General features: G+C 42.2%; 71 protein-coding genes and 2 pseudogenes. 34 read left to right on the forward strand and 39 right to left on the reverse strand.

Annotated features, from left to right (window positions below):
- Positions 1-94, forward strand: a pseudogene (locus tag JMX97_RS13760) (IS1 family transposase); the annotation flags it as partial.
- A 233-nt stretch (positions 95-327) separates the two neighbouring features.
- Positions 328-1260, forward strand: a complete 933-nt coding sequence (locus JMX97_RS05415; RefSeq protein ID WP_201556053.1) for a DMT family transporter — start codon at positions 328-330, stop codon at positions 1258-1260.
- Positions 1261-1365: 105 nt separating this feature from the next.
- Here JMX97_RS05415 and JMX97_RS05420 read toward each other — a convergent pair whose 3' ends face one another.
- Positions 1366-2787, reverse strand: a complete 1422-nt coding sequence (locus JMX97_RS05420; RefSeq protein ID WP_201556055.1) for a solute carrier family 23 protein — start codon at positions 2785-2787, stop codon at positions 1366-1368.
- A 565-nt stretch (positions 2788-3352) separates the two neighbouring features.
- On the opposite strand from JMX97_RS05420, the gene JMX97_RS05425 reads away from it, so the two are divergent.
- Positions 3353-4786: an L-serine ammonia-lyase gene (locus tag JMX97_RS05425; RefSeq protein ID WP_201556064.1), complete on the forward strand. Its 1434-nt coding sequence runs from the start codon at positions 3353-3355 to the stop codon at positions 4784-4786.
- Between the two features lie 134 nt (positions 4787-4920).
- Here the strand turns inward: JMX97_RS05425 and JMX97_RS05430 are convergent, their stop codons facing one another.
- The 3 genes from JMX97_RS05430 to xthA all read right to left on the reverse strand — a co-directional run bounded on the left by JMX97_RS05430 (position 4921) and on the right by xthA (position 7734).
- Positions 4921-5319, reverse strand: a complete 399-nt coding sequence (locus JMX97_RS05430; RefSeq protein WP_201556066.1) for a DUF4377 domain-containing protein — start codon at positions 5317-5319, stop codon at positions 4921-4923.
- Positions 5320-5627: 308 nt separating this feature from the next.
- Complete coding sequence (gene argJ / locus JMX97_RS05435) at positions 5628-6851, reverse strand: bifunctional glutamate N-acetyltransferase/amino-acid acetyltransferase ArgJ (protein ID WP_201556068.1); 1224 nt, start codon at positions 6849-6851, stop codon at positions 5628-5630.
- Between the two features lie 64 nt (positions 6852-6915).
- Complete coding sequence (gene xthA / locus JMX97_RS05440; protein WP_201556070.1) at positions 6916-7734, reverse strand: exodeoxyribonuclease III; 819 nt, start codon at positions 7732-7734, stop codon at positions 6916-6918.
- A gap of 230 nt (positions 7735-7964) precedes the next feature.
- Between xthA and JMX97_RS05445 the strand changes: the two genes are divergently transcribed.
- From JMX97_RS05445 to JMX97_RS05460, 4 genes are all read left to right on the forward strand, one after another.
- Positions 7965-8588, forward strand: coding sequence for a thioesterase family protein (locus JMX97_RS05445; protein ID WP_201556072.1), 624 nt, complete (start codon positions 7965-7967; stop codon positions 8586-8588).
- A 573-nt stretch (positions 8589-9161) separates the two neighbouring features.
- On the forward strand, positions 9162-10853 hold the full coding sequence (locus JMX97_RS05450; RefSeq protein ID WP_201556074.1) for an AMP-binding protein: 1692 nt from the start codon (positions 9162-9164) through the stop codon (positions 10851-10853).
- A gap of 719 nt (positions 10854-11572) precedes the next feature.
- A complete protein-coding gene (locus JMX97_RS05455; RefSeq protein WP_201556076.1) occupies positions 11573-13264 on the forward strand; it encodes an AMP-binding protein in 1692 nt (563 codons plus the stop codon).
- Between the two features lie 702 nt (positions 13265-13966).
- The gene (locus JMX97_RS05460) at positions 13967-15658 is read left to right on the forward strand and encodes an AMP-binding protein (RefSeq protein WP_201556078.1); all 1692 of its coding nucleotides are present in this window, start codon (positions 13967-13969) and stop codon (positions 15656-15658) included.
- A gap of 152 nt (positions 15659-15810) precedes the next feature.
- Here the strand turns inward: JMX97_RS05460 and JMX97_RS05465 are convergent, their stop codons facing one another.
- The 5 genes from JMX97_RS05465 to sohB form a co-directional block, all read right to left on the reverse strand.
- Complete coding sequence (locus JMX97_RS05465; protein ID WP_201556080.1) at positions 15811-16680, reverse strand: SDR family oxidoreductase; 870 nt, start codon at positions 16678-16680, stop codon at positions 15811-15813.
- A gap of 195 nt (positions 16681-16875) precedes the next feature.
- Positions 16876-17628: a histidine phosphatase family protein gene (locus JMX97_RS05470; RefSeq protein ID WP_201556082.1), complete on the reverse strand. Its 753-nt coding sequence runs from the start codon at positions 17626-17628 to the stop codon at positions 16876-16878.
- Between the two features lie 135 nt (positions 17629-17763).
- Positions 17764-19074, reverse strand: coding sequence for a phosphotransferase family protein (locus tag JMX97_RS05475; protein WP_201556084.1), 1311 nt, complete (start codon positions 19072-19074; stop codon positions 17764-17766).
- A gap of 184 nt (positions 19075-19258) precedes the next feature.
- Complete coding sequence (locus tag JMX97_RS05480; protein WP_201556231.1) at positions 19259-20500, reverse strand: acyl-CoA dehydrogenase family protein; 1242 nt, start codon at positions 20498-20500, stop codon at positions 19259-19261.
- Between the two features lie 388 nt (positions 20501-20888).
- Positions 20889-21875, reverse strand: a complete 987-nt coding sequence (gene sohB / locus JMX97_RS05485; RefSeq protein ID WP_227671476.1) for a protease SohB — start codon at positions 21873-21875, stop codon at positions 20889-20891.
- 390 nt (positions 21876-22265) lie between these two features.
- Between sohB and aspS the strand changes: the two genes are divergently transcribed.
- The 4 genes from aspS to JMX97_RS05505 all read left to right on the forward strand — a co-directional run bounded on the left by aspS (position 22266) and on the right by JMX97_RS05505 (position 27120).
- A complete protein-coding gene (gene aspS, locus JMX97_RS05490; protein ID WP_201556232.1) occupies positions 22266-24113 on the forward strand; it encodes an aspartate--tRNA ligase in 1848 nt (615 codons plus the stop codon).
- 121 nt (positions 24114-24234) lie between these two features.
- Entirely contained in the window at positions 24235-25140 is a 906-nt protein-coding gene (locus JMX97_RS05495; protein WP_413786396.1) for a lysophospholipid acyltransferase family protein, read from the forward strand.
- Between the two features lie 154 nt (positions 25141-25294).
- On the forward strand, positions 25295-26089 hold the full coding sequence (locus JMX97_RS05500) for a glycosyltransferase (RefSeq protein ID WP_201556094.1): 795 nt from the start codon (positions 25295-25297) through the stop codon (positions 26087-26089).
- Between the two features lie 95 nt (positions 26090-26184).
- The gene (locus JMX97_RS05505; protein WP_227675424.1) at positions 26185-27120 is read left to right on the forward strand and encodes a hypothetical protein; all 936 of its coding nucleotides are present in this window, start codon (positions 26185-26187) and stop codon (positions 27118-27120) included.
- Here JMX97_RS05505 and JMX97_RS05510 read toward each other — a convergent pair.
- On the reverse strand, positions 27107-28303 hold the full coding sequence (locus tag JMX97_RS05510; protein ID WP_227671474.1) for a glycosyltransferase: 1197 nt from the start codon (positions 28301-28303) through the stop codon (positions 27107-27109). The genes JMX97_RS05505 and JMX97_RS05510 overlap by 14 nt on opposite strands.
- A 283-nt stretch (positions 28304-28586) precedes the next feature.
- Between JMX97_RS05510 and JMX97_RS05515 the strand changes: the two genes are divergently transcribed.
- The 4 genes from JMX97_RS05515 (at position 28587) to JMX97_RS05530 (ending at position 32666) form a co-directional block, all read left to right on the forward strand.
- Positions 28587-29588, forward strand: coding sequence for a capsular polysaccharide biosynthesis protein (locus tag JMX97_RS05515; protein WP_201556096.1), 1002 nt, complete (start codon positions 28587-28589; stop codon positions 29586-29588).
- Between the two features lie 44 nt (positions 29589-29632).
- Positions 29633-30799 carry a nucleotide sugar dehydrogenase gene (locus JMX97_RS05520; protein WP_201556103.1) on the forward strand — a complete coding sequence of 389 codons (1167 nt, stop codon included), beginning with the start codon at positions 29633-29635 and terminating at the stop codon, positions 30797-30799.
- Positions 30799-31797, forward strand: a complete 999-nt coding sequence (locus JMX97_RS05525) for an NAD-dependent epimerase (RefSeq protein ID WP_201556105.1) — start codon at positions 30799-30801, stop codon at positions 31795-31797. Before JMX97_RS05520 ends, JMX97_RS05525 begins: the two co-directional genes overlap by 1 nt.
- Before the next feature lie 95 nt (positions 31798-31892).
- A complete protein-coding gene (locus tag JMX97_RS05530) occupies positions 31893-32666 on the forward strand; it encodes a hypothetical protein (RefSeq protein WP_201556107.1) in 774 nt (257 codons plus the stop codon).
- Positions 32667-32672: 6 nt separating this feature from the next.
- Here JMX97_RS05530 and JMX97_RS05535 read toward each other — a convergent pair whose 3' ends face one another.
- The 4 genes from JMX97_RS05535 to JMX97_RS05550 all read right to left on the reverse strand — a co-directional run bounded on the left by JMX97_RS05535 (position 32673) and on the right by JMX97_RS05550 (position 37010).
- Entirely contained in the window at positions 32673-33785 is a 1113-nt protein-coding gene (locus JMX97_RS05535; protein WP_201556109.1) for a glycosyltransferase, read from the reverse strand.
- A gap of 258 nt (positions 33786-34043) precedes the next feature.
- Complete coding sequence (locus tag JMX97_RS05540; protein WP_201556111.1) at positions 34044-35126, reverse strand: glycosyltransferase; 1083 nt, start codon at positions 35124-35126, stop codon at positions 34044-34046.
- Between the two features lie 84 nt (positions 35127-35210).
- Positions 35211-36077 carry a glycosyltransferase gene (locus tag JMX97_RS05545; RefSeq protein WP_201556112.1) on the reverse strand — a complete coding sequence of 289 codons (867 nt, stop codon included), beginning with the start codon at positions 36075-36077 and terminating at the stop codon, positions 35211-35213.
- A gap of 96 nt (positions 36078-36173) precedes the next feature.
- Positions 36174-37010, reverse strand: a complete 837-nt coding sequence (locus tag JMX97_RS05550) for a glycosyl transferase (RefSeq protein WP_201556114.1) — start codon at positions 37008-37010, stop codon at positions 36174-36176.
- A 35-nt stretch (positions 37011-37045) separates the two neighbouring features.
- On the opposite strand from JMX97_RS05550, the gene JMX97_RS05555 reads away from it, so the two are divergent.
- A complete protein-coding gene (locus tag JMX97_RS05555) occupies positions 37046-37558 on the forward strand; it encodes a hypothetical protein (protein WP_201556121.1) in 513 nt (170 codons plus the stop codon).
- A gap of 520 nt (positions 37559-38078) precedes the next feature.
- Here JMX97_RS05555 and JMX97_RS05560 read toward each other — a convergent pair.
- The 3 genes from JMX97_RS05560 to glnE form a co-directional block, all read right to left on the reverse strand.
- A complete protein-coding gene (locus tag JMX97_RS05560; protein WP_201556123.1) occupies positions 38079-39062 on the reverse strand; it encodes a polysaccharide pyruvyl transferase family protein in 984 nt (327 codons plus the stop codon).
- 391 nt (positions 39063-39453) lie between these two features.
- Positions 39454-40383: a branched-chain amino acid transaminase gene (locus tag JMX97_RS05565; RefSeq protein WP_201556125.1), complete on the reverse strand. Its 930-nt coding sequence runs from the start codon at positions 40381-40383 to the stop codon at positions 39454-39456.
- A 360-nt stretch (positions 40384-40743) separates the two neighbouring features.
- A complete protein-coding gene (gene glnE / locus JMX97_RS05570; RefSeq protein ID WP_201556133.1) occupies positions 40744-43599 on the reverse strand; it encodes a bifunctional [glutamate--ammonia ligase]-adenylyl-L-tyrosine phosphorylase/[glutamate--ammonia-ligase] adenylyltransferase in 2856 nt (951 codons plus the stop codon).
- A gap of 466 nt (positions 43600-44065) precedes the next feature.
- Here glnE and tusD point away from each other — a divergent pair, with 466 nt between their 5' ends.
- The 4 genes from tusD to JMX97_RS05590 all read left to right on the forward strand — a co-directional run bounded on the left by tusD (position 44066) and on the right by JMX97_RS05590 (position 45652).
- Complete coding sequence (gene tusD, locus JMX97_RS05575; RefSeq protein ID WP_201556142.1) at positions 44066-44533, forward strand: sulfurtransferase complex subunit TusD; 468 nt, start codon at positions 44066-44068, stop codon at positions 44531-44533.
- A 23-nt stretch (positions 44534-44556) separates the two neighbouring features.
- The gene (locus tag JMX97_RS05580) at positions 44557-44880 is read left to right on the forward strand and encodes a hypothetical protein (protein ID WP_201556144.1); all 324 of its coding nucleotides are present in this window, start codon (positions 44557-44559) and stop codon (positions 44878-44880) included.
- A gap of 38 nt (positions 44881-44918) precedes the next feature.
- The gene (locus JMX97_RS05585) at positions 44919-45278 is read left to right on the forward strand and encodes a hypothetical protein (protein WP_201556146.1); all 360 of its coding nucleotides are present in this window, start codon (positions 44919-44921) and stop codon (positions 45276-45278) included.
- Between the two features lie 65 nt (positions 45279-45343).
- Positions 45344-45652, forward strand: a complete 309-nt coding sequence (locus JMX97_RS05590; RefSeq protein ID WP_227671475.1) for a TusE/DsrC/DsvC family sulfur relay protein — start codon at positions 45344-45346, stop codon at positions 45650-45652.
- 60 nt (positions 45653-45712) lie between these two features.
- Here JMX97_RS05590 and JMX97_RS05595 read toward each other — a convergent pair whose 3' ends face one another.
- Complete coding sequence (locus JMX97_RS05595; RefSeq protein ID WP_201556150.1) at positions 45713-46288, reverse strand: tRNA (cytidine(34)-2'-O)-methyltransferase; 576 nt, start codon at positions 46286-46288, stop codon at positions 45713-45715.
- 384 nt (positions 46289-46672) lie between these two features.
- On the opposite strand from JMX97_RS05595, the gene JMX97_RS05600 reads away from it, so the two are divergent.
- The gene (locus JMX97_RS05600; protein ID WP_201556152.1) at positions 46673-46813 is read left to right on the forward strand and encodes an entericidin A/B family lipoprotein; all 141 of its coding nucleotides are present in this window, start codon (positions 46673-46675) and stop codon (positions 46811-46813) included.
- Positions 46814-46940: 127 nt separating this feature from the next.
- Here the strand turns inward: JMX97_RS05600 and hemW are convergent, their stop codons facing one another.
- Positions 46941-48146: a radical SAM family heme chaperone HemW gene (gene hemW, locus JMX97_RS05605; protein WP_201556161.1), complete on the reverse strand. Its 1206-nt coding sequence runs from the start codon at positions 48144-48146 to the stop codon at positions 46941-46943.
- A 287-nt stretch (positions 48147-48433) separates the two neighbouring features.
- Between hemW and JMX97_RS05610 the strand changes: the two genes are divergently transcribed.
- From JMX97_RS05610 to accC, 4 genes are all read left to right on the forward strand, one after another.
- Positions 48434-48940: an EVE domain-containing protein gene (locus JMX97_RS05610; RefSeq protein ID WP_201556169.1), complete on the forward strand. Its 507-nt coding sequence runs from the start codon at positions 48434-48436 to the stop codon at positions 48938-48940.
- A gap of 505 nt (positions 48941-49445) precedes the next feature.
- A complete protein-coding gene (locus JMX97_RS05615) occupies positions 49446-50813 on the forward strand; it encodes an MATE family efflux transporter (RefSeq protein ID WP_201556171.1) in 1368 nt (455 codons plus the stop codon).
- Positions 50814-51173: 360 nt separating this feature from the next.
- Positions 51174-51602: an acetyl-CoA carboxylase biotin carboxyl carrier protein gene (gene accB / locus JMX97_RS05620; protein ID WP_201556173.1), complete on the forward strand. Its 429-nt coding sequence runs from the start codon at positions 51174-51176 to the stop codon at positions 51600-51602.
- Positions 51603-51682: 80 nt separating this feature from the next.
- Entirely contained in the window at positions 51683-53029 is a 1347-nt protein-coding gene (gene accC, locus JMX97_RS05625) for an acetyl-CoA carboxylase biotin carboxylase subunit (protein WP_201556175.1), read from the forward strand.
- A gap of 124 nt (positions 53030-53153) precedes the next feature.
- On the opposite strand, the gene JMX97_RS05630 is transcribed toward accC, so the two are convergent.
- The gene (locus JMX97_RS05630) at positions 53154-53804 is read right to left on the reverse strand and encodes a hypothetical protein (protein ID WP_201556177.1); all 651 of its coding nucleotides are present in this window, start codon (positions 53802-53804) and stop codon (positions 53154-53156) included.
- 387 nt (positions 53805-54191) lie between these two features.
- Positions 54192-55976, reverse strand: coding sequence for a 2-isopropylmalate synthase (leuA, locus tag JMX97_RS05635; RefSeq protein ID WP_201556179.1), 1785 nt, complete (start codon positions 55974-55976; stop codon positions 54192-54194).
- Between the two features lie 234 nt (positions 55977-56210).
- Here leuA and JMX97_RS05640 point away from each other — a divergent pair, with 234 nt between their 5' ends.
- Complete coding sequence (locus JMX97_RS05640; protein WP_201556186.1) at positions 56211-56699, forward strand: Lrp/AsnC family transcriptional regulator; 489 nt, start codon at positions 56211-56213, stop codon at positions 56697-56699.
- A 135-nt stretch (positions 56700-56834) separates the two neighbouring features.
- On the opposite strand, the gene JMX97_RS05645 is transcribed toward JMX97_RS05640, so the two are convergent.
- The 5 genes from JMX97_RS05645 to JMX97_RS05665 form a co-directional block, all read right to left on the reverse strand.
- Positions 56835-58109, reverse strand: coding sequence for a YbfB/YjiJ family MFS transporter (locus JMX97_RS05645; RefSeq protein WP_227671473.1), 1275 nt, complete (start codon positions 58107-58109; stop codon positions 56835-56837).
- A gap of 111 nt (positions 58110-58220) precedes the next feature.
- Positions 58221-59552 carry an ABC1 kinase family protein gene (locus JMX97_RS05650; RefSeq protein ID WP_201556189.1) on the reverse strand — a complete coding sequence of 444 codons (1332 nt, stop codon included), beginning with the start codon at positions 59550-59552 and terminating at the stop codon, positions 58221-58223.
- 51 nt (positions 59553-59603) lie between these two features.
- Positions 59604-60395, reverse strand: a complete 792-nt coding sequence (locus JMX97_RS05655) for a HesA/MoeB/ThiF family protein (protein ID WP_201556191.1) — start codon at positions 60393-60395, stop codon at positions 59604-59606.
- A 63-nt stretch (positions 60396-60458) separates the two neighbouring features.
- The gene (gene prmC / locus JMX97_RS05660; protein WP_201556193.1) at positions 60459-61391 is read right to left on the reverse strand and encodes a peptide chain release factor N(5)-glutamine methyltransferase; all 933 of its coding nucleotides are present in this window, start codon (positions 61389-61391) and stop codon (positions 60459-60461) included.
- A gap of 48 nt (positions 61392-61439) precedes the next feature.
- Positions 61440-63101 (reverse strand): AmpG family muropeptide MFS transporter, encoded by a 1662-nt coding sequence (locus JMX97_RS05665; RefSeq protein WP_201556195.1) that lies wholly within the window; start codon positions 63099-63101, stop codon positions 61440-61442.
- A gap of 909 nt (positions 63102-64010) precedes the next feature.
- Here JMX97_RS05665 and katG point away from each other — a divergent pair.
- The 4 genes from katG to JMX97_RS05685 all read left to right on the forward strand — a co-directional run bounded on the left by katG (position 64011) and on the right by JMX97_RS05685 (position 69324).
- A complete protein-coding gene (gene katG / locus JMX97_RS05670) occupies positions 64011-66194 on the forward strand; it encodes a catalase/peroxidase HPI (RefSeq protein ID WP_265089437.1) in 2184 nt (727 codons plus the stop codon).
- 282 nt (positions 66195-66476) lie between these two features.
- Entirely contained in the window at positions 66477-67406 is a 930-nt protein-coding gene (locus tag JMX97_RS05675) for a LysR substrate-binding domain-containing protein (protein WP_201556197.1), read from the forward strand.
- A 724-nt stretch (positions 67407-68130) separates the two neighbouring features.
- Complete coding sequence (locus JMX97_RS05680) at positions 68131-69150, forward strand: LLM class flavin-dependent oxidoreductase (protein ID WP_201556199.1); 1020 nt, start codon at positions 68131-68133, stop codon at positions 69148-69150.
- Positions 69151-69180: 30 nt separating this feature from the next.
- A complete protein-coding gene (locus JMX97_RS05685) occupies positions 69181-69324 on the forward strand; it encodes a hypothetical protein (RefSeq protein ID WP_201556201.1) in 144 nt (47 codons plus the stop codon).
- A gap of 135 nt (positions 69325-69459) precedes the next feature.
- On the opposite strand, the gene JMX97_RS05690 is transcribed toward JMX97_RS05685, so the two are convergent.
- Both JMX97_RS05690 and arfB read right to left on the reverse strand, forming a co-directional pair.
- Positions 69460-70503 carry an ornithine cyclodeaminase family protein gene (locus JMX97_RS05690; RefSeq protein ID WP_201556203.1) on the reverse strand — a complete coding sequence of 348 codons (1044 nt, stop codon included), beginning with the start codon at positions 70501-70503 and terminating at the stop codon, positions 69460-69462.
- Between the two features lie 410 nt (positions 70504-70913).
- Complete coding sequence (arfB, locus tag JMX97_RS05695; protein ID WP_201556205.1) at positions 70914-71327, reverse strand: alternative ribosome rescue aminoacyl-tRNA hydrolase ArfB; 414 nt, start codon at positions 71325-71327, stop codon at positions 70914-70916.
- 279 nt (positions 71328-71606) lie between these two features.
- Here arfB and JMX97_RS05700 point away from each other — a divergent pair, with 279 nt between their 5' ends.
- The 3 genes from JMX97_RS05700 (at position 71607) to JMX97_RS05710 (ending at position 74187) form a co-directional block, all read left to right on the forward strand.
- The gene (locus JMX97_RS05700; protein WP_201556208.1) at positions 71607-72290 is read left to right on the forward strand and encodes a cupin domain-containing protein; all 684 of its coding nucleotides are present in this window, start codon (positions 71607-71609) and stop codon (positions 72288-72290) included.
- 70 nt (positions 72291-72360) lie between these two features.
- Positions 72361-73563, forward strand: coding sequence for a flavin monoamine oxidase family protein (locus tag JMX97_RS05705; RefSeq protein ID WP_201556216.1), 1203 nt, complete (start codon positions 72361-72363; stop codon positions 73561-73563).
- 135 nt (positions 73564-73698) lie between these two features.
- A complete protein-coding gene (locus JMX97_RS05710; protein WP_201556218.1) occupies positions 73699-74187 on the forward strand; it encodes a M48 family metallopeptidase in 489 nt (162 codons plus the stop codon).
- Positions 74188-74727: 540 nt separating this feature from the next.
- On the opposite strand, the gene guaD is transcribed toward JMX97_RS05710, so the two are convergent.
- From guaD to JMX97_RS05755, 9 genes are all read right to left on the reverse strand, one after another.
- Positions 74728-76134: a guanine deaminase gene (gene guaD, locus JMX97_RS05715; RefSeq protein WP_201556220.1), complete on the reverse strand. Its 1407-nt coding sequence runs from the start codon at positions 76132-76134 to the stop codon at positions 74728-74730.
- Positions 76135-76239: 105 nt separating this feature from the next.
- Positions 76240-77304, reverse strand: coding sequence for an XdhC family protein (locus JMX97_RS05720; protein WP_227671472.1), 1065 nt, complete (start codon positions 77302-77304; stop codon positions 76240-76242).
- A complete protein-coding gene (xdhB, locus tag JMX97_RS05725; protein WP_201556222.1) occupies positions 77297-79864 on the reverse strand; it encodes a xanthine dehydrogenase molybdopterin binding subunit in 2568 nt (855 codons plus the stop codon). Before xdhB ends, JMX97_RS05720 begins: the two co-directional genes overlap by 8 nt.
- A gap of 68 nt (positions 79865-79932) precedes the next feature.
- The gene (locus JMX97_RS05730) at positions 79933-81645 is read right to left on the reverse strand and encodes a xanthine dehydrogenase small subunit (protein WP_201556223.1); all 1713 of its coding nucleotides are present in this window, start codon (positions 81643-81645) and stop codon (positions 79933-79935) included.
- A gap of 605 nt (positions 81646-82250) precedes the next feature.
- Entirely contained in the window at positions 82251-83156 is a 906-nt protein-coding gene (locus JMX97_RS05735) for an HpcH/HpaI aldolase/citrate lyase family protein (protein ID WP_201556224.1), read from the reverse strand.
- Between the two features lie 114 nt (positions 83157-83270).
- Positions 83271-84032, reverse strand: a complete 762-nt coding sequence (locus JMX97_RS05740) for an SDR family oxidoreductase (RefSeq protein ID WP_201556225.1) — start codon at positions 84030-84032, stop codon at positions 83271-83273.
- Positions 84033-84194: 162 nt separating this feature from the next.
- On the reverse strand, positions 84195-84989 hold the full coding sequence (locus JMX97_RS05745) for an SDR family NAD(P)-dependent oxidoreductase (RefSeq protein WP_201556226.1): 795 nt from the start codon (positions 84987-84989) through the stop codon (positions 84195-84197).
- Positions 84990-84992: 3 nt separating this feature from the next.
- Entirely contained in the window at positions 84993-86000 is a 1008-nt protein-coding gene (locus JMX97_RS05750; RefSeq protein WP_201556227.1) for an NADP-dependent oxidoreductase, read from the reverse strand.
- 10 nt (positions 86001-86010) lie between these two features.
- Positions 86011-87816, reverse strand: coding sequence for an acyl-CoA dehydrogenase (locus JMX97_RS05755; protein ID WP_201556228.1), 1806 nt, complete (start codon positions 87814-87816; stop codon positions 86011-86013).
- A 390-nt stretch (positions 87817-88206) separates the two neighbouring features.
- Between JMX97_RS05755 and JMX97_RS05760 the strand changes: the two genes are divergently transcribed.
- Complete coding sequence (locus tag JMX97_RS05760) at positions 88207-89211, forward strand: GlxA family transcriptional regulator (protein ID WP_201556229.1); 1005 nt, start codon at positions 88207-88209, stop codon at positions 89209-89211.
- A 20-nt stretch (positions 89212-89231) separates the two neighbouring features.
- On the opposite strand, the pseudogene JMX97_RS05765 reads toward JMX97_RS05760, so the two are convergent.
- Both JMX97_RS05765 and JMX97_RS13765 read right to left on the reverse strand, forming a co-directional pair.
- Positions 89232-90433 (reverse strand): annotated as a pseudogene (locus JMX97_RS05765) (RNA-guided endonuclease InsQ/TnpB family protein).
- A 124-nt stretch (positions 90434-90557) separates the two neighbouring features.
- Positions 90558-91039, reverse strand: a 482-nt coding sequence (locus JMX97_RS13765; protein WP_227671620.1) for a hypothetical protein, incomplete at its 5' end; no start/stop codon positions are given.

Genomic DNA, 91039 nt, shown 5'->3' on the forward strand with positions numbered 1-91039 from the left:
AGTTAGAAAGACTTGTGCTTTTTCTAAGAAACTCGACAATCACTTTAAAACGTTCAATATGCTGTTCTTTTATATCAATTATGGTTATGTCTAATGCCAGCATACTTTTTGAAACACCACCTATTATTTAACCAGCGCCAGCAATTCGTCAAGGTCAGAGATTTATTAGAGTTATGACGGGCTGCTCAATATACTTTGATTCTGATATCGTCCATTTCATCTAAAAACACTTTATCATTAAGTATGTTTGCCCCTATTAGCTTTGGGGTCAAAACTTTTACCATGTCCCTTTTTTAAATTGCTCATTAATCAACCTAAGGATACCTTATGGCTGTTGCCTCTTCACGCTCTGCATCCATAGGGTTACTCATTGGTTGTATTATTTTCGGTTTAGGCAGTCTGATTGTCGCTCATGTCGATATTGGCGGCTGGGCGATGGCGTTTTGGCGACTCGCTATTTCAGGAGTAATATTCACCGTACTGGCCAAGCTAACGGGCCAGCGACTACCTCGCTCAAGACGTGCTATATTTTATGGCTTATTGTCAGGGGTATTTTTAGGTTTAGATTTAGCATTATGGCACGAAAGTATCTATGCCGTTGGCCCTGGCATCTCGACCTTACTCAACAGCTTGCAGATTTTCTTTTTAGCAGCTATTGGCTTCTTATACTTCAATGAACGTCAATCTATTTTACAGCTGCTTAGCTTGTGTCTGGCCATGCTGGGAGTCGCGATGATTGGCAGCCCTGAGTTTGCACAGAATGCTAACGCCACTTGGGGTTTTGTTACTGGTATTGTTTCAGGTGCAATGCTAGCGGCGTCAATGACTTTTATTCGTAAGACTCACGATACCGAACCGACACCGATATTTGTATTGATGCAGCTGATCAGTATTGGCGGTGTGTTGGCGATGATTTTACCAATGTTGGTCTTTGATATGGGTCATATCCTGCCCAATACCTGGTCTGATATTGGCTGGATCTTGATATATGGTGCGGTCATGCAATGCTTGGCGTGGGGGTTGATTGCTTATTCTATCCCGAAGATCTCATTAGCGCTGACGGGTTTGCTATTATTGACCGAGCCAGTTGCCGCTTTAGTCGTTGACTATAGCTGGCTGGATAAACCTATTAACACCTTACAATGGAGCGGCGCGCTGCTGACTATGTTTGCCATTTATTTAGGCTCTCTCAAGCCCAAGCCGCGCGCGCTGCGTCGCTATCGGTTTTTTGCGCGATTCTACAAGCGTAAGTACAAGTAAAATACGAATTATTCGTTTTTCACTATTGGCTGAACATGACCACCAATAGTGCATAAAAGAATCGTTACAACGTTATATACCTGTTTATTTACCGAGACTAACAACTCAGTCTTTTTGCAGATTGAACAATGCATTAAGCACAATCGCGGTTAAGGTAGCGGTACCAATGCCGCCTAAGTCAAAACCTCCTAAATGCAAACTAAAATTACCGGTACCCATGATTACAGTGACAGCGGCAATAATTAAATTGCTGTTTTTACTAAAGTCGATGTGACTGTCTATCCATATTTTTAAACCTGCGATAGTAATCAGACCAAATACCACTATTGACGCGCCACCTAACAATGCCGGTGGAATAGTCTGAATAATCGCGCCAAACTTCGGTGACAATCCTAGCAATATAGCGACCACGCCTGCAATCACAAAGATAGTGGTGCTATACACCTTAGTCACCGCCATCACCCCGATGTTTTCGGCATAAGTGGTCACGCCTGTCCCACCAAAACCGGCTGAAAAAGTCGTTGCCAAGCCATCAGCAAAGAACGCTCGACCCATATACGGGGTGACGCGGGATTTGGTCATGCCTTCCACCGCTTTAAAGTGACCCAGATTTTCGGCAACCAAGATAAAGGCGACTGGTGCAATTAAGATAATTGCACTCATCTCAAAGCGCGGCGTATGGATACTGGGCAACCCAAACCACGATGCGGCAGACACACTACTAAAATCAATCGCAATGCCAAAGCCCATGACATTGGTCATTACAAAGTAAGCAACATACGAGAGTATCAAACCAACCAGTAACAATAAGCGCCGCAGCATGCCACGTGTAAATACCGCTACGCTACTGATAAGCAATACCGTCAACGCCGCCATCCACGCATCAAACTGATTGGCAGAAACACCTTGAATGGTCACTGGGGCTAAGTTCAGACCAATGATCATCACAATCGCACCGGTGACAATAGGCGGCATCAAGCGCTCAATCCAACCCGTACCGGTTTTTATCACCAGCAAGCCGATCAAGGCATAAAGGATACCGCAGACCATGATACCGCCCAAAGCGACACTCAAATTATCATTGAATCCTACGCCAGCATAAGCAGTAACCGCGATAACCGGACCGATAAAAGCAAAGCTTGAACCCAAATAACTGGGCATGCGCCCACCGGTAATCATAAAGAACATCACCGTACAGATACCAGACATTAAAATGGCCAGATTGGGATCAAATCCCATCAATAATGGTGCTAATACGGTCGCACCAAACATCGCAAAAGTATGTTGAACCCCCAGCAGGATACTTTTTGTAGGTGGTAAATACTCGTTGATACCGACCGGATTTTGGTCTAAATCACCTTCAAAAGGTCGCCACGTCGGGAACCAACGACCATTTTCGAAGTCTGGATTGTGCGGTAGAGTCATCGCAGCTGAATCAATACCCGCCGCTTCTAATGCTGTGGGAGAATGAGGTTCTGCTTGCGAAGTTTTCTCTGATGAAGAGGAGTGCTCTGAGGGAGATGCCATGCGCGCTTGTCCTATGTGGCCTAAGCTAATAATAACAGGCTAATAATAGCTAAGGAAAATTAAAAAGATAAATAGGGACTATTTTAATTAATGGTGATCATAAACGGGAACGATCATATATAGAAACAATAAAAACTAATGCGAATCCATAACACCTTATTAGGCATATCGTGCCAAATAAACCTACTCATCTAACAAAAAAGTAGCAAAGGTATAGTTTTTTTATAAAATATCTATATTTCGCTAGATGTATCGGGTTAGATATGTTCTACTAAATTCACCGCTTCGGCTGCTCGCACCCAATACATTCTACAGCGACAACCACTTACAGGATGTTACATAAGCGTCGATGCTGAGCATCATAACGGAATTTAATAATAAACAACAGCTATTATTCTCCTGTCATCCGTACTATCACGTTTACACACTTCCATAGACTATGCTCCAAACTCACCCATTAGCGGTGCCTATTTTCTATCGCTGCCTGTCACATTTTTGATACAGGTACTTAGTCTGGGCTGTGTGATAACGCTGACTCTATTTTCACTTTTTTTGGTAATTTATTATGATTAGTGTATTTGACTTATTTAAAATTGGGATTGGCCCATCAAGCTCACATACTGTAGGCCCGATGGTAGCGGCTAACTTATTTCTAGCCTCACTACTCGAGCAAGCTGAGCTGACCGATGTAAAAGGTATCGAGATTGAATTATATGGCTCCTTAGCTGCAACTGGTAAAGGTCATGCCACCGATACCGCCATATTACTGGGCTTGATTGGGCACGCGCCAAGCACCATTGACACGCGTTTGACCAGTCAATATTTGGCGCCTATTTTTTCAGACAAACAATTGATCGTCTCAGGTAGTCATACCATTGACTTTGATACCGAGCGCGATATCCATTGGTATGGGGATACCGTCCTACCCTACCACCCCAACGCCTTGACCATCCGCGCGCGGTTGGCAGACGATACCCACTATCAGAAAACCTATTACTCAGTCGGTGGCGGCTTTGTCATTAGTGAAGAAAATGCCAACAATCCGGATGAGGATCACGCTGCGCCAACTATTGACGTTATTCCTTACCCTTTTAATAGTGCCGCAGAATTGCTTGAACAGTGTCGTGAGCATGATTTAAGTATCAGCGAATTGGTATTGGCGAACGAACTTCATTACCGTGATCAAGAAGAAGTCTTTGCCTACTTAGATGCTATTTGGGAATCGATGCAAGATTGCGTGACACGTGGCTGTCAAAATAGTGGCATATTACCCGGCGGTTTGGATGTCAAACGTCGGGCGCAAGCACTACACTTACAACTGTGCGCTGAAAGGAATCAGCCCATTGCAAAATCCGATAAGCTCGCGGCAATGGACTGGATAGATTTATACGCGCTAGCGGTCAATGAAGAAAATGCTAATGGCGGTAATGTCGTAACCGCTCCAACCAATGGCGCTGCGGGTATTATTCCTGCGGTCATGCATTATTACCGCGACTTTTTATCAAGCTACAGCCAGGATGGCGCGCGTAAGTTTTTGTTGAATGCCACTGCTATCGGTAGCTTAATCAAACAAAATGCTTCAATTTCTGGTGCGGAAGTGGGCTGTCAAGGAGAAGTCGGTTCTGCCTGCGCAATGGCAGCCTCTGCATTGGCAGAAATCCTAGGCGGCGATCCTGCCAAATGTCTCAATGCTGCTGAGATAGGCATTGAGCACAACTTAGGTCTAACTTGTGATCCGGTTGGCGGCTTGGTACAAGTGCCTTGTATCGAACGCAATGCTATGGGCGCGGTAAAAGCCGTCAATGCGGCACGTCTTGCCTGCCGTGGTAACGGACAACACTTTGTGTCTTTTGATAAAGTCGTTGAGACTATGAAACAAACAGGCGCTGACATGTTAGACAGCTATAAAGAAACATCGCGTGGCGGCCTTGCCATTTATGCTGATAACCGCATACCCACTGCAACTCAAGGCGTTAGCGTAAAATACAGCCAGTGTTAATTATTAACATACAACAGTAACCCAAACAAATCGACCTGCATAGAAAAGCTTCTAACAAACTAGAGGCTTTTTTTATATTTTTGGTGCTTACCAATTAAACAAGGTGGCAATCACTACCATTAATAAACTTATAACTACTCAGCAGTTTTTGAAACCACTTCGTTTAATAACCATACTGGTTTTACCATACCTGAGGCCGTGTCAGCAATGGCTTCTTGACGCACATCTAAAACATAACGATAGTTTGGCTCATAAGTAAAGCCTTGGATACTACCATTTAGAGTATTATAGTTTTTCTGATAAGTTTGGCGATACTGTAAGCATTGAGCTTCAACTTTATTTCCGCTAGTATCCATCATTTCACACAATGCTTTACGCGGAGCAATTTCTACTTCAAAACTTGGAATGTTAACCACTTTAACACTGACTGCTTGACCTTCGACGACCATGGCACGTTCGTCGTCTAGACCCATAGTTGAACAACCTGCTAATGCAAAAGTTGATGCCAATGCTGCAATTGCTAATTTTTTCATTATGCTACCCTCAGTTAATTACCGTTAAATTACTAGCGCCTGTACTCATTTATCAAAGTCGTTTATAAGCTATTTCTTAAAATAACTACAAACACTCAAATTCAATCAGGCATTTATGATAGTGCCGTTGAGCTTTAGCTAAAAAAAAGCCAAGTATCATCGGCACCGTTTATTGTTGTACTACAGCCAGTATAAGACTTATAAAACCTTAGCCTCTATGACTGCTTTGTAACTTAACGTCAGGTTTTGCAACTGAAGTTAGTCAGCTGTAAAGCTAACTATAATTATCAGGCACGAACATTTAGCCATTAGCTACGATAGTCAGCATTAATTTTGACATAATCGTAGGACAAATCACAGGTATAGACAGTATCGCTTGCCGTGCCACGTGCTAAGTCAATATGAATGGTAATCTCAGGGCGACTCATAACTGCGTTACCGGCGGCTTCAGTATATTCAGTGGCAACACCGCCATTTTGACAAATCATTACCTCATCTAATGAGACATCGATTTGCTCAGTGTCGAGGTCTTCAACACCCGCATAACCAACGGCCGCTAATATACGACCCCAATTGGCATCACTAGCAAAAAATGCCGTTTTAACCAAAGGTGAGTGTGCCACTGCATAGGCCACATCGCAGCATTCTTGAGTGGTCTTACCGCCAGTAACTTTCACGGTGATAAATTTCGTTGCACCTTCCCCATCACGAACGATCAACTGTGCCAAACGCACGAATACTTCTCTCAAAGCATCAAATAAGGGCTGATAATGCGGGTGCGCGGCACTATCAATCACGTTAGAACTGGCTTTGCCCGTTGCGATCAGCACGCAGCAATCATTGGTCGAAGTATCACCATCAACAGTAATACGATTAAAGGATTGCTCATTAATAGCACTGAGCATCTCTTGCAATAAGTCAGCAGCGATGTTGGCATCAGTAGCCACATAACCAAGCATGGTTGCCATATTGGGTCGTATCATTCCTGAGCCTTTAGAGATCCCTGTAATATGGTAGTCAGTACTTCCAATATGCAACTGCTGGCTAGCAACTTTGGGCACAGTATCAGTAGTACGAATACCATTCGCGGCCGCCAACCAATTATCTGGAGCGAGATGACTCAACGCTGAGTCTAACCCCGCTATCACCGCCTCACTATTTAGTGGCTCACCAATAACGCCAGTAGAAAACGGCAATACTGTATTAGTCTCTACGTCAGCCTTATCTGCCAAAGCATCACAAATATCTATTGCACGGCGTTTACCATCAGCACCTGTCCCCGCATTGGCATTACCAGTATTAGTCACCAAATAGCGCGGTGTGGTTAGCGCAAAGTGCTCGCGCAATACCCGCACAGGGGCAGCACAAAAGGCATTTTTAGTAGTGACAACAGCGGTAGTGGCGCCATCGTTGATTTCGATGACAACCAAATCATCACGGTCTTTATAGCGCACACCAGCCGCAGTGGCACTGAGCTTGATACCGTCAATGGCATAAATAGTATTAGGTACTGCGACATCTCCGACAGCCATATTAAAATCCTTATTGATCCGTGTTTAGTTTTATTTATTAAAAATAAAGTCGTTAATACTATACTTAACTTAAGTCAAACGCTGACCAAATCGGCGCATGATCAGAAGGCTTCTCCATCGCGCGCAGCTCATAGCTGATACCGGCATCAATACACTGCTCTTTTAAATCTGGTGTACACAAGATATGATCAATACGCATACCACGCTTGGGGTCGTCATTGAAGCCGCGACTGCGATAATCAAACCAGCTATATAGCTCGATACTCTCTGGATAATGCAGACGGTAGGTATCCGTCAACTCACGTGACATAAGTGCGTCATACCACTCACGTTCCTCAGGTAAAAAAGAGGTTTTTCTGTTCTTAAGCCAGCGCTTGGCATTGATCTCGCCGATGCCGATATCGATATCTTCTGGTGCAATATTCATATCACCCATGATAATTAACGAGCGGCCTTCAGCTTTTAGCGTATCAATGTAAGCTATTAAATCAGCATAGTAAGCACGCTTCATGGGAAATTTAGTTGGATGGTCTTGGCTCTCTCCTTGCGGAAAATAACCATTGAGCACATCAATTTCACGCCCTTGCAGCTCATAGCGTGCATGAATAAAGCGCTTTTGGGCCTCTTCATCTTCACCAGGAAAGCCTTTTTGTACGAAGATAGGCGCGACTTTCGATACCAGCGCTACTCCATAATGCGCCTTTTGACCAAAGTACTCGATGTGATAACCTAAGCTTTCAACATTTTCAAGAGGAAACTGGTCATCGTGAACCTTGGTTTCCTGTAAGCCCATCACATCAGGATCGATGATGTCACGTACCGCCTCAAGCTGATGTTGACGAGCGCGGATACCATTGATATTAAAACTGACAAAACGGGTCATACATTATCCTATAATAGTTGGTTTAATTTTAATTGTTTTTGACTGAATATTTTAGATTTGATGTTGTTTAAATCACTATGATAACAGACCTGCATTGGTCTATCTGTTGCGTGTTTTTAACGCTTAGGCTACAGTAGAATACCCCTTTACTATTCATAATTATTATTATAATCACAATTTATAATTTATTATTATCACGACAACATGCACTATTTCTATCGAGTAATTTTATGACAACCACTATGAGCAAAACCACCACTGCTGCATCGACCGTTAATACGGCGTCCACGCCGCTATTTGCTACCGATTATCATGTCTATATTAACCACACGGACGCCGGTGGTATAGTCTATCATGCCAATCATTTGGTATTTTTTGAAAACTGTCGCCGAGACTGGTTTAGCAAGATTGGACTAAATAGTTATTTTTTACAAACTGATGATGGTCAGATTCAACACTTTGTAGTCAGTCAAGCGCAGCTACACTACCGTCAGGCTATATTTTTAGATGAAGTAATCTCGGTGCGTATTGATAAGGTTGAGCTAAAACCTGCTAGTATTATATTCTATCAAAGCATTCATCGCAGCTTACCAGAAAATGAGCCAGCAGATAAATCTAAGTCTACTAACACTTTATTAAGCAGCACTAAAATCGTTATTGCCTGCGTCCAAAACCAAATAAAGCCTGACCCCTCACCCCAATCATCGCCACAACCATCAGACCAGCCAGTCAGTCAAGAATCAGTGGCCCCTATGGCTGTTGATAGTAACCCACTAATACGGCCGATCCGCGTGCCGCAAAAGTTATACGATATGATTCAAAAGGCTATCAAGCATCACTCTGATGAGCAATAACCGCTGCTGATGAACAGTTATAATTATAATAAGAGTACCAATTCTATGCTCACGTTTGAGAATGTCTGGGTACATATCGTGCGCGCCAAGTAGTAAGTAGCAGTTTGTCTCTTCTTAGTTGCTATGAACTGTCTTTGTTGCCCATTATATATAAAAATATCTGTCAGCTTTATATATATGTACTGCTCAGTTCTTGCATGCTTATATGCAGTTCAGTTATAGTTATGCTAATGTATTGCTGAAATATGTCGTTATGTTTTCTTAACTTTCAATTGATAAGTTAATAGGAATCGATAAAAAGTATCAGAACTTAAACATTCTTTTAATGGTTAAGTTTGTTTTGATGGTTAAATTCGGTTAGTCGCTGAACCTGCTAAATGGTTCTTTCTCTGTAACTAAGCGAAAATAATATAATGACAACAATATCTGAATAGTCTGTCAATAAACAAGGACGTTATCGCACTTAGCGGCATTTGCTCGCATCAGCGCTGATTCGTATTATTGATACGGACAGAACTGTTTTCTTATAACGCCTTTCCCGGTATTAATTATTAAACTTTGAGGACGCTGACAATGACAGTGAACAAACCTTGGCTTGCCCAATATCCTGCAAGTGTGCCTAAAACGATTGATCCTGATAAGTATGGTAGCTTGATGGAGCTGTATGAGGAATGCTTTAATCGCTTCCGTCTGCATCCTATGAGTATCTGTATGGGGGTTACCCATACTTATGGCGACGTTGACACAGCATCACTTGCAATTGCAGCATGGCTACAAGCACAAGGACTGCCCAAAGGTAGTATCGTGGCGCTCATGATGCCAAACGTGCCTCAGTATTTACCGACGATGATTGGTATCCTACGTGCGGGCTATGTCTGCACCCCTATCAACCCACTATATACAGGACGTGAACTGCGTCATCAACTGAATGACTCAGGCGCCAAAGTTATATTTATCGTTGATAACTTTGCCCAAGCGCTTGAGCAAGTGGTCGACGAGACTTCTATTCAACGTATTGTCCTGTCAAAAATGGGCGATATGATGGGACTAAAAGGCATCTTGGTCAATACCATTATTCGTCAAGTCAAACGCTTAGTACCCAAATACAGTCTCAATGACCCTAAGCACGAAGTAACCAAATTCCCTGACGTACTGAAAAAAGGTAGAAACCTACCGTTTCAAACACCAGCAATGGCCTTAGAACAAACAGCCATTCTACAATATACCGGCGGTACAACAGGGCTTTCGAAAGGAACAATTTTAACCCAGCGTAATATCGTATCCGCCGGCTTACAGTCCGAAGCTTGGTACCGCCCTGTCACCTCGGAGATCAATGAGGTGTACATCAATATGGTCATGGCTCTGCCGCTCTATCATATTTTTGCCTTTATGCTGAGCTTATTAGGCATGCGCTCTGGCTATACTTTTATATTGGTACCCAACCCACGCGATATGCCAGGTTTTGTCAAAACCTTATCCAAACAACCCTTCCATATTTTCCCTGCCGTCAATACCTTGTTTAAAGGACTACTTGATAATCCGAACTTTAAATCTCTGGACTTTAAATCGTTACGCATCTCGCAGGCGGGTGGTATGGCAGCAACTGAGCAGACGGCAGCACGCTGGTTAGAAGTGACTGGTTGCCCCATGGTTGAAGGTTGGGGTATGACCGAATGTGTGGCCGTAGGTACCTCCAATATCGCTACCGATCGTAAGTTTAATGGCACAATTGGTCTTCCAGGTCCTGGTGTTGATATCATTGTGGTCAATAATGATAACGAGCGCGTTGGTGTTCATCAAGCTGGCGAGATGTGTATTAAAGGGCCCAACGTAACTTCCGGTTATTTTAATAGTGATAACAGTGACAGCTTTACTAAAGACGGTTATTTTCGTACCGGTGATATCGTCAGCATGGATGAAAAGGGCTACTTTACCTTGCTAGATCGCAAAAAAGATATGGTTTTGGTCTCGGGCTTTAACGTCTTCCCGAACGAGGTTGAATCAGTGATGCTCGATTGTGAAGGTATTCTTGATTGTGCGGTGATTGGCGTTCCTGATGAGCGTCAAGGTGAAGCGGTCAAAATTTACATTGTGCCCGCAGATAACAATGTCACTAAAGAGATAATTAAAGAATTTGCGCTGGACAATTTGACCGGTTATAAATGTCCTCGTCATATCGAATTTGTGAGTGAGCTACCAAAGAGCAATGTCGGTAAAGTGCTCCGTCAAAAACTACGCGAAAAGCACATAGCTGACCATGGTTAATTTTTTCGGTATCAACAAGGTAGAACCCGTTGATTGACTTAAATATTTCATTGATAAGAATAATTTGAAATTGAAAATTGGTAACCGAAAAGCCCTTTATGTTTTATAAAGGGCTTTTTTTTGGCTATTATAATGGAGTAAACCCTATTGCTGCACTACGCTATTAAATAGTAACCATCTATTCAATCAACTATGTCCTCAATGTGTATGAGTAGCACATTCGGCTGTTTGATAAGCGCTCTATTTACTTATCAATAATTATTCAGTAAAATAGCCGCTCATCCTAATATACTGACCGTTGGTCTTATTGTCCTTGCAAAAAATACCAATATATTTATCAATTTTATGTGTGTACCATTAAGTTCTTCCAATACAAGACCGAGTTTATTGGTGTTTTACCAAAACATGTCCTTATGTTGGATTATTTCTTAACGAGTTGGGTTTTTAGTTGAGGATAATCTATAAATTTTGTTTTAGAGTGGCTATATTTTTTGAGTATAAAAAATACTTGTTATCCGTTTAACGTGCTTAGTTGTCATTCCCAATAGTTAAGCAAAGTTGAATAAATCCCACCATATGTTAGCTGTCAGTTAATAATCAGGATAGCACTCAACAGTATATTGCTTACGCAGCAATGATTTACGTTGTGGACAGGAATGTGACTACTTTCTTATAACGCCTTCCCCTATATTACTTATTAAACTTTAAGGACACTGACAATGACAGTGAATAAGCCTTGGCTTGACCAATATCCTGCAAGTGTACCAAAGACGATCAATCCCGACCAATATGGTAGCTTAGTAGCACTTTTCGATGAATGCTTCAACCGGTTTCGTCAGCATCCTATGAGTATTTGTATGGGTGTGACTCATACTTACGACGACATCGATAAGGCCTCGCTCGCCATTGCGGCATGGCTACAAGCGCAGGGACTGCCCAAAGGTAGTATCGTGGCGCTCATGATGCCAAACGTACCGCAGTATTTGCCGACTATGATTGGTATTTTGCGCGCAGGATACGTATGCACTCCGATAAATCCATTATATACAGGTCGTGAGCTGCGTCATCAGTTAAATGATTCAGGTGCTCAAGTTATTTTTGTGGTTGATAATTTTGCACAGGCTCTTGAGCAAGTGGTTGATGAGACCTCTATTGAGCGCATTGTCCTATCAAAAATGGGCGATATGATGGGGTTAAAAGGTATATTAGTTAATACTATTATCCGTCAAGTCAAACGTTTGGTACCCAAGTACAATCTCAATGACCCTAAGCACGAAGTAACCAAATTCCCCGAAGTCCTTAAACAAGGTAGAAACTTACCTTTTCAAGCGCCAAAGATGGGCTTAGAACAAATAGCCGTTTTACAATATACCGGTGGTACGACAGGGCTTTCGAAAGGAACCATTTTAACGCAGCGCAATATTACAGCCGCTGCCATGCAGTCTGAAGCGTGGTTCCGCCCTGTCACCTCAGAGATTAGTGAGGTCTATATCAATATGGTTATGGCCTTGCCGCTGTATCATATTTTTGCCTTTATGCTTAGCTTGTTAGGCATGCGCTCAGGCCATACTTTTATATTGGTACCAAACCCGCGAGATATACCAGGGTTTATCAAAACCTTATCTAGACAACCCTTCCACATTTTCCCTGCTGTCAATACGCTATTTAAAGGGCTACTTGATAATCCAAACTTTAAACAGCTTGATTTTAGCTCACTACGTCTCTCTCAGGCGGGCGGTATGGCAGCGACTGAGCAAACAGCCGCGCTCTGGTTAGAAGTGACTGGTTGTCCCATGATTGAAGGCTGGGGTATGACCGAATGTGTGGCAGTCGGTACCAACAACATTATTACTGACCGCAAGTTTAACGGCACTATTGGCATGCCAGTACCTAGCCTCGATACTATCGTCATCGATGATGAGGGTAATCCTGTTGGCCTAAATCAGGCTGGAGAGATGTGTATTAAAGGGCCTAATGTGACCTCAGGTTACTATAATAAAGACAATATTAATGAGTTTACTAAGGATGGTTACTTTCGTACTGGCGATATTGTCAGTATGGATGAAAAAGGCTACGTTACCTTATTAGATCGCAAAAAAGACATGGTTCTGGTCTCAGGCTTTAACGTCTATCCGAATGAGATTGAATCGGTAATGATGGGGTGTGATGGTATTATTGACTGTGCGGTGATTGGTATTCCTGATGAACGTCAAGGTGAAGCGGTCAAAATATATGTGGTGCCCGCAGACAACAATGTTACTAAAGGTACTATCAGGGAATTCGCACTGGTTAACTTAACGGGATATAAGTGCCCGCGTCATATTGAATTTGTACGTGAGCTACCAAAATCTAACGTCGGTAAAATCTTACACCGAAAGCTGCGTGAAAAGCACGTGTCAGATAATTCTTAAGGAAATGGTACTTAAATAGACGACAGTAGTTGATTAGTAAGATGACTTACCAGTAATACAGTCTAACAATACAGTATTAATATCACCGTTATAAGAAAGCCCTTTATATTTTATAAAGGGCTTTTTTGTCGATCTCAGGTAATACACTATCAAATTGTAACTATATCTTTAATCGTTTTGATTGGCCCATTTAGCTGTGTAATAAGCGTTCTACCTACTCATCAGCACTCATTTATTAAGATAGCGGTTCATCCTACAACACATATAAATTTATATATCAAATTTATATGCGAACCATCAAGTTCTTTCATCACAAGACCAAGTTTAGTTGTAGTTGTGTTAGTGTATTGCCAAAATATGTCACTAACTTGTCTAATGTCTTAATGGATAAGATTTTTAATTGAAGACAATTTATAAGTCTTCTTTTAGAGTGACTATTTTCTAATTATTTTTTGAATATTAAGGTTACTTAATCGAAGATACTTATTAGCCGTTTAATATACTTAGTTGAGCCTGCCTGATAATTAAACAAAGCAGTTCAACAAAGTTAAATAAAGCCCGCCATATGTTAGCAGTCAGTTAATAATTAGGATAGCACTCAACAGTATATTGCTCACGCAGCAATGATTTGCGTTGTTGACACGGATGTGACTACTTTCTTATAAAACTTTAACCTATATTAAATCTCAAAGGACGCTGACTATGCCGTTGAACAAACCTTGGCTTGCCCAATATCCTACTACTGTACCCAAGACGATCGATCCCGACCAGTATGAAAACCTAATAGAGTTATATGAGGATTGCTTCAATCGCTTTCGTCACCATCCTATAAGTATCTGTATGGGAGTTACTCATACTTATGACGACGTTGATAAAGCATCACTTGCGATTGCAGCCTGGCTACAAGCACAAGGACTGCCCAAAGGTAGTATTGTGGCACTCATGATGCCAAACGTACCGCAGTATTTGCCGACTATGATTGGTATTTTGCGCGCAGGCTATGTTTGTACCCCGATCAACCCACTCTATACAGGACGTGAGTTGCGTCATCAGTTAAATGATTCAGGTGCTCAAGTCATTTTCGTGGTTGATAACTTTGCCCAAGCTCTTGAACAAGTCGTTGATGAGACTGCTATCAAACGCATTGTCTTGTCAAAAATGGGCGATATGATGGGTTTAAAAGGTATTTTAGTTAATACTATTATCCGTCAAGTCAAACGCTTGGTGCCTAAATACAATCTCAATGACCCTAAGCACGAAGTAACCAAATTCCCTGATGTCCTTAAACAAGGTAAAAACTTACCACTTCAAAAAATAAAAACCACCTTAGAACAAAAAGCCATCTTGCAATATACTGGCGGTACCACAGGGCTATCAAAAGGGGCCGTTTTATCTCAACGTAATGTTGTAGCCGCCGCCTTACAATCTGAAGCCTGGTACCGCCCTATCACCTCAGAGATTAATGAGGTTTATATCAATATGGTTATGGCCTTGCCGCTGTATCATATTTTTGCTTTCATGCTCAGCCTACTAGGGATGCGTTCAGGCTATACCTTTATATTGGTACCTAATCCGCGCGACATGCCAGGGTTTATCAAAACTCTATCAAAACAACCCTTCCATATTTTCCCCGCCGTCAATACGCTGTTTAAAGGATTGCTGGATCAACCGAACTTTGAACAACTGGATTTCAGCTCATTACGTATTACGCAAGCAGGTGGTATGGCGGCGACTGAGCAAACAGCTGCACGTTGGTTGGAAATTACTGGTTGCCCTATGATTGAAGGTTGGGGTATGACCGAAGGGGTTGCCGCAGGTACTGCCAATGTCATTACTGACAGCAAATTTAACGGTACGATTGGCGTACCAGTACCTAGCGTTGACATTATCGTTATTGATGATAATGGTGAGCGTTTGGGGCTACATCAGGCCGGCGAGATGTGCATCAAAGGGCCAAATGTGACTTCGGGTTACCATAATAAAGACAGTATTGATGAGTTCACCAAAGAAGGTTATTTTCGTACTGGCGATATTATTAGCATGGATGAGAAAGGCTACATTACCTTATTAGATCGCAAAAAAGATATGGTTTTGGTCTCGGGCTTTAACGTCTTCCCGAATGAGATTGAATCAGTAATGCTAGAGTGTGACGGCATTATTGACTGTGCAGTGATTGGCGTTCTCGACGAACGTCAAGGTGAAGCGGTCAAAATTTATGTCGTGCCCGCAGACAACAATGTTACCAAAAACACCATCAAAGAATTTGCACTGGACAACTTAACGGGATATAAATGCCCTCGTCATATCGAATTCGTGAGTGAGCTACCAAAGAGCAACGTCGGTAAAGTACTACGTAATAAACTACGTGAAAAACACCTCGCAGACCAGGGTTAATGTTGTTTAATCAAATGTAGTCTTTTATTGAAAAAATGAATCGTCAAACATGAACCATAAAAAGCCTTCTACATTAAATGTAGAAGGCTTTTTATGGTTCTAATTTCAAAAATATAAGTTTGGAAATATAATTTAATCAGGAATAAATCTGCTTAGCTGATTTTATTAACAATATTTAAAGGTAAATGCTTCATCGCTTGACCCACTATGGACCATGGAAGGCTAGGCACGCAAGCCTCTTCAACACCAGACTCAATCGCCGCAACCATAGCTTTAGTCCCGGTTTGCGCGTCAACCTCAAACGGTAGTTTCTTAGCATTTTCGTTGATTTCGGTACGAATATAACCCGGATAAATAGTAGACACCTTAATCGGTAATTTAGTAATTAGCATATCAGCGCGGATACCTTCTGCTAAATGCGCCAAGCCCGCTTTACTCGCCCCATAAGTGGTCATATGCCCTGCCAGACCGCGCATCGCTGACATGCTTGATATCACTACCAGATGACCACTATTTTGTTCACGGAATATCTTCATTGCCGCTTCGCACTGCGCTAATGCTGAGATAAAGTTGATCTCAGCGGTACGACGATTGGTCTCAAAGCGTCCTTTACCAATACGTCGGCTTTCACCAACACCAGCGTTTACTACTACCCGATCGATATGACCAAAGTCAGCTTTGAACGCGTCAAAGACTTTAAATATATCATCATAGTTACTGACGTCCAAAACGCGATGCTCAATACGAATCTTAGGATAACGATCCATTAGTTCGGCTTTGAGCTGCTCTAAGCGTTCGGTACGGCGCGCGCAGATAGCTAAGTTGTAGCCTAGTTTGGCAAATAGCCGTGCCATTCCTTCCCCTAGACCTGAGCTGGCACCCGTAATCAAAACTGTTTTATCACGTCCGACCTGCTGCTTATTCAAGCCTTTTAAATAACGCGAAGGCTGAATAGCACTAAATAATTGTTCTTTACTTTGCTTGGCAGCTTGTGTCATTGAACTTATTATTTTACTTTGCATGGGCAGTCCCTTGTATTTCTATATTGAAGCAGAGCCAAAACGCTATAAACTTTGTTTATAGCGTTTTGAAAGTGTTTATAGAGTCTTTTTAAAGCGTCTTGCTAAAAGCAGTCTATTATAATGACTATATCTCAATGCATAAGTGGCGGTTATGTATTCAAGTCTGTTATTTGATTATTCAATCTATTTAACAGCTTATCGCCATGTCACAAACCGCTTGCCATCAGCAAATAAATGACTGTATTCGTTTACAGATAACAAGCGCGTACTCTGATCTCGTAAGGTAATAGCAGTAACCCCCGTATTAACCAAACTCTTATTAAGCTGATAAGCAACTTGACTGCTTTGTTGTAATAATTGTGCGGTAATAGCCGCTATAACGCCACCTGAAGTAAAAACTAGCACGGTACTATCATGCTCTAAGTGGCTTAGATTTGCCACTTGTGACCGTACTTGCTCAAGTGCTTGTTGCGCGCGGCTACTAAACTGCGGCCAACTCTCAACATAGTCAGCATCATTGTCACCGTGATGCCAGCGCTGCATAGCACGGTCAAACAGTTCAGCTAAGCGTGTTTGTGGGGCGTCCGTTTTAGCAAGTTCAGCAGCAATCGCGGCTTGACTCGTAAAAGCAGGGTCAGACTTGATAAACACATCTTTGTGATTAAACTCATCAAATACCGGCAGTACATAGCTATCGGGCGTTTCCGTATTTATGATGGATGACTTACTGTCAGTAGCTAACGATGGCTGATAAGTTTCCCAAAAATGTCGCGCAGAGTCCTGCTGCCGGACCAAGCTACCAGTAAAAATAGCATCGATTCGGCGCTGGGTAGACGCATAGTGCTGACCTAGCATACGTGCTTGCGTAACGCCTAACTCTGAAAGTTGATCGTAGTTTTCTTGCCCAAAGGATGCTTGACCGTGGCGTGCCAAGAGTATGGTTGTCATAGTGGTCCCTTTTTTAATGTTACCTATATCTTTAATTATTTTGATTATATAATGCCTGTTTATCGTCAGAAGGCTTTTTATAATCAAAAGACTTATTGTCTAAGCACCCGAACCTTAAATGTTAAGCTACTCAAGCTACTTGGGAGCCGCGTCAAAGTAGCCTTTTGGCAAAATACCTTTGATCACTGACTGTACAGGGCTTGGTAGCTTCTCAATAGTGGCAGCATCGACACCCATATCTTGCAAGTGTGGCTGCACACGGCTAGTAAACAGTACTTCTCCTTCATACTTGGCAATCAGTTTGAGGCATTTAGCATGTAAGACGTGGACGATAATCCAAAAGTTCTTAAAGGCGGGATTGGTGGTTTGCTTATGATAGTAGCGATAATAAATTTGCTGCACGATACCGGCTAAGCGGAACAAACCAAACACTTCATAAAAAGTCCAGTTGTCTATTTCTAAGCCAGTCTTACCAAGGTAGTATTCAACTACTTCATCGCGGGTCATCATACCTTCTAGATGGGTCGGCTGGCGTCGCGACTGTTGCATGATGATATTATCATCCACCTCAATCCAATAAGCCAGCGCACTGCCTAAATCCATCAGAGGATCACCTAAAGTCGCCATCTCCCAGTCGAGCACACCAATCACCTTAGTAGGGTTCTGTGCATCTAAAATGACATTATCAAAACGCCAATCATTATGAATGACGCAGGTTTTACTATCTGCAGGCGTATGCTTGCTGAGCCATTGTCGTACGAGAGCAAAGCTGGGTACGTTCGGCGTTTTTGCTTTTACATAGCGTTTATTCCAACCACTCACCTGCCGCTCGCAGTAACCATCACCACGACCTAGCTCTACTAAATCAGGATGATCCTTATAATCGACTTGATGTAACTCAACTAAGGCATCGATAACATTGGTACATAACTCGCGTGTTTGTGTGGGGTCAAGCTCAATACCTTTGGGCAAATTGGCACGTGGAATAATACCTTCCATGCGCTCCATAATGTAAAAGTCTGCACCAATGATCGCTTCATCAGTGCACAGCGCGACCATTTTTGGTACATAGGGATAGACATCAGTAAGGGATTTTTGCACCGTATGTTCACGAACCATATCATGGGCAGATTTGGCCTTCGTACCTTTTGGTGGACGACGCAATATTAGATCTTTATTCTTATATTGTAAGCGATAGGTCCAGTTTGATGCGCCACCTGAGAACTGGGTAACGGTTGGTTCGCCTACAACCTCAATCCCTTGGTCGCGCAACCAATTGCTGACAGCTTGAGCATCAAGTTCCTCGCCATCACGAATAGCGCCACCTTTGTCTAGTACTTTTGTATTTACTTCGTCTTGATTGTCAACCTTGTTATTATTCGTGTCTGTACGACTTTCAGCACTGATATCGTCAGTATTATCTTGAGTATCGTTATTATCTGCCATGTGACATTCCTTATCATTTGGTTGCATGTTTGTTTATTTTCTTTTTAGTTAATTTTTGCTTAGGCTATTTAAATAACCCATTAGGGTAAATCCGATTTCAAAATATACAATGCAGCGAATAAAATGCTACCCGCTGCACATAACTATCTTTTAACACCATTATTTTACAGGTTACGAATTATAATCAAGACTTAGACGGACGACGGAAGCCGTGACGCTTTAGCTCTAGCTTCGCAATCATCGTTTTGTGTACCTCATCAGGCCCATCCGCTAAACGTAACACCCGTGCCTGCGCAAAAAAGCTTGGCAACATCGTATCTTGGCAGACCCCCATGCCGCCATGGATTTGTATCGCCATATCGACCACTTCTTGTAATACCGTAGGTGCGACCACTTTAATCGCTGAGATTTCGGTTAATGCCGCTTTCGTTCCTTGACTGTCCATTTTTTGGGCGGCATATAAGGTTAATAAACGTGCTTGGTCAATCTTAATACGCGCTTCAGCGATACGTTCCAGATTACCACCTAATTGTAGTAAAGGTTTGCCAAAGGCAGTACGATTCATACCGCGATGAATGGCAAGCTCAAGTGATTTCTCGGCAGCGCCGACACAGCGCATACAGTGATGAATCCGGCCTGGCCCTAGACGGCCTTGAGCAATCTCAAAGCCCATCCCTGCGCCACCAATAAAGCTAGTAACCGGAACTCGTACATCGGCAAAGCTAACTTCACCATGACCGTGCGGCGCATCATAATCACCAAATACTTTTAGCATGCGTTCAATATTAACACCGGCTGTCTTAGCAGGTACTAGTACCATAGAGTGTTGATGATGGCGATCTTTACTGTCATCAGGCGTATAAGCCATCACAATCAGCAAGTTAACTGCCGGATCACCCAGACCGGATGACCACCATTTGCTTCCGTTAAGGATAATCTCATCGCCTTCAACCATAGCAGTTGCCTGCATATTGGTTGCATCACTTGACGCCACATCAGGCTCAGTCATACAAAATACCGAGCGGGTCTTACCAGCAAGCAATGGGGATAGCCACTGGTCTTGCTGCTCAGGGCTGCCATAACGCCATAGTAGCTCCATATTGCCGCTATCAGGGGCATTACAGTTAAAGACATAAGGCGCAAGTAAACTGCGTCCAGTCAGCTCAGCAATAGGCGCGTAGTCCGTAACTGACAATCCAGCACCTAATTCATCATCCGGAAGAAACAAGTTCCAAAGCCCAGCCTCACGTGCTTGTTTGCGCAAGGTCTCATACGCTTCTGGCCACTGCCAATTACGCCAATTACCGTCAGGGTTTTGCTCGTGGCAATCCTTCCAGAATTGTGCTTCTATCGGTTCAATTTGAGTCGCAATAAAGTCTTTGACTTGCTCGTGCATGGCTTGACCATGTGGGGATGCTGTAAACATTACTGTAGACGCTGTAGACATAGTTATATTCCTCTTCCTTGTTGGATGTTTATGGTTCTTAACTTTACTTTCAATGCACATTAATGACATCACCAATATACTAGCCGACGCCAAAGTATATATCATGTTGCTCAATCAGACGTCCTTTTGGTCGGCCGCCAACTTTAATCATAAACAATTCTGGCATCACGATTCCTTCTGGGCATGCATCGCTCTAATGGTATAAAATCAACACTCACTATTTATAGCATATCCACTATGCTGAAACAGCAAAAAGGCGCGACCGGCTAGGCCACACCTTTAGAAAATCTAAACAGATTACTTACGATTATCAAATAAATCAATACATGCAACTGTGCTATACAAATAAATCTTAATGGCTTAACTACTATTTCAAAATATTAAAGCGATTATTGAAGTCAAAACGCATTAAAGCATCTGGTAGTTTATCGACCGCCATACTGAGTGTTGCTTCAGCCGCTTGCGACAGTCCTAATTTCTCTGCCAAGGTTGGTTTCTGGCGTGAATGTAGCGCATAGACCTCATTATTATCCATCAAGTCCAAAAGATAGCTGTCTGAGGTTTGTAAACTATCGACCAAGTTGAGATGCACGGCATCTTCACCATACCAATGCTCACCGGTCGCGACCTTATCCAAATCAAGCATTGAGCGATAACGGTTGACGAAGTGCTTAAACAGCTGATGAGTCTGTTCCAGCTCTTCTTGATATTTGGCACGGTCTTCAGCATCATTTTCACCAAATACGGTTACCGTGCGTTTATAGTCGCCAGCAGTAAACATCTCATAATCAACATCATGGTTTTTTAACCATTTATGGAAGTTAGGTAATTGTGATACTACCCCGATGGAACCAATAATTGCAAATGGCGCAGCGACAATATTATCCGCCACACAAGCCATCATATAACCGCCACTGGCAGCAACTTTATCCACGCAGACAGTCAGTTTTAGACCCGCGTCTTTAAGACGTACCAATTGTGCTGCTGCCAGACCATAGCTGTGTACTAGACCGCCGCCTGATTCGAGGCGTACCACAACTTCATCACCTTTGTTGGCAGTGCTTATTAGAGTGCTAATTTCTTCGCGCAAGTGCTTCACCGCTGTGGCTTTAATATCACCATCAAAATCAAGGACAAAAACCTGCTGGCCTTTATCTTTATTCTTGGCTTTGTCTTTTGCGGCTTGTTTGTCTTTTTTTGCCATGCTTTTTTTGAGTTTTTTCAGTGCCGCTTTACCTTGGGTAGCTTCCATCAAGTCTTCACGTCGTTGCGCTTGGCTCTTATTAAGGTGCATAACTTTAAGTTCAACGGGATTTTTAGGCGGATGAAATAGCATAACTAGAATTCCTTTAATTATTAAAATGATGTCAGTATTTTGCCAATGGTTTTTGTAGATAGGTTCTTAAACGTCATCTTGATATGCGCGCGATAGCACTATTTTTCAAGCGTGAAGTTAATATTTAACCAATTGCTAACATTGCCAAATAAATAGCTTACTTACACCTTACTCCTGACATTTTGAATGTGTTGGTATAGTTGTATAACAAAGCCGTTTTAGGCATAATATGCGTTTATACCAAATTTTCTGCAGCTAACGTGATGAGCATTTGTCTTAATCGCGTTGTTTGCGCTATTTTTGCTAGTGGCTTGAATATCGCAGCGATGGCAGCATTATTGTACTTTGAATTGGGCTGATAACTGGATAACAAATATTATGACGAACAGTACTACGACGCAAAGCGAAATGACAACAGAAAGTGGTACGACAACGCACAGCCAATATCGAGATGAATATTGTGGAGCCGTAACTGAAAGCTTGCTGGAGCAAACCATTAGTATCGTAGGTTGGGTACATCGTCGCCGCGATCACGGTGGGGTTATTTTCTTAGACATGCGTGACCGCGCTGGTATCCTACAGGTGGTCGTTGATCCCGATACGCCAGAAGCCTTTGCTATTGCTGATGCCGTACGTCCTGAATACGTGCTAAAAATTACGGGCCGCGTCCGTAAGCGCTATGAAGGTACTGAAAACAATAATATGACTAGTGGTCAGATTGAGCTATTAGGTAAAGAAATTGAAGTATTAGCCAAATCTGAGACCCCGCCATTCCCATTGAATGATGAGAATACAACGGTTTCAGAAGAACTGCGCTTAAAGTATCGTTATCTTGATATGCGCCGCCCGCAGATGCAAGATCGAATGGTTTTTCGTGCCAAAGCCACATCAGCTATTCGCCGTTATTTAGATGATCATGGTTTCTTGGACGTTGAAACCCCTATTTTAACCAAAGCCACTCCTGAAGGTGCGCGTGATTATTTGGTGCCTTCGCGTACACGTCCAGGTAGCTTTTTTGCTTTACCGCAGTCGCCACAGTTATTTAAGCAACTGTTGATGGTGGCAGGTTTTGATCGTTATTATCAAATCGCTAAATGCTTCCGTGACGAAGACTTACGTGCTGATCGTCAGCCTGAATTTACCCAAGTGGATATTGAGACTTCTTTTCTTAATGAAGAAGAAATCATGAACATCAACGAAGGTCTTATCAAGCACGTATTTAAGACCATGTTGGACGTTGAGTTTGATCAATTTCCACGTATGACTTACGCAGAAGCGATGCGTGACTATGCTTCAGACAAGCCTGATTTGCGTATTCCGCTCAAGTTGGTTGATGTTGCAGACCTTATGCAAAGCGTTGATTTCAAAGTATTTGCAGGCCCTGCTAACGATCCTAAAGGTCGCGTTGCAGCGCTACGTATTCCTAATGGTAGTTCCATTAGCCGTAAGCAGATCGATGAGTATACTAAGTTTGTCGGTATCTATGGCGCGCGCGGCTTGGCTTATATCAAAGTTAATGATGCCAGTAACATCAATAATGGCGTGGATAAAGAGTCTGGTCTACAATCACCGATCATCAAAAATATGACTGATGATGTACTTGCCAGCCTAATCGAACGTACTGGTGCACAAGATGGCGACATTATCTTCTTTGGTGCGGATAAAGCCAGTGTCGTGAATGACGCAATGGGCGCGCTACGTCAAAAAATCGGCCTTGATCTTGAGATGACTACTTGTCAGTGGGCGCCACTTTGGGTGACTGACTTCCCAATGTTTGAAGAAACTGATGATGGCAAATGGACCTCAATGCATCATCCATTTACCAAGCCAAAAGGCTCAGTTGAAGAGTTGAAGACCAATCCTGCAACGGCACTATCTATTGCTTATGATATGGTATTAAACGGTACTGAAATCGGCGGTGGCAGCTTACGTATCAACACCCTTGAGATGCAACAAGCAGTATTTGAAGCCCTTGGTATTGATGAGGTCGAGGCCGAAGACAAATTCGGATTCTTACTTGATGCTCTAAAATTTGGTGCGCCGCCGCATGGTGGTTTAGCGTTTGGCTTGGATCGCTTGATTATGCTCATGGTAGACGCAAGTTCTATTCGTGATGTCATTGCCTTTCCAAAAACCAAGACTGCTGAGTGTCCATTGACCCAAGCGCCTGCTGAAGTGGAAACTAGACAGCTACGCGAGCTAGGTATCCGTCTGCGTGAAAAAGCTCAGCCTGATGCTAACAAACCTGCGCAGTAAGTGGTCTAATCATGTGCCGATACTTTTTACAACAGGATTTTTTACAATGCAACTTTTTACAATTTGAATTGTCGTGAATCCTTTTCATATTTTCAAATACGTGCCACTGTCTGTATTGCAGATGCTGGCACGTTTTGTTGCTTGGATAATGATGCGGCTGCCAAACTTAAGTATTGTTCGCACTATTAAGATTAATATGGCGCTTATCGATCTGCCACTATCTGACCAGCAAAAACAAACTTTGATTAAAGATATTGTCCGTCATCAGTGTCTTAGCAGTGTCGAGTCCGTTAAAAGCTGGGCGATGTCTCCTGAATGGAGCATTGCCCAAATTTGCGATGTCCATAACAAAGACATTTTTTTAGAAGGCATATCTAATCCTAACGGCATGCTTGCCATCGTACCGCACTTAGGTACATGGGAGATGATGAACGCATGGCTCAACCAGTTTGGTTCGCCGACTATTATGTATAAGCCAGTTAAGAGCAATATCACCAATGAATTCATACTACAAGGGCGTGCGCGCCTTAATGCGACCTTAGTACCGACAGATGGTAGTGGGGTCAAGGCAGTATTCAAAACTCTCAAACAAGGTGGCTTTAGCATCGTACTACCTGACCATGTCCCTGACCCGTCAGGTGGCGTGGTCGTCCCGTTCTTTGGTGTTGAGACCTTAACCAGTACCTTAGCCTCCAAATTGGCTAGCAAAACCAAATGCGCTTTAGTCGGTATATCTTGTATCCGCCGTAACGATGGACGCGGTTTTGATATATTTTGCTATAAGCTCGATGACCCAGCGCTGTATAATCGTGATGCCTCTATTGCTTCCCATGCTCTAAACCAAGCGATGCAGCATATGATCGAAGACAAATGCAGTCATTATATGTGGGGTTACCGACGCTTTAAACGCTTACCCATTTTGGGCAACCCTTACAGTGCTAATGAAACGATATTGGCAGATTTTATTCGTAAGAATCGCTCTGCGCGTGATGCGAATCATAAATTCAACCGTGACAATATCGATTAGTAAAGCAGCGCCTACGATAATAAGCCTTAAACCCTAGCAGTCGATCATATTAGAACGATACAGCCACTTTAGCGTTCAGGCGTATAGATAATGCTATCTGTGCTAAGATTGATAGGGATTTTTGGCTTTTAATTCACATTAATACGAGTGCGCTATGGCAACTGAAACCTCACTGACTACCCAAACTCAAACAGACACTAATGCCTCTGAACAGCGTTATATTATCTGTATGAAATGGGGTGATAAATATGGTCCTGAATACGTCAACCGCTTGTATAATATGGTCAGTCGCCATTTGACGCTAGACGTCCAGATGATCTGTTTGACTGATGACAGTACCGGCATCGACCCTGCGGTGCACTGCTATCCGATACCTGAGCTGAATTTACCATCAGGTTTGCCGGAGCGTGGCTGGAAAAAGCTCACTACTTTTCGCTCTGATTTATACGATCTCAAAGGCGTAGCACTATTTCTAGATATTGATATCGTTATCGTTGATAATATTGATGCGTTTTTTACCTATGAAGCCGAGCATGATGATAGCGTGATCATCATTCGTGACTGGAAAAAACCCTGGCGAATGGTTGGTAACAGCTCTGTTTATCGCTTTAAAGTGGGTATGCATACCTACCCTAACCTACTATCGAACTTTGAGCGTAATTTTAAGACTATCAGCCAGCAAGTTCGTCATGAGCAAGCCTACCTATCCAACTACTTACGTGAACACCATCATTTAGAGTATTGGGATAAAACCTGGTGCGTCAGCTTCAAGTATCAATGCATTGCACCCATTCCTTTTAATTTAGTACGTGCCCCGCATCTGCCTGAGAATGCAAAAATCGTTATTTTTCATGGTGAAATTAATCCACCAGAGGCTATCAGTGGTGGTGGCGGTAAATGGTATCGACACGTTAAACCAAGTCCGTGGCTAATGCCGTATTGGCAGTAAATATTTCTATAGAGTTACAGCTCTAAGCGCTTATCATTTTTAGTCTATTTAACGAGTCAATATTTGACAAGTCACAATCTATTAGCGTCCTTGCCATGCAAAAAAATCATCAAACGAAGCAATCAAAAATAACAGTTAAAGTTAAAGGTCAAAAGCAACTAACGGAAAACTATATGGTGCTAAATTTGCGACTGCCTCCTACCGTTGAGTTTAATATTGAAAACCAGCGGATCAGTATTAAGGCTTTCGACGCTGCTGAGGCAAAGCAAAACCTACATAAGCAAGCTGTAAACATTATCGCCTCCGGCCCTTCTGTTGCTAACGTGACTTTCTCAGGGCTGCGCGACATCCCCACTATTTTTGTCAACGGTAGCATCAGTCTCACTAAGCAGCACAACTTTACCAAAGTCGTCGGTTATGTCATTAGCGATGCCCATTTTATCAACCATCAGCCTGAGATTTTACGACAGCATTATACTGGTCAGCCTTTATATGCGACCTTAGCCGTACTTGAAGCGATGGCAGTAACACATCCTGAGATCATGCGTACTTATAATCATGCCATGCGTGTATTATATCCAGTAGATAGACTCTGGGGGGTCAAATCGAATAAGCTGTTATTTAGTAAGTTAACGTTTAAAAAGAAACTACTCAATAAAAAAAGGCCGTTATCTTACTTTATGGATCATCCAAATTTTATTATTGATGGTAGCTGCAGGTTTGCTAATATTGGCGTCTCTCTTAACATTACTTATGGGTTTGTAGAGGCGGGAACCGTCGTTTATGTGGCAACGCAATTGGCATTCTCACGTCATGCTTCTGCCATTCATCTGTATGGTATGGATTTGCTCAACAGCAACCAGCCCCGGTTTTATGAAAACGAGGACAATAGCGCCCCAAGCAAACTTGATAAAGCAACCAGCGAACGTATTGTACCGTCATTCAACTTATTGGGTAGAGTCTATAAAGAACACGGCGTCTCTATTATTAATCATTCCCCTATCTCCAAAGCATTGTTCAATAGTCTTTAGTGATATCACTCCCTAAATCTAACACCTGACCAAACTCTAAATATTGCCGAGCAATGCAGTTTGGCAACAGCTGTTGATTCAATGGCACTTTATAATGATTCAGATTCTCTATTGCTTGACTCATGAGCATTGCCAGTCCATCGATATCGCCTACAGGTATTAAGTTGCTCTCCGGCAGTAGCTCTCTTGGGCCAAACGGACAATCGGTACTGATCACTGGCACATCTAACGCTTGTGCTTCGACGATGACATAGCCAAACCCTTCAAACTTAGACGTGAGTACCATCAACGCAGCAGTAGCAATTAATGGATAAGGATTGGCCTGAAACCCTAGAAAATGAACACAGTCACCAATACTAAATTGAATAGACAATTGCTTCATTTCATCTTCAAGTTTGCCTTTACCCACTAATACCAATGGCAACTTTCGTTCCGTTTTAGCATACGCTTGCAATAAATCTCGATGACCTTTCATCGTATCGAATGATCCCACATGAACTATATAGCCCTTGTCAGTCAAACCAAACTGCTCGATGGATAAAGGCTGTGCAGCGGCTTTTCTAATTTCATCAGCATCACATGGATTATAGATCGTCGTCGTTCTATTGAGATTAGTACTATTAGCACTATTACCGACAAGCGCTAGCAAGTCCTGATGTGCACCATCACTGACACAACTACAAGGATGGGAACCATATACCATTTTTAGGTGGTCGATGACTTGCTTGGGGGCATCTGATAGCAGATCTTGGAATTGTCTGGATAGTGCCGTATGCAATACATTCACAATATTTGATAATTGGCTATAAGCCATAATCCAATTAATTTTATAAATATTAGCTAATATCAGATCTGGCATCCCTATATGACTAAGAATATAACAATCTATGCGCTTAGCCACTGCCCTATAAGCGCTAGCTTGCTCAGAATCTGGCGCAAATTCTTGCTTAGAGAACGTCTCATAGTATGGAACTACATGATACTGAACGCGAGGATCTAGCGGCATTTCTTGAGTGCCTTCTAGACAAAGCACATGAACGCGATAGTCCATTGCCACGTAAGCACGCGCCAACGTGGTTACCATACGTTCAGCGCCGCGACCTTCTAGCGCTTTTAATATCATTAGAATAATAGGTTGGTTCATATCAGTCTTAGTACCGTTTTTTTCATGTCGTTGTTTCATATCCGTATAGTTAGTAGGCTGAGTGTGTTTATCACCTAGAAATCAATCCATTAATTGTCACAGCGAGCTTGCCTTATATGATAGTCTCACTTACTTTCGTATTGGTACCGATGATATAATAAAGTATATGCGTACTGTATGTAGCAGCCAATGCAAAAATTGTTATCTCTCATGGACAAGCCAATCCACCAAATGACATTGGTGGTGATAAGTAACATCAACTCTATCGTTAAGCCAAGCCTGTGGCTAAAAAATTGCTGGTAATAGGATTATAGGATTAGTCATGAAGTATCATGGTGAGAAAGAATTAGATATTGTAATCGCATGGGTAGATGGTGACAGTCCGACACTCAAACTAAAAAGAGAGCAGTACAAAGAAACAGAAGACGTGGCTTCAGATGCCATCACTTCAACGCGCTTCGCAAGTAATAATGAAATATATTACAATATTGCTTCCATAATAAAATACGTGCCTTTCTGTCGTTATATATATATCGTTACTGATCAACAGCAGCCAAAATTTATAGACGAATTTGTCGAACAAAATATTTGTTCAAAAGACAAAATACGCATTATCGACCACAAAGATATATTTGCTGGGTATGAGCAGTTTTTGCCTACTTTCAATACCCGATCTATTGAAACCATGCTATGGAATATTCCTGAGCTGTCTGATTATTTTATATACATGAATGATGACTTCTTTTTTAATCAGCCTGCAACCATCGAAGATTTTATAAAGGATAAAAAGATCATTATCAATGGCCATTGGAGAAAAAGCTCCATTCTACAGGTCAAACTTAAGTATCGAGAGTCTCTACAAAAGCTATCAGGGAAAAAAGTTCAACCAAAGCATACCGTTGCCCAAATGCTAAGCGCTAAAATTCTCGGTATGAATGAGTTTTTCGAAGTTCATCATTATCCACATATCGTAGATAGAGACATTTTAAAAAATCATCTTTTGAACAATCCTCAGTTATTGAGCAAGCAAATTAAGTATAAGTTTAGAGATGTTGCTCAGGTAAACCCTATCACCTTAATGAATCATCTAAAGATTCAAAAAGATGAAGCTTGTTTGAAGCCTGAGATGCCAGTAAATTATCTTAAGAACAAAAGTAAAGTTGATGATTTTATATTAGGCTTGCAACAAGAACCAATCAAATATGGATGTATACAAAGTTTAGATCTCCTTGATTCGAACTCATATCAAAAAATTAGTAATGCCATGACGCAAAAATTTTCAGCGTATCTACCGTCATCGCTATTATTAAATACAAGTCGATAGAACCAAACTCATAATAACAAACTGAATATAACTTTGGATCTTTTATGAAAATAACAGTAGCAGGCACAGGCTATGTCGGCTTATCAAACGCCATGTTGCTTGCTCAACACCATGAAGTCATTGCCGTTGATATTATCCCAGAAAAGATTGAATTGCTAAATGCAAAAAAATCTCCTATTGAAGATAAGGATATTGAAGACTTCTTGTTGAATAAAGAACTTAACTTCACAGCAACGCTAGATGCTAAAGCTGCTTATCAAAACGCTGATTTTGTCATTATTGCCACCCCTACCGATTACGATTCAAAAACCAATTATTTCAATACTGACAGCGTAGAAAAAGTTATTGAACAGGTTCTCTCAGTGAATCAGAAAGCGGTAATAATTATAAAATCAACGGTACCAGTCGGATATACTGCTGAAGTAAGGCAGCGCTATTCAACAGATAATATCATTTTCTCGCCTGAGTTTCTGCGAGAAGGTAAAGCGTTATATGACAATCTTTATCCTTCGAGGATTATTGTTGGTGAGCAATCTGAGCGAGCTCAATTATTTGCGGACTTATTACTTGAAGGAGCAATAAAGAAGGATGTTCCTCAGCTTTTTACAGATCCTACTGAAGCAGAAGCCATTAAACTATTCTCAAATACCTATCTAGCGATGCGGGTAGCGTATTTTAATGAGCTAGACACTTATGCGCAGACATTTGGACTTCAAACCAAGCAAATCATTGAAGGTGTTGGTTTAGATCCTCGTATCGGTACTCATTATAATAACCCATCATTTGGCTATGGGGGTTACTGCTTACCTAAAGATACCAAACAACTATTAGCGAATTATGATGAGGTGCCTAGTAATCTTATCAGAGCCATTGTTGATTCTAACAGAACCCGTAAAGACTTTATTGCTGATAAAATTATTGAAAGAAAACCAAAAATAGTGGGCGTACATCGACTGGTGATGAAAAGCGGTTCAGATAACTTCAGAGCCTCTGCTATTCAAGGCATCATGAAGCGCGTCAAAGCAAAAGGGATTGAGGTGGTGGTCTATGAACCTGCGTTAAAAGAAGATAAGTTCTTTCATTCACGCGTGATTCAAGATTTAGAAGCATTCAAAGCGATGAGTGATGTTATCGTAGCCAACCGACTGTCTATTGATATACAGGATGTCTCTCATAAAGTATTTACTCGAGACTTATTTGGAAGCGATTAATGAAGATTTTAGTGACAGGCGCAGCGGGTTTTATTAGTTTTCATTTAATTAAAGCATTGTTACATAAAAACTGCTTCATCGTTGGTATTGACAATATTAACGATTACTATGATGTAGAGTTGAAAAATGATCGACTAAAAATACTCAGTGATCACTCGACAGAAGATACTTTTAAATTTATTAAGCTGGACCTCGCTAACCGTGAGGCAATGTCCAATCTCTTTTCTGAATATGAGTTTGATATTGTTGTTAATCTGGGCGCTCAGGCTGGCGTACGTTATTCTATTGAAAATCCCAACGCCTATATGGACTCAAACATGGTGGGGTTTTTAAACGTTCTTGAAGGGTGCAGGCATACTGACGTCAAGCATTTAGTATATGCCAGCTCTAGTTCTGTATACGGAATGAATGTAAAGCAACCTTTTAGCACTGAAGACTGTGTTGATTTTCCTATTAGCTTATATGCGGCTACTAAAAAATCTAATGAATTGATGGCGCATAGCTATAGCCATTTATACAACATTCCGACTACAGGCTTGCGCTTTTTTACCGTTTATGGTCCTTATGGTCGACCTGATATGGCTTATTTTTCATTCACTGAAAAGATACTTAAAGGTGAAACGATTGACGTGTTTAATAATGGTGAGATGCAACGTGACTTTACCTACATTGATGATGTTGTAGAAGGTATCGTCCGTATAATGGATAAAACACCCTTACCTCAGCAGTCTTTAGTTACTACAGCGACAGCGCCCTATAAAATTTACAATATCGGTAATAACCAGCCGGTGACTTTACGTCGTTTCATTACCGCAATTGAGAGTGCTTGCGAGAAAAAGGCTGAAGAAAATTTACTACCTATGCAGCCAGGCGATGTACCGATTACTTATGCTGACATAGATGAGCTTGTCAAAGACATTGACTTCAAACCCGTGATAACTATAGAAGACGGTATTACAAAATTTGTGAATTGGTATAGAGAGTATTATTTAGTTTAAGTACGAAATAAGTATATCTAAATATAAGTCTAATGCCTCCGTACCAGATGTCTCAGCCCTAGTATCACTATATTTGCTCAAAGGATTTAAACGACATGACCACATCTTCGAAGTGGCAACGAAAAATTATTTTAATGTTTAGAAGTGAAAAAAGACTAAATGCAGGTAAGATTGTTGAAACCTACAACGATAAAAGTTTTGAAGAGATGAAAGCAACAGTAATAACAGAGTCAATGTGTAATCTTGAGACATTAACTGACAAGCGTAAAACCACAGATTTAGAAGGTCATTTAAATAATTTAAAACACCAAATGATAGGGCTTTCAGAGCTCTACTTTTATCACAATACATTAATTATATTATTACGTCGTAAATATAAAATAGACGAAACATTTGCCGAACTTGAAAGGCTATGGGCCGCAGAAAGCGATTATTTATTAGAGTATATCTCAATACGGTGGATCGTCTCTGCTTGCGATACGTTTATTGATTATTCAAAAGATATAAAAAGAGCGGCTATTTTGATGAATGTCGTTACGTTGATGAACACTTTAAGAGCCTATGAGACTAAAAAATTCTTACAGCTACCCGCTGAATTTGAGTCTATGCCATTGAGTGATGATAAAACAGATATACTCTATCGCGGCGACTTACCTTTGTATGACGGGCTTACTTACTTCCGTATTGGCACTGACGATAGCTTAAGAAACATGCGAAGACGCTATGAGAAATTCTATAAAACCGACAAACTCGCTACCACTATATTGTTATCCGTATTCGAAAGACTACAAAATAATGGCAGCGCTTTTGCCACTCTACGACAATTACACAGAGACGATTGGTCTAAATGGTGGATAGATGAAAAGTAATTTTTACTAGGCACTAGCTGCGAATGCAATATATTTTTTAGCTATACTAACAGGAAGAAGGGCTTCATCGAAAGGCGAATAAAACTGTTGCGGATTTTTCATTGCCTGCCCCATTTTTTTAGCGATAGCGTCGATATCACCTATTTGCATCAAATTACTTTTAGGCAGCAGCTCGCTTGGGCCAGACGGACAGTTGGTACTGATAACAGGCGTACCTATAGCTAAAGCTTCTGGAATAACTAAAGGACACCCTTCCCAGTCAGAGGTCAATACTTTAAATTGGGCATGCTTAATAAAAGGAAAAGGATTTTCTTGAAAACCTAAAAATACTACTTTATCTTCTAAATTAAGCGCTATAACTAACTGCTCTATGTCTCTTCGGTACTTACCCTTACCCAAAAGCAGTAAAGGCATAGATTGATCAGTTTGAGCATAAGCATTCAACAACACATCATGACGCTTCGCTTTTTTAAAACTGCCAACATGAATAATATAATTTTGGTACTCGGGAATAAATGCATCAGCCAGTTTTTTAATATGGTCTCTATCGATTGGATTGTGAACAGCAGTTGTTGGTGTAATATCACCAAAACTTTTTATAAAATCTTTTTGAACCCCATCACTGACACATAAACAAGGATGCTTTGAGTAAATGTTAGCAAAATTCAATTTACTCTGATTATTATCTATATCATGAAACTTATACAATAGCGACAACGTATTATGAATGGTATAGATGATGTTTGGCAGGCGACTGTAACTAAATACACTATCTGAGCGATCAAGGTTTGATAAGATAAGATCAGGTTGGCCAATTTTTTTGGTAATGTAATTATCTAGCGCACGGGCGAAAAATTTCTCGCGACGATCTAATTCTGGTATGAGCTTATAGTGCTTAAACTTAAGCATATGATAAATTAGATTCGGATTAAGATCGTACTCTACCCGAGGTTTAAACCTCAGAATATGTACCTCATAGCCTAATTCATAGAACCCTTGTCCTAAAGTAAGTACAACGCGCTCCGCACCTCCACCTTGGAGACAATTAATAACCAGCAGCACTTTTTTCTGATTTTTTTTGACTAGATCTTTTTTAATTTTGATAATATTATTAAACATTTCTTAGATATTCCTAAAAATAAAATTTTTAAGCTTAAAGGATATGTGATTTCATTACTTTATATCGCTTATGGTTTTTTTAGGAAGTTGCCGAACGTCTTTAGTTAGCAGTTATCCATCTTGTAAAGCTACTTCGTAATACCTATTGAATAGACCATTAAGCTCTTGTATTAGATGCGGCGTAATCCTATCATTAAACCAATGTTCAGATCCTTTTTTTTCGATTTTTATTTTAGTTGTCCACTATAAATATATGAATCAAGAAAAATTTTGAGCAAATTTTAGGTATTTTTTAGCTATATTGACCGGAAGAAGTGCTTTATTAAACGGGGCATGAAATTGCTGTGGGTTTTTCATCGCCTGGCGCATCTTTTCAGCGATAGCGTCAATATCACCCATCGGCATCAAATTACTCTTAGGCAGCAACTCGCTTGGGCCAGATGGACAGTTGGTACTGATAACGGGCGTACCCAGTGCTAGAGCCTCGGCAATGACTAGGGCAAACCCTTCCCAATCAGAGGTTAACACTTTAAATTGTGCGTGTTTAATATAGGGAAAAGGATTTTCGAGAAAGCCTAAAAACACTACCTTATCTTCTAGCTTTAGCTCTGTAACTAACTGTTTTATCTCACTTTTAAGCTTACCTTGACCTAAAAGTAGCAATGGCATAGATCTATCTGTTTGCGCATAAGCTCTTACCAATACGTCATGACGTTTCGCGTTTTTAAAACTACCAATATGCATTATGTAATTATGATATTTAGGGATAAATGCGTTAGCCTGCTTTTGAATGTCATCTCTATCAATTGGATTGTAGATGGCTGTCGTTGGTGTAATATTACCAAAACTCTCCACAAAATCTTTTTTAGCACCTTCGCTTACGCATACGCAAGGATGTTTAGCATATATATTTTTTAATTTTGATTGCAATATGTCAGCATCACTTATTTTATTGAATTTATACAATAGTGATACTGTATTATGAATGACGTAAATAATATTTGATAGTTTACTGTTACTAAAAATGCTGTCAGCACGATCGAGATTGGACAAGATCATATCAGGCTGACCAATTTTGCTTAAGATGTATTTATCAACGGCACGCGCAAAAATTTTATCTCGTCTTTCTGACCCCGGTATAAGTTTATAGGGCTTAAACTTGAGCACATGATAGTTAAGATTAGGATTGAGATCATATTGTACTAGCGACTTAAACCTTAAAATATGCACCTCATAGCCCAACTCGTAAAACCCTTGTCCTAAAGTAAGTACAACACGCTCTGCACCACCACCTTGTAGGCAATTAATAGCGAGCACCACTATTTGAGCATGTTGTTTCATAAATGCTGACCTATAGATAAGCTAAGTACTTGTATAGTTAAACACGAAATACTTATATAAATGATTACTGTTGGAACAAACAGCTTAACGTTTGAACAATCTTGAAAACAACGACTTTGAAGATTGTGGTCGCGTGACTTTATTACCAATGTAATGTTGCTGAGTCTTTTTTGGAAAACTACCAAAGGAATCAGTGCGATAATTGTCTAACTGATAGCCAGAGGCCAGTGCTTCATTATAATAGTGATCAAACAACTTATCCAAGTCCTGTCTTGGGTGCGGCATTATCTCACCATCGAACCAGTGCTCAAGCCCTTCCTTACTTACTCTTGCTAGCGAATACTTGTGGCTGAACTGTGTGCCCATATCCGAGTAATGTAATATTTTAATATCTTCTACTGCCAAGCCTTCACCATCAACACAGTTATAGCTATCTTGGTAAGGTTCGATCAATTTTTTATTTTTCTTAAATAGCTTCATCATGTCTTTATGGCTGTAAGGATTTTCTTTTAGCTGGTTGAGTGACGGAATAACTTTTTTGGCCTTACTACAGTCCCAAACACAAGTACATAGTCGAGTCATATCAGCATTCGTTTTGGCCGCTACTATAGACTGTTCATCAATAGAATGATGCCATAACTTTGCTAAATCATCTAAAATAACAACATCGGTATCCATGTAAATCGCACGCCCTAAGTAGTTGCAGTATTCAGGGATGGCCCAACGAAACCCTGAAAAGGGGGTTGACCATTTACTAGTATCCCAACCTTCACCTGTCTCTGGGTTTGAGTACCAATAGCTATTAGGGTCACGTGATAGCTGCATCCATACGATTTCAACTGGCGAGCTGGTATGTTTATGAATACTGTAATCTAATACCATCATTTGTTCTAGATCACAATTATTGGGATCACAACCTACAAAGACTTTAATAATGTCATTCTGCTTCATATTCTCGCCTGCTAGCTAGTCAATATCGTAAACTTGGTATTCCTAAAACTTTAAACTAAGAATATCTAGTTGCTACTTATTTATCTATATTTATAACTATTCTTTCCAGTATTTCTCTATCCAATCTACTGGCAAGATAAAATGACGCAAGTGCCGTAGTGGTTTTTTAAGGTTTTTAGGTTCTTTTATTCTTTTTAAGTGATCTTTTATATTGTTAGCGGCATTTGGGTTATATCGTCCACTAATAGCGTCAGTGGGATATAAATCACCAGGAAATATAATGATGCGCGACCCTTTAGGGATTTTTGGCGTTTTAAAGTAATTGAGTGGAAATGGCTGACGACACTTACGTCTAAAGTGCGCAACCCAAGCTTTCGGAAATAGCTTTACCCCGCCCGGTGCATTGCGAGTTACGAAGCGTTGCTCAAAACGGTATTCATCAGCAATACCCTGTGGATCTGCCTTAAATTTTTCTTGTAGCGATATCAGCGAACCTACTTGAAATCTAAAACAGGAAGTCTGACCTAAACGCTCTAATGGATTGCTTGGATTATAAGACAAAACAATATCCTCAGGCTTCCCATATTCAAAGAAAGGGTCAAGACTGTCTACAATAATCACATCCAAATCTAGGAATAAAACGTTGCCTGTTAGATCGCCCAGCTTTTCGCCCCAAAGTCGTGATTTCGGCCATTTACCCAGTGTGTTGGTTGGCATTGTAATGTCTAAAGGGGGCAGTTCTTGACACTCAATCTCTGAACGTACGTCTGTTTTATCATCGGTAAAGCACACAAAACGAAACGGCGGGGTAATGTTGCGAGAAACCATACCGTATAGTTTATTGGCATAATCGGCACCATATTTAGTGCCCCATTTGATACAGATAATTTGTTTGATATTTTTATTATTAGTTGCTTTAGAATCTATTGGCATTCGAACTGCTCACTTTAATTATGTAGGTAAATAACGTGACAAGTATATTAGCACAAAAAAAGACTGAACGATTATGTTCAGCCTCTTTAGGCTTTTCAGGAGTTATAGGAATCCGAAACCGAGTATTTATTGAATCACCTATCTTTCTATCTTTGCGTTGGATTATCTCTGGATGTGATGCATTCATAGATAATGCTATTTGTACAACCGGTTCTGCAATATTCATGAATGCAACAATACCTATTAATACTTTAAAAACCTACGAAACTCAAGAACTGCTATATCAAGCAAATGAGTTTAAACTTAACGAACAAAAAGTCGACGCACTGTATAGCAAGCATTTACCAATATATGAAGAACTTACCTACTTTAGAATTGGTACGGATGACACCTTAACTAATATGCGCATAAGACATGAAAGCTTTACCGACAGTGATGAGCTTGCAACAACAGCTTTGTTATATGTTTTTAATAGACTTCAGAATATTAAAAGTACGTTTAATACCATAAAAAAATTACATACTGATGAGAGATCATATTGGTGGTGACTAATTTTTCACTTCATTAAGTATAATATTTATTCTAGACTCTGAACACACCTTCCCTATATCACTATTGTAGAATATAAATGATTAATAACTTTGAGCTATGTATATACAACACTCAAAACCAATAGGGTATGTCGCATAATTATTTAACTGGAACAATATTTTAAAAAATAATTCAGCTACTATATATTTTGTGCGAGCTTGGATCAATGAACAATTTTCTACAAATAAAAATTTAGTAGATCAAGATAGCTTTGAGCAAGCTATAATCAAGAGAGAAAATATTGTCAAACTTAAATCCCTACCAACAGAATACATTAAAATTTTTGATAATAACTATTATGGTGAAATATATATTGAACACTATCAAGCTAGCTGCAGCTAAACTGAGCTTAAGAAACAACGTATTAGACTAAGAAATCGTCTTGTCTTGGGTATAGTTGTATTTATAGCTGCCGCTATTTATATCAAAATCAGATGATTTAAATTATCATTAGGTAGTAGCTATACACTGCATACCCTACTTACCTAGATTTAAATTAATGAATTGGGCCTTCCAATTATTTATTTGAGTCCATGGAATATTCAGGGAAGGTGCCCAATCTGTGTTTATGAGTTCAATCAACTCTTCAATCGATACTCGATTTACTACAGGTAAATTAAAATCATTCTTCATTTCAACTGCACGATTATCAATTCCTATTATAATGGCTCTTTTTGATAATTGTAGCGCTCGTATACCAGCGTGTAGTCTTGTTCCTATATAATCTATATCATTATTTACCAAAATTTCATTAAATGCTATTAAAGTATTGGAAACAAGTTTGATTTGATTATTATGACAGCTACTGTCTAAATTTAGCTCTTCAAAATATGCTAAATCTTTTGATCCCTGAGGCCAAAAGTAAATAGTCTCATAGTTTTTAGTCAGACAGTTAATCAGTGAAATATCTAAATCATAATTTCGACGGTAATCTGTAAGTGTGAAGACTACTGAACTGGCTTTTGTAGTTGGAATACTTGATAGCTTTTCACTTGTTAAACTCCATAGTGTTGGGCACCCTGTATTAATAACATTTTTTATCCCACATCTTTTAAGTTTATTCTCAGTATAACTATCCCTTACTGAGTGCAGAATATCTTTTCGAAGCGCATTTTTATAAAATACCTTAGCTTTCCACTCAGTTTCATCTGTATAATTGTTCCAGCCTACCCCAAATAAAATCGCTGGTTGCATTCTAAATGCATCAATAAACCGCAGCGACCATTGATTTTTTCTGGCTTTTATTTTCCAGTAACTTCTTAACAAGTTAGTACCACATACAAATGCTAAATTATTTTCCCATGCTTTCTTCAAAGTAGACTCAGCTAATGCATAATGTGTTGGATAATGAACAAACTGTTCATACTCAAAAATACTTTTTAGTTCAGCCGTTGCAGATTCCATTATTATAGTATCTCCTATATTTAAGGAGCCTACTGAAGTATCATAAATTGTAATCATATTTAGTAACTTTTTTTATTTATGGTTTTAGTGAAATGATCTTTAATATTAGACAAAGATAAATAATAAGTTTCTCTACAATCTTATAAATTATAGCAACCGATTAATTAGAGTTAGTATTTTAATATCAGTTGAGACATCTATATACTACTTAGAACTTCAACTCTAATATTTCACTATAACAAGAATGTCTACAAAATATAATCTTTCAGACCATTTAAATGATTGCAGTCAACCAATTCTAGTTATGTCTGTGCAATATTGGGTGTTAGTAGCTCTTCATTTGTCCCGTCCTAAAATGAGTTGACACATTTAGGACAGGACAATTAGCACAAAAAAAAGACTGAACGATTATGTTCAGCCTTTTAAGGCTTTCTAAATAACCCTATTATCAATCAATAAAGCTTAACCAATCCATATATTCTTCATTACGGCCATGAACCACATCAAAATATAAGGTTTGTAATTTTTCAGTAATTTCACCGCGGCCACCATTACCAATTTTGCGGTCATCATATTCGCGAATAGGTGTGACTTCAGCAGCAGTACCCGTCATAAAGATTTCGTCGGCTAGGTAAAACTCATCACGAGTAATACGACGCTCAGTGACTTTGATACCTAAATCAGCGGCAAACTGGATGATAGTTCGACGAGTAATACCGTCAAGGGCCCCGCCTGCTAAGTCTGGTGTATGTAACTCGCCATTCTTCACTAGGAATAAGTTTTCACCTGAGCCTTGGCACACATAGCCTTGTGAATCCATCATGATTGCTTCGTCGTAGCCATTACGAGTCACTTCTCGATTGGCCATTATAGAGACCGGATAGTTGCTCGAGGCTTTAGCCTTGCACATAGTGACGTTAGGCAAATGATGGGTATATGAGGAAGTTTTTACTCGGATACCGTTTTGGATACCTTCCTCACCAAGATAAGCACCCCAATGCCAGGCCGCAACCATCGCATTGACACTATTATCATGAGCGGATAGGCCAAGCTTTTCTGCGCCAATCCATATCAGCGGACGAATATAAGCTTCAGATAAATTATTCTGCTTAACAACGTCCTTGTGTGCCTGCTCAAGGGTGGCGGCATCAAAAGGCACCTCCATCTGAAAAATAAAGGCGGAACCCAACAAGCGCTCAACATGATCTGTCAGGCGAAAAATCGCGGTGCGCTTATCAGCGGTTTGATAAGCACGCACGCCTTCAAATACCGCAATGCCATAATGTAAGCTGTGCGTCAGTACGTGAACTTTGGCATCTGGCTGATTAATCATCGTGCCATTCATCCAAAGCTTGCCGTCTTGTGTTGCCATGTTCATTCGATATTCCTTATGCTAGAGCTGGCGCCTAACTTTTTTTGTTGAGTAAGTTTTATTAAAATTTTCAATTAACGGATACTACTGCGCCATAGTAACAAGGACTACGACGTTCAGCTGAACTATTAAAAATATAGCTACTAAATTAGAGAGCCATTAAACAAATAAGCGTTAAATAGTTGGTCGTTAGACGATTAAACATTAACTCAGTAAGAATTAATGCCCAAATAATGTCGGTTAAACGGCTCTCTTTCTATTGTATTTTATGATTTGCGAATTATTATAGCACCAGCAGCCGTAGCAAACGAAATATTTTAGCTCGCTCATAGACGGCTTTTATTTACCGGGGCTTTATTATACAGCTTATTCTTCCTGTGCTGGCTCTACCCCCATAAGACGTTGCCATTGATCTTGCACGAGCGCTCGCGTCTCTTTCCATAGCGACTCATCAACCAGTAATGACTGCTCGGCCAATGCTAATTGATGGGTTGCCGCACGAATGCGAAGATAAGCATCGGTCAAGTCCTGACACACTTGTGCCTCCCAGATACCTAACGCAGCCATTTCTTCAAATATACGGACGTTATCACTCCATTTGGTCAAGCTCAGATAGTCATGTGAATAAGCCAGCACGGCAAACTGAGCCAAAAATTCAATATCAACAATGCCACCCGCATCTTGCTTTAAATGAAACTTACCGGCTTGCTGCTGCCACTGGCTGGTACCCAGATGTTTTTGCATCTTAATTCGCATGCTGGTCACCTCTGTACGTACCTGCTTTAAGGTGCGCGGCAATGCCAAAACCGTTCGGCGAATATCACAAAAACGCACGGTCACACGCTTGTCGCCACAGATTGCTCGCGCCCGTACTAACGCTTGATGCTCCCATGACCAGGCCTTATCAAGCTGATACGTCTCAAAGGCGTGGCAAGAAACCACCATCATACCCGCATTACCCGAAGGCCGCAGACGCATGTCAACCTCATAAGCACGACCATCACGAGTTTGGGTATTTAGATAAGTCATGAGCTTCTGAGCGAGGCGCGCCGCAAACTTCATACCACTTACCGACTTCTCACCTGTGGTCATGCCCTGCTCTTTTATTTTATGCAAAAATACCAAATCTAAATCAGAAGAATATGACAATTCAAGCCCGCCAAGCTTGCCATAACCGATAATGGCAAAGCCGCAATCAGCCTCAGTCACCGGATCGCCATCTTGACCAATAGGATAGCCGTAACGATTAATTAACTCTGCAAAAGCACGCTCAAGTGCCGCTTCTAACACCACAGCAGCGATATAAGTCAAGGAGTCTGATACCTTCATGATAGGTCGCTCAGCGAGCACATCACTGGCTGCTACTGCCAATACTTGGTTCTTTTTAAATAGGCGCAGGACGCTGAGTAGCTCCTCTTCATCATCAGGTTCCACACGTAGTAACTGCTGGCGCAAAATATCGCGCAGCTCCGGTTTGTCCGGCAGATGGCGATAGCGCTGCTGTAAAAAATTATCGAGCAGCACTGGGTAACGTGCTAATTCTTTGGCAATCCAAGGGCTGGCTGACAGCATCGGAATCAGCTCAACCGTCGCATTAGGATTTTCCGCAATCATCACCAAATAGATAGAACGGCGACAAATGGCCTCCAGCAGAGCGATCAGACGTGGCAATGCCGTATTAGCAAGTTGCTGTTGTTCTTGATGCGCCAGTAACGCATGCACAATAACTGGATAAGCCTCATCTAATCGACTTCTTGCTTCATCACTAAGATTGGCTACCATTTTTGATTGCCAAAATAACTTTAGCTGAGCGCGATTTTGTTCAGTCAATACCGTGTCAAGCTGGGCAATTTGTTCATCGAGATGAGCCGGCTCAAGGGCAGTATCTTCTTGCGCAGGTATCTGACGTTCGGTCACCATACGCTCAAACGGCACATTAACGTTGTCCCGATGTTGATTCAGCGTGATCAGTAGCGCCGACCAGCCCTCAAACCCAAGTGTGATGGCAAGATTACGCTGCCAATGGCTATCATGTGGCAAGCGCTGGGTCTGTTGATCATTGATGGCCTGAATACCATGTTCCAACCGGCGCAAAAACCGATAAGCCGCTTGTAATTGCTCATAAGTCTTAGGCTCTAGGTACTCACGCTCACACAACGCTTGCATGGCTTGCAAGCAAGATTTAACCTGTAGCTGCGGGTGCCGTCCGCCATAGATTAATTGGAAAGCTTGCACAATAAACTCGATATCACGGATACCGCCAGCCCCAAGCTTGATGTTATCAAGGTCTTCACGCTGCGCGACTTGATTTTGAATCAAGGATTTCATCTCACGCAGGGCTGAGAACGCACTATAATCAACATAATAACGAAAGACAAAGGGCTTAATAAGGGCTTGTAGTTGGTCATAAAATGGCGGTGAAATCTGCCCAACTACGCGCGCTTTTAACCAAGCAAAGCGCTCCCATGCGCGGCCATGATGGGTAAAGTATTTTTGTAATGCGGACAGATGAATGGCTAAGTCACTCCCATCTCCCCATGGACGCAGGCGCATATCTACTCGAAAGACAAAGCCATTGGCCGTATTATTATCAAGCAACTTAATAATGCCTTGACCAAGTCGAGTCATAAAGCGCTTATTATCAATACAGCGCGTACCTTTTGCCTTGTCGCCATCAGTCTCACCTCGTGCCTGATGCACAAAGATGAGGTCAATATCACTAGATAAGTTCAGCTCATGAGCACCAAGCTTACCCATCGCCATAATTACCATATCATCAATTTGCAAGTTGCCTGCATCATTAATAAAGGTCGGCTGCCCATATTGGGCAATGAGATGCTGGTAGGTATAATCCTTAGCAAATAGAATACAGCCGTCGGCGAATTCAGATAGCTCATCAGTCAACTGTTCAAGCGCAATCACGCCCAATGCATCTTGCCAAATCCAGCGCATCATCAATAGCATACGTAAATGCCGCAGCCCACTCATTACATTAACTTCGTCAGCAAGCTCATAGTTATCATCTAGGGTATAATCTTGAATAAGATCATCAATTTGCTGACGCGTCAAGGTGTCCTCTAATGGATAGCTACGTAAAAACGTCTGGCACGAGACCGTCCGGGTCTCCCAAATCTGATACGCAAACTCACTGGCAGTTTGCAGAACTCGTAGCTGTTCTGGTGTGGGTTGGTAACCGGTACCGTTGGGCGTGACAGATAGCATATCGACAACAACTCCTTGCAGCATAGAACACTAAGACTACGTGAGTCTAGGGAATAAGTTTAACGTTTTTTCTTACGAGATAGTCACTATAAATATAGAATACGGCCAGAACGAACCTAATCAACAACACTGAGTCCGTTCGGCTCAACTTTATGGTAGCATGAAAAACTTTAACGTGAACGATGGCAATAATAAGAAAAAATGGAACGCCGAAGCATACTTTGCGCAGTGAGGCGTTGATGATATTATTGTCAATAATAATACGGCAGGTAGGTTTTAATGTCTCAGACCATTTGAAAACTTTATACAAATAACCAAAAAGAAGAGAGCCGATTGAGCAATGTTAGAGAAGTGGAAGAAAATCAAAAATAAAATATGAGTGATCTTTAAATTCTCATAACCAATAACTATTAACCTTTAATAATAATCATCGTTAACTCACGATACTACGCTTATGAGCATGCTTATGACCACCGCCCCTACGCCACTCCTACTGATAACCGCCGACCCCAGCCATCCGCTTGCTTATTTAGCGCTGCGCTATGTTCGTGCCTTTCTTCAGCAAGCAGCATCTACTCATGAGAATAAGGTCAATGACCGTACTTATAAGTCTGAAAACCCTGACAGCTTTGAAAACGATAAGCAGCCACTGCACGTCTTTTTTTACGCCGATGCCGCGCATACTGCGAATCGGTTACGCTGGCAGTCTGCTGATCAAACCAACTTAACACAGGAATGGCAGAATCTCGCTGAGCAATATCAGCTATCGCTACCCGTTTGCGTCAGTACTGCGCTCAGTCGTGGTATCAGTGATACGGACAATAGCGCGCGTCATCAGCTCAATGGCGAAAATCTGGCAGCTGGGTTTCATTTGGTGGGTTTAAGTGAGCTTGCGATGATAATGCAAAGTAACTGCCGCCTGATACAGTTTTGAGACTGCTTAATTAAGGATAAACCATGAAATTACTTATTCAGCTGCGCACGCCTACTGAGATGGCAAGTTACGAAGGCTGTGCCCTCGCCTTGACACTAGCGACCTTTGGCCATGAGGTGCAGTTGTATTTAGACGCGCCCGTCTTTGGATTATTAATGCAGCCCCAGTCTCGTTTGCACGGTATGATTCAATCGCTTGAATTGTATGACATACCAGCGGCTTGGCTACCTAGTGATGTGTTTAGCGGTTGGCTCACAGGTATGCTGCCAAACGACTTGGCCACGCAATTGATGCTCATACCAGAGAGCATCAACTCACAGGACTTTGAACAAATTCTAACCTTCTAATTTTCATATACTATAGCTACTAGCAATCGGACACCGTTATGGCAACCTTATATCAATTACACAGCGCAATGGACACACTTAGTCGCAGCACTGAAGAGATGGCGCTAACATGGCGTGCTGGCGACAGTATCCTCTTGCTGGGCACAACGGTCGCTTTTATTGAATGGCTAAACGCTTATTTGGATGAGAATGAGATACAAGGTATCATGGGCATCTACGCGCTTGCCGATGATGTAGCCCAGCTATCGTCCAATACTACTGCTAAGCTAAACCTAAATGCCAAGTTAACCGCCCTGTTAACTGATAGTGAGTGGGTCGAGATGACCCAAAATACCAATATTGATGGAACCGATGTTAATGAAGCCAAGTTCGACAAAGTGGTGACGATTGCCTTATGACTGCTATTACTCCGACTTCTACTATTCCAGCTGCTATCACTACAACGTCTATTGCGACTGCTAACATGGCATTAGACCAAGACGGTCATTTATGTGACCATACGCTTTGGACTCCTGATATTGCCCAGCAGCTCGCTGATACGCTGGATGTCAGTTTGAGCGCTGAGCATTTACAGATTTTGCAACAAGTACGCGCCTTTTTTGATAAGTTCAATCACGCCCCTGCCACTCGCCCGCTGATTAAATGGCTACAACAAACCTTACCGGAGCACGACATCAGCAATCAAAAGCTACAGCAACTGTTTAATACCGGTTTGGTCGCCCGCCATGTTAATCGCCTCGCTGGACTGCCAAAACCGCCTAATTGTTTATAAAAGTCTACTTATAAGAATCTAGTTATAAAAAGGTTACTTAAAAAGCTACTTATAAAACAGCTATTTTGGGTCATAAACCGTAAGGGTTTCATAACCAACACTGCGACCTTCGTCACCACCAAAGTTTTGCTGCCGCCATACCTCATATAGACATATCGCCACACTGTTGGATAAGTTTAAACTGCGTGAGTCAGGCAACATAGGCAATCTAAGCCAATGAGCTGCGCCAATATCATCACGAATCTCCTCTACTAAGCCTGCTGTTTCTGAACCAAATACCAATGCTATGTTAGGTGCTACATCAGAAGTGCTTTTTGAATTGGTTTCTAAGTCAGCACTCGCTTGAGTCATAAAATTATAATCGTAAAACGATTTGCTAAGCTTAGTAGTCATTGCCGTGATGATACGACAGTCCGCGGTCATTAGCGCCTGTTTGGCAGCCGTCCAGTTATCATGTACTTGTAGATCCGCGTACTCATGATAATCCAAGCCAGCGCGGCGCAGCTTCTTGTCATCAAGCTCAAACCCTAAAGGCTTCACGACATGCAGCTGCGCACCACTGTTAGCACACAGACGAATAATGTTTCCAGTATTGCTAGGCATTTTTGGGGCTACCAGCACAATGTGAATGGTCATAATGGTTCCATAAATAGGTCAATAGATAACTTAATAATGATTGGTTTGACTATAATTTGCTTACGGCTTAGCAGTCAATATATCTACATATAAGTATTACTGTTTAACAGTGAAGTAAGTCGTCTTATATTTTAGCGTAATGAAAAGTTACAGTTTACTGTCAATAATTACATTTTGATACTGGGCAACCATTTTAACTTTTATTATTATGACCCTGACAGATGACGAAGCAATACCACGACATTAAGATGGCATAGTTAATATGCCTTTATATGAATCAACAGTGTTGCTTTTTTATTCTACATATAATAGATGGCGTTACAGCAAATCGCTTAACGTGATTTATTTCACTGGTATGAATGTACCTATTTCGAGGACAGTATTATGAAAAAATTAATTATCGCATCTATGACTGCAATGTTTGTACTAACTGGTTGTAATACTTTTGCAGGTTTAGGCCAAGACGTATCAAGTGCTGGCGATGCTGTAAGTAATACAGCGACAGACGTAAAACAAAAAATCTAAGTTTTAAGTGCTTAGATTTGGTGTTTAAAAGGCTTACTATTTATTTGGTAAGCCTTTTTTCTTTCATCCTACTCTAAACCTTGGGTAGTGGATCACTCATATCTCACAAAATTTTTATCATATAAAATTATAAGAACTCTCGCAATACTTGATTGAGATAACGCCGTCCCAATGCAGTAGGCCGTAGCATATTTTTACTGTCCATTAGCAAGCCTTGGCTAACCAGTTTAGCTACTTGTTCAGCAATATCACTGTAGTGCAAATTCGTTCGCGCTTCAAACAACGCCCAAGTGACACCCTCATGCAGACGTAGCGCATTAAGCATGAATTCGCTGACCAACTCATCGTTCGGGATTGCTTGCCAGCCAACCATTTTTGGGGCATCCTGACAGGAAACATAGTCTTTGGGCATACGTGATTTACTAAAGCGATAAATTCCTACTGTTGTTAAAAGTTCATTGTCTAGTGAGATACTTGATTTCTGTTCCCCAATACTGACCTTACCGTGAGCGCCAGCACCAATCGCCAGATAGTCACCAAATTGCCAATAATTAATATTATGACGACACGGCATATCTGATGCGCCAGCCCATGCCGACACCTCATAATTATCATAACCTAAGCTCTGTAATAAAGCCTGTCCCGCCTGCTCAATATCGGCCAAACTGTCTTCGTCCGGTAAAATTGGCTGATTGCGATAAAATACCGTATTAGGCTCAATGGTCAGCTGATACCAAGATATATGGGTCGCTCCGGCATCATGCGCGATTTGAATATCATATAATGCCTCGATCATGGTCTGCTGCGGCAAACCGTGCATCAAATCAACATTTACCCGCTCAAAACCAGCAGTGCGAGCTGAGTTAATCGCTGATAGTGCCTGCTTAGGATCATGGATACGCCCAAGCGTATTAAGCTTATCGGCGTCAAAGCTTTGCACACCAATAGACAAGCGGTTGATACCCACATCTAAATATTCAGAAAATGGCGCATGCTCTAGCGTACCAGGGTTGGCTTCCATAGTGATTTCAATATCGCTTGCAAAATCAAAACACGCACGCAATCCAGAAAATAAGCGCTGATACTGAGCAATGGGTAGTAACGACGGCGTACCGCCACCGATAAATATCGAGCTAATCTCTCGCCCTTGAGTCAATGGCTGCTGCATACGCGCATCTAATAACAGCGCATCTACGTACTCATCATACATTGATAATGATATATCCGTACCCAGCTCGTGCGAGTTAAAATCGCAGTAGGGACATTTTTTTACGCACCACGGAATATGTATGTATAGCGCAAGCGGGATACCCTTCGCGTCTATGTTACTCATACTAGAACTATTTAAATTAGAAGCATGCGAAATGCTTTTAGATTTAGATTTGGACATAAATAGACTTATTCATCAATGAGAAGCTGTCATCAACAGCAAAAAGTAACGTTAGGATAACGGCTAAACTGCTTAAAAAAAAGGTTAACTTAAAGAAAAGCACGTCAATAACAAAACCAGTAACAAACGCTCATGTTAACGGCGTTCTGTTACAGGCAAAATAGCTCACAACTGCTGTTACTGTATAAAATTATAATGAATTATTAGCTATAACTAAAAGGATAAAGAACATGGCCTATTGGCTTATGAAGTCTAATCCCCGTTTTTTTGGGATTGATGACTTACAACGTATGGGTACAGAGAGCTGGGATGGCGTGCGTAATTACCGCGCCCGTAACTTTATGCGTGATAATATGAAGGTGGGTGATCAAGTATTTTTTTATCATTCAAGCGCCAAGCCCTCTGGGGCTGCGGGCATTATGACTATCAGTAAAGCAGGCTACCCCGACCCGACCCAGTTTCATCCTGAACACCGTCATTATGACCCCAAGGCGACAGAAGAGCAGCCGCGCTGGTATCTGGTAGATGTGGCCTTTGAACAAGCCTTCACCAATACACTGCCACTATCCCAACTTAAATTCTTGCCTGCGCTTGAGGACTCTTTATTACTCAGAAAAGGCTGTGAGCAATTAACCGTCATCCCGCTTGAACCTAAGCATTGGCGAACGATTATGGATATGGCAGAAACGCTAGATCTCTTGCCGGATAGTGAGGACTCCTTATTGCCGTTACTATGACTCAGGTATACTAATTACTGTTCAATTAATGCCTGCAGAAAACATTGACATCACGGTATAGCTTCTTTACCATTCTAGTTACTTTTGACCTGTCCATTCATATCTTGAATTGACGGGTTATTTTTATTTTAGTGTCCGTATTTTTCTGGCTGTATTTTAATAACTCTCTATTTCTTATTGTAGTCAGTACATTTTCAAACAGATTCTTATTGTAGTCAGTACATTTTCAAACAGAGACGGTGTGGCTGGTAGAAATTTTTGCAGCCTCTGTCTGGCGAAGCGCACAGCACGCTAGCAAATTCTTACCAGCTGCACGCATTTATCTACGTATCGCTTTTATTTTAGTATTGATTATAACTAATCAGCCCGTATTATTGTGTTTAGCATGATTTACCAGAGTATGATTGCCGGCACTATTCCTATCTTACTGTTCCGCTATTGATTTGTTGATGACAGTATTTATCCATTAACAATAACCACCTTGAATAATGAAAAGTTGCTAACCATGGCTTTGCCGATATCCTTTACAGATTTTAAGAGCTACAGCTTGCGCTTAGGCGTACTAGCGTTACCTATCTTGATTACCCAGTTTTGCCAAGCAGCATTAGGCGTTGTTGATGCCATTATGGCCGGACAAGTTTCTGCATTAGACTTAGCGGCTGTCGCAGTTGGCTCTGGTATTTGGCTACCGCTGTTTTTACTGGCAACCGGTATTCTGATTGCGACTACGCCTTTAATTGGGGAAGCAATAGGGAAAAATAAGCACGACCAAGTACCTCATATCACCCAGCAGTCATTATGGACCGCAGGGGTAATAGGTATCATTGGCTTTATTATTGTCAACTTAATGCCTAACGTGCTTGGGATAATGGGGGTTCCTGACAATATCCGCCCCATAGCCTCTCAGTATTTACACGGGGTGTCCTTTGGATTCCCTGCTATGGCCGTGTATGCCGTGCTACGCAGTTATTGCGAAGCACTTGGGCGTCCTGAGCCAGTAACTGTTATTAGTATTATTGGACTCCTCGCAGATATTCCATTGAACTATATTTTTATTCATGGTTTGTACGGTATGCCTGAGATGGGTGGTGCGGGTTGCGGGGTGGCAACGGCTATCGTGTTGTGGATAAATGTCTTACTATTGGCGGCTTACACCACCTTTACTAAACGCCAGCAATTTGCCAGTACACGATTTTTTTATAGCTTCACTAAACCCAACCGCGAGCAAATCACAAAACTACTTAAGCTGGGAATACCGATCGGTGTTTCTATCTTTTTTGAGGCCAGTTTATTTAGCTTAGGGGCACTGGTGATCAGTCCGTTAGGCGAATTGGCAACAGCATCGCATCAAGTGGCACTGGCCGTGACTTCGCAGCTGTTTATGATACCTATCTCGGTAGCAATGGCCCTGACCATTATGGTTTCCAATCGTTTTGGCCAAAAAAACCTCGTTGCCCTACACAATGTACAAACCACTGGGCTTATCTGGACGATACTTATCGCTATTGTTTGTATGCTGGGGATTTGGCTGTTCAGACCACAACTGGCGGCTGCTTTCACTGATAACCCAGAAGTACGCGCACAAGCCATGCACCTATTGATTTTTGCGCTTGCCTATCAATTATTTGATGGCTGGCAGGTCAATATTGCCGGTATATTACGCGGTATGCAGGACACTACCGTGCCAATGTGGGTGACGCTATTTTGTTATTGGATCGTCGCCTTACCGCTTGGTATTTACTTAGTGCGCTTTACGGATACTGGGGCACAAGGGTTTTGGATGGCGTTAATTACCGGCTTATTTTTATCTTCTATTCTACTCACGCTGCGTCTGCGTTATCAACAGAAACGCTTGAGAGCGATGTGGGCTTAGCTCAATCAACCATGCGTTTTTACATAAACTATGTTACTAAGCTATAGTGTGTGTGCTGCCCATAACTGTCATCTAAATTTTTTCCCTCAGCATTTTTCAAATAGTTGTCTTATTTTTCTATCAAACTTTTCTATCGTAGCGTCTAGTAACCATTACTAGCGCTACCTAGCCACATAGACTATGATGAATGATTGGGTATTTCTTACCGATGAGTATGTTCACGTCAAAATATGTAAAATTTCCAGTTAACAACTGTACATTGATTGCTCATTGCGCTGAATATAGGTATCATTAGCAATTAATTAGACAATATTTTGTTACACTATTACTTGAATTCTAGTACAAGGCCTCATTAAAATTATGGATATTGAAAAAATACGCACCTTAATCGCCCTCATGGAAGAAAACGAACTGGTCAATCTAGAAGTCAGTTCAGACGATGAGCATATTAGTCTTACTCGTCATTACGATGCCCCTGTCCCAACGATGATGGCTGCTCCTACTGCTGTCGGTGTGCCTGTCGCTACTGAAGCCAAAGAAAACACAAAAGCGGGTAGCGTTGAGACCTCACCAATGGTGGGTGTATTTTATTCCGCGCCTAGCCCTAACGATCCCCCATTTGTAAAAATCGGACAAAAAGTACAAGCTGGTGATACGCTGGGTATTATCGAAGCGATGAAAATTATGAATCCGCTTGAAGCCACTCAAAGCGGTGTCGTTGACGAAATCTTAGTGGACAACTCTGAGGTCGTACAGTTTGGCCAGCCCGTCATACGCTATAAAGCTTAACGGTATCTGCCACACTTTACTTTGTTGTGATTGATTATAAAAATTTAATCAATCAACACCGCTTTGACAAGGATGACCCCATGATAAAAAAACTGCTCATCGCCAATCGAGGTGAGATTGCTCTACGTATTGTCCGCGCTTGTAAAGCGCTTGGTATCGAGACTGTCGGTGTCTACTCTACTGCCGACGAGAACCTAATGCACCTGCGCTTCGTTGATGAAGCCATTTGTATCGGTAAGCCCAACGCCAATCAGAGTTATCTAAATATTAATACTATCTTAACCGCTGCTGAAATCTCTGGCGCTGATGCTATCCATCCTGGTTACGGCTTTTTAGCTGAAAATGCTGAATTCGCTGAGCGCGTTGAGGAAGCAGGGTTAACTTTCGTCGGTCCTAACGCGGATCATATTCGTTTAATGGGTAATAAAGTCTCTGCTATTAACGCCATGAAAAAAGCAGGCGTTCCCACCGTACCGGGTTCCGTTGGTGCAGTAAACCTACATAATGCTGAAGAACAAGCGCGCAATATCGGCTTTCCGCTGATAATTAAAGCCGCATCTGGTGGTGGTGGCCGCGGTATGCGTGTCGTCGAACGTTTCGAAGAAGTTATCGGCCAAGTACAAGCCGCTAAGCAAGAAGCTGAGCTATGGTTTGGTGATGATACCGTTTATATGGAACGCTATTTACAGAACCCACGCCATGTTGAAGTTCAAGTACTGGGTGATGGTAATGGTAATGCCATTCATCTCTATGACCGTGACTGCTCACTACAGCGTCGCCATCAAAAGGTACTAGAAGAAGCGCCTGCCCCTGACATCCCTGATGATGTACGTCAACCGATCTTGGATGCTTGCGTCAAAGCTTGTGAGCTGGTTAAATATCGCGGTGCGGGTACGTTCGAATTTTTATTTGAAAATAACGAATTTTTCTTTATTGAGATGAATACCCGTGTTCAGGTTGAGCATCCGGTCACTGAGATGATTACGGGTATTGATGTAGTGGTTGAGCAGTTAAAAATCGCCGCAGGTTATGGACTATCCTATCGTCAAAGCGAGATTGAAGTTCAAGGTCACGCTATTGAGTGTCGTATCAATGCGGAAGATGCCGTAACCTTTATGCCCTCACCCGGTACAGTGACACAATTATTTGCACCAAGTGGTGCCGGCGTTCGCTTTGACTCACATCTCTACCCTGGTTACGAGATTCCCAGTTATTATGATTCCTTGATTGGTAAGCTTATTTGTCATGGCCAAACACGCCAACAAGCCATTGCAAAAACCTTGCATGCGCTGGACGAGCTAATCATTGAAGGTATAAAAACTAATATCCCATTGCACCGTGATGTAATTTTAGCCGATGAAAATTTTGCCACTGAGGCACAAAATATCCATTATCTTGAAAAAGAGCTACTGACTGCTAATAAATAAAAAGCGGCATCGTAATCTGTATATTGTAATGATGCTCGGTAATTATCAATATCTATATCAGAAAACCGTTATCAGCAACGATAGCGGTTTTTTAATGAGATTAGATAAGACAAGCTTTGGTAGGCTAAGGTAAAACTCTATGAAAGTTCATATAGCACTTTTTACCATCAGGATCAGCACACCACTGCATTTTATTACCGTCATGATTTAAAAAGGCAATTAGGGCTTCATCGGTCTGATCAACCTGATTACCTGAACAGTCTTTTTCATTATTATCATAAATGGTTTTGATAGCAATAATCGGTAGTCCCTCTTCACGATGGGTTACCAAATAGCGCCCGTAGGTCCATTCTTTACCACTGACCGCCCACATTTCATTGTCCGCACCAAAGTTATATAATTCACGACATTGGTCAGATTTCGCTGATGCATTTATATTTTGACCGGCGTTATTCTCAATATTGGCACTAGGTTTAATATTGCTAGCTCCAATATTACTGGGTACGACACTAATAATACGTCGTTCACTTTGATCCAGTACCCCATCTTTCTGGCCTGCAATGACTTTAGGCTCATTACTAGTGGTTGCTCGATCAGCAGGCGCCGCTGTTCGCTTACTTATAGTATCGCTACTGTTTAGGTCTATCTCCCATTGTCCAGCGATGGCAGGGCTAATGTGCGTGGTAATCGTCGGTTTGCTAATGACTTTACCATTTACTGGCAGTGACGCTAAAATAGCTGCTAATGAAAATGAAGCAATTGAGAGAGGTTCCATAGTTAACCTTTTTATTTGTAATAATAATTAATATGTACATTAGCGTAAGTCTTAGACACTAAAAACACAAGTAACATTATGCTATAAGTAGCCAGAAAACAGTTAACACGTCAGCTGATGACGCAGCCATTATTTAATTGTCTTCCTATTCAAAATGACCTGATAGTCTCAATTACTAAATACAGTTACTAAAAAACCACCAAAAAAGAAGCTTCGAAAAAATATTAAGAACAAACATTAAAAAATAACGCCATGACTCTGATTTGCTTATCGCAAGGAGACATGGCGCTATGATTATTAAATATGCTCAGTTAGTTTTATCAAACTATTTGGCTATCTCATTAACTGGCTTGCTAATTAACTGCTTTATCAACTAGCTATTTTATATTAGGCGGCCGTTGTACTGGGCGCTTGAGCAAAAGCTGATAACGCTCCTTTTAACATTGCTGATACGGTGCTGCTACAAGTACCGATGCCTGAATATACTTCCCCATCGACATTCAGTTGAATGTAGGCCACAGCATTAGCATTGGTCTTATTATCACTATTGCTATCATCATCAATGCCGTTATCACTATTGTGCTGCGGATTGATAGCGTGCTCAGCATAGTTGATAACATGTAGCGACTTTCCGGTATGCTGCGCTAAGCCATCGATGAAGGATGACAATGGGCCATTACCTGTCCCATCAATGGTAAGGGTTTCGCCATTCATCTGCACTTGGCCGTTAAAGTAAACCTCGCCACCTTTATTATTGACACTATAATCTAATAACTCAAAACTGCCTTGCTGTAAGTAAGTATCTTCAAAGGTCTGCAATATTTCATCGTTTTGTAATTCGCGCGCTGCAGTCTCAGCCTGATGCTGTACGACGCGGCTAAAGTCAATTTGCATCCAACGCGGTAAGTTAAAGCCGTAGTTGCGCTGAAGGATATAAGCGACGCCACCTTTGCCAGACTGGCTATTGATACGTACCACATCTTGATAGCTGCGGCCAATATGTGCAGGATCGATGGGTAAATAAGCCACGTCCCAGACGTTTTCCGTCTCCTCTTTATTTTTCTCATTGTAATCAAGAGATTTTTTAATAGCGTCTTGATGTGAGCCACTAAAGGCAGTAAAGACCAGCTCACCAACATAAGGATGGCGTGGATGTAGCGGTAAATTATTACACTCGCTGACCACTTGTACAATTTCACTCATATTACTAAAATCTAGCTCAGGGTCGATACCTTGACTAAACAAGTTCATCGCCATAACCATGATATCCATATTACCGGTACGCTCACCGTTACCAAGCAATGTGCCTTCAATACGATCTGCGCCAGCAAGCACACCAAGCTCAGCGGCAGCTACGGCACAGCCACGATCATTATGAGTGTGCAAACTGACCGTCACATGTTCACGTTTGGCTAAGTTACGGCAGAAATACTCAACTTGATCGGCGAAGATATTGGGCATAGAGGCTTCAACCGTTGCGGGCAAGTTAAGAATCACTTCTTGACCGTTTTGTGGCTGCCAAATTTCACAAACTGCATCACAAACTTCTACCGCATATTCTGTTTCAGTTTGGCTAAAGCTCTCAGGCGAATACTGGAATACCCATTCTGTTTCAGGATATTTGGCGGCATATTCAACTAACAACTTAGCACCGGTAATGGCAATCTCTTTAATCTCAGCTTTATCTTTTCCGTAGACTTTTTCACGCTGAATGCGGCAGGTTGAGTTATAAACGTGAACGATGGCACGCTTGGCGCCTTTTAATGATTCAAAGGTATGAGCAATCAAATGCTCACGGGCTTGTACCAGAACTTGCAAGGTCACATCTTCAGGTACATGGTTTTCTTCGATCAATTTACGGGCAAAATCAAACTCAACTTGCGCTGCTGATGGAAAACCGATCTCAATCTCTTTAAAGCCCACGTCGACCAAAGTCTTAAAAAAGCGCATTTTTTGCTCAATAGTCATCGGATCAATCAGAGCTTGGTTACCATCACGCAGATCCACACTGGCCCATATGGGTGATTTCTCAATCGTTTTGCTTGGCCATGTGCGATCTGTCAACGAGGGCGCAAAAGCAAATGGACGGTATTTACGAAAATCAAAAGCAGCACTTTTTGGGGCTACTTTAACAGAGGCAGGTTTCGCAGAGTGTGTGGCATTGTCAGACATAATCAATCCTTAGATGAGGTGGCAATTTGTATTTTTAACTGGGTAGCTTGTAGTTAACGTAGCTCGTAAATCAGATAGTGTTTATCATACGAAATAATAGAAGTTTATACCATTATAATAACAAAGTTTATAAAGGGAAAAGCAGCTTTGTTTTGTATATATTATTATTAATTTAGCGATAAAACCTATTTTTATGGTTATAATTAGATTAATCCACTAATTATTAAATAAAGTATGCAAAATAGTCATTCTGATAACCTTCCATCCATTGATATCGATGAGATAGATAAGTGCTTGTTGCGCTTATTACAGCTAGAGGCACGCATGAGTATTACTGAGCTTGCTGAGCGCGTTAATCTCTCTGCTACGCCCTGCGCGCGCCGGATTAAACGCTTGGAAGAGGCTGGGATTATTACCGGTTATCATACTCAAACCGATGCGCAAAAATTGGGCTATCCCTTATCGGTATTTATCGCTATCAGTATGGATCGCCATACCGCCGAACGCTTTGAGCAGTTTGAACGTAAAGTTCAAAGCTTCGATGAAGTAATCAGTTGTAGCATTGTCACTGGACGCACTGAAGATTATTTGATTAAAGTACGAGTGCGCGATATGGCACATTATGAAGAATTTTTATTACACCGGCTTAATCGTATTGAAGGCGTTGCTCAAGTACATACCAGCTTTGAGCTGCGGGAAGTATTTAGCCGTAGCGTGGTTTAGTTTTATTGTTGTTGAAATATTGAGTAATACAGATGTTTAATATTATATAGTTAATCAAATTTAGAAACAGCGCACAGTGCCACTATATGGTTAAAAACCAATTGTTAAAACGATTACTAAATACTGACCTATATTCTATGCCGTACCTTGTGGCTGGCGGCGAAAAAATAACAGTAGAACAATTCCGATAAGCAGTCCAATACTAGCGACCAGTAATCCGGCATTAAAATTATCGGTATCGCCTGCCAACGCGACGGTCACTAACGGCCCAATAAACTGCCCTAGCGCATAAGCCAAAGTCGCCAATCCTATTAGTAAATTAGAGTAATCTGGATTAATATTCTTAATAAGCGTAAGTGTCATTGAGACCATACCGACAAAGGTTAGTCCTAAAATGACCGCGTTAGCATATAAGCCGAGTGCCCCATCGAACCATAAGGGCAAAAACATCCCCAACGCTTGCAGTAAGGTTAAACCTATTAAGGTTTTTATCTCACCGATACGCTTAGCAAGTGCGCCCCATATTGGATTGGATATCATCGCAAAAATGCCCACAACCAACCAAATCAGCAGTCCGGCATAGGTTTGCGTGGTCAATCGCTGCGCCGCCATTACCGGTAGAAAAGTCGCTGAGGTAATATAACCAAACCCTGCGAGCACGTAACTTGCTGACAATAATAAAATGGCCTTGGTATGACCAATCGACGCTTCATATAACGATCTTTTGAAATTAATATAGGTTTGATGCACTGAGAAGCGCTGGTCTTTATGATGGGAGTCTAAACGCTCAGATGTCGTGTTAGCTGAAAGGTCTGAATCAGCTGGACGTATGGCATAGAGCAACCACATAACCGGTAGACTAGTGATACCTGCCACCAGCCAAATAATATCAAAATGATAGCCTAGCGTTAACAGCCACCATGTCAGTATAGCGGAAGCACTAATACCAACCCCAATACCCGCGTAATGTAGCGCTGACAGTACAGAGCGTCGCTCGACACTAAAGCGCTGAATGACCAGTGATGAGCTCAAAATCATCGCCACCCCACTTGCTATACCTGACAGCAGACGAATGACATACCACCAGCTCAAAGATAAATTTGGCACAACTAACAGCATAGTAGTAACTATACTAATGCCGGTCCAAACTATCAGCATCTGCCACGTCAAACGATGCGGCACAAACATCGCAATGAGTGCGCCAATAAAGTAACCAATGTAATTGACCGAAGCCAGCCATCCGGCAATGGTGGTCGATAGTGGCAGCTGAGTCATAATATCAGGCAGGGTGGCAGTAAATAAAAAGCGCCCATAGCCCATCACCACCGCCATGCAATATAGTCCTATCGCTGCGATGGCGGTTTCGTTAGTAATGCGGGATATTATACGGTGGCGAGATTCAGTCATCATGACAGAGCCAATTTGTGGCGCTTAGCACACAATCCTTTGTGTTAATATTTTTTAAAAATGGCAGTCAGTGACGGAAATCTACGACGAGAAAATAGATAACGTTGCTGAGTATTACGCTATTGATTTTGTGTCCGCTTGCCCTAGCATCGCCACACGCTTATCACTAAACATATCCATATCAGGCGCTAGCGTACGCATAAACCGATCAAAATATAGCAGCTGCTTGGTCAATAAAGCAAAATCACGCGGAAAGTGTATACCATGACGCTTACCCACATCGACAATCTCGAGCATCATCTTATTAAGATCATCCGCTTGCTCTTTAGTGTTGAACGGTATGCCGCTAGTAAACGCTTTATCTTCAGCCATAATAGACCGCATCATGCGTTGCAAATCCTTGGCCAAGGCAACCTCGTCTACCTGGTTACGCATGTTGGTCATTTCCATATCGATCATATGGTGTGCCATCATCTGATAATCGTTATCTTGCAAAGCCTGCATCATACCCATACAAGCGCGCCAGCTTTCGGCTTTTAATTTACCTACGATACCAAAATCTAAAAAGCCAATCCGGCCGTCAGTTAATAGCATCAGGTTGCCGGCATGTAAATCCGCATGGAAGCTATTACACAGCATCAAACTTGCAAACCACGTGTTTAAGGTATCTGCCATCACTTGCGCGGGGTCGTCACAATACTGACGCATGGCAGACTCATCGACCATAGAAACCCCATACAATCGACTCATAGTCAATACGCGCCTAGTGGTCAGCTCATCGTGGACTTCAGGCCCAATAACTCGCGTGTTACCTGATACTGTTAAGAATTGCTGAAAATCACGAATATTTTGTGCCTCAGCGATGAAGTCTGTTTCTGCCAGCATGCGCAGCCGAATCTCATCGATAATCGGCGCAATACTAGCAAATCTCATGGATGGCATCAGCAGCTCTAGCAGTTTAGTCACCGCATGCAATACACCTAAATCGGTCTGCATGATAGTTTCAACACCGGGCTTCTGGACTTTTAATACCACTTCATCACCATTATGTAGACGTGCAGTATGGACTTGCGCAATAGAAGCTGATGCTAGTGGTTTTTTCTCAATATGAGCGAATTTATCACTTAGCGTATAGCCATCCACTGCCAGCTCAGCCATTAATACCCGCTCGATATAATCATAGGACAATGGGGTCGTTTGATCTAAAAAATCTTGAAATGCCTCAACATACTCACGTGGAAATAGCGACGGCGTACTGGCAATAAACTGGCCAATTTTTATATAAGTGGTACCCAGCTGCTCAAAGGTTTCTTTTAGTAGATTAGCGTCAGGCTTCTCACCTTTTGCCACTCGTAACGCAGACAGCCCAGCAATACTAGCCGTTTGACGAACACGGTTCATAACATTGAAGGTGTGCTTTAATAAATGAGGACGATGGATTTTCATAAAGGACAACTGTTGTCAGTAAACAAAGAATAGTTAAAAATAATTAGCAAACTAAATAGCACATATAGGACATTGCTTATCTTGCCGATAGCCCATTATTCGCTGCTGCATCAGGCTACCGTCCCATATTAGCAGTTTATTTGTCAGTGGATTTTTGGTTAATCCTAAATATTGTAAAGCGGCATTGGCCTGCAAGCTGCCCATAATGGCGGTGGTACTGGCCAGCACCCCTGAATTGGCGCAAGTACGCTCATCAAACTCTGTATCAGCATTAAGCGCACCAAACACACAATAATAGCAGCCTGTGTTTAACTGAGGCTCAAACAATGCCAATTGACCTTGCATCGCAATCGCCGAGGCAGACAGTAACGGGATTTGATAGCGTACACTGATACGATTAATGACATCGCGAGTCGCAAAATTATCCGTGCAATCTAAAAGTAAATCTGGTTTACCGGACGCCATATCCAGTAGCTCATAAGCATTGTCTTGACTTAAACGAGCAACCGTACCACGAGCACTAATCAATGGATTAATTTGTTCTAGCATGTGGGCAGCAGTGAGTGCTTTGGGCTTGCCAATATCATCTGGTAGAAACAGCGTCTGCCGCTGCAAGTTACTGGCCTCAATCACATCATCATCAATCAGATGCACTTGCCCAAGCCCTGCACGCACAAGTGTTTCGGAGGCTGGACAACCAAGTCCGCCAGCACCAATCATCACCACACGGGCAGACTTTAGCCGTAGCTGGGCATCAAGATCCCAGCCATCGAGCAATACCTGCCGAGCGTAGCGTAAGAGTTCTTCGTCTGTAAGTACTTCTATCTCTGCTGGATGGGTCATATTTTTTTACCAAAACTTATCGAGAGCTTATTACTTTGAAGATTAGTACTTTGAAGCTTGTTGTTAACAAAGCTGCCCAAGGGTCAAGCGCTCATTACCACCAAAATCTTGTATGGTTTGAACTTTATCAAAACCATGATCAGTAAATAACTGACGGACAGCAGCGCCTTGATCAAAGCCGTGTTCAATCGCTAATAGCCCATTACTACGTAAATATCGCGGTGCTTGTTCAACAATATGTTCAATATCAGCTAAACCATGATTGAGTGCACTTAAAGCACTAATAGGTTCCGCTTGTAAGCGCTGCAAATGCTCATCCAACTCATCAATATAGGGTGGATTGGAGACAATCACATCAAATAGCTGGGTAGAATCAGTGGACAAATTGTCATACCAGCTGCTTTGGACAAATTCAATATTTACAACTTTATTCAATTCGGCATTATGCTTTGCAACTTTAAGAGCTTCTGCTGAAAAATCAGCCGCGACCACTTCCCAGCTATTTTTTGCAACTTTAGCTTTTGTATTACCAGTGCTACCTTGCGCTAGCTCATGCGCAAGGCTAATCGCAATACAGCCTGAGCCTGTACCCAAATCTAGCAGGCGTTTATTACTAAAAGTATGCTTAGACACCAGCTCTTCATCTTGCGCCTTTATCCAAAGCAGCACCTGTTCTACCAATATTTCAGTATCCGGTCTGGGTATTAAAGTATGCTCATTAACCTTAAAGTCCAATGACCAGAACTCCTGATGATCAGTCAAATACGCTAAAGGAATACCCTGCTTCATCTTAGTCACGCCAGCATTAAATTGTTCAAACTCACTATCCGTCAGCTGGTAATTTTCTTCCATAATAAGAAACGCAGATGGCTTAGCTAGCACATAAAGCAGCCAATCCGTTATCCAAAACTGCGGAATGCCAGCATCGGTAGCCGTATTTGCTACTTGCTGTTTGATTCTCTTTACTGTCATGCCTGGTGTTTTGGCCGCTGTCATAAACAACTCTTAGTAGTTATCTGGGTCTTATCCGTTGTAATTCGCACGTTACTCTGTAGCACGTGGCGGCTCTTTGGTATTTGATAAATTAGGATTGGCTTTGGTTAACTCAACCCCTTTATTGCCACCACTGTCATTGTTGTTGTCGTCACCGCCATAAATATCATCGTTATCGCCAATAACGATATGCTTATCAACATAATAAATCAGCGCTAGGATTGGAATACCAATCAAAAAGGTAAACATAAAAAAGAACGGATAACTGGTACTGTCAACGATAGTACCCGAATATCCACCCACTACTTTAGGCAGTAGCGTCATGAGTGATGAAAATATTGAATACTGTACCGCCGTAAAGCGAATCGATGTTAGCGCTGATAAGAAAGCAATAAATACTGCACTGGCAAGACCTGCGGCAAGGTTATCAAGAATCACGGCAAAATACATATACGGCAGACTACCGGGATGGTAAGTCAGCAGAATAAAGAGCAGATTAGTCACACAGGCTAGAATTGCCCCAACCATCATAGCCCGCATAATACGCATTTTTTGGGCCAATAATCCACCTAAAAATCCACCACCGATGGCCATGACCACCCCAACCAGTTTAACGGCATTGGCAATATCAACTTTAGTGAAATCCATATCTTGATAAAAGACATTGGAGATAACGCCAGCGACAATATCAGAGATACGGTAGAGACCAATCAGCGCTAATAACAATAAGGCTTTCTTACCATAACGACGGAAGAAATCAGCAATAGGCTCAACCCATGTCGTATTAGCAAACTCTTGCTCTACAAGGTTGGCTTTTACTAAGCCGTAGCCAACAGCTAAAGCCGCTGCCAAACTCAATACCATCCGTACAATTTCAGTTAGAAAACCCGAAAACACACCTTCTGTCTCAGGCAGTATTAGCCCCGCATTAGCAAATACTAATACAAAGCCAATGACTGATATGGCAAATACCAGCACCAGCCGGGTGTAGTCTGAAGTCTTACGCTCAACGACTACTTGTTGCCTGACAGGCTCATGAATGACTAAAGTGGTAATAACCCCAACGCCCATGACCCCCGCCATAATCCAGTAGGTATTACGCCACGCTTCATAACTATAAAAGCTCTCGGTAGAACCAAAGTAATCTGCTAAATATAACGCGCCGGCACCCGCGACAATCATGCCTAGACGATAGCCAGTGACATACATAGCAGACAATACCGCCTGTAAGCTAGGCGGTGCCAGCTCAATACGGTAAGCATCAATAACGATATCTTGGGTCGCTGATGAAAAGCCTAGCAGTACGGCACCAACTGCCATAAGAACCAAACTGCCTTCGTTGGCTGGGTTAACGCTGGCCATGATACAAATCGCTGCAATAATCATCAGCTGCGCAACCAAGATCCAGCTACGCCTGCGACCTAATAACTTAGTTAATATTGGCAATGGCACGGCATCAATAAGGGGTGCCCAAATAAACTTGAAGGCATAACCAAGCGCTGCCCAGCTGAACATCGTTACCACACTACGGTCAATACCTGCTTCACGTAGCCACAATGACAAACTCGAAAAAATCAGTAAAATAGGAATGCCCGCGACAAAACCTAAAAACAGCATGATAATCGAACGCCGATCAAGATAAGCTTGTAAGCTCTCGCTCAATGATTTTTTAGCGATTGGAGGATTGGGTGGTACAGGTTGGACAGCAGACATAACGACTCACCAAAATTTTAGACAAAAAATACGACAGCGAGCTATTTTTTATCCAAAAGTTATACCGAATGTTGCTACGACATCAATACAATTGGGATAAGAAATTGCCTAGCTCTGTATAAAGAAAATGACATTTGCTGCAAAATTGAATTATGGTACTTGAGAACGCTTATCTTGACTAGACATTATGGCGATATTTTTGCACTAACTGGCTTATAGTGCTCTCTAACCCATCTTATATACCGTAGCCGTAACCCAATGTATCATAAACTTACCGAACTGTTAGGCTGTACCTATCTACGCATTACAAGGCTAATCTACAACGTTTATTGTTATTAACACCTGTTACTAGCAATAGCCATGAGTCACTGTTTATTTTTATCAGATAAGCGACATCGTAGAACCAGCTAGAAACTAAAAACGCTGGATTAAAAGTATTTTTATAAAAGAATGTTCTTATGTAGGAGAATAATCACATTTATAATGTTGCTTACTCTTAACAAACACACCTACCATAAAGCAAACCAATCATCATCTATATAGTGATTCATTATTTAAAACGCGTCATCCTTATTTAATAGTTTTTTAAATCACGACTAACACTGTATGCTGAGATCATAAACAGTAAAGTTAGCAACAACAGTACTAACCCCTGTTATCAACCCTTTATTATCCTTACTTATATCATCAGCACTTAGGAGTTATACAATGTCCAACTCAACCCCCAATGATTCGACTTTGAATACATCAAACGCTAACCAGCCAGCGTCAGATAGCGGCCGTTGCCCCGTTGACCATGATGGCAATCAATCTAACAACAGCAATACTACCTACGATCAAGGCGATGGTCACGGCCCTACGATGCATAGTGAAAACGTCGATAAGTCGCATACCCCGCAACGTCCTAGTATGGGCGGCTGTCCAGTCATGCATCAAGCACATACCAACACCTCATCAGCAGCAACGGATTGGTGGCCTAATGCCTTAAATCTAGATATCTTGCATCAGCAAGACCATAAAACCAATCCCATGGATCCTGACTTTGACTATGCGGCAGCCTTTAAGCAATTAGACTTAGAAGCCGTCAAGCAAGACCTGAAGAACCTAATGACTGAATCGCAGGACTGGTGGCCAGCAGATTGGGGTCATTATGGCGGTCTTATGATTCGCATGGCATGGCATTCCGCAGGTACTTATCGTGGTGCTGATGGTCGTGGCGGCTCTAACACCGGCAATCAACGCTTTGCACCACTAAACAGTTGGCCAGATAACGTCAACTTGGATAAAGCACGTCGTCTATTATGGCCAATGAAGAAAAAGTACGGCAATAAACTGTCTTGGGCCGATTTAATGATTTTGGCTGGTAATATGGCCTACGAGTCAATGGGCTTTAAGACTTTAGGCTTCGCTGGCGGCCGCGCTGATATTTGGCATCCAGAAAAAGACATTTATTGGGGTTCTGAGCGTGAATGGTTAGCGGCAACCAATAACCGTTACTATGACGACCAAGAACGCACCTCACTTGAGAACCCTCTTGCTGCCGTACAAATGGGCTTAGTATACGTCAATCCTGAAGGTGTTGATGGTAACCCTGACCCGATAAAGACGGCACACGATATTCGTACGACCTTTGGCCGGATGTCGATGAACGATGAAGAAACCGTTGCTCTCACTGCTGGTGGACACACTGTCGGTAAATGCCATGGTAACGGTGATGCGACCTTATTAGAAGACGAGCCTGAAGCGGCAGATGTCACCGAGCAAGGTTTCGGCTGGCGCAATCCTAATGGTACTGGAAATGCAGGCGATACGGTCTCAAGTGGTATTGAAGGCGCATGGACCACCCATCCTACCCAATGGGACTATGAGTATTTTGAGCTACTATTAGGTCACAACTGGGAGCTAACCAAAAGCCCAGCGGGTGCATGGCAATGGGAGCCTACCGATATTCGCGAGGAAGATCGTCCGCTAGATGCGCATGACCCAAGTGTACGCCGCAACCCTATCATGACCGATGCTGATATGGCGATGATTAAAGATCCTGCTTATCGCAAAATTTCAGAAAACTTCCATCAAAATCCAGAATACTTTGATGAAGTATTTGCTAAAGCTTGGTTTAAGCTTACCCATCGCGATTTGGGACCTAAAGCACGTTATTTAGGTGCTGATGTACCAGCAGAAACTTTTGTATGGCAAGACCCGATTGCAGAAGGCAATGCTGATTTAAGCACCGATGATATTGCTACGCTAAAAGCGCAAATCTTGGACAGTGATCTGAGTCGCCGAGAAATGATTATTACAGCATGGGACAGCGCAAGTACCTTCCGTGCCTCTGACTATCGTGGCGGTGCCAACGGTGCCCGTATTCGCTTAGCCCCGCAAAAAGACTGGGTCGGTAATGAACCTGAGCAATTACAGCGTGTCCTTGAAACTTTGACACGTATTCAGACTGAGTTTGCTAAACCCGTCAGTATTGCTGATTTGATCGTACTGGCTGGTAACACTGCTATTGAGCAAGCAGCTGCTGATGCAGGCGTCGAGGCCAATGTTCCCTTTAATCCAGGTCGCGGTGATGCAACAGATGAAATGACCGACGCTGAATCGTTTGACGATCTTGAGCCACGTCATGACGGCTATCGCAACTGGGTTAAAGACAGCTATACGGTATCACCTGAAGAGATGCTGCTTGACCGCACCCAATTGATGGGACTCAGCGCTCCTGAAATGGTGGTATTAGTCGGTGGTATGCGCGTTCTTGATACCAATCACAGTCACAGTCAAAATGGGGTCTTTACCGACCGCGCCGGCACACTCAGTAATGATTTCTTTGTTAATTTAACCGACATGGATCTCACTTGGCACCCTATTAAGGAAGAGGACAGCGAAAACGCTGGTCGCAACCTCTATGAAGTGCGCGAACGTGCTACGGGTAATGTAAAATGGCAGGCCACTCGTGTAGACTTGGTGTTTGGCTCTAACTCTATTTTGCGTTCTTATGCAGAGTTATATGCACAAGATGATAACTTAGAAAAATTCGTCCATGACTTCATAAAAGTATGGCACAAAGTAATGAATGCGGATCGCTTCGGCTAATCTCTGGCTTAATTTTTACCCTTGTTTAGCAACAAACAAAACAGTCATCTTATAAAGGTGGCTGTTTTTTTATGATCTGATATAACTTCATTAGCTTATTTTAAACCGCCGAAAGCCCTTGAATAACCGTATATATATTCCAAAATAATATAAATACATGTCTATTTAGTATATACAAGAATAATGACTTTGTTTTACACTGATTCCTTGCTGCATCTTTGTAGGCTTTGATGTTCTTACATACAGACAGTGATTATTTTTATATTTACGAGGGATTAGGTTATGGCAATTGACGTAGTGGTCAACCAGCGGCATTTACAAATTCAGCTGAAGCAGTTAGAGACTGTCTGGCATACGGTAGTGAATGGCTATAATCTAAGCCAAGCAGCAACGGTGTTGCACACCAGCCAATCAAGCTTATCGAAACATATCGCTGCGCTTGAGAACCAGCTCAAGACTGAAGTGTTTGTTCGTCAAGGCAAACGGCTAACCGGACTGACGACTATGGGCACCGCGCTCATGCCACATATTGAATCTATATTCGCCGAAATACGTACGATTGAGAATTTAAGCCTTGATTTTAATAATCCAAACACCGGTACGTTGACGATTGCCACCACGCATACGCAGGCACGCTATGTGTTGCCTAAAGTGGTTAAAGAATTTAAAGAACGCTTTCCTAAGGTAAACTTAATTCTCCAGCAAGCGGATCCTGAGACTATCGCACAGATGGTGATTCGTGGCCAAGCTGATATTGGCATTGCGACCGAATCATTACTACATAATAATTATCTGCGTTGTCATCGTTATTATGACTGGACGCACCGCGTCATCGTACCGACTGATCATGAGCTTGCTGGTCAAGAGACTATTGATTTGCCGACGCTTGCCAGTTATCCGCTAATTACTTATCACGGCGGGTTTACCGGACGCGGAACGATTGACAAGGCCTTTAGTGATGCTGGGCTTGAGCCTGATATCGTGTTGGCAGCATTAGATGCTGACGTAATTAGCACCTATGTGGGTTTAGGATTAGGCGTTGGTATTATCGCAGAGATGGCTTTTGAGCCCAGCCATTATCAGAATCTAACGGCTATTCCAGTCGATCATTTTGGTCGCTTTACCAGTTGGATGGCAGTACGTGACGATGCAGAAATCCGTCAATACGGCCGTGCCTTTATAGAGTTATGCCAGCAACAGTTTAATCGATAACCACCTAGGGGCTGTTTAGAATTCGACCATGGCTCTGACAGAGACTATTTTTTAGTCGATGCACGTCAAAGCTTATCTCGTTTAGTCATTCTAAGCGGATAAGCTTTAACACAGCAGCGGCAAAAAAGAGTCCTGTCCCAATAATATTAAATTAAAGCGGGGCTGATGCTAAAATTGCCCTATTCGTTGTAATTTTTCATAAAAAAGCATCTAGCTAAGGCAATAAGCATCATCTGCGTTTTTTACTTAGACTAGATCAATTTTAGCGATCAGCAGAGCCTATTTGTGAATTCTAAACAGCCCCTAATCAGTAGCAATAATTTTAACGTTTATCTATCAATAATTTTTTATTTCTACGGCATCGTTATTTTCCTATAACGGTGCCGTTTTCTTTTTATCCTTTGAATACTTTTAGTTCACTGGTTGCGCATTATTTCACGATAACTTTTAACACTTACTTTGACTATCCAAACCGCTGACTATAAAAGGCAACTTTTCCACTATCTACTTATTACCTCATTATTAAGATTTGTTATTGGCCGCAGCCTTGACCTTTATATCCAAGATAACTACCCCATTATATAAGGTGTTCAGCTATCGGTATTTGCATACTCTGCAGGTTGTTCAAATTATTATCGTGCAAACTACTGTGGCTTTTATATCTAAATAATTAAACACGAATATAATAATGCCATCGTTGATATGGCAGAAAAATAGGTGACTTATGAGCAACAAAATTCCTTTATCCTTTCTAGACTTAGCGCCCGTCCCTACCGGTAAAACCATCGCTGATGGCATCGCTCAAACCGTTGAGATGGCTCAGCAGGCAGAACAAGTCGGCTTAAACCGTTATTGGATGGCGGAACATCACAATATGGCTGGTATTGCCAGCGCAGCGACCTCAGTATTGTTATCGCATATTGGTAGCCAAACCGATCGTATTCGCATTGGCTCGGGTGGCATCATGTTACCGAACCATGCACCTTTGATGGTTGCTGAACAGTTCGGTACTTTGCAAGCGTTATATGGTGACCGTATTGACCTAGGACTCGGACGCGCACCTGGTACCGATGGTGCAACCTTCCAAGCTTTACGGCGGCAAATGAGTGATGCTGAGCGCTTCCCACAAGACGTGCAAGAATTAATGTATTTGTTAGGTGATGAAACTGATAGTAGTCCAGTCCAAGCTTTCCCAGGAGCAAAATCAAACGTCCCTATTTGGATTTTGGGCTCTTCATTATTTGGTGCCACGTTAGCCGCGCATTTAGGTCTGCCTTATGTGTTTGCTTCCCATTTTGCCCCGCAAATGCTTAGTAAGGCGATCGCTGCGTATCGTGAGGAATTCAAGCCCTCCGCTTATCTTGATAAGCCTTATGTGATGCTAGCGGCGAACCTGTTGCTCGCCGATGACGATGCGACTGCACACTATCACTTTACTTCAGCGCAACAAAGCTTTGTGCGCTTACGTCGTAATGAGCGTGGACAGATGCCAAAACCTACCCATGATATGGACAGTATTTGGAGTCCCGCAGAAAAGACCATGGTCGATAGTGCATTGTCGGTATCGTTTATTGGGTCAGTTGAAACCGTCAAGCCAAAACTTGCTGACTTCCTTGCGAAGTATGAGCCTGATGAGCTGATTGTCACGGCTAACGTCTATGACCAAGCAGCACGTTTACATTCGCTATCGCTAGTACCTCAGTTAAATTTGTTTACTTTACAATCGGCAGCAGCGCTTGCATAATTATCGAATAACTTTAATGAGATAATTAACATGAACCCCTCTACTTTTATTGGCTCTTCAATATTTTTATACATCTTGGCCTTTATTGTAGTCATGGTGGTTGCGGGCTATTTTACCTACCGTATTAGCCCAAGCGGGAAAAAACGCCGCGAAGAGCGCAATGAACGTCGATAGTTGAATTTTAAACTCACATAAAAAAACCTCCCGCTCTATCATGAGTGGGAGGTTTTTTTTGTAGACAATAATCACAGCTTATTATGAGAGCGTGTTGGAAATTTAAAAAATCTCGGCTTTTAAAAGACTGAGTCTTTAGGAAAGTGAAGCACCAAGATTTTTTTGTACAGCAAGTTGCGTGATATATAACGCCACTGCAGCATCGAAACTTGCGGCCCCTACGGATTTAAAGAAGGTGATTGCCTGCTCGTGGTCGGTATCATTTTCTCTTAACGTTCCTGTTACCAACCCTTGTAAATCGCCGCTAAGATCATCCCATGTCCATGCGCAGTCAGACGCATCATTAGCTTGGATTAGGTCTCCTGCTTCATGATGGCTGCCAGCCAGATCGTCAACAATGACCATGCTGCTGGCTTCGATGACATCATTGCTAATCTCTTTCATCGATGGCCGATAAGCACCTACCGCATTGATATGGGCGTCAGGTTTAATTTGATCTGCCGAAAATAAACTCCTCTCAGCTCGGGTCGCCACGTTAATAATATCCGCATCTTTAATAGCGTCATTAATCTGCTCGCAAACCATTAGTTCAACATCCCACTGCTCATAATCACGGGCGAATCGTGTTTTAAACTGCTCAGCGCTTTTAGAGCTTCTGTTCCAAAGATAAACGGTTTTGATCTCAGGACGCACCGTGAGCACAGCATTTAACTGCTCATAAGCCATACCACCGCAGCCGACCACTGCCACACTTTGACAATCAGACTTGGCCATATATTTGGTCGCGATACCTGATAGTGCTGCTGTCCGTACCTGCGTGATATAAATGCCATCCATCACTGCTAACACCTCACCAGTGGCATTGTTCGATACGGTAATAATAGCTGTGGTAGTCGGCAAGCCACGACTGGGATTGTCAGGACAAACGGTGACCAGCTTCACTGCTGTATACTCTTGCTTACCATCATAAATGGTCGCGGGCATCGATAAATGCGACCCTGAGCTGTGCTTACTACTGTTGCTAAAAAGCTCCTCACTAAAAGTCTCAATGACCAAACGCTCAGGTGATTTTACCCAATTGGGATGCTTAGCCTGTCGATGTAACAACGCCTCAATGGTATCAATAGCGTCTTGCATATTCAGGTGTTCGGTGACTGCTTGTTGGTTTAACCACTGCATAGAGCCTTCCTTGTTTATGAATTCTTTTATGGACTATTTTACTAGTCTATTGAGACGGAGCAGATTTGGATGTTAGTTTTTATAACTATAAAGTGTTCGTAATGAATACCAAAGGTAAACTGGTTATTCTAGCTATTTACGATATCATGCGTGACCCTGATAATAAATACAATGAAACAGAGTCAGAGTCGTTGCCAGACGGACGCATATTAGTTACTAAGAATGGCAAGTTTGGTATTATAGATACCAATACAAAAAAGCCGATCTACCCTCTCAAAATTAGGATATACCGGCTCTTTTTTGAGTTTATTTAGGTATTAGTATTGCACTACCGGAAGACTGACTATGGCTTATAAAAACAAATCTATAGCGGTTAACGGCTCATGGTGATTTTTCAAGTTATAGCCGACTTAAAAATCGACCTTACCTCGTAATGATTTTGTCCTACCCCGCTGTGTTTTTTGATCCGTACGCTTGCGCCGAGCATTTTTGCTCGGTTTACTGGGCCTTCGGGTCTTGCTAACGTAAGTGGCTTTTATTATAAATTGCTGAAGGCGCTCGAAGGCATCGCTCTTGTTCTTTTCTTGGGTGCGAAATTGCTGCGCTTTAATGATCAGCACGCCTTCTTTGCTAATACGGCTGTCCTTGCTTTCTAATAAAAGCTGTTTGTTAGAGTCGCTAAGACTTGAGGCTTTGATATCAAAACGTAGATGAATCGCAGAAGATACTTTATTCACGTTTTGCCCGCCTGCACCTTGGGCGCGTATGGCGTTAATGTCTACTTCGTGGTCATTAAGGCTGATGGTATTGCTGATAAAAATCATGGTCTGCTTTTGTAGAAAATAATCAATGTTTATTGCTTATCATAAACCATTATTAAATAGGCTGCTACCTGCAGTATCTCTGGCGTGTCTAAAACACGCAGGCATTTAAATAAACAGGTTTCTTCATAGCGATAAACATTTTCTTTTAGCATAATTAAGGCGTTTGTTAAAAGAAGTAAATCAGGTGATAATTCAACGCTACTAAGAGAGCACGGCTGATATAAGGCCAGCTCATATAAACCAGCCAGTTTCTCCACCCTATTTTTTGGAAGATACTTTATGTTAATTAATGCAGATTTTTCACAACGTGCGTCGTTAGCAGTTGAAGAATATCAATGGGTTGACTCCCCACAAAACGGCGTTGAGCGCGTGATGCTTGACCGCGTAGGCGAAGAAAAGGCCCGTGCCACTAGTATTGTACGCTATGCTCCCGACTCTTATTTTCCACCCCATTTACATCCCGGTGGCGAGGAGATTTTGGTATTGTCTGGCACTTTTTCTGCAGACGACAAGGATTATCCAGCCGGTTGGTATCTGCGTAATCCGCCAAAATCAGGCCATAAGCCTTATAGTCGTGAAGGTGCTATTATCTTCGTCAAACTCTGGCAGATGTCATCAGACGAAGACCAACATGTGGCTATTGAGACTCAAGATAAAGCCAATTGGCAACCACAAGGAGAACGTCAAGTCTGTCCTTTATTCTCGAACGCTAACGAGCAGGTTAGCTTGCAAAAGCTGAATGCGGGCGAAGCATTATTCCCTACTGAAATAGTAGGAGGCGCAGAACTGCTAGTAACAGAAGGCGAAATGATAGACGCAGGGCAAACATACAAGCGCGGTGGCTGGATACGCCTGCCCGTAGGTGCTCAAGTACAATTAAACGCTGGTACAGAAGGCGTTACCGTCTATCTTAAGACTGGACATCTTGCTCAAATAGACAATATCGATTTTGAAAATTTATAAATTTAGCGGACAATAATATTAAAAAAGCTTCTCTCCGTTAGTTGAGGCTATTAATGAGGAAAATCTTAATATGAAAAATATACCAGTTGCAATTGTGGGTGGCGGTTTAAGTGGTTTATATGCAGCGTTCCTATTGGAACAAAAAAGCATAGACTATATACTTTTAGAAGCTCGTACGACTTTGGGTGGTCGCATTGTCGCTGGTAGGTCTCACGAACACCTGAATTCTGAACACCAGTCTTCTGAACCTCCTAATTCTAAAACTATAAAAATGGAAGTAACCGACAGCTTTGACTTGGGACCTTCTTGGTTTTGGCCTGATTTTCAGCAGCAATTGGGTTATCTTATCGAGGAGTTGAACTTGGAGAGTTTTGCACAATTCGAAGATGGCGATATGATGGTTGAGCGCTCCCCTAACGAGTCTCCTATTCGTACACAAGGCTATAAAAGCTCGCCACCCTCAATGCGTCTGAAAGGTGGTATGGCAGTATTGATTAATGCCTTATATAGTCGCCTAGATTCCACCCGCGTTCTCACCGGACAAATAGTACGTCGGCTGACTAACAAGGATGATTATATTGAGCTTGCCAGCGAAGACTCGTCTGGAAAAATTATGACTTGGCAAACTCAACACGTGCTGCTCGCCTTACCGCCGCGTTTAGCAGAAAACAGCATAGAGTTTACGCCTGCTTTACCAAAAGATATGGCAGCGCAATGGCGTGAGACCGCTACGTGGATGGCGCCACATGCTAAGTATTTTGCAGTTTACGACACGCCTTTTTGGCGAGAGCAAGGTCTGTCAGGAGAAGCTAGAAGTGCGCTAGGGCCGCTTAATGAAATTCACGATGCTTCTATAATGGGTGGCAGTGGCGCGCTGTTTGGTTTCCTCGGAGTTCCAGCGGAAGTACGTCAAAGCGTATCTGAAGACGTGCTAAAAGCACATTGCCGTGCGCAATTAGAACGTCTATTCGGAGCGCAAGCTGACTCGCCGAAAATGGAGTATTTCAAAGATTGGTCCCAAGATCCGTTCACGGCAACAACGGCCGACGCTAATAGCGATGGACAGCATGCGTCAGCTCCTATTGCCAAAGCGACATCAGGTGTATGGAAAGAGTGCCTGACTGGCATAGGTAGTGAATGGTCGCAGCAGTTTCCTGGTTATACTGCTGGCGCTATTGAAGCTGCAAGCTTCGGTGTGCAAAACTTGCCTGAGTCGCCTGAATCTATGTTACAAGATAAGGTTTCGGCCCGCTCTAATTTACCCAGTGATTGATTATGGGATTAAAAATTGCACAAATAGGTTGTTTCTGACTAATGATGAATGAGCTTGATACGATTTTGAAACCTCCCAAGTTAATGTCTACGGAATTGACGATATACATCAATATAAATGTAAAGGATAAAACCGGTGACTACCTTAAGATACATCGCTCATTACCCCGAGCAAATCCAAACCCAAGCAGAAATGCTGATCAGCAACGGTCGGTTGGGGGATTATATTGAAAAAATCTACCCTAGCCAGCACCAAATACAAAGTGATAAAGCGCTATATCAGTATATAAACGAGCTAAAAAATCAGTACATGCGTAAAACTGGTTCTCTTACTCAAGTCAGCTACAACAGTAAACTCAAAGTGCTTAAAGATGCGTTGGGCATCCACACCTTTCAATCTCGAGTACAAGGCAATAAGCTTAAATCACATAATAGTATTACGGTTGCCAGCTTATTCAAAGAGGCGCCGCCTGAGTTTTTGCGTATGATTGTCGTGCATGAGTTAGCACATTTTAAAGAAAAGGAGCATAGCAAAGCGTTCTATCAATTGTGCTGCCATATGGAACCTGATTATCATCAATTTGAGCTAGATACCCGATTATGGTTGCAATGGCGTGAATTGTAATATAATTTGCTCTAATCCCCCCTCTCATAATTTTAGTGCGTTAACGCAGGGTGCTCAAAATGTGGCTATTGATTTGTCACAAGAATTGCTCGTCAGTGAAGACGCAAAGAAAAGAGTTTGGCTTTCATATGATAGCCCTGAGTATTTTAAATAAAGCACGCCATAGCATTAAAGGCTGCGATAAAATCGTCAACGACATATCAATGCTTCTTGATAAATTACGATTCGCTACACTGACAGCATTTCGAACACATATCACATTTTTTACAAGTTGCAGGACAGGTACAGTCACATTTCGGGCAAGGGCAGCTAGAATTATAATGTATTGAAGCTATCAATAAGTTCAGTTTATTTTTAGAAATGGCTTTCATAATAAATCCTTATTCATGATAGATAATTCATTGTGGCAAGAATCAGTAAGGTACTCTGTCATTTTATTGTCAATTTAATAGCTTAGTTAGTTAATTGTTCTCTGACCTAAGAACTAATAAATAGTGAATCATATCCAAGTGGACTACTCCGATTATTTATCACCTTACCTTAAGACGCGACAGCTTTTAGATAGCGACTTACCCCCGCAACTACTGTCTGCTCAATCACTCTATCATCGCCCAACATCATCAGCACAAATAGACGTTCATCAAGCGAGTTGGTCTGCGTCATACGGCGCTCAAGTAATTCAGTAGCTGCCATGTCTATAACCACAAAATCCGCTTCCTTGTTAGGCATAAAGTTACCTATTTTTTTATCTAATAATAACGACTGGGCATTGCCCAAAGTAATCTGATATAGCCCTTGATGAGCGGGCAACGGATTACTTTGTAGTTGCTGGACTTTATACGCCTCTGACAAGGTAGTCAGCATTGATAGACTGGTTCCCGCGCCCACATCAGTAGCAATACTCACGCCGGTGTAGCTTAAGGTTTTGGACAAGTCAAACAGCCCACTCCCCAAAAATAAATTAGATGATGGGCAATGCGCTATCTGCGTGCCAGTCTCGCGCAGCCTTTCGTACTCTGAAGTTTCAAGGTAAATACCATGCGCCAAAGTCGTACGCCGACCAAGTAGCCCCATATCTTCATAGACGTCCAAGTACCCTTTATGATTGGGATAAAGCTCGCGCACAAAAGCGACTTCATCACGATTTTCTGCCAAATGCGTTTGCAAATAGACGCTGTCGTAACTGGCATATAACTCACCGGTCAGTCGCAGCTGCTTTGGAGTCGACGTAATGGCGAATCTTGGCGTAATAGCCACATGCTGACGTCCGCGCTCATGCCATTTGTCAATGATATCTTGAGTGTCACGAATGCCCTGTTCAGCAGGAACACATAAGTGCGCAGGGGCGTTTTGATCCATCAGTACATTCCCCGTAATCATACGGGTATTTAGGCGCTGGCTTTCAGTAAAAAACGCCTCCACTGATTGCGGATGACTGGTAGAAAATACTAAGGCGCTGGTCGTGCCATTGGCAAGCAACTGGTTTAAAAAGAACTTTGCGGTATCATTCGCAACCTTTGGATCCCCGAAATTAGCCTCAGTGACAAAAGTATAGTTATTGAGCCAATCAAGCAACTGCTCACCGAAAGCGGCAATCATATCTATCTGCGGATAGTGTACATGGGTGTCAATAAAGCCAGGCATGATCAGCTTATGCTGATAGTCATGAATCTGTACCGGTTCTTGTCCCTCGTCAGCGGCTGTATTGCCGTAATCCGCTAACATTGCCTTACTGCTACCATAATCTACAATAAGACCGGTCGCATCGTCGACGACCAGTGCACCATCGGCAATATATTCAGGATAAACACTCACGCCTGCGACAACGGGCATTAGCGTGATACTTTTATCAATTGTCGTAGTTGTTGGTGAGCGCTCAGCCCTATCCTTAAGGTCATCTTCGGTAAGATAGTGTAGCAACTGGGCTTGATAAACATGTATGGTCATTTATAGGTCTTACCTTATTTAATAATGCAGTTTTAATAATGCAGGGCATTTTAGCCAAAAGTTAACAGTAGAATTAGCAGTCGACAATTCTTAGATTCAGTTAAGTTATTGTTGATGATAATCATGGTTGTGGTAATGCTGCAAAATTTGGGCAGCCATAGATACGGCAACGGCCATTGGTTCTTTACCACCGATCGGCAGTCCGATTGGCATGGTCAATTTATCGACTATTTGCTTACTATAACCACGCTGAAGCAGACGGTCTTTAAAACGTTTTGCTTTCGTTGCTGAGCCAATACAACCAATATAGGGGGTTGAGACTCGTGGACTCTCGCTGTCTGTTATAGCGTTATCGTTACCCAAATCGCTAGCTAGAATATTGGTATCTAAAGCCACGTCTACAGCCGCCCGTACCAGCTCAAAATCGACACCGTGGTCATGGGTCATGATAAGAATAAAACGCTGAGTGCCTGAGCAAGATGGAGAGTTTTGAGAGTTATCAGTGATAAATGGACGAATAAAATCAACAGGCTCATCACTAACATGCGGACGGATATGCGCAGGAAGTTGATAAACAGTAGATTGATCGGTTTGATTCGCTCTATCTATTAAATAAGGTTCAAACATCTCAGGGCGACTGTCTACCCAGTCCACTTGGCAAGGCAGCTCAGCAAGTACAGTCATCAAAGCCGCTGCCACATGCCCTGCCCCAAATACCAATATCGATAGTGGCGGGGTCACATTAAAGCACTCAAACATGACCGTGACACTACCCCCGCAACACTGTGCTAATTTGGCGCCAAGAGGATAATGCTTGGTATAGACCGTATCGCGGCGTACTGCTTTGGCTGGCTTAGGCTCCATTTCGCTGTTGATATTTTTTTTCGAATCTTTTTCTTTTTTAGAGATTTTTGATACGGTTGCCTCTATCTCACCATTGAGCAATTGCCGCGCGGTAGTCATAACGTCATGCTCAAGACCACCACCGCCCAGCGTGTCGCAACAGCTATCAGCAGCAATAACCATTTTAGCTTGCAATTCTCGCGGGGCTGACCCGTTAACAGCAACCACAGTAGCCAAAACGTGTGCAATGCCTTGCTGCTGATATTGCGCTAGACCGTCATACCAGCGTTTGGGCGGCATTGTCGAAGCTAAGGATGAATCATTCACTGTGCGCAGGCCCTCTAGCCGTTGACACGTTAGGATGTTCTATCGCATCAGGCTGCTCGTCAACTTGCTGACCTTCGACCTCTGGTGGATTTACATCTTCACCATGAGGTACTTGCTGTGGTTTAACTCGATCATCATCAATACCACAATCATCATCCTTAGTCAGGCTATCAATAGTGTCGCCGTCTACCTTAGCTTTAATTTCCCATTCCTGCCCTTGCATACGCATCACTGCTTTTAGCACGGCTTCTGGGGTCGCAGGCATCGTAAGCTCGGGATTTTTCTTATAATCGCCTAAGCTTGCTATCGCATTATTGATAGCACACCAGACGCTAGCGGCTAACATCAACGGCGGCTCACCAACTGCTTTAGAATTGTAAATCGTCTGCTCTTCATTTTTACGCTCAAACAGCTTAACCTGCCACTGCTTCGGCAAATCATGGGCGGTAGGAATCTTATAGTTGGCCGCACTGTTGGATGCTAAGTTGCCTTTTTTATCCCAAGTAAGTTCCTCAGCCGTGAGCCAACCCATGCCTTGAATGAAACCCCCTTCAATCTGACCGACATCAATAGCAGGATTAATTGACTGCCCCACATCGTGTAAAATATCGCAGCGCAGTACCTTGTACTCGCCCGTCAAAGTATCAATCTCAACTTCAGCGCAAGCTGCACCCAATGCAAAGTAAAAGAACGGTCGACCCCAAGCTTTAGAGCGGTCATAAAATATCTTCGGTGTTTTATAATAACCGGTAGAAGACAGACTGATACGATGCTGATACGCCAACTGAATCATCTCAGCAAAGGTGAAGTTTGCTTTATCACCGATATAGACATGGTTACGCTCAAATCGTATATCCTCTTCTGCTACGTCAAAATGCTCAGCAGCAAACTTAACGATGCGCCCTTTAATTGTTATACAAGCATTCTGCGCTGCTTTACCGTTGATATCCGTACCCGATGAGGCAGCAGTCGGTGAGGTGTTGGGTACCTTATCCGTACGCGTTGCTGATACTTTAACGGTGTCTAAGTCAACGTCGAATTCATTCGCAACGATTTGGGCAATTTTGATATAGAGCCCTTGTCCCATCTCAGTACCACCGTGATTGAGGTGGATACTACCATCGGTATAAATATGTACTAGAGCGCCACCTTGATTAAGCGTCTGCACTGTAAATGAAATACCAAACTTCACAGGCGTTAAAGCAAGACCAAGGCGCTTATCGCTACCCTCAGCTTCGGCTTGCTTATTGGCTTTCATAATTTTCTGGCGGCGACTCTCATAATCACAGTCTTCTGCCAGTGTATTAATAATAGTTGCCAAATCGAAATGCTCAATCGGCTGTCCATAATGAGTGCTTTGACCATTTTGATACAGATTAGCCAGACGCACTTGTAACGGGTCTTTTCCTAAGGTATAAGCAATATCGTCCATCATGTATTCAGCAGTGATCAGACCTTGCGGCCCACCAAAACCTCGAAAAGCTGTGTTAGATACCGTGTGCGTCTTGCAACGATGTCCTGCGACATGGGCGGCAGGATAATAATAGCCATTATCACAATGGAACATCGCTCTATCGACGATAGCATCGGATAAGTCTGGCGCATAACCACACAATCCTGCTAACTGCATATCGACCCCAAGCACTTGGCCTGACTCATCCACACCGACATCATAACGATTAGCAAATTCGTGACGCTTACCGGTCACTACCATGTCGTCTTGCCGATCTAGACGCATACTGACTGGCACATTATAGCGCTTGGCGACGATACCGCACATGCACGCCCATGCTGCTGCTTGGGTCTCTTTACCGCCAAAACCGCCGCCCATTCTGCGTACTACGGTATTGACTGCATGAAAGGGTAAATCTACCACTTCAGCGACCAGCTGCTGCACTTCACTTGGATGTTGGGAGGAGGTGTACACTTCAAGTCCACCATCATCACTAGGCACTACGTACGACACTTGACCCTCAAGATAAAAGTGTTCTTGGCCCAGCATGTGAATGTGCCCTTTGATACGAATAGGTGCATTCTTAAGCGCAGCTTCGGTATCGCCGCGCTGCATAGTATGACTAGGACGAACAAAAGAATCCTGTTCTAACGCTTCATCAACACTAAGCACTGCTGGTAATGGCTCATACTCCACAACGGCTTTGAGCACCGCTTTTTTTGCGGCGCGGTGATTGGTCGCTACCACCACAAATAGCGTCTGACCTGCATACTCAGTGATTTCATCCACCATTAATGGCTCACCGTCAAACACAGCCCCGATATCGGTCTTGGCAGGCAAGTCTTTAAAACTTAAAACATCCAACACCCCATCGGCATTTCTCACCGCACTCAGATCCATACTCAATACGCGTGCATGAGCATGAATGCTTTTACCCACTGCTAGATGCAAGGTTTCTTGCGGCTTTAAGATATCATCCACATAAGTTGCCGTACCCATGACATGACTGATCGCACTGTCATGCTTGGCTGAAGTACCGATTTTATTTTTGGCTGGACGCACTCGGCGAATACTGTAACTATCAAATAACGAAGATTCATGGCTCATGATGGCTCTCTCTTTTATTTTTAGCAAAAGCTATAATTTTGGCTTATAGCGTTCGAATTCTTCTACCTTTAGGCATTCTCAGTTTGTACATTTTTTACCAATTGCTTGCCGCACTTAATTAATAAACGCTGCACCACATGCAAGCGATACTCACGGCTGGCTCTGACATCCGTTAATGGTGAAACGTCTAGAGGTAGCGCTTGTGCCGCCTTCTCGAAGCTTGCAACATCAATAAGCTGCCCGACCAGTGCTCGCTGACAATGTGCGGCTAATAATGGTATCGCTGCCATACCGCCTAAGCCGAGTTTAGCGTGATTAATAGTCGTACCATCCGCTGAGACATCAATTTTTGCCGCTACTAGACAAGCAGAAATATCATCTTCGTAACGCTTACTTATTTTGTGAATAAATAAGTGCTGATTGTTTTGCATTAGCGGAATATGGATGGCAACAATATAACTACCTGCTTGCAATTTAGTCTTTTTATAATCTAGGAAAAACTCTGATAAAGGTATGATCTCGTCAGTACAAGACTGTTGATTATTATCACCGTTAGCAGCGCAATGACGCAGATGAATACGTGCCTCTAATGCTAATAAAATCGGTGGTAAATCACCGATTGGAGATGCATTGGCAACGTTACCACCGATGGTACCCATATTACGTATTTGCGGTGAAGCAATGCGCTCGAATAACTGGGCAAATTCAGGAAAATACTGTTCAAGTACTGGGAGCATTTCCTTATAGCTCATGCCAGCGCCAAACACCAAATCTTGCCCCGCTGTTTGAACTGCTGCTTGCTTAGCATCACTGTCAGTGGTTTCCTCTACATTGGACAGCGACCAAGATTTCAACTCCTCAATAGCCGACAGCTGAATAATCACTTCATGATCGACCAGGTGCTGAGTCACGCTTAATCCCAAATCCGTGCCACCCGCCCAAATAGTCGCTTTTGGATTCGCGGCTAGAACCTGATTAAGTTCCTCAATAGTTTGCGGAATAAATAGTTTCCGCGATCCTTCAGTAAGTGCAGGCTCTATAGATGCGTTTGATGACTCTTTTGTGCTGGTCTTACTATTTGTGTCAGTACTTATGTTGTTACTGCTATTGTTGCTTGCCATCGCATCAGTAGCTAAGTTTATAGTTAGATCTTTCACTGCCGTCTGATTAGCTTCTCTTTGCTGACCGATTCCTTCCATCGCTAGACCTGCCTCGATAATGGGTCGATAGCCTGTACATCGGCACAGATTGCCTGATATTGAGGCGACAATGTCATCGTAGCTTAGGTCGTCATAACTTAAATCATTCTCGCTTGGCTCATCACTTTTAACACTCTGCTCTTTTTGCATACGATTGTTTTCATATACAGAAGCAAGAGACATGACAAAACCAGGGGTACAAAAGCCGCACTGTGATCCATGACACTCAACCATCGCTTGCTGGGCAGGGTGTAGTAGCGCACGCTCTGGGTGATTCTCAGGATTGTCTGCCAGATAAGAAGCCGTCATAAGATGATGACCATCCATGAGCGACAATAGAGTGATACAAGAATTCAACGTGTAGAAAGGTTCGCTGCTATTGCTAGCGTTGCTACTAGAGTTATCAGTAGCGTTAAAAGGCAAGCGTTGCGCCATAATGGTGCAGGCACCGCAATCCCCACTGCCGCAGCCTTCTTTGGTATCCGTTTGACGCACGTGTAGGCGTAGGTACTCAAGCACCGTTGTATTAGGGTTAAGGTGGGTAAGCTCGTGACGCTTTCCGTTCAGATAGAAATTAATCATAGCAAGACTCGGCTAAGGTAGAATAATAAGGCGACACTTAACGACATCTGAAAACTCAAATGGTTTTTGAAAGCTCAAACGGTTAGCGCAGGCTCTTAATAAAAAGTAGGAGTAAAGTTAGCAATCATAGGATCAGAGGCTGTTATAAAGCAGCAGAGCGAGCAGCCTAAAAGTTAAGCTTATCATTCAGCTGATACAAGCACTCGGAACTATGTTGTGATACTAAAATTTGTAATACAAGAAATTTAAACATGATTAATCATCCTTGATTAATATGGCCGTAAAATGATACATAGGCCGTTTTTGATACTACACACTACATAAAAAAGCGGTTCTAACTGAGTTATAGTATTTGTTATCAGCGTTTACACAGCTCTCAAATAGTGCTTGGACAGTGTTGAAAAACACTTAAGAGGTTTTTACATTTGAAATTTTTGAGTTAACTGACACTTGACTACATGGTCAGTTATTACCTATATTATCACTACTTCTATTCACTTTACAACTTATAAAAAACCAAAATAGCGACGATTAAAACGAATAAGTTCGATAAAAATATATTTAACTTAGACGCTCATAGCTAAATTTTTGATTTGCAGTGTTGGTTAGCGTCCGTCCAAAATATTTAAATCCACATCTTTACCTAACAACCGAAGACAACGCTGAATCACGGGCGCATCCACCATATTGCCGTTCACTTTAAATACCGCCTGCCCACTACGTTGATACTCCTCTACCACGCGTTTAGCAAATTTAATCTCAGTGTCGGTGGGTTGCAGAGCTTGCTGGACGATAGTAACTTGCTTGGGATGAATACAAAGCATGCCTGACAAACCCATCTGTGACCACAGCTGTACTCGCTGCTCAAGACCTTCACTATCGTTAAAGTCCGTATAAACGCTATCGATAGGCGCTACCAACTGATGAACCTTTGAGGTAAGCAGTAGCTGATAGCGAACTTGATTGGCAATAATATCTGCTGCTATCGTGCCTACTTGCACTTGTATATCGTTGCATAGATCTAGAAAGCCATAGCTAAATGCGACCAGTCCAGATGCTTTTGCCATGCTATTAATTTGATACAAACCAATTGCATTTTCTACTAAGGCAATTACCGATAGACCAGTAAAGTCATGGATACGGTCAATGTCTGAAGCCTGTTGCGCTTTAGGTAATATGACTCCAGCAAGATTGGGCATCTGCTGACATGCTTTCAAGTCTTCCTCGAAATCCGCACTACCCGCTTGATTGATTCGAACCCAAATAGGTTGATAGTCCTGACTGTCATAATAGCTTCGTAATGCTTCGCGAGATTTTGCTTTGTCTTCCTGGGCAACCGCATCTTCCAGATCAACAATAACGGCATCTGCACCACTGGCGAATGCTTTTGCCACCCGATCCATCCTAGTCGCAGGAACAAATAACCAAGTTTTGATGTTATTAAAATCGTTTTTAGAAACGGCTGTGTTATTAATATTGTTGTTCTTGTTATTGTCGATAAGTGATTGCATGTTAAATCCGTCCCTAAGTGTTTGTCCTTACTATAGCTAAATAAAAAACCGCATGCTATTTATATAAGCATACGGTTTTTAGTAAAAATCTACTTCTGGGTGACTAGATACTAACTAAGCCAACATGCCGCCATCAACTATGATAGTTGCGCCGGTCGTATAACTGGATGCATCAGATACCAAATACAAAACCGTTCCTGCCATTTCGTCAGGGTCTGCAACGCGCCCTAGTGGGATTGCTTTAAGCGCCATATTTAATACTTTATCATTATTGGTTAAGGCAGAGGCAAACTTGGTATCCGTAAGGCCGGGTAATAATGCATTAACGCGAATATTTAATGGGCCACATTCTTTGGCAAACGACTTAGTCATACTAATAACCGCAGCTTTGGTAATTGAATAGATACCTTGCTTATCGCCAGCGACCACGCCATTAACCGATGCGGTATTTAATATAACACCACCGCCCTGCTCTCGCATCATTTTGCCAGCAGCAGTCGACATAAAGAAATAACCGCGAATATTCACATCGACTGTCTTTTCAAAAGCTGCTAAGTCAGTATCTAAGATATGACCATAGTAAGGATTCGCCGCCGCATTATTCACTAAAATGTCAATTTGACCAAACTCGCTTTTGATATGTTCAAAGATGGCGGCTATTTGCTCCATTTCTCCCACATGACAAGGGAACGCACTGGCCTTGCCGCCATCCGCGACAATACTATCCGCAACCGCTTGGCAAGCATCTACTTTACGACTAGAGACAATAACGTGGGCGCCTCTTGATGCAAGCAAGCGCGCAATAGATTCACCAATACCGCGGCTTGCGCCAGTGACTAAGGCAATTTTTCCGGTTAAATCAAATAAATCTTTCATGACTATTCCTTATGTCTTGTTGAAAAAGTATTTCTATTAAACAATATCTTTATTAAATAGCGTTTCTATTAACGTTTTTAATAACGTATTTGATAAACAAACAGTTTCTTTATAAAAAAGCCTAATCACTAATTAGGCTTTTAATTGTCTGTTTATAACGCGTTATGCAAGCATGCCGCCATCAAGGGTGAAGGCATGACCATTCATAAAGCTGCTCTCGTCGCTCGCCAGCCATGCGATCGCCCCTGAAATCTCATCAACAGTCCCTAAACGACGCAACGGACTCGCTTTTATGGTCGCTTGTTGAGCGCGCTCATCCATATTAGCCATCGTGTTACGTACCATCGGCGTATCGATAAAGCTTGGGCATACCGCGTTAAAGCGAATATTTACTCGGGCATATTCATGAGCAGCGGACTTGGTAAGTCCCATGACTCCATGCTTAGCAGCGCTATAGGCTGAAAGCAAAGGAGCAGAACGCAATCCGGCTATCGATGCGACATTGATTACATGGCCGCCACCATTAGAAGCCATACACCCAACGGCGGCACGCATACAATGCCATACGCCTTTTAGATTGACAGCGATATTGCGGTCAAAATCCTCATCACTAAGCTCATGCATGGGCGCAGGTTTGTGATCAATACCCGCATTATTCACCACCACATCAAGACCGCCCAGCTCCGCCATAGCAAAAGCAAACAGTACTCGCACTTCATCGCCACTGGTGACATCGACCTTTTTAAACACTAGGGTATGACCAGCATCTTGCCCTTGCTTGGCAACAGCTTTCCCCTGCTCTTCAGACAAATCACCAATGACTACTTTAGCACCGCGACTCGCTAGTAGAAGTGCGCTTGCCGCACCGATTCCAGAAGCACCACCAGTAACTAAAACTCGCTTACCTGCTACATTGCTAGCTACGTCTGATGCAAGTCCATTTGTTGTCAGTGTCATTATTTATCCCTCTACCTTAAGTACTAATTTACCGAAATTTTCACCTTTAAAGAGCATCATCAATGTATCAGGAAAGGTCTCTATCCCCTCTACAATGTGATCTTTTACGGTCAGCTCGCCCGATTGTATCCAACCTGCAATGTCTTTCATCGCAATGGGATATTCTTTGATATTGTCAAAGACCACAATACCTTCCATGCGTGCGCGATTGACCAACAATGATAGATAATTTGATGGGCCTTTAACCGCTGTGGTGTTGTTGTATTGACTGATAGCGCCGCAAATAACGATACGAGCGTGCAGATTAATTTGTGTGAGTACATCATCTAAAATATCACCGCCAACATTGTCAAAGAAAACATCGACCCCTTTTGGACAAGCTTCTTTTAGGGCTTTTTTTACATTCTCATTCTTATAATCTACAGCCGCATCAAAACCAAGCTCATCCACTAAAAACTTGCATTTTTCTGGGCCGCCTGCGATACCCACAACGCGGCAGCCTTTGATTTTAGCAATTTGTCCTACCAGACCACCAACCGCGCCCGCAGCACCAGATACTACGACAGTCTCTCCAGCTTTTGGCTGTCCCGTTTTTAATAAGCCAAAATAGCCAGTCATGCCAGGCATACCTAAAACGCCCAAGTAGTAAGGCAATGGCGCTAGATTAGGATCAACTTTGTACAAGCCATTACCATCACTGACCGCATAGGACTGGACGCCATTATGACCACAGACATAGTCACCAGCCACAAAACCATCGAGCTTACTCTCAACGACTTTTCCCACAGTACCGGCGCGCATGACATCACCAATTTGTACAGGCTCTATATAAGACTTTGCATCATTTAGCCAGCCACGCATCGCTGGATCCAATGAGATATACTCAATTTTAATGAGCAATTGGCCATCTTTAATAGTTGGTATTTCAGACTCGGTATAATCCCAAGTATCAGCGCTAGGTTCGCCAACAGGTCTTGCTTTGAGTCGCCATTGTTTATTCATTGTTGTCATATGTCTCTCCTTAGAACCAGTCAGCTTGCATATCCGTGCAAACAGAATTGGTATTGGTTAAAATTGCTATATCGCGTTTTATAGTGGGTAATTCCCAGTCTATAAAATATTTTGCGGCTTGTATCTTACCTTTATAGAAATTCTGTTTTTCATTGTCTTGCGTATCACTTAGCAACTGTTCGGCTTTACTGGCTTGACGAATCCAAATCCAACTCACCACAATGGAGGCAAAAATATTCATCAGTGCTTGTGCATTACCAGTCAGCGTTATCGCTTTTTCGGTGGGTAGTATTTTACTTAAATGAACCAGTACTTCGTGTAAGTGATCCATATAAGGGGTCAGCTTAGCGGCGAGTTGTGCAGATTCTGGCGTGCTGATATTTTCTAAATCGTGAGTGATTTCACGTTTTAAGATTTGAATACCAAGACCTTTGTTTTGCCATAATTTACGAAATGACAAATCTAAAGCTTGCACACCATTCGTGCCTTCGTGAATGGGATTAAGACGATTGTCACGCCAAAACTGCTCAGAATAATACTCACGTGTATAGCCGGCTCCGCCCAATACTTGAATACCCAAGTCATTTGCTTTGGGCCCATACTCAGAAGGCCATGCTTTGATGACTGGCGTTAGCAAATCAAGCAACTCTGATAGCTCAGCTTTAAGCGTCTCATCGTCACTGGTGTTGATACGGTCAATAATATTTGAGCCATATAAACATAAAGACATACCACCTTCGGTATAGGCTTTCTGTGCCAGTAGCATACGCTTCACGTCACCATGATTGATGATAGCCGTGGCATCATGCTCAGGCTTGTTATTGGGTGCAATTCTGCCTTGCATTCTATCTTTGGCATACGCTAAAGAATACTGATAACCGCGATAGCCAATCATCGCTGCGCCAAAACCAACCCCTATTCGAGCCTCATTCATCATCTTGAACATATAGCGTAGACCGAAATGCTCTTCGCCAATCAGATAACCGTAACAATCGCCTTCATCACCAAAGCTTAATGACGTAGATGTGGTGCCTCTATAACCCAGCTTATGCAGTAGACCAGTTAAATGAACGTCATTACGTGCGCCTATCGACTCATCATCATTCAACCGATACTTTGGAACGGCAAACAAAGAAATACCTTTGACGCCACCAGGGCCGCCCGGAACTTTGGCCAATACCAGATGGATGATATTGTCAGATAACTCATGGTCACCGCCTGAGATATAGATCTTGCTGCCTTTTATTCGGTAAGAGCCGTCATCTTGCTCGACCGCTGTGGTTCTGATGTCTGATAACGACGAGCCAGCATGCGGCTCAGTCAAAGCCATCGTTCCGGTAAATTCGCCGGTCAACATACGCGGCATGAAGGCATTCTTGATTTCATCACTCGCAAAATGTGAAATCACATTAATAGCAGCTGATGTTAAAAATGGATAAGCCGTGGTTGAAGGATTGGCCGCCATAAAATAACCAGCGACCGCTGTCATCACAGTTTCAGGTAATTGCATGCCACCTTCTTCAAATGAGTAACGACCAGCAATAAACCCTGACTCTCTGAACGCATCAAAGGCGACTTTGACATCGTCTATCATGCTGACCTTTTTACCATCAAACTGCGGTTCATTCTGATCCGCAATATGGTTGTGTGGCAAAAATAAATTAGTCGCCATTTTGTTTGCTGTGTCTAATACAGCATCAAAAGTGGCACGATTGTGTTCTTCAAACTTAGCGCTATTGCAAAGACTTTCGGCATCCAACACATCATACAATTGAAAAGGAAGCTCAAATTTATTAATAAGCGTATCTGTTGCCATAGTATTTTCTCTTTAATGGGGCTAATAGGTTATGCTGATAGAGTCACATACTCATGGTTTATGGGTTGAGTCTGTTTGCCGACAAGAAACAATAGAGACAACTCAGCACTCATAAATAAGTGGTGAATTAATACTAGTCTAGTTTTCACCTTTACCGTATTGTCATTTATGACATAATTATAGTGAAATAAGACATCGATAGCCAATAAGATGAAACTATATCTATATTGTCTCGTATAGCTGGTAAAAATTTTTCTAGCTTGCTGTGTGACTTCGTCACTTCAAAGGCTTCGAAAATTTTTCTCAGCCACACTATATATTATTCAATATTTACTCAATCATATTTGTCTGACGTGCCATTAATAATAGCTAAAGGATGATAAAGAACCTATGCCCTACTCTAATGCAAAGCCTTTTAAGGTCATTATTCTCGGGTTTGATGGCGTGCTTGGTAGCGTACTATCTGGCGCATTAGACTTATTTTCATTTACTGGCGTCAGTTGGCAACGATTTTTGGGTCAAGCGGTAGAACCAAGGTTCGATGTGCAAATTGCCAGTTTACATGGCTTAGACATTAGATGTAGCAACCGTTTGATCATACAAGCGCACTGCGCTATCGAGGATGTGACGCACTGTGATTTATTGCTAATACCCACTATAGGGGACTCAATCGATAAGGTACTGATGCAAAACCTGAGCTTACTGCCTCATTTAAAGCGTCTGGCTAACACACAGGCAGATATTGCCAGTAATTGTAGCGGGGCATTTTTTTTGGCCAAAGCAGGTATTCTTGATGGCCTAACCGCCACCACACATTGGGGATATGCGAGTAAGTTTAAGACAGACTACCCGCTCGTTGATTTGCAGGAGAATCAGCTTGTAACGCAGTCAGGCAATATATTTTGCGCGGCGGGCGGCAGCGCCTTTTATGAATTGGCATTGCTATTAATAGAGCGCTATTGCGGACGAGAAATCTCCACCCAAGTGGCAAAAACGCAAATCATTGATAGCAAAAGAGGCAGTCAGAACAGCTATACTAACGTGACCTTATATAAGCCTCATTCAGACCATCTGGTAAAACGCGTGCAAGAGTTCATCGAGGACAATTTTGACCAGCTGATACAAGTGAGGGATTTGGCGGCTATGGTTAATATCACGCCACGGACGTTGAACAGACGGTTTCAATCCTGTATGGCCATGCGTCCTATTGAGTATATTCAAGCAGTAAGGATTGAGCAGGCCAAACGCTTACTAGAATCAGGGGATGTGACGATAAAATCCCTTGCTGATCAAGTCGGCTATAGCGACATATCATCATTTACGCGCTTGTTTAAACGCGCCACAGAGCTGACACCAAAGGAGTATCAAAACAAGTTTTCCCGTATGTCCATTTGATGGTACTTCTACCATGTTTTTTACGATATGGCTTGTTGCCCTGCGCGCAAATTTTTATTGGTAAAATAGTAATGCCAAGTCAATAACGTACTATCTAAGTATATAGTTGACTTCCTCCCCTCCCTAAAAGTGAAGGGGATTCCTACTAAAGACGATCAAGCCCGACCGCGAGTATGTTTTTTGCTCCATTAACGTCTCTGTTATGGGTAGTTTGACAAGAACTACAAAACCAAACCCTAATGCCAAGCCCAGCTCTACCTTTCGGACTGTCTTGGCGAGAGCCGCAACACGAGCAGGTTTGGGTTGTGTACGCTTCATTGACTTCAATATAGTGGCAACCTGCATGCTTGCATTTGTAATCCAGTTGCCGCTTTATTTCAAACCAACCCGCGTCATAGACGGATTTGGCAAGTTTGCTTGAAGTGAATGATTTAGATTTTATCTTTCCAACAACGATTAGGTTGTTAGATTTGACCAATTGATTGGTGAATTTATGAATTAAATCTTTACGGGTGTTTTTGATTTTGGCGTTAATAGCACGAGTACGCTTTTTGTTTTTAGCGCGTTGAGATATTGCCAGTTTTTCAGCATATTGATGAGTGAGTTTGGTTTGCAACTTATCGCCATCACTGGTGACCGCTGAATCTTTACAGCCCAAGTCAATACCGACTCTTCCGTCACCGCAATCCGTTTTGGGATGCTCTTTAACGGTGATACAGGCGTACCATCTGCCGCGAGAATCTTGTACCAATTCGCAAGTATTGATGGTGTAGAGGGCTAGATTATAGCTGTCCCACAAATCAATGATGAGTTTTTTACCCTTAGCCAGACTGAATTGCAGGGTGGTTTTTAAGCTCTTTTTACCTGATTGACGGGTCGCTAAATGTTTGATTGCGGTTTTCTTAAATGGAATCCAACCAAGGTTTTTACGTCTTGATTTAGGATTATTGGTACGCCATTTTAGCTTTGCTTTTTTGAACTGTTTGCGAGATTTGGCATGGGTTTCAGCAATGGCTTGTAATGTTTGGCTGTGCAGGTTTAAATACTCGCCACTGCCTTTGGTGTAAGCACTTAGATCATAAGCTGAAAAGAAATGACCCGTGCGCTGGAGATGTTTAAAGCTCAACTCATTCACGTAATTCCAGACAAAGTTAACCGACCCAGCTAAAACATTTAACTGAACAGCGTGTTTGTCTTTGATGCGTAGTTTGAGGGTTTTCATAGGGTGATTATGATCTCAATGGGTTTGGTTAACAAGGTAGTTTCAAGATTAGAGGTGTAATGGACAAAATTCATGCTAAAAAGTAGACGATAGCGGCTAATGGACATAATTCATGCTGGCAGCGCTACTTTGACAATAAAAAGTCTTTAATAAACCGTAGCTTACGTTGTTCGTTTAGACCATGATGACTGTGTAATTGTCGCTTTAACTCACTGAACAAACCTTCAAGAGCATTGGTTGTATTTGGCATATTTAAGTGCTCGTATTCTCTATAAGTAAATAGCCAGTCACTATTGGTTCGCAAGCTTCGAGAAGCACTTCTAAGGCGTCTGTGAGTGTACCAAGTTTTACCGGTTTCGATGTTAATACTCCGCTCATTAAGATAGGCTTCATGAGTGATATACCAGCTGTCTAAGCGTTCTGTGAACCCTGACTTATCATGCTGTGTTACTGTTAAGGATAACTGTCTGAGCGCCATGCTTGCGATGGTTTTAGGACGACGAGTTAGATAACGAGTGACTATCTGTAATTGATGAAACTGGCACATCTGGCAAGGTATGTTGGGAAATAGCTTGTTTAATCCTCGTCTACCATCGCAGGTGATGC

The organism is Psychrobacter sp. 72-O-c (assembly GCF_904846605.1).
In the GTDB taxonomy this organism is placed as follows: Bacteria; Pseudomonadota; Gammaproteobacteria; order Pseudomonadales; family Moraxellaceae; genus Psychrobacter.

Excerpts from the sequence above, each read along its gene's own strand:
- JMX97_RS05415 (WP_201556053.1), top strand. The coding sequence starts at position 328 with ATGGCTGTTGCCTCTTCACGCTCTGCATCCATAGGGTTACTCATTGGT.
- JMX97_RS05420 (WP_201556055.1), bottom strand. The coding sequence starts at position 2,787 with ATGGCATCTCCCTCAGAGCACTCCTCTTCATCAGAGAAAACTTCGCAA.
- JMX97_RS05425 (WP_201556064.1), top strand. The coding sequence starts at position 3,353 with ATGATTAGTGTATTTGACTTATTTAAAATTGGGATTGGCCCATCAAGC.
- JMX97_RS05430 (WP_201556066.1), bottom strand. The coding sequence starts at position 5,319 with ATGAAAAAATTAGCAATTGCAGCATTGGCATCAACTTTTGCATTAGCA.
- argJ (WP_201556068.1), bottom strand. The coding sequence starts at position 6,851 with ATGGCTGTCGGAGATGTCGCAGTACCTAATACTATTTATGCCATTGAC.
- xthA (WP_201556070.1), bottom strand. The coding sequence starts at position 7,734 with ATGACCCGTTTTGTCAGTTTTAATATCAATGGTATCCGCGCTCGTCAA.
- JMX97_RS05445 (WP_201556072.1), top strand. The coding sequence starts at position 7,965 with ATGACAACCACTATGAGCAAAACCACCACTGCTGCATCGACCGTTAAT.
- JMX97_RS05450 (WP_201556074.1), top strand. The coding sequence starts at position 9,162 with ATGACAGTGAACAAACCTTGGCTTGCCCAATATCCTGCAAGTGTGCCT.
- JMX97_RS05455 (WP_201556076.1), top strand. The coding sequence starts at position 11,573 with ATGACAGTGAATAAGCCTTGGCTTGACCAATATCCTGCAAGTGTACCA.
- JMX97_RS05460 (WP_201556078.1), top strand. The coding sequence starts at position 13,967 with ATGCCGTTGAACAAACCTTGGCTTGCCCAATATCCTACTACTGTACCC.
- JMX97_RS05465 (WP_201556080.1), bottom strand. The coding sequence starts at position 16,680 with ATGCAAAGTAAAATAATAAGTTCAATGACACAAGCTGCCAAGCAAAGT.
- JMX97_RS05470 (WP_201556082.1), bottom strand. The coding sequence starts at position 17,628 with ATGACAACCATACTCTTGGCACGCCACGGTCAAGCATCCTTTGGGCAA.
- JMX97_RS05475 (WP_201556084.1), bottom strand. The coding sequence starts at position 19,074 with ATGGCAGATAATAACGATACTCAAGATAATACTGACGATATCAGTGCT.
- JMX97_RS05480 (WP_201556231.1), bottom strand. The coding sequence starts at position 20,500 with ATGTTTACAGCATCCCCACATGGTCAAGCCATGCACGAGCAAGTCAAA.
- aspS (WP_201556232.1), top strand. The coding sequence starts at position 22,266 with ATGACAACAGAAAGTGGTACGACAACGCACAGCCAATATCGAGATGAA.
- JMX97_RS05495 (WP_413786396.1), top strand. The coding sequence starts at position 24,235 with ATGCTGGCACGTTTTGTTGCTTGGATAATGATGCGGCTGCCAAACTTA.
- JMX97_RS05500 (WP_201556094.1), top strand. The coding sequence starts at position 25,295 with ATGGCAACTGAAACCTCACTGACTACCCAAACTCAAACAGACACTAAT.
- JMX97_RS05505 (WP_227675424.1), top strand. The coding sequence starts at position 26,185 with ATGCAAAAAAATCATCAAACGAAGCAATCAAAAATAACAGTTAAAGTT.
- JMX97_RS05510 (WP_227671474.1), bottom strand. The coding sequence starts at position 28,303 with ATGAAACAACGACATGAAAAAAACGGTACTAAGACTGATATGAACCAA.
- JMX97_RS05515 (WP_201556096.1), top strand. The coding sequence starts at position 28,587 with ATGAAGTATCATGGTGAGAAAGAATTAGATATTGTAATCGCATGGGTA.
- JMX97_RS05520 (WP_201556103.1), top strand. The coding sequence starts at position 29,633 with ATGAAAATAACAGTAGCAGGCACAGGCTATGTCGGCTTATCAAACGCC.
- JMX97_RS05525 (WP_201556105.1), top strand. The coding sequence starts at position 30,799 with ATGAAGATTTTAGTGACAGGCGCAGCGGGTTTTATTAGTTTTCATTTA.
- JMX97_RS05530 (WP_201556107.1), top strand. The coding sequence starts at position 31,893 with ATGACCACATCTTCGAAGTGGCAACGAAAAATTATTTTAATGTTTAGA.
- JMX97_RS05535 (WP_201556109.1), bottom strand. The coding sequence starts at position 33,785 with ATGTTTAATAATATTATCAAAATTAAAAAAGATCTAGTCAAAAAAAAT.
- JMX97_RS05540 (WP_201556111.1), bottom strand. The coding sequence starts at position 35,126 with ATGAAACAACATGCTCAAATAGTGGTGCTCGCTATTAATTGCCTACAA.
- JMX97_RS05545 (WP_201556112.1), bottom strand. The coding sequence starts at position 36,077 with ATGAAGCAGAATGACATTATTAAAGTCTTTGTAGGTTGTGATCCCAAT.
- JMX97_RS05550 (WP_201556114.1), bottom strand. The coding sequence starts at position 37,010 with ATGCCAATAGATTCTAAAGCAACTAATAATAAAAATATCAAACAAATT.
- JMX97_RS05560 (WP_201556123.1), bottom strand. The coding sequence starts at position 39,062 with ATGATTACAATTTATGATACTTCAGTAGGCTCCTTAAATATAGGAGAT.
- JMX97_RS05565 (WP_201556125.1), bottom strand. The coding sequence starts at position 40,383 with ATGAACATGGCAACACAAGACGGCAAGCTTTGGATGAATGGCACGATG.
- glnE (WP_201556133.1), bottom strand. The coding sequence starts at position 43,599 with ATGCTATCTGTCACGCCCAACGGTACCGGTTACCAACCCACACCAGAA.
- tusD (WP_201556142.1), top strand. The coding sequence starts at position 44,066 with ATGACCACCGCCCCTACGCCACTCCTACTGATAACCGCCGACCCCAGC.
- JMX97_RS05580 (WP_201556144.1), top strand. The coding sequence starts at position 44,557 with ATGAAATTACTTATTCAGCTGCGCACGCCTACTGAGATGGCAAGTTAC.
- JMX97_RS05585 (WP_201556146.1), top strand. The coding sequence starts at position 44,919 with ATGGCAACCTTATATCAATTACACAGCGCAATGGACACACTTAGTCGC.
- JMX97_RS05590 (WP_227671475.1), top strand. The coding sequence starts at position 45,344 with ATGGCATTAGACCAAGACGGTCATTTATGTGACCATACGCTTTGGACT.
- JMX97_RS05595 (WP_201556150.1), bottom strand. The coding sequence starts at position 46,288 with ATGACCATTCACATTGTGCTGGTAGCCCCAAAAATGCCTAGCAATACT.
- JMX97_RS05600 (WP_201556152.1), top strand. The coding sequence starts at position 46,673 with ATGAAAAAATTAATTATCGCATCTATGACTGCAATGTTTGTACTAACT.
- hemW (WP_201556161.1), bottom strand. The coding sequence starts at position 48,146 with ATGAGTAACATAGACGCGAAGGGTATCCCGCTTGCGCTATACATACAT.
- JMX97_RS05610 (WP_201556169.1), top strand. The coding sequence starts at position 48,434 with ATGGCCTATTGGCTTATGAAGTCTAATCCCCGTTTTTTTGGGATTGAT.
- JMX97_RS05615 (WP_201556171.1), top strand. The coding sequence starts at position 49,446 with ATGGCTTTGCCGATATCCTTTACAGATTTTAAGAGCTACAGCTTGCGC.
- accB (WP_201556173.1), top strand. The coding sequence starts at position 51,174 with ATGGATATTGAAAAAATACGCACCTTAATCGCCCTCATGGAAGAAAAC.
- accC (WP_201556175.1), top strand. The coding sequence starts at position 51,683 with ATGATAAAAAAACTGCTCATCGCCAATCGAGGTGAGATTGCTCTACGT.
- JMX97_RS05630 (WP_201556177.1), bottom strand. The coding sequence starts at position 53,804 with ATGGAACCTCTCTCAATTGCTTCATTTTCATTAGCAGCTATTTTAGCG.
- leuA (WP_201556179.1), bottom strand. The coding sequence starts at position 55,976 with ATGTCTGACAATGCCACACACTCTGCGAAACCTGCCTCTGTTAAAGTA.
- JMX97_RS05640 (WP_201556186.1), top strand. The coding sequence starts at position 56,211 with ATGCAAAATAGTCATTCTGATAACCTTCCATCCATTGATATCGATGAG.
- JMX97_RS05645 (WP_227671473.1), bottom strand. The coding sequence starts at position 58,109 with ATGATGACTGAATCTCGCCACCGTATAATATCCCGCATTACTAACGAA.
- JMX97_RS05650 (WP_201556189.1), bottom strand. The coding sequence starts at position 59,552 with ATGAAAATCCATCGTCCTCATTTATTAAAGCACACCTTCAATGTTATG.
- JMX97_RS05655 (WP_201556191.1), bottom strand. The coding sequence starts at position 60,395 with ATGACCCATCCAGCAGAGATAGAAGTACTTACAGACGAAGAACTCTTA.
- prmC (WP_201556193.1), bottom strand. The coding sequence starts at position 61,391 with ATGACAGCGGCCAAAACACCAGGCATGACAGTAAAGAGAATCAAACAG.
- JMX97_RS05665 (WP_201556195.1), bottom strand. The coding sequence starts at position 63,101 with ATGTCTGCTGTCCAACCTGTACCACCCAATCCTCCAATCGCTAAAAAA.
- katG (WP_265089437.1), top strand. The coding sequence starts at position 64,011 with ATGGGCGGCTGTCCAGTCATGCATCAAGCACATACCAACACCTCATCA.
- JMX97_RS05675 (WP_201556197.1), top strand. The coding sequence starts at position 66,477 with ATGGCAATTGACGTAGTGGTCAACCAGCGGCATTTACAAATTCAGCTG.
- JMX97_RS05680 (WP_201556199.1), top strand. The coding sequence starts at position 68,131 with ATGAGCAACAAAATTCCTTTATCCTTTCTAGACTTAGCGCCCGTCCCT.
- JMX97_RS05685 (WP_201556201.1), top strand. The coding sequence starts at position 69,181 with ATGAACCCCTCTACTTTTATTGGCTCTTCAATATTTTTATACATCTTG.
- JMX97_RS05690 (WP_201556203.1), bottom strand. The coding sequence starts at position 70,503 with ATGCAGTGGTTAAACCAACAAGCAGTCACCGAACACCTGAATATGCAA.
- arfB (WP_201556205.1), bottom strand. The coding sequence starts at position 71,327 with ATGATTTTTATCAGCAATACCATCAGCCTTAATGACCACGAAGTAGAC.
- JMX97_RS05700 (WP_201556208.1), top strand. The coding sequence starts at position 71,607 with ATGTTAATTAATGCAGATTTTTCACAACGTGCGTCGTTAGCAGTTGAA.
- JMX97_RS05705 (WP_201556216.1), top strand. The coding sequence starts at position 72,361 with ATGAAAAATATACCAGTTGCAATTGTGGGTGGCGGTTTAAGTGGTTTA.
- guaD (WP_201556220.1), bottom strand. The coding sequence starts at position 76,134 with ATGACCATACATGTTTATCAAGCCCAGTTGCTACACTATCTTACCGAA.
- xdhB (WP_201556222.1), bottom strand. The coding sequence starts at position 79,864 with ATGAGCCATGAATCTTCGTTATTTGATAGTTACAGTATTCGCCGAGTG.
- JMX97_RS05730 (WP_201556223.1), bottom strand. The coding sequence starts at position 81,645 with ATGATTAATTTCTATCTGAACGGAAAGCGTCACGAGCTTACCCACCTT.
- JMX97_RS05735 (WP_201556224.1), bottom strand. The coding sequence starts at position 83,156 with ATGCAATCACTTATCGACAATAACAAGAACAACAATATTAATAACACA.
- JMX97_RS05740 (WP_201556225.1), bottom strand. The coding sequence starts at position 84,032 with ATGAAAGATTTATTTGATTTAACCGGAAAAATTGCCTTAGTCACTGGC.
- JMX97_RS05745 (WP_201556226.1), bottom strand. The coding sequence starts at position 84,989 with ATGACACTGACAACAAATGGACTTGCATCAGACGTAGCTAGCAATGTA.
- JMX97_RS05750 (WP_201556227.1), bottom strand. The coding sequence starts at position 86,000 with ATGACAACAATGAATAAACAATGGCGACTCAAAGCAAGACCTGTTGGC.
- JMX97_RS05755 (WP_201556228.1), bottom strand. The coding sequence starts at position 87,816 with ATGGCAACAGATACGCTTATTAATAAATTTGAGCTTCCTTTTCAATTG.
- JMX97_RS05760 (WP_201556229.1), top strand. The coding sequence starts at position 88,207 with ATGCCCTACTCTAATGCAAAGCCTTTTAAGGTCATTATTCTCGGGTTT.